87 protein-coding genes, 1 tRNA gene and 1 pseudogene (1 of these 89 running past the window's edge) are annotated in these 115,343 nt (G+C 49.1%); 37 read left to right on the top strand and 52 right to left on the bottom strand.

Annotated elements, in window-relative coordinates:
- From GA0116948_RS12615 to GA0116948_RS12595, 5 genes are all read left to right on the top strand, one after another.
- Positions 1-1,040: the end of an alpha-L-rhamnosidase-related protein gene (locus GA0116948_RS12615; RefSeq protein WP_089712702.1), read on the top strand. 1,312 nt of this gene lie to the left of the window's left edge; 1,040 of the gene's 2,352 nt are visible here — the last part of the coding sequence; the start codon falls outside the window, past its left edge; it ends in the stop codon at positions 1,038-1,040.
- Between the two features lie 317 nt (positions 1,041-1,357).
- Positions 1,358-2,668 carry a TolC family protein gene (locus GA0116948_RS12610; RefSeq protein WP_089712700.1) on the top strand — a complete coding sequence of 437 codons (1,311 nt, stop codon included), beginning with the start codon at positions 1,358-1,360 and terminating at the stop codon, positions 2,666-2,668.
- Complete coding sequence (locus tag GA0116948_RS12605; RefSeq protein WP_089712698.1) at positions 2,665-3,759, top strand: efflux RND transporter periplasmic adaptor subunit; 1,095 nt, start codon at positions 2,665-2,667, stop codon at positions 3,757-3,759. Before GA0116948_RS12610 ends, GA0116948_RS12605 begins: the two co-directional genes overlap by 4 nt.
- Positions 3,760-3,765: 6 nt before the next feature.
- Positions 3,766-5,013: an ABC transporter permease gene (locus tag GA0116948_RS12600; protein WP_089712697.1), complete on the top strand. Its 1,248-nt coding sequence runs from the start codon at positions 3,766-3,768 to the stop codon at positions 5,011-5,013.
- 4 nt (positions 5,014-5,017) lie between these two features.
- The gene (locus GA0116948_RS12595) at positions 5,018-5,713 is read left to right on the top strand and encodes an ABC transporter ATP-binding protein (protein WP_089712695.1); all 696 of its coding nucleotides are present in this window, start codon (positions 5,018-5,020) and stop codon (positions 5,711-5,713) included.
- 5 nt (positions 5,714-5,718) lie between these two features.
- On the opposite strand, the gene GA0116948_RS12590 is transcribed toward GA0116948_RS12595, so the two are convergent.
- From GA0116948_RS12590 to GA0116948_RS12510, 17 genes are all read right to left on the bottom strand, one after another.
- The gene (locus GA0116948_RS12590; RefSeq protein WP_089712693.1) at positions 5,719-6,816 is read right to left on the bottom strand and encodes a sensor histidine kinase; all 1,098 of its coding nucleotides are present in this window, start codon (positions 6,814-6,816) and stop codon (positions 5,719-5,721) included.
- A gap of 571 nt (positions 6,817-7,387) precedes the next feature.
- Positions 7,388-10,195, bottom strand: a complete 2,808-nt coding sequence (locus tag GA0116948_RS12585; RefSeq protein WP_205686134.1) for a M16 family metallopeptidase — start codon at positions 10,193-10,195, stop codon at positions 7,388-7,390.
- 42 nt (positions 10,196-10,237) lie between these two features.
- The gene (locus GA0116948_RS12580; protein WP_089712690.1) at positions 10,238-11,545 is read right to left on the bottom strand and encodes a MutS-related protein; all 1,308 of its coding nucleotides are present in this window, start codon (positions 11,543-11,545) and stop codon (positions 10,238-10,240) included.
- Between the two features lie 4 nt (positions 11,546-11,549).
- Positions 11,550-12,887 carry a MutS-related protein gene (locus GA0116948_RS12575; protein ID WP_089712688.1) on the bottom strand — a complete coding sequence of 446 codons (1,338 nt, stop codon included), beginning with the start codon at positions 12,885-12,887 and terminating at the stop codon, positions 11,550-11,552.
- 86 nt (positions 12,888-12,973) lie between these two features.
- Positions 12,974-15,286: a Gldg family protein gene (locus GA0116948_RS12570; protein ID WP_089712686.1), complete on the bottom strand. Its 2,313-nt coding sequence runs from the start codon at positions 15,284-15,286 to the stop codon at positions 12,974-12,976.
- Positions 15,287-15,292: 6 nt separating this feature from the next.
- Complete coding sequence (locus GA0116948_RS12565; RefSeq protein ID WP_089712684.1) at positions 15,293-16,225, bottom strand: ABC transporter ATP-binding protein; 933 nt, start codon at positions 16,223-16,225, stop codon at positions 15,293-15,295.
- 32 nt (positions 16,226-16,257) lie between these two features.
- Positions 16,258-17,727: a RagB/SusD family nutrient uptake outer membrane protein gene (locus tag GA0116948_RS12560; protein ID WP_089712682.1), complete on the bottom strand. Its 1,470-nt coding sequence runs from the start codon at positions 17,725-17,727 to the stop codon at positions 16,258-16,260.
- A 24-nt stretch (positions 17,728-17,751) separates the two neighbouring features.
- Positions 17,752-21,291, bottom strand: coding sequence for a SusC/RagA family TonB-linked outer membrane protein (locus tag GA0116948_RS12555; protein WP_165798453.1), 3,540 nt, complete (start codon positions 21,289-21,291; stop codon positions 17,752-17,754).
- Positions 21,292-21,809: 518 nt separating this feature from the next.
- Positions 21,810-22,991 (bottom strand): FecR family protein, encoded by a 1,182-nt coding sequence (locus GA0116948_RS12550; protein ID WP_089712678.1) that lies wholly within the window; start codon positions 22,989-22,991, stop codon positions 21,810-21,812.
- 72 nt (positions 22,992-23,063) lie between these two features.
- A complete protein-coding gene (locus GA0116948_RS12545) occupies positions 23,064-23,648 on the bottom strand; it encodes an RNA polymerase sigma factor (protein ID WP_089712676.1) in 585 nt (194 codons plus the stop codon).
- A gap of 92 nt (positions 23,649-23,740) precedes the next feature.
- Positions 23,741-24,652 carry a molybdate ABC transporter substrate-binding protein gene (locus GA0116948_RS12540; RefSeq protein ID WP_089712674.1) on the bottom strand — a complete coding sequence of 304 codons (912 nt, stop codon included), beginning with the start codon at positions 24,650-24,652 and terminating at the stop codon, positions 23,741-23,743.
- Between the two features lie 4 nt (positions 24,653-24,656).
- Positions 24,657-25,124, bottom strand: a complete 468-nt coding sequence (locus GA0116948_RS12535) for a DsrE family protein (protein ID WP_089712672.1) — start codon at positions 25,122-25,124, stop codon at positions 24,657-24,659.
- Positions 25,121-26,110: a c-type cytochrome gene (locus GA0116948_RS12530; RefSeq protein WP_089712670.1), complete on the bottom strand. Its 990-nt coding sequence runs from the start codon at positions 26,108-26,110 to the stop codon at positions 25,121-25,123. The genes GA0116948_RS12535 and GA0116948_RS12530 overlap by 4 nt, the downstream gene beginning before the upstream one ends.
- Positions 26,111-26,279: 169 nt before the next feature.
- Positions 26,280-27,524, bottom strand: a complete 1,245-nt coding sequence (locus GA0116948_RS12525; RefSeq protein ID WP_089712668.1) for a 6-bladed beta-propeller — start codon at positions 27,522-27,524, stop codon at positions 26,280-26,282.
- Between the two features lie 24 nt (positions 27,525-27,548).
- Entirely contained in the window at positions 27,549-30,410 is a 2,862-nt protein-coding gene (locus GA0116948_RS12520) for a porin family protein (RefSeq protein ID WP_089712665.1), read from the bottom strand.
- A gap of 133 nt (positions 30,411-30,543) precedes the next feature.
- A complete protein-coding gene (locus GA0116948_RS12515; protein ID WP_089712850.1) occupies positions 30,544-31,425 on the bottom strand; it encodes a cation diffusion facilitator family transporter in 882 nt (293 codons plus the stop codon).
- Between the two features lie 335 nt (positions 31,426-31,760).
- The gene (locus GA0116948_RS12510) at positions 31,761-32,240 is read right to left on the bottom strand and encodes a hypothetical protein (protein ID WP_089712663.1); all 480 of its coding nucleotides are present in this window, start codon (positions 32,238-32,240) and stop codon (positions 31,761-31,763) included.
- 803 nt (positions 32,241-33,043) lie between these two features.
- Here GA0116948_RS12510 and GA0116948_RS12505 point away from each other — a divergent pair.
- The 4 genes from GA0116948_RS12505 (at position 33,044) to GA0116948_RS12490 (ending at position 39,952) form a co-directional block, all read left to right on the top strand.
- Positions 33,044-33,622, top strand: coding sequence for an RNA polymerase sigma-70 factor (locus tag GA0116948_RS12505; RefSeq protein WP_089712661.1), 579 nt, complete (start codon positions 33,044-33,046; stop codon positions 33,620-33,622).
- Positions 33,623-33,626: 4 nt separating this feature from the next.
- Positions 33,627-34,646 carry a FecR family protein gene (locus tag GA0116948_RS12500; RefSeq protein ID WP_089712659.1) on the top strand — a complete coding sequence of 340 codons (1,020 nt, stop codon included), beginning with the start codon at positions 33,627-33,629 and terminating at the stop codon, positions 34,644-34,646.
- 229 nt (positions 34,647-34,875) lie between these two features.
- Positions 34,876-38,457 (top strand): SusC/RagA family TonB-linked outer membrane protein, encoded by a 3,582-nt coding sequence (locus tag GA0116948_RS12495; protein ID WP_165798455.1) that lies wholly within the window; start codon positions 34,876-34,878, stop codon positions 38,455-38,457.
- Position 38,458: 1 nt separating this feature from the next.
- The gene (locus tag GA0116948_RS12490; RefSeq protein ID WP_089712655.1) at positions 38,459-39,952 is read left to right on the top strand and encodes a RagB/SusD family nutrient uptake outer membrane protein; all 1,494 of its coding nucleotides are present in this window, start codon (positions 38,459-38,461) and stop codon (positions 39,950-39,952) included.
- 10 nt (positions 39,953-39,962) lie between these two features.
- Here GA0116948_RS12490 and GA0116948_RS12485 read toward each other — a convergent pair whose 3' ends face one another.
- The 7 genes from GA0116948_RS12485 to GA0116948_RS12455 form a co-directional block, all read right to left on the bottom strand.
- A complete protein-coding gene (locus GA0116948_RS12485; protein ID WP_089712653.1) occupies positions 39,963-40,871 on the bottom strand; it encodes a DUF4302 domain-containing protein in 909 nt (302 codons plus the stop codon).
- A 39-nt stretch (positions 40,872-40,910) separates the two neighbouring features.
- Positions 40,911-41,789 carry a substrate import-associated zinc metallohydrolase lipoprotein gene (locus tag GA0116948_RS12480; protein WP_089712651.1) on the bottom strand — a complete coding sequence of 293 codons (879 nt, stop codon included), beginning with the start codon at positions 41,787-41,789 and terminating at the stop codon, positions 40,911-40,913.
- 34 nt (positions 41,790-41,823) lie between these two features.
- A complete protein-coding gene (locus GA0116948_RS12475; protein ID WP_240619202.1) occupies positions 41,824-43,293 on the bottom strand; it encodes a RagB/SusD family nutrient uptake outer membrane protein in 1,470 nt (489 codons plus the stop codon).
- 23 nt (positions 43,294-43,316) lie between these two features.
- Positions 43,317-46,697, bottom strand: coding sequence for a SusC/RagA family TonB-linked outer membrane protein (locus GA0116948_RS12470; RefSeq protein ID WP_089712846.1), 3,381 nt, complete (start codon positions 46,695-46,697; stop codon positions 43,317-43,319).
- A 527-nt stretch (positions 46,698-47,224) separates the two neighbouring features.
- Positions 47,225-48,214 (bottom strand): transglutaminase family protein, encoded by a 990-nt coding sequence (locus tag GA0116948_RS12465; protein ID WP_089712650.1) that lies wholly within the window; start codon positions 48,212-48,214, stop codon positions 47,225-47,227.
- A gap of 15 nt (positions 48,215-48,229) precedes the next feature.
- Positions 48,230-49,165 carry an alpha-E domain-containing protein gene (locus GA0116948_RS12460; RefSeq protein ID WP_089712649.1) on the bottom strand — a complete coding sequence of 312 codons (936 nt, stop codon included), beginning with the start codon at positions 49,163-49,165 and terminating at the stop codon, positions 48,230-48,232.
- A 23-nt stretch (positions 49,166-49,188) separates the two neighbouring features.
- The gene (locus GA0116948_RS12455) at positions 49,189-50,640 is read right to left on the bottom strand and encodes a circularly permuted type 2 ATP-grasp protein (protein WP_089712646.1); all 1,452 of its coding nucleotides are present in this window, start codon (positions 50,638-50,640) and stop codon (positions 49,189-49,191) included.
- 698 nt (positions 50,641-51,338) lie between these two features.
- Between GA0116948_RS12455 and GA0116948_RS12450 the strand changes: the two genes are divergently transcribed.
- The gene (locus GA0116948_RS12450; RefSeq protein WP_089712644.1) at positions 51,339-52,535 is read left to right on the top strand and encodes an OmpA family protein; all 1,197 of its coding nucleotides are present in this window, start codon (positions 51,339-51,341) and stop codon (positions 52,533-52,535) included.
- A gap of 31 nt (positions 52,536-52,566) precedes the next feature.
- Here the strand turns inward: GA0116948_RS12450 and GA0116948_RS12445 are convergent, their stop codons facing one another.
- On the bottom strand, positions 52,567-53,049 hold the full coding sequence (locus tag GA0116948_RS12445; protein WP_123891793.1) for an HAD domain-containing protein: 483 nt from the start codon (positions 53,047-53,049) through the stop codon (positions 52,567-52,569).
- A 164-nt stretch (positions 53,050-53,213) separates the two neighbouring features.
- Entirely contained in the window at positions 53,214-54,065 is an 852-nt protein-coding gene (locus tag GA0116948_RS12440; RefSeq protein ID WP_089712640.1) for a sugar phosphate isomerase/epimerase family protein, read from the bottom strand.
- 20 nt (positions 54,066-54,085) lie between these two features.
- Here GA0116948_RS12440 and GA0116948_RS12435 point away from each other — a divergent pair, with 20 nt between their 5' ends.
- Positions 54,086-54,352, top strand: a complete 267-nt coding sequence (locus GA0116948_RS12435; protein ID WP_089712638.1) for a hypothetical protein — start codon at positions 54,086-54,088, stop codon at positions 54,350-54,352.
- Between the two features lie 212 nt (positions 54,353-54,564).
- The gene (locus GA0116948_RS12430) at positions 54,565-55,677 is read left to right on the top strand and encodes a hypothetical protein (protein ID WP_089712636.1); all 1,113 of its coding nucleotides are present in this window, start codon (positions 54,565-54,567) and stop codon (positions 55,675-55,677) included.
- 133 nt (positions 55,678-55,810) lie between these two features.
- On the opposite strand, the gene GA0116948_RS12425 is transcribed toward GA0116948_RS12430, so the two are convergent.
- The 7 genes from GA0116948_RS12425 to GA0116948_RS12395 form a co-directional block, all read right to left on the bottom strand.
- A complete protein-coding gene (locus GA0116948_RS12425) occupies positions 55,811-56,620 on the bottom strand; it encodes a heme ABC transporter ATP-binding protein (protein WP_089712634.1) in 810 nt (269 codons plus the stop codon).
- Entirely contained in the window at positions 56,617-57,633 is a 1,017-nt protein-coding gene (locus GA0116948_RS12420; protein WP_089712632.1) for a FecCD family ABC transporter permease, read from the bottom strand. The genes GA0116948_RS12425 and GA0116948_RS12420 overlap by 4 nt, the downstream gene beginning before the upstream one ends.
- On the bottom strand, positions 57,630-58,439 hold the full coding sequence (locus GA0116948_RS12415; RefSeq protein ID WP_089712629.1) for a heme/hemin ABC transporter substrate-binding protein: 810 nt from the start codon (positions 58,437-58,439) through the stop codon (positions 57,630-57,632). The genes GA0116948_RS12420 and GA0116948_RS12415 overlap by 4 nt, the downstream gene beginning before the upstream one ends.
- A gap of 89 nt (positions 58,440-58,528) precedes the next feature.
- Positions 58,529-59,521, bottom strand: a complete 993-nt coding sequence (locus GA0116948_RS12410; RefSeq protein ID WP_123891794.1) for a hypothetical protein — start codon at positions 59,519-59,521, stop codon at positions 58,529-58,531.
- 4 nt (positions 59,522-59,525) lie between these two features.
- A complete protein-coding gene (locus GA0116948_RS12405; protein WP_089712625.1) occupies positions 59,526-60,197 on the bottom strand; it encodes a hypothetical protein in 672 nt (223 codons plus the stop codon).
- Between the two features lie 78 nt (positions 60,198-60,275).
- A complete protein-coding gene (locus tag GA0116948_RS12400) occupies positions 60,276-61,001 on the bottom strand; it encodes a hypothetical protein (protein WP_089712623.1) in 726 nt (241 codons plus the stop codon).
- A 25-nt stretch (positions 61,002-61,026) separates the two neighbouring features.
- Positions 61,027-61,791 (bottom strand): HmuY family protein, encoded by a 765-nt coding sequence (locus GA0116948_RS12395; protein ID WP_089712621.1) that lies wholly within the window; start codon positions 61,789-61,791, stop codon positions 61,027-61,029.
- Between the two features lie 227 nt (positions 61,792-62,018).
- On the opposite strand from GA0116948_RS12395, the gene GA0116948_RS12390 reads away from it, so the two are divergent.
- A complete protein-coding gene (locus tag GA0116948_RS12390) occupies positions 62,019-62,348 on the top strand; it encodes an antibiotic biosynthesis monooxygenase family protein (protein WP_089712619.1) in 330 nt (109 codons plus the stop codon).
- A 169-nt stretch (positions 62,349-62,517) separates the two neighbouring features.
- Here the strand turns inward: GA0116948_RS12390 and GA0116948_RS12385 are convergent, their stop codons facing one another.
- The 3 genes from GA0116948_RS12385 to GA0116948_RS12375 form a co-directional block, all read right to left on the bottom strand.
- Entirely contained in the window at positions 62,518-63,000 is a 483-nt protein-coding gene (locus GA0116948_RS12385; RefSeq protein WP_262487138.1) for a DUF4411 family protein, read from the bottom strand.
- 23 nt (positions 63,001-63,023) lie between these two features.
- The gene (locus GA0116948_RS12380; RefSeq protein WP_249260571.1) at positions 63,024-64,136 is read right to left on the bottom strand and encodes an ImmA/IrrE family metallo-endopeptidase; all 1,113 of its coding nucleotides are present in this window, start codon (positions 64,134-64,136) and stop codon (positions 63,024-63,026) included.
- A gap of 329 nt (positions 64,137-64,465) precedes the next feature.
- Positions 64,466-65,428 (bottom strand): helix-turn-helix transcriptional regulator, encoded by a 963-nt coding sequence (locus GA0116948_RS12375; protein WP_165798456.1) that lies wholly within the window; start codon positions 65,426-65,428, stop codon positions 64,466-64,468.
- A gap of 290 nt (positions 65,429-65,718) precedes the next feature.
- On the opposite strand from GA0116948_RS12375, the gene GA0116948_RS12370 reads away from it, so the two are divergent.
- From GA0116948_RS12370 to GA0116948_RS12315, 11 genes are all read left to right on the top strand, one after another.
- Complete coding sequence (locus tag GA0116948_RS12370) at positions 65,719-67,875, top strand: TonB-dependent receptor plug domain-containing protein (protein ID WP_165798457.1); 2,157 nt, start codon at positions 65,719-65,721, stop codon at positions 67,873-67,875.
- The gene (locus GA0116948_RS12365; protein WP_089712612.1) at positions 67,872-68,348 is read left to right on the top strand and encodes an HmuY family protein; all 477 of its coding nucleotides are present in this window, start codon (positions 67,872-67,874) and stop codon (positions 68,346-68,348) included. The genes GA0116948_RS12370 and GA0116948_RS12365 overlap by 4 nt, the downstream gene beginning before the upstream one ends.
- Before the next feature lie 9 nt (positions 68,349-68,357).
- The gene (locus GA0116948_RS12360) at positions 68,358-69,017 is read left to right on the top strand and encodes an HmuY family protein (protein WP_089712610.1); all 660 of its coding nucleotides are present in this window, start codon (positions 68,358-68,360) and stop codon (positions 69,015-69,017) included.
- Positions 69,018-69,255: 238 nt separating this feature from the next.
- Complete coding sequence (locus GA0116948_RS12355; RefSeq protein ID WP_089712842.1) at positions 69,256-70,068, top strand: SDR family oxidoreductase; 813 nt, start codon at positions 69,256-69,258, stop codon at positions 70,066-70,068.
- A gap of 291 nt (positions 70,069-70,359) precedes the next feature.
- Positions 70,360-71,187 carry an SAM hydrolase/SAM-dependent halogenase family protein gene (locus GA0116948_RS12345; protein WP_089712607.1) on the top strand — a complete coding sequence of 276 codons (828 nt, stop codon included), beginning with the start codon at positions 70,360-70,362 and terminating at the stop codon, positions 71,185-71,187.
- Positions 71,188-71,198: 11 nt separating this feature from the next.
- A complete protein-coding gene (locus tag GA0116948_RS12340; RefSeq protein WP_089712605.1) occupies positions 71,199-71,486 on the top strand; it encodes a putative quinol monooxygenase in 288 nt (95 codons plus the stop codon).
- Positions 71,487-71,568: 82 nt separating this feature from the next.
- A complete protein-coding gene (locus GA0116948_RS12335) occupies positions 71,569-72,087 on the top strand; it encodes a hypothetical protein (protein WP_089712603.1) in 519 nt (172 codons plus the stop codon).
- A gap of 284 nt (positions 72,088-72,371) precedes the next feature.
- A complete protein-coding gene (locus GA0116948_RS12330; RefSeq protein ID WP_089712601.1) occupies positions 72,372-75,587 on the top strand; it encodes a glycosyltransferase family 117 protein in 3,216 nt (1,071 codons plus the stop codon).
- A 436-nt stretch (positions 75,588-76,023) separates the two neighbouring features.
- On the top strand, positions 76,024-77,121 hold the full coding sequence (locus GA0116948_RS12325; RefSeq protein ID WP_089712599.1) for a vWA domain-containing protein: 1,098 nt from the start codon (positions 76,024-76,026) through the stop codon (positions 77,119-77,121).
- A gap of 35 nt (positions 77,122-77,156) precedes the next feature.
- The gene (locus GA0116948_RS12320; RefSeq protein ID WP_089712597.1) at positions 77,157-78,659 is read left to right on the top strand and encodes a magnesium chelatase; all 1,503 of its coding nucleotides are present in this window, start codon (positions 77,157-77,159) and stop codon (positions 78,657-78,659) included.
- A gap of 237 nt (positions 78,660-78,896) precedes the next feature.
- A complete protein-coding gene (locus GA0116948_RS12315; RefSeq protein WP_089712595.1) occupies positions 78,897-80,201 on the top strand; it encodes a Gfo/Idh/MocA family protein in 1,305 nt (434 codons plus the stop codon).
- A gap of 168 nt (positions 80,202-80,369) precedes the next feature.
- Here GA0116948_RS12315 and GA0116948_RS12310 read toward each other — a convergent pair whose 3' ends face one another.
- The 6 genes and pseudogenes from GA0116948_RS12310 to GA0116948_RS12285 form a co-directional block, all read right to left on the bottom strand.
- On the bottom strand, positions 80,370-80,855 hold the full coding sequence (locus GA0116948_RS12310; RefSeq protein WP_089712593.1) for a GNAT family N-acetyltransferase: 486 nt from the start codon (positions 80,853-80,855) through the stop codon (positions 80,370-80,372).
- A 327-nt stretch (positions 80,856-81,182) separates the two neighbouring features.
- A pseudogene (locus GA0116948_RS12305) lies at positions 81,183-81,554 on the bottom strand (DUF1304 domain-containing protein).
- Between the two features lie 33 nt (positions 81,555-81,587).
- On the bottom strand, positions 81,588-81,815 hold the full coding sequence (locus GA0116948_RS12300) for a hypothetical protein (RefSeq protein WP_123891795.1): 228 nt from the start codon (positions 81,813-81,815) through the stop codon (positions 81,588-81,590).
- Between the two features lie 87 nt (positions 81,816-81,902).
- Positions 81,903-82,355 carry an NUDIX domain-containing protein gene (locus GA0116948_RS12295; RefSeq protein ID WP_089712589.1) on the bottom strand — a complete coding sequence of 151 codons (453 nt, stop codon included), beginning with the start codon at positions 82,353-82,355 and terminating at the stop codon, positions 81,903-81,905.
- Positions 82,356-82,391: 36 nt separating this feature from the next.
- Positions 82,392-83,180, bottom strand: a complete 789-nt coding sequence (dapF, locus tag GA0116948_RS12290; RefSeq protein ID WP_089712587.1) for a diaminopimelate epimerase — start codon at positions 83,178-83,180, stop codon at positions 82,392-82,394.
- A 24-nt stretch (positions 83,181-83,204) separates the two neighbouring features.
- Positions 83,205-84,080 (bottom strand): nucleoside phosphorylase, encoded by an 876-nt coding sequence (locus GA0116948_RS12285; protein WP_089712584.1) that lies wholly within the window; start codon positions 84,078-84,080, stop codon positions 83,205-83,207.
- Between the two features lie 126 nt (positions 84,081-84,206).
- Between GA0116948_RS12285 and GA0116948_RS12280 the strand changes: the two genes are divergently transcribed.
- The 3 genes from GA0116948_RS12280 (at position 84,207) to GA0116948_RS12270 (ending at position 85,630) form a co-directional block, all read left to right on the top strand.
- A tRNA-Cys gene (locus GA0116948_RS12280) sits at positions 84,207-84,277 on the top strand.
- Positions 84,278-84,643: 366 nt separating this feature from the next.
- The gene (locus tag GA0116948_RS12275; RefSeq protein ID WP_123891796.1) at positions 84,644-85,117 is read left to right on the top strand and encodes a hypothetical protein; all 474 of its coding nucleotides are present in this window, start codon (positions 84,644-84,646) and stop codon (positions 85,115-85,117) included.
- Positions 85,118-85,135: 18 nt separating this feature from the next.
- Positions 85,136-85,630 (top strand): hypothetical protein, encoded by a 495-nt coding sequence (locus tag GA0116948_RS12270; protein ID WP_089712581.1) that lies wholly within the window; start codon positions 85,136-85,138, stop codon positions 85,628-85,630.
- Between the two features lie 114 nt (positions 85,631-85,744).
- Here GA0116948_RS12270 and GA0116948_RS12265 read toward each other — a convergent pair whose 3' ends face one another.
- Together GA0116948_RS12265 and GA0116948_RS12260 are read right to left on the bottom strand one after the other, a co-directional pair.
- A complete protein-coding gene (locus GA0116948_RS12265) occupies positions 85,745-86,551 on the bottom strand; it encodes a queuosine precursor transporter (RefSeq protein ID WP_089712579.1) in 807 nt (268 codons plus the stop codon).
- Positions 86,548-86,823, bottom strand: coding sequence for a hypothetical protein (locus tag GA0116948_RS12260; protein ID WP_089712577.1), 276 nt, complete (start codon positions 86,821-86,823; stop codon positions 86,548-86,550). Before GA0116948_RS12260 ends, GA0116948_RS12265 begins: the two co-directional genes overlap by 4 nt.
- Positions 86,824-86,883: 60 nt before the next feature.
- On the opposite strand from GA0116948_RS12260, the gene GA0116948_RS12255 reads away from it, so the two are divergent.
- Complete coding sequence (locus GA0116948_RS12255) at positions 86,884-89,370, top strand: YfhO family protein (RefSeq protein ID WP_089712575.1); 2,487 nt, start codon at positions 86,884-86,886, stop codon at positions 89,368-89,370.
- Positions 89,367-90,488: a glycosyltransferase family 4 protein gene (locus tag GA0116948_RS12250; protein WP_089712573.1), complete on the top strand. Its 1,122-nt coding sequence runs from the start codon at positions 89,367-89,369 to the stop codon at positions 90,486-90,488. The genes GA0116948_RS12255 and GA0116948_RS12250 overlap by 4 nt, the downstream gene beginning before the upstream one ends.
- Positions 90,489-90,533: 45 nt before the next feature.
- Here the strand turns inward: GA0116948_RS12250 and GA0116948_RS12245 are convergent, their stop codons facing one another.
- From GA0116948_RS12245 to GA0116948_RS12230, 4 genes are read right to left on the bottom strand one after another with little or no spacing between them, the layout of a single operon-like run.
- A complete protein-coding gene (locus GA0116948_RS12245) occupies positions 90,534-91,538 on the bottom strand; it encodes a glycosyltransferase family 2 protein (protein ID WP_089712571.1) in 1,005 nt (334 codons plus the stop codon).
- A complete protein-coding gene (locus GA0116948_RS12240; RefSeq protein WP_165798458.1) occupies positions 91,538-92,470 on the bottom strand; it encodes a glycosyltransferase family 2 protein in 933 nt (310 codons plus the stop codon). Before GA0116948_RS12240 ends, GA0116948_RS12245 begins: the two co-directional genes overlap by 1 nt.
- Positions 92,467-93,345 (bottom strand): glycosyltransferase, encoded by an 879-nt coding sequence (locus GA0116948_RS12235; RefSeq protein ID WP_089712566.1) that lies wholly within the window; start codon positions 93,343-93,345, stop codon positions 92,467-92,469. Before GA0116948_RS12235 ends, GA0116948_RS12240 begins: the two co-directional genes overlap by 4 nt.
- 8 nt (positions 93,346-93,353) lie before the next feature.
- Positions 93,354-94,205 (bottom strand): FkbM family methyltransferase, encoded by an 852-nt coding sequence (locus tag GA0116948_RS12230; protein WP_089712565.1) that lies wholly within the window; start codon positions 94,203-94,205, stop codon positions 93,354-93,356.
- A gap of 57 nt (positions 94,206-94,262) precedes the next feature.
- Between GA0116948_RS12230 and GA0116948_RS12225 the strand changes: the two genes are divergently transcribed.
- A complete protein-coding gene (locus GA0116948_RS12225) occupies positions 94,263-95,756 on the top strand; it encodes a lipopolysaccharide biosynthesis protein (RefSeq protein ID WP_089712563.1) in 1,494 nt (497 codons plus the stop codon).
- A gap of 3 nt (positions 95,757-95,759) precedes the next feature.
- Here the strand turns inward: GA0116948_RS12225 and GA0116948_RS12220 are convergent, their stop codons facing one another.
- Positions 95,760-96,401 carry a C40 family peptidase gene (locus GA0116948_RS12220; protein WP_089712561.1) on the bottom strand — a complete coding sequence of 214 codons (642 nt, stop codon included), beginning with the start codon at positions 96,399-96,401 and terminating at the stop codon, positions 95,760-95,762.
- A gap of 345 nt (positions 96,402-96,746) precedes the next feature.
- Between GA0116948_RS12220 and dnaE the strand changes: the two genes are divergently transcribed.
- On the top strand, positions 96,747-100,388 hold the full coding sequence (gene dnaE / locus GA0116948_RS12215; RefSeq protein ID WP_089712559.1) for a DNA polymerase III subunit alpha: 3,642 nt from the start codon (positions 96,747-96,749) through the stop codon (positions 100,386-100,388).
- A gap of 94 nt (positions 100,389-100,482) precedes the next feature.
- Positions 100,483-100,800 (top strand): thioredoxin, encoded by a 318-nt coding sequence (gene trxA / locus GA0116948_RS12210; protein ID WP_089712557.1) that lies wholly within the window; start codon positions 100,483-100,485, stop codon positions 100,798-100,800.
- Positions 100,801-100,918: 118 nt separating this feature from the next.
- Here the strand turns inward: trxA and GA0116948_RS12205 are convergent, their stop codons facing one another.
- Complete coding sequence (locus tag GA0116948_RS12205; protein WP_089712555.1) at positions 100,919-103,621, bottom strand: T9SS type B sorting domain-containing protein; 2,703 nt, start codon at positions 103,619-103,621, stop codon at positions 100,919-100,921.
- A gap of 512 nt (positions 103,622-104,133) precedes the next feature.
- Between GA0116948_RS12205 and GA0116948_RS12200 the strand changes: the two genes are divergently transcribed.
- On the top strand, positions 104,134-106,281 hold the full coding sequence (locus GA0116948_RS12200) for a M43 family zinc metalloprotease (RefSeq protein WP_123891797.1): 2,148 nt from the start codon (positions 104,134-104,136) through the stop codon (positions 106,279-106,281).
- Positions 106,278-107,468: an aminofutalosine synthase MqnE gene (mqnE, locus tag GA0116948_RS12195; RefSeq protein WP_089712551.1), complete on the top strand. Its 1,191-nt coding sequence runs from the start codon at positions 106,278-106,280 to the stop codon at positions 107,466-107,468. Before GA0116948_RS12200 ends, mqnE begins: the two co-directional genes overlap by 4 nt.
- Positions 107,469-107,552: 84 nt before the next feature.
- Here the strand turns inward: mqnE and GA0116948_RS12190 are convergent, their stop codons facing one another.
- Positions 107,553-109,805: a DUF7133 domain-containing protein gene (locus GA0116948_RS12190; protein ID WP_089712549.1), complete on the bottom strand. Its 2,253-nt coding sequence runs from the start codon at positions 109,803-109,805 to the stop codon at positions 107,553-107,555.
- Positions 109,806-110,020: 215 nt separating this feature from the next.
- Here GA0116948_RS12190 and GA0116948_RS12185 point away from each other — a divergent pair, with 215 nt between their 5' ends.
- Positions 110,021-110,365: a hypothetical protein gene (locus tag GA0116948_RS12185; protein ID WP_089712547.1), complete on the top strand. Its 345-nt coding sequence runs from the start codon at positions 110,021-110,023 to the stop codon at positions 110,363-110,365.
- Between the two features lie 58 nt (positions 110,366-110,423).
- Here the strand turns inward: GA0116948_RS12185 and GA0116948_RS12180 are convergent, their stop codons facing one another.
- Positions 110,424-111,362 carry a hypothetical protein gene (locus tag GA0116948_RS12180; RefSeq protein ID WP_089712544.1) on the bottom strand — a complete coding sequence of 313 codons (939 nt, stop codon included), beginning with the start codon at positions 111,360-111,362 and terminating at the stop codon, positions 110,424-110,426.
- Positions 111,363-111,695: 333 nt separating this feature from the next.
- Here GA0116948_RS12180 and GA0116948_RS12170 point away from each other — a divergent pair, with 333 nt between their 5' ends.
- Positions 111,696-113,120: a hypothetical protein gene (locus GA0116948_RS12170; RefSeq protein WP_123891798.1), complete on the top strand. Its 1,425-nt coding sequence runs from the start codon at positions 111,696-111,698 to the stop codon at positions 113,118-113,120.
- A 205-nt stretch (positions 113,121-113,325) separates the two neighbouring features.
- Positions 113,326-115,343: DUF6443 domain-containing protein (locus GA0116948_RS12165; RefSeq protein ID WP_249260570.1), on the top strand; the 2,018-nt coding region annotated here is incomplete at its 3' end.

Below are 115,343 nucleotides of genomic sequence, written 5' to 3'. Positions count from 1 at the left end.
GGAATGCTATTACCCAGATAGATCATTCCCGCCTGCCCGAAGGGCTTACCCGGAGCTGTTATCCCTCCAAAGGCACCCAACTTATTTCTACCTTCTCCTTATGGTATATCTGCATGTTGCACGACTACTGGATGTATCGCGGTGATAACAATTTCATTCAAGACAAATTGCTCGGCGAAAGAGGTGTACTGGATTTTTTTAGCAAATATCAGCAGGCCGATGGATCCCTGAAAAATACGCCCTACTGGGCATTTGTAGACTGGGCTGGCAACCTGGGCGGACAGGTAAAAGGCGCAGATGGCAGCGCCGCTATTTACGACCTGCAACTGCTGTGGGCCTACCAATGGGCGGCGGAAATGGAAAGCCACATCGGGCTGGCAGACTATGCGCGCTTGTACCACCAAAAGGCCACCCAGCTAAAAGCTACCATACAACGGAAGTACTGGGACCCTGCCAGGCAATTGTATGCTGATACCCGGGAGAAAAACGGTTATTCCCAACATGTGAATGCACTGGCCATCCTCACTGGCATGGTAGACAGTAACCACCTCGCGGCAGTAGCAAACGGTTTGCTGCATGATAATAGCCTAACCCAATGCTCGGTGTATTTTAAATATTACCTGCATCAAGCGCTGGTGAAGGCCGGCCTGGGCAATGATTACATGAAATGGCTGGACATTTACCGCGACAATATTGCCATGGGACTTACCACCTGGGCAGAGTATTCTGACCTGCATACTACCCGGTCCGACTGCCATGCCTGGGGCGCCAGTCCTAACATTGAATTTTTCAGGACCGTATTGGGCATTGACAGCGATGCGCCGGGCTTTAGTAAGATAAAAGTCACCCCTCACCTGGGTACGCTCACCAACGTAAGTGGCGAAATACCGCATCCCAACGGGAAGGTGGCCGTAGCCTACAACCTGGAAAATGGCAAATGGAAAATAAAGGTGGTGCTGCCGCAACATACCCAGGGAACGCTGGTGTGGAAATTTAAAACGTATGCGCTGAAAGCCGGGGAAAATACTTTTACGATATAACCGCCGGGACATTGCATGTGATACTAAACACCGGTTACAAATCATAAGCGACCCATGCAAAGGGGCATCTCAATACAGGAAGATGCCCCTTTGCATTTCAGGGGCTGCACCGCCAGCCAGGGCGATGCAGGCATGGATAGTGTGTAAAGCAGGGGCATTATTTTGCAGGAAATCAAAATATAAGACCCCGCTCATTCGTCTTCCTTTTTTATACCTCCATCCCTCCTGCTGAATAATTTATATCGAAAGCCGGCCAGAGAGGAATAGATTTGCAACTGTAAACGCCCATATTTACCCGTTTCAAAAACGCTTTTTACATGCGTCGTATGATTATTTTGTGGCTACTGGTCTTTAACAGTGTGGGCGCCTGCGCACAGGAGCAGCTTACGTTTACCTCACTAGACGATGTATTGGCCTACGCAGAGGCGCACAGCAGCACCTACCGCAACGCCACCCAGCAGGCCTTGCTCACCAAATACCAGACCCTGGCCGCCCAACTCTCTAAATGGAACTTAAAAGCAGACGCTAACTTTACGGCCACCGACAATACCAAACTACCCGTAAACTTCCTGCCTGCGCAGATCTTCGGCGGGCAGGAGGGCACATTCAGGGCCATTACCCTGGGGCAGCAATACGTGAGCATGGTCAGCACCTCGCCCCAGTTCGATCTGCTGAACCCTTATGCCATGGCCATGGTAAAGGTGTCCAGGGCCAATGAACAGCTTACCCGCATTAGTAACCAACTGAGTAAGAAAAGCCTTTGTGAAAGCATGGCCGCCGCTTACTACAACATACTGTCCTACGCCTGGCAAGGGGCCGCCTTGCGGCAAAGCCTGGTAAATGCAGATTCCCTCACCCAGATCATGCAGCGCAAACAGGCGGAAGGCATTGCCCGCACGCAAGACGTGAACAACGCCCTTGCCACCCAACTTTCCGTGAAAGACCACCTGCAACAACTGGAAATACAAATGGAGCAGGAAACAAACAACCTTAAACTGCTCTGCGATATACCCTCCGCCACACAGCTTACCATCACCACCGCCCAGCCGGCACCTGCCTTCGAGGCTAATTTAGCGGCCTCCAACAACCTGCTGCAACAGCAATACCTTTGGCAGCAAAAATACCGTAAGGCCGACCTGGAGGCCAATAAAAAATGGTTCCTGCCCACCCTTACCTTCATCAGCAATGTAGGCTGGAGCCAATATAGCAACAGCCGCTTCTTCGACCGCACGGCCTGGCCAGGCACGAATTACGTGGGCCTTAAACTGAGCCTGCCCCTGGCGCCGGATATTACCAAGGCCGCCACGGTGCGCTACGACCGCATATACATGCAGATCAATGATAACAACATCCAGCACTCCGCACTGCAAGACAGCATAAGCAACCGCCAGGTGGTGCTGGACTACCGGAAGGCTTTCACCAGCTATGAGTTGTCTGCCCGCATAGAATCCCTGAAAAAAGATGCTTACCAGAAGAACCTCGACATTTACCAGGAAGGCATTTTGTCGGCCACAGATCTGCTGCTGTCCTTCAACGATTGGCTGAACAGCAGCATCAATACGGTGACCCAACTGGCCGCCAGCGAATACGACCGATCCAGGATAAACATCAACAATACTTTCAAATGATACTTTCCCGCTTATTACCTGTTTGCATAAGCCTGACTGCACTTTGTGCCTGTGGCGGCAACAAAGGCATTACCCCACAGCACCGCGATATTACCGAAATGGTGTTTGCCTCCGGTGTGCTGGAAGCCTACGATCAGTATAACCTTACTGCTCAGCAAGACGGCTACCTGGTGCAACTGAAGTTCAACGAGGGCGACCTGGTAAATAAAGGACAGCCATTGGCCGTGATCGATAATCACCAGAACATACTAAACGCGCGCAGTGCGGAAGAACTGCACGGCATTGCAGCCCGCAATACCCAACCCAATGCGCCTGCTTTGTTACAGATACAGGCCAACATCCAATCGGCGGAAGCCAAACTGCAACTGGACCAGCAGCAGGCAGACCGCTACCAGCGCCTGTATCAGCACAACAGCGTGTCGCGCCTGGAATATGAGAATGCGCAGCTAGCCGCCGTAAGCTCCAAAGCCGCACTGGACGCCCTGCGGGAGCAATACAATAATCAAAAGATCAATGCACAGCAGCAGGAAGTAAGCCAGCGATTTATCAGTGGCGTAAACCAGGTGACCCAGGAACAAAACCAGATTAAGGCCGTAACATCCGGCAGGATCTATCAAAAACAAAAACAACTGGGCGACTATGTGCGCAAAGGCGATGTGATTGCCGTGATCGGCGATCCGGAGCTGATCTATGCCAAACTAAATGTTGATGAAACTAACATGGCCAAGCTGAAAGAAGGTCAGCCAGTGGTGATACGCCTCAATACTAACAAAAGCAAAACTTACCAGGCCACCATTCACCAGATACTGCCCTCCTTCGACGCTGCCAGCCAGTCGTTCCTGGTGAAAGCCTACTTTACCGACAGCCTGGATTTCCGCATAGCCGGCACCCAACTGGAGGCCAATGTGATTACCGGCGAAAAGAAAAATGCATTGGTCATCCCGCGGGCCTATCTGCAATATGGCAATACCGTGCTGCTCAAAAAAGGCAGGCAAAAGACCACCGTACAAACCGGCATTGTATCCAGCGATTGGGTAGAAATTCTGGGTGGTATTAATGAAAACACCGTTTTGATCCAGGACAACAAATAACAGATCATGGCAGGTACGCACCGGCACAATATCGATTCGGAAATATCCATCACCTACATCACCACCAGCCGAAAACTTACGGCAGTGGCGGCATTGGGCGTAACGATCGGTATTGCCATTTATATTTTCATGAACTCCATGGCGGCTGGTTTCTCGCGTAAATCAGACGCCAGCATTTTTAAGAATGTACCGCATATACGGGTGTACAAAGACGATGAGATTAGCACACCGCTAAGCCCTGCTACCCATTCGGGCAGCTTGCCCCTCATCGTAAATCCCCGTGTGATACCCGAAAGCCAAAAGATCATTAACCCCGACCAGGTACTAGCTCTGTTAAAACAACAACCAGAGGTAGTGATTGCCACCCCGCAGGTAGGGGTAGATGTATTTTACAACAGTGGCCGCACCCAGATTGCCGGCGTGGCATCCGGCGTAGAGATAGCAGAAGCAGACAAGATGTTCAGCATTAGCGAAACCATCGTGGAAGGCAGCATACAGGCCCTGAAAAACACGCCCAATGGTATGCTGGTGGGTGTAGGCGTGGCCAGTAAAATGAGTGTAAAAACCGGCGATAACATTACCATTACCTCCTCCCGCAACGTTACCAAGGTGATGAAAGTAGTGGGCATGTTCAAGACCAGTAATTCCAATACTGACAAGACCAAATCTTACATCAATATTAACAGCGCCCGCCAGCTAAAACAGGAAAGTCCCAGTTATGTGAGCGACATCGATGTGAATGTGAAAGATTATGACCATGCCCCAGCCTATTCCCAGCAGCTATCTTTCCTCACTGGATATAAGGCGGAAGACTGGAAGGCTGCCAATGAAACCCTGGTAGCCGCCGGGCGTATGCGCACCATCATGATCAATTTCATTTCCCTGAGTATATTGCTGGTGGCTGGTTTTGGCATTTATAATATTTTAAACATGACCATTAACCAAAAGATCAACGAGATCGCTATTCTCAAGGCCATGGGCTTCCAGGGGCGGGATGTGGTGCGCATTTTCGTGCAGCAGGCCATGCTGATTGGAGGGGTAGGTATTATTTTCGGGCTGCTCTGCTGTTCTACCATGATCTTCTTTCTATCCCGCGTGTATGTGGGGGGCGATATTGGCTACTTTCCCATCACCTACGAACCTGAAATGTATGCCCGTGGTATTTTATTTGGGCTGATCGTTACTTTCTTTGCCGGTTATTTTCCGGCGCGCAAGGCCGCAAATGTAGACCCCGTATCTATTTTCAGAAAATAATTATATGCAGCCAGAAATCATTTTGCAGGCAGATAAGATTGGAAAATATTTTTACGACCCCGAAAAATTCAGGGTGCTGAATGATATTTCTTTCCAGGTGAACCGGGGCGAATTTGTAACCCTGGTGGGCAAGTCGGGCAGTGGCAAATCTACCCTGCTGTACATTTTATCTACCATGGATACGGATTACGATGGCTTGCTCACCATACAAGGGGAACGGATCACGGGGCAGCAGCAACAACGCCTGGCGGCTTTGCGCAATGAAAAGATAGGGTTCGTATTCCAGTTTCACTACCTGCTGCCGGAATTCAGCTGCCTGCGCAATGTAATGATACCGGCCCTGCGGCTGGGAAAATACTCCAGGAAGGAAATAGAGGAAAGGGCGTATGCTAAGTTAAAAATGCTGGGATTGGAAGACCAGGCTTTGAAACTGTCTGCCAAGCTCTCTGGTGGCCAGCAGCAGCGGGTGGCCATTGCCCGCGCCCTTATCAACGATCCGCTGATCATTATGGGCGACGAGCCTACCGGCAATTTGGATAGCAAAAATACCGGTATCGTGTTCGACATTTTAAAAGACCTGGCGCACCACGACCAGCAAACCATTGTGGCCGTTACGCACGACAACGATTTTGCCCAAAAGAGCGACCGCACCATTGAATTGCAGGATGGGCAAGTGATCAGTACCCGGAAATTGTATTGAATAGCTTAAAGTGTATTGGGGATGGAAAAGTAAAAGCGGCTCCCCTTATCCAGCTCAGACTGCACCCATATCTGTCCATTGTGCAGTAACACAATCTTTTTTGCATAGGCCAGGCCAATGCCGGCCCCTGGGTATTCTTCTTTGGAATGCAGGCGCTGGAACATCATGAATATACTGGGAATATTATGCGCTGCTATACCAATACCATTATCCTCCACGCAAAATATCCATTTATCGGCAGCATATTCCGCAGACACCTTGATATGGGGTGGTATGCCGGGTTGAGAAAACTTGATAGCATTGCTGACCAGGTTTTGCAGTAACTGCCGTAATTCCACCCGGTAGCCACGCAGCAGGGGCAGCGTACCACTCTCCACGATAGCGCCGGCACTAGTAATGGTTTCGTAGAGATCCTGTTTCACTTCATCGAGCAGCAGATTAGTATCTACCTCACTCAAAGCTTTTTGTACGCCCAGCGTAGCATACTCCAGCATGTTGCGAATAAGTTCCCGCATGCGCGCGGCGGCTTTCATGACCCCTTCTATATACATGCGCCCTTGTTCCTCTACCATCGGCTGGTATTTGAGTTCAAACATAGAGAGGTAATGGGTGATGGTGCGCAAAGGCTGTTGCAGATCGTGGGAAGCGATGTAGGTAAGCTGTTCTATTTCGCGGTGCCGGGATTCCAGTTGCTGCAGGTAACGTTGCTGCGCTTCCTCCACATTTTTATGGGCGGTAATATCTTTGGTTACTTTGGAAAAGCCGATCACTTCCTGGTTTTCATCTTGAATAGCCGTAATAACAATGCTGCCCCAGAAGCGGGTTCCATCTTTGCGCAGCCGCCAGCCTTCGTCCCGGGCAGCACCTTTTTCCGAGGCGATTTTCAAAATTTCGGAAGGCCTGTCACTGTCCAAGTCTTCCGGCGTATAGAACACACGAAAATTCCTGCCGATGATCTCCTCGGCTTTGTAACCTTTTACTTTTTCGGCCCCTTTGTTCCAACTTTCAATATTGCCTTCTATATCCAGTAAAAGTACAGCATAGTCTTCGATCCCCTCCACCATTTTATGGGCAAGCATCCGTTTAGTGTCCATTTGTTGCATAGGTTGCACTTCTCATTTGTAGGTTTTGTGTTTTCTTACTATTGGCCCGCTTTTAACCCGGGCAGATGGATGGGTGATTTTTTCAGTCATGGCGGGTGGCGAACCACTGCATCCATGTTCCAGATAACCTGATAATAGCAAACTATCAGCCAAACAATTGTCTGCCCCAGACAATCCCACTTCACCCAGGGGCGTAATCCCTTAAAAACAGCCACCATACTGTACTTTAAACCCATGTATCCCACGGGGCCACTGGCCTGCACAGGAATTTTCGCCAATAGTAGCTGGCAGCGGCGTGGCACGCAACAGGGCGCTGCCCTGTTTGGGCATATCAGACTACAGTACGACGCACCCACCTGCCTCCCCCCTTCCCCGCAGCAACAACGCCCATCTCCCGGATACTGTGCCCTTGCCACGCCAGACTGTTCCAGTGTATGCGTGGCCGTGACCCCGTGTTACATCGCCTTCTGGCTATACAAATTGGCAATATCTCTCCCACAAAAAGGCCTCCACAAACTTTTTCAAATCTGGGAGGCCTTCTTCTATCAGCAATTATACTGCGGTTGGGCAGTTATTTCTTTTCAGGCATGTGCACGAGGCGGATAAAATTCGCATCGTTGAAATACAGGTTAGCAGCCTGTTTCAAGCGATCTACGGTTACACTTTTCAGGCGATCGTTAAAGCGCAGGATACTGCTCATGGGATCACCGTTCTGCAAATGGCTGGAAATGTATTGCATCCAGAAGCCATTGGAGCGCAGTTGTAATTCTACGCTACGGCTGGTTTCGGCGGTGAATTTGGTAAGGTCGTCTGTAGAAGGACCATTTGCTTTCAGCTTCGCAATTTCTTCCTGGGTAGCGGTAACGAGTTTTTCTACATTGGCCGGTGCGCAGGTAATCTGGATAGTGAAAGCATAACGCGACTGCGGCAGCTTGTTGAAGCTTACGCCGGCACGGGGTGAATAGGCACCGCCTTCCGCTTCGCGGATACGCTCAGTAATGCGATATTGCAGGATGGAACCCAGTGCAGACAAATCCATGTTATTATTCTCATTATAAGTGTACGGTCCACTGTAAATGAGATTTACGTTGGCTTTGTTGTCGTCTCCTTTGAACACGGTGGTGCTGAGCTTACCCTCGGGAATGTGAATGCCCAGGTCTTGCCAGGAAGAAGTGGCCGCGTGGCCAGGTAGTGCGCCGATGTATTGTTCTACCAGGGGAATTAATTTGCTGGTGTCTATGTTACCGGCAAAAATGAAGGTGAATGTACCTGCATTGGCAAAACGTTCTTTGTAAATGCGATAAGCTGCATCCTGGTTTATTTGTTCAATGCGCGCTTCCGTAACCGGCATGCGGCGGTAATGATGCATGCCCAGGATAGCGCTGGCACTGTCGGAAAACACTGCATCGGGGTTGTTGCTACGTCCTATCAGGCTGGCCTTTGAGCGGCTGATCATGCCATTAAATATCACCGTGTCTTTACGAGGAGCCGTAAACTCAAGGTAGAGCAGTTGCAAGGCTGTTTCCAGATCGGCGGGTGATGCACTACCCTGTATGCCATCGTAACGTTCCTGAATGAAAGGGGAAGCCTGGGCAGATTTACCGGTCAGCACTTTCGATAATGCTACGGGGTCCAGGTCGCCTAACCCATTGGAAGCAATCACCCCGGCCGCATTGGATGCAGACATGAACAGGCTGTCGGGATATAAAGAGGTACCGCCAGCACTGAAGCCAGTGAAGATGATCTCGTCGTTTTTATAATCAGTGGGTTTTACTAACACAGTAGCACCATTGCTCAGTGTATAGGAAAATACGCCAATGCTGTCAGGACCACTGCGTTTTATTACTTTACCAGCCATGGGCAAGGTTTTCAGCAGGCCATCGCCGCTAGCAGCTTCTTTCCAGGGTTCCAGCTTGGTATTGTTTACCGCCGCTATCCATTCATTCACGGTAGCTTCGGAAGGCAGGCTGGCTTTCTCTTTTTCCGGGGCCTGGATGTAGATGTCGCGATTAGTATTTTGAATAACCTTTTGTGCATACGCGTGTACTTCAGCAATAGTGATCTGGGGTAGTATTTCCTTTGCCAGTTCATATTCTGCACCAATGCCGGGAGCGGCTGTTCCTTTCAAAAAGTACTGCAAATATTCCCTCACATAAGCATTTGAAGAAGTTTTATCCCGCTCTTTGTACGCCATCTCATACTGTTGCAGCATATTTTTACGGGCACGGTCTAGCTCCGCTTCCGTGGGGCCATAGGCTTTCATACGTTGTACTTCCGTCCATGCGGCGGTAAAGGCGGCTTGCAGCTGGTTAGGTTTAGGCACAACGTTCAAAGAAAACCCGTGCAGGTTTGCCATAAAATCGTTACTGCTGGCGCCGGCTTGCAGGTAGGGCGGGTTGCCCTGGGTCATTATCTGTTCAAAACGTTCGTCAAAAGCGGCATTCATCACGGCTTCCACCAGTACACGATGGTAGTCTGCCTTTGTTTTCAGTTCCGTTCCGGGCAGTTTTATCAGCATTTCCAACTGCACGCGCTGTATTTCCGGGTCGGTGAATGCAAGGAACTGGTTTTTGCCGGTAAGTGGTATTTTATAAGTTTCCCGTACTTTTTCCTTCGCAGGGTTCTTTAACGTACCAAACAATTGTTTTACCTGCTGTTCCATGGCAGCTTCATCGATATCACCTACAACAATCAGCGCTTGCAGATCTGGCCGGTACCAATCCTGGTAAAATGCATGGAGGGTAGCCGGGGTAAATGATTTTAAAACACTTTCCAACCCTATGGGCAGGCGATCGGCATAGCGGCTATGGTTTACCTGCAAAGGCATGGCAATGTCCTGGAAACGCTGACCTGCACCATTGCGCAGACGTTTTTCTTCCAGCACCACGCCTCTTTCCTTGTCTATTTCCACGGGGTCCAGGGTAGCTTCACTAGCCCAGTCGCGCATGATCTGAAGACCATTGCGCAGGATACTGGTATCATCGGAAGGCAGGGGCAACTGGTATACTGTTTCATTAAAACTCGTGTAAGCATTAAGGTCAGCACCGAAACGCACACCAGATTTTTGCAGGTATTCTACCAATTCATTCTTTGGATAATGCGTGGTACCATTAAAGCTCATATGTTCCATCATATGGGCCAGGCCACGCTGGTTCTCAACTTCCTGCATGGACCCTATCTTATTCACGAGGTAAAATACCACGCGATGTTTAGGTTCTGTGTTTTTGCGGATGTAGTAAGTAAAACCGTTGGCAAGTTTCCCGGTGTGGACGGCCGGATCTAGTGGAAGAGATTGTGCATGGCCGCCTACAGGCATACCGGCGCACAGCGCAGCTAATGCCAGTATATTGGCATAGCCACGAAAGCTAAGTTTAGACATTGTTGTTTTTTTTAATCGTTGGTTTAGAATTCTTCCTCAAACCTACATCATTTCCAGAATTTGTTCATTACCGATAATCATCATTCCGTGCCGGTCATTGGTAATTCCTTCCTTTAAGCGGTAGGGATAACGGGGTATTGTTCCCTCCATAACGGTGGGCATATAGGCATATTGGCCGCCAATACGCTCCTTTTTAAGGGCTTCGCCTACTTCAATAATATGGGTAGAAATGAGGAAAAAGCAATGGCGGTAGGCCGCAAATGCGGCGGTTACCGCAAGCGTGGCATCGTATGCATCTTTTACATTGGTTCCCTTAAACAGTTCGTCAAAGATCACTACCAGGTCTTTCCCTGCTGCCACATCTTGGGCCACTGTTTTTACCCGCAGCACCTCGGCGTAAAAGTGGCTATAGCCCATGCTCAGGTTATCCGGCACGTTAATGGAGGAATACAGGCCGTCGCGCACGGAGAACTCCATGTGATGTGCTGCCACCGGAAAGCCCATGTGGGCCAGGTATACCGCAATGCCAAAAGATTTCATGAAGGTAGATTTGCCCGCCATGTTGGCCCCCGTGAGGAATAGCAGGTTGCTCTGGCTATCCAGGTCAATAGAATTGGCCACCGCATGTTCCAGCGCCGGATGGTACAGCGCCGTGGTGCGCACCAGATTTTGCGCTTTGGGCAATGCCCGTGCATAAGTGAAGTTGCGCGCCTTCGCCACCTCGCTCACGGCCATATACACATCCAACGCGTAAAGATGATTCAATATTTTTTCTATTTCATCGCGCAGGGCATTGCGCAGCAGGAAATCGTACCGGGCCTGTTGCCAGGCCGATAAGTGGCCAGATGCTGCCACTACCCCATCCAGTCGCTGGTTTGCCAGTAGTGCTTTGAGTTCCGTGGCCTGGGCATGGTAAGGACTGCCAGCGGTATCCAGCACGGCGGCAAAGGCCCGCAGGGAACGCAGTAGTTCCACGGTTGCAGCCATGCCATCCTGCAAAGCTGCAAACTGCCCGTCGCGCAGCAGGGTGGCCGTTATTTTCCTGCGCAGGCTCATGGCCAGTACCCACAGTTTGTTACCGCCTGTTCCCTGGCTCAGAAAGTTTTCCGCCCGGAGAAACACCGTCTGCGACACCGGAAAAACCAGGGCGTTGTCCTGGAAATAACGGAAAATACCACTGCGGATATTGATGGCATCCGGATCAGTAAGGGGTTGCTGAAACATGGACTCCAACAGCCGCTCGCCACCAGTGGTGCGCACTTTGTTAAACAGGTTATAGATAGACTGTGGCTTAAACTTGCCCAGCAAATTCAGATCTTCCAGCGTTTGTTTATCCGCAATAAAAGCCATAAACTTATTTTTTATGAAGACCAGCCTTCAGCATATCCAGGATGCCCTCATTGTGAATGATGACCATGCCATGGCGGTCGTCGGTGATGCCTTCTGCTAACGTGTACGTATATACGGGATGATGACCATTCATCCGGGTGGGCAAGTACAAGAAGCGCACGTTGGAACATTTTTCCCGCAGTACTTCCCCTGCTTCAATAATATGGGTAGAGATCACAAACAGACTATTGCGCTTGCGGGCAAAGGCCTGGGTGATGGCTATGGTGGCTTCGTACGCGTCTTTTACATTGGTACCCCGGAACAATTCATCAAATACGATGAACAGGTTTTTGCCCTGCCCCAGTTCGTACGCCATTTTTTTCACCCGCAGTACTTCCGCATAAAAATGACTGGCGCCCATGCCCAGGTTATCCGGCAGGTTAATGGTCGTGTAAATACCATCCAGCGCCGAAAACTCCATAACGCGCGCCGGCACCGGAAAGCCCATGTGGGCGAGGAACAGCGCGATGCTCAGCGATTTCATAAAGGTAGATTTGCCCGCCATATTGGCCCCCGTGAGAAACAATACATTGCTCTCCGGCGAAATATGCAGGTTGTTTGGCACGGCATTTTTCACCTGCGGATGGTATACCCCTTGCAGGTTTAATACCTGTCGTTCTTTGGGCAAGGCCTTCGGTGAAGCAAATCCCCGCGCTGCACCTACTTTGGCTACAGACAGGTATACATCTAGCTGGTAAATGTAGGTCAGCAAACGCTGTATGGCAGGGCGATGCCGGAAGCGAAACAATGTGTCGTAGGCCACCAGTTGGTCCTGCGAAAGTTTTGCAACACCGGCAAGGGCCAGCACGGGGGCAAAGTCTGGTGCTGCCAGCAAGGCATCTATTGCGTCTTTATCCAGCCGGTAGGGATGACCAGCAGCTATATCCAGCAAGCTTATAAATTGCGCCATGCCTTTGAGCAGCGCTGCCAATGCCTTTATGCCTTTATGGATCATCACGGTATCGCCATCCATGGCCACCAGGTGGGAAATTTTCCGGGCAATATTGGGCGCATCGCCAGTCAGTTTGCTGCGCTCATCCGTATTGGCCAGGTAAGGTGCTATCGCATCGAAATAACTGGCGGGGAAGGGAAAGTCTTTACCTGCAGCAGCAAAATATTGTATAATGCCACTGCGCCGGTTAATGGCCTTTTCGTCGGTAAGTGGATATTGAAACATTTCTTCCAGTACCGCCGCTCCACCACGGGTTACCGTGCGGTTAAAGATATGGTACACTGCATCGCTCCCATACTTGCCAAAAATATTGAGATCTTCCAGTGTTTGTTTATCGGTCGTGAATAGCATTTACATTTTTATTATGTACTGTAACAAGGATGATGGAAGGTGTGTAGCAGTACTTTATAACCCTCACCCGCACCCGTTTCTACCAGCTATTTCCGTTTGCGACGGATGAGCAGGATGGCTGCCACCAGCAGCACAGCGGCGGGCAGTATCCATACCAAGAACAACTTCAGGCGGGCAACGCCAGTACTGGTCATGTTCATGCGCTTGTCTTTTCCATCGGGCCGGGATGCGTCGATAGGAAACTGGCCGTAGCTTAACCAGCTAAACATGCCGGTATTGAAGAAAAAGTTGGCGGCTTTTACATTGTACCTTACAAGCTCAGCGTTGCTCATCAGATCTGCGTCGCCAATTACAATGATGCGCTGTTCTTTGTTATTCACCTGGCGCGTAAGACCCAGGGCGGTGGGGAAAGCTTTTTGTTCGTCCCCGTTGGCCGCCGTAAAAACAACGGTGGCAGAATCGGCTACCAGCTTACCTTTGGTTAACCAACTTTTCTTTTCATTGGTCACCAGCAGCGGGTGAACGGTAAAACCGCTGTCTGACGTATAAGACAAAGCAGTACCGCCAAGATTGGTTACCGGCACCGAATCGTTAAAAGCTTTTGCAAGCGATTTGGAAAAGGTAGCGGCAAAGGAAGATAGCTGCGGCGTGGCCAGGTCGGGGGCCATATCTTCGCTGGGTTGTACAATTTCTCCCTCCATAAGCTGTACGCCTACCTGTTGCAGCAATGGGTTTACTACGGACTGTTTGCCCGGCTCTCCCATTACCAGCAGGTTGCCTCCATCGTGAATGTAACGGCGTAATCTTTCCAGTGCCAGCGAACTGAATGCCATCTTGGGGTCTGCAATTACCAGCGCGGAAATATTGGTGGGAATGTCCTGGGTACTGGCATTCAAAGTATCCACATCAAAGCCCTGGTTCACCAGCGAATAACGGAAGGTGATAAGATTGGCCTGCCTATTTATTTCCCGGTCGCCCGTTTTCAGTATACTGCGTTCCAGCTCGCCGGTCAGGAAAACAATCTTCGGCATATGCGCCTGCATCAAGCGTTTCAATGCGGCAGCCACTTCCGTTTCACCGGGAAAAGTTACCTGGTCATCAAAAATGCGCAGGTAAGTAGTACGGCCTTTGTAATGCAGCTGCATTACAAAGCGGTTCAGTTCCGGTTTTAAATTAATGATACGGCGAATTTCGGCAGGCGTTTTATAATCAGACAGATCGATGTCGGAGCCTTTGGCAATTTGTTCCGCCACCTCGCGGGTATTTTTGCCTTTGTAAGCGCCAAACATCATCATGGAATTATCGTAAGAAGTATCGTAATAATTCACATACTTAAAATCAATATCCGGTTTAAAGCGCAAGTAGGGTTCCCATAACTGCAGGAAGCTGTTCCGCTGTTCGGGGAGTCCTACATAATAATACCTGCCGAGCAGGTTATTGTAAGCGGTGATTTCCAGTTTATCATTCCCCATTTCCTGCATAAGCTGTTGCACCGTGGGTGTGAGGGTATGCGTTTTTTGGGCGGTAGCGTCCAGATAGCCCACCAGTGCGGGCCGGCTCGTAATATAGCCCAGCACCATGCCTGAGATAACAACTGATACATAACGGAATACCTGTACAGCCAATGATTTAGACTCCATACCCGCTTTTAATTTCAGGATGGTAAGGCCCAGGAAAATGTACACGATAATCACAAAATAAAAAATATCCTTGGAGGTGATAAGGCCAACCAACATATGTTCCGTACGGCCCTGCAAAGACAGGAAATATGTGAAGTCGCGCACTACTGCTATGCCCTGCCACAACTTACCTATATAACTCAATACACCGATCATGACAAAGGTACTTACCGCAGCTACCACCTGGTAAGTGGTAAGACTGGACATAAACAAACCAATGGCAGCATAAGCGCACAGCAGCAGGTAGAAACCCAGTGCGCCCGACAAAAGCATAGACAGGTCTGCATGTTGCAAATTGAACTTTGCACATACGATAAAAATGCCCAGCATAAAAATCATCAGCAGGCTGTATACCATCATACTAAAGTATTTGCCCAGCACAATCTGCCATACTTTAATGGGGGAAGAATACAGGAGCTTAATGGTACCACTGCTGGTTTCCCGGCTAATGAGCCCCATGGTAAGCAGGGGAATATAGAAATATAATTTTTCCATCACACTGCTAAACACCCCACTACGGCCGCCAAATATACGGCCGGTGAGATCGTTCATATAGTCCAGTCCAAGGCCGCCTATCTCCTGCGTTCTCACATTACTTTCTACCATGCCGATATAGGCCATACCGCATTGCACCAAAAATACAATGATCAGGAACCAGGCAATGGGGGAATAAAACAAGGTAAGCAGTTCCGTTTTGGAAATTTTAAATACCGTCTTCATGAATGATTAAGATTGAAGGGATGTTTGATTCGACAATTGTTTGAATATCTCGTCCAGCGCGCTCTTATCGATGCTGATCTCCCGCAGGCGCCAGCCTTTTTGTACGCTGGCGGTAATGAGGCGTTCCGATATTTCCTGGTCGCCGTTGAAATACACGCGTACCTGCCTGGCCGTGAGGAAGTCTACTTTCGTCACCCCGCTCACGGCGAGCAGTTCCACTTCCGTGGGAGGGTTTTCCATGTGCAGCAGCACACTGTGCGGCTCTACGTAATTGTTGAATGCATCCATGCTATCGGAAAATACTATACGCCCGCCTTCAATCATTTTGATTTCCTTACAGAGTAACTGCACTTCCGATAAAATATGGGAAGAAAAGATCACCGCTCTATCTACCGCAATGTCTTTGATCAATGCCCTTACCTCGATGATCTGGTTGGGGTCCAGCCCATTGGTAGGCTCGTCGAGAACGACGAGCCTTGGCTTATGAATAATGGCCTGGGCTATGCCCACGCGCTGGCGGTAGCCGCCGGAAAGGTTGCGGATAAGGCGCTGGCTGAAATGCGCAATACCACACCTTTCTTTGGCCTCGTCCATGGCTGGTTTTATTTTTTCTTTGGGCATCAGGCGCAGATCTGCGCAGTAGTGCAGGTACTCGTTTACCGTAAGATCCATGTACAGCGGCGGGTTTTGCGGCAAGAAACCTATTTCCCGCTTAGCCTCCTGGGGATGTTCCCGCATATTGATGCCATGGATGTACACATTGCCTTCGGTTTGGTTTAGCGCCCCGCAGAGAATGTTCATCGTAGTGGATTTACCGGCCCCATTGGAGCCCAGCAAACCTACGATGCCGGTATCGGCAATCTCCATATTAATATCACGGATCGCCCAGGCTGTCGCGTATTTATGCGACAGGTGTTCGAGCTTTACTATCGTTTTCATGTTGATGATGTGTGGTGTGGCGGAAATAATTTTTATGGATTGTTTTCCATGCCGGGATTGGTTTCTATATACTTCGGGGGAAGCTGTAAAACCAAACGGTTGGGTTGGTTCAGGGTGTAGCTGGTAGTAGTGCCGTCTGTATTATAGTGTATATGCGTAAACGTTATACCGGCATACAGGGGATCTACCGAAAGCCGGCGCATATCGAACCAGCGATAGCCTTCCAGCGCAAATTCCCGGATACGCTCGTCGATGATAAAATGCACCAGGGCGGCCTGGCTGGCGGCTGCCACCGCCGGCACGGGGGCAATGTTTGCCGGCATGCGGTGGCTACGCAACACTTCCAGGTCGGCAATGGCGCCGGGCAGGTCGTTAAGACGGGCTTTGCATTCGGCCCGCAGCAGGTATAGTTCGGATAGCTGTAAGCCCCAGCGGGTATAGGTAGAACCATATTTACGCAATAACCCGTTGGGGTTAGAATTTCCATCCGGGTCATTCTGGGTGTATAGCAACAGGCGCAGGTCGCGGGGATCATAGAGCGCCTTGTCTTCGTTGCTCAACACCAGCCCATCGTTGCCCAACTGGTTGCCGCTAAAAGTGCTATTGATGAACATGCGGGTTACTACATCTTCTGTAAGATCAGTAAGACTATTAAAATTACTAGCAGGCCCAAAAGTAGGATCTATGGGTAAGAAAGCGCCACCTGGTGCAAATGTTTGGTTGTAGTCATACAGCGTAGTATTGCCAGCCGTGGCCAGGTCGGCAAAGGCGGCATTCAGCAATGGCAAAGCATCGCTGCTGCGACCCATAAAGAGGTACACCTTGCCCAACAGTCCTTCTGCGGCAGGCCGGGAAAAGCGGGTCTTGTACAACTGCTGCACTGGCAGGCCGGCTACGGCGTCTTTCAGATCCTGTATAATGAAATCATACATCTGCTGCACGGTTCCCCTGTTATACGTTACCCCCGTTACGGCGGCCTCCGTAATGATGGGAAACCCCGGATCGGTGGCCGCCGTGGCAGCTACATAGGGCTTCGCATAATAATTGATGAGCGAATAATTTAGGAAAGCACGATTGGCCTTGGCTTCGGCTTTGAGGGCCGTTTTTTGTGCATCGGTTCCTTCGGTAGCACCATCTACTTCACTGATCACCTTATTGAAGGTGTACATATACCCCAAACAGTTCGTAATAAAAAAAGGCAAAGGATCTTCTTCATAATTGATCTTATCCTGCCATTGGAACAGCCTTGCTTCGAAAGGTACAGGCAGGTTATCCTGGTAAGCGCCCAGGGCAGACACTTCGTCGCCCATCAGCACAGGTTCCTGCCAGCCACCGGCATATGGCTCGTTATAGAAGTTAGGGTCATTCATCAGCAAGTCGTAATCCGAGGTGGTCACCGCCACCTGGTTGCCTTGCGGAACTACCTCCAGGAAACTTTTTTTGCATTGGCTGAATACCAGTATAAGTGATATATATAGCGGCCAGGCGAGTATTTTTCTCATGATCCTGCTTAGTTTAAGGGTAATTTAAAAAGTGAGGTTCAGCCCCACGTTGTAAGCGTGTTTATAAGGAGGAAGGGCCCTGCCTCCGTAAGACAGTGATTGGTATTCCGGATCTATCCCATCGTGATTGGCCTTCCATATCATGAAGTTGGTCGTTTGCACATACACCTCCATACGCTGTATCTTCAGGGTGCGCAGGGTGCTGGGCGGCAGGGTGTATGCCAGCGTCATGTCGCGCAGCTTGGCATAAGAGGCGCTTACCACATTTAAGGTGCCTTTGGTGTAGAAGTCTGTATTTCTTCTATTGTAGCTCTGGTAGCCCGGCACGTAAGCAGGAATATTGGTATGCGCTTCGTCGCCCGGTTGTTTCCAGCGGTCCAGGAAGGAAGGTGCGTAGTTGTCCGAACCAAAGGAAGAACTGGCACCCAGCCGGCCCGTGTAGAAAGTATTTACATCCCGGCGCATTACATTACCTAAATTATAAATGATATTAGCCGTGAAGGAAAATGCTTTGTAAAGGAAAGTATTGGCGAGGTTTCCATTATACGGCGCCACGGTGGTGCCCATGTAATAAATATCGTTGATTGTGGGCGCAGTAGGCGATTTGGTGATCGTCTTGTCCGTGAGCCGGATCTGCGGATCGCCCATATTGTCCAGACCTGCAAATTTGTAAGCAAACAGCGGGTTGGTAGCAAAGCCTGGCAGGTAGGATACGCCTTGCATGCGGTAGCTTACCGTGTTTTGATAAGAATTGGGTATCCCTATGGCCACCAGCTTGTTTTTGTTATAACTAAACAGGAAGGTGCTGCTCCAGCTAAAGTTTTCCGTGACGATATTCTGTGTGTGTAAAGTAATTTCTATGCCTTGGTTGGTGTACTTTCCAAGGTTGCCTTTAGTACTGGTATAACCCGAGAAAGGGTTGAGCGGAGTGGACGCCAATAACCCATCGGAAATACGGTCGTACCACTCTATGGCACCGCTGATGCGGCGCTTCAGCACGGCAAAGTCAACGCCAATATTGGTAGTTTTAGTACGTTCCCAGGTTACACTCCGGTTGGCCGGACTGCTGATGCTCAGGGCATCGCCGGCCACACCACCGCTTTGCGATGCCGGCACGCTATACAATACATCCTGGTAAGTGGCGGCACCCAGGTAGGGCGAATTGCCGGTGATGCCATAGGTGGCACGCAGGGCCAGGTCGTTCAGCCATTTTACTGGTTGCAAAAATTCCTCACCAGCGATATGCCATTTGGCACCTGCACTCCAGGTAGGTTTATTCTGGGAAGACACATCACTGCCAAAGAGGTTACTATGGTCCTGCCGCCAGTTAAGGTCTACGCTATACTTATGGTTAAACGTGTAATTGCCCAAAGCAAAGTAAGAATTGTAACGGGTAAGAGTAGTATTGATCGTAAAGGGTTGCCTACTTAGGAAACCATAGCCGCTTACGGTACCAAACAAGCCCTGGCTCAGTGTTTTGTAATCTACCAGGGCGGAGCTGCCCAGTTGATTATTATAGCCATAAGAGGTAGCGTCGGTACGGTAGGTATAATCTTCCTGGGCCTCTTGGCCGGCCTGCAGGCTTAGTGCATCCTTGCCGCCCCGGGGGGTAGCGGTGTATACTAACTGGTTGCGTATGGTCCAGTTGCGCTGGTCGTTGTTGGTGGATATGTAGTAACCACCGGTAAGGGGCAGGTAATACACGGGCACAGCATTTACCGTGGGGGCCACCGTAAAGGCGATGTTGTTTTTGCGTTGGGCCAGGGTTTTATTGTCCTGGTAGTATTGATTACTACCGGGCGCTTTCTGGTAACCATAGGTGCCTTCAAAACGAATGCCTTTCCAGATTTCCACGGCGATATTGGCCGTAGCATTCAGGCTGAGATTATTGATATGCTGGTAGCCATATTTACGCTCGTTCATCGGGTTGTAATCCGTGTTAATACGGCTTCTTGCACCGTAATCGCGCCGCAGCGAGTCGGACAGTCCATACAGGTAGTTCATGTCCAGGTTATTCCCCTCGTTGTCGCGGAACATTTGATAGGGCAGGAAACCGTGAGAGATCGCTATCGCATTATCCTGGCTGCCAATGGTGTTGATCATCGTAGTATTAAGGCCTATGTGTACCCGGCTGCCGAGGTTCATATCCTGCGAAATGGCGATGCGGTAAGCGTTGCTCTTGGTACCCGGTGTATTACTTTGCGTGCCGGTATACCCCAGCGTAGCATAAAACGAATAAGCATTGGTACCGCCAGACACTGATAATGAATGATTGTCCGTAAGGGCAGGCTGGTATAAAAGATCTTTTACCTGCTTCCAGTTGTTAACAGACGCAAGGCTGTCCAGCCCTGCATTGGCCTGGGCCTGGGTGATTTTACCCCTGTACGCATCATACAGGAACTGATCGTGCGGTGCAATGGTGCTATAGGTAAGACTTCTATAAGGATAGGAAACCGGGTCAAAGATTTCCCTGGCCGCCTGAATAAATTGATGGCTATTCATCATAGGCTGGTAGCCAAAATTGGGTTTACCCTGGTAGTTCAGGTAACCGGAATAACTCACGGTAAGCCGCTGGTTCTTCGTACCGCTTTTGGTAGTTACCACGATGATACCGTTGGAAGCGCGGGCGCCCCAGATAGCGGCAGCCGCAGCGTCTTTCAATACGGTAATATCTTCTATATCGTCTGAATTCACTGCACTGAAGTCATGCACGATCACACCGTTCAGCACATACAGCGGCTGATCGCCGTTGGTATTGTCCGTACCTCGCAGCACGCTGGCATTTACGCTCGCGCCACTGCCGTTGCGGTTTACGATGGAAGCATTAAGCCCGGTCGTTACGACCAAACCGGCCACTTGTCCTTCCAGGCGTGCTACCAGGTCGTTCGTACCCACGCGCTCGTGAAATACTTTCATATCCGGTTTGCCAAAGGAGCCGGTAGCTCTTTCGGCGCTCAGCACCTGGTAACCGTTATTATACGTGACGGTAACGGAAGACAGGGCCACCGTGCGTTCCCGCATTATCACCGTCATAAAATCATTGATGGGCAGGGTTACCGGTTCATAACTTACGCTGCTAAACATCAGCGTATCACTCATAGCAAGATTGCGGAACTGGAACATGCCCTGCTCATTGGACACGGTTACCGTGCGGGCATGTTTGGCAATCACGGTAATACCGGGAATGGGGCGTCCTTTGCTGTCGCGCACTACGCCATGCACTTCACCGGGCGGCGTTTCCGCAGCCGGGGCTACAGCTACCGGTGCCGGGGCTTTACTGATGAAAACTGTTTTGCCTTCCAGGTAGTAAGACAAAGGTTGTTCGGCCAGCGCGGCTTTTAATGCCTGCTCCAGACTGGCGTTCGTTAGTTGCAGGGTCACGGCAGGCGTGCCTTGCAGGTCTTCCGTACGATAAAAGAATTTGTACCCGGTTTGTTGCCGGATGGCGGTAAATACTTTTTCCAGGGGCACTGCCTTGCCCGTGTAAGTTACCGTTTGCGCCATGGTGGTTGCACTTACCTGCAACACCAAAACGAAGAGCAGCACAACAGTCAGTTTCATCATTAAGCCGATTTTGGTTGACAAGCCCTGCCGATGCACACGGGGTAGTGGCATCAGGAGGACAAAGCATTTGAATTGCATACGTTGCCTTGTTTTAGCGTTAAAAATAGCAGCGCTGTGACACCTGTTTTTTTTGTAGGCATAGCATTCTCCGGGAGCCGGTGTAGGACGCCAATCTTTGCATCCGGCTTTGCGGTAATATGGCATGTCTTTTTAAAGCGGTACCTGCGTTCTACATGTTGGTTGAATTGAACGAAGCTGATGGAGATAAAGCTGTTGGCAATCGTTTGGTAGATACCGGTCTACAACAGTTTTGGTTGATACATACATCCCTTCTGTATAGGAGAGAAATAGCGGAGACGGGATGAAAAGCTGTGATTTTTACATACATTTACGTTGTTTAGTTTTGAGATAAGCAGAAATAGACACCTGTTTTACGAAAAACACAAACAAAAGCCGGGGTAGGACGCCAATCTTTGCACCCGGTTTTTTTTATGCTTTTACTTTTATAAAAATGCGGCTTATGGCTGGATGACCAGTTTGTTACCGTTCTCTATTTTATAATGAATGCTGGTCCGGGCCAGGCCATTGAGTACCTGCGACAACGTTAGCGACCGATCGATCTCCCCATTAAACCTATCTTTCGGAACAGCTCCCTCATACCTTACTTCTATATCGTACCAGCGCGCCAGTTGCCGCATTACTGTGGGCAGGTCTGCATTGTGAAAAGCAAAACTCCCCTCCTTCCAAGCCATCACGGTTTGTACATCCACGTCTTTTTCCAGCTTTATATAACTTGCCTGGTGAGGTACCTGGGCTTGTTCTCCGGGCAACAGCCGCTGCGAAGCACCGCTGGTCACTACCTTCACGGCGCCATCCAGCAGGGTGGTGTTCATACTGGCTTCATCAGGATAAGCATTGATGTTAAAGCGGGTGCCAAGCACCTGTATTTCCGTACCATCGCTCACCTGTACCCGGAAAGGCCTTCCGGCTTCCTGCGCCACTTCAAAATAGGCTTCTCCGCGCACGGAAACTTTTCTTTCGCTTCCGGCAAAACTTACCGGGTAGGTAAGACTGCTGGCAGCGTTCAGCCATACCTGCGTACCATCCGGCAGCACCAGTTGGTACTGGCGACCCCGGGGCGTGGTCATGGTATTGTAGGCCATTATTTTCGTATGTACATCCCCGTTATAAGACAATTGCCCGTTGTGCAATGTTACCTGCGCACCCTGCTGGGTAGCTACCACCCCATTGTGCAGGCTGTCCAGCACCACCTGGCTGCCATCTGCCAGGGTGAGCACGGCGCCGCTCCTGCCGGGGGCTACGTCCTGCTGTTGGGCGGTATTTATGTGGTGCATATGGCCCTCACTATTGTACCAAATGTAACCGCCCAAGATGCCCACTATCAGCACTGCTGCTGCCACCCACCAGTTCCTGCGTAAAAAGTGTACCCGGTGCACCACCCGCATCGGCAGCGGCTGGGAGGCTTCTTCCCGTATAGCCAGCAGCAACCGGTTATACATTTCCTCGCCGGTAGCAGACAGTTCTTCCTCCAAAGGTGCTACAGACGGCCCTTTTCGCAGGTCCAGCACCTCCAGGTAACGCTCCGCAAACACGCACTCCTCCGGGCTGGCAGTGCCGGCGGCATAACGTTCCAGGAGCTGGAAAAAGAACTGTTTATCCATATCGGTAGGATACTTCACGATGGCTGTTTTATATATAGTCAGGAAAAAAGGAAGATCTTCCCGACCTTCCCCCGTTTTTTTTGAAAATAATTATTTGTGGTGGGAAATGGTGGCCGCCAGCAGCAGCACTGGCAGCAAATGCCCAAAGTGGGCGCGTAGGAATTGTACCGCAATGCTAAGCTGATTCTGCACGGTTTTCTGGGAAATATCCAACTGGCTGGCTATTTCCTGCGTGGTAAGGTGCTGAAAATAATACCGTACAAAAATTTCCCGCCGCCGCTCCGGCAGCGCCGCTATCCAGGACGATAGCAAAGCGGTAAAATCTTTTTCCAGCAAAGCCTGGTCGGCGGCATACAGGGAGGCACCCGGGTTTTCGAGTACATCAAAAAAGAAGGTGTCTTTTTTGCCCACCATTTTATTAATAATGCGGTAATGCAGGGCTTTGCCCAGGTAGGCCGGCAGGTTGGTAATGGCCAGTGTTTCACGGCGGCGCCACAGGTCCAGGAAAACGTCGTGTACCACTTCTTTGCCCAGCGACGTATCCCCCAGCTTGCGGCCAGCAGTAATATATAGTTTCTCCCAATACCGCTGGAATAGCTTCCCAAAGGCAGCTTCAGACCCCGCAGCCATTTGCCGGATCAATTCCTGGTCGATATGTTCAGATTCACTAGACAATTGCGCAGCATAGTTGATGACCCATGCTGGTAAATTTAGTCAAAAAATATTTGGGCGGGTTGTCTTTATGAGGAAGGCCTGCCTGACTGCAACTACCACACATCGAAACCATATTTCTTATACACCTCCCTGGCCGCAGTACTTTGCAGGAAGTGCAGAAAATCTCTACCCGCTTGTGCATGCGGTGCATTTTTCATCACGCCGGCGGTGTATATGGCCGTAATATTTTCCTGGTCGGGTATAGGAATAAGATCTACCGGGTGGCCAATTAATTGCTGGTAATACACTTCAGAATACCATACCGGCCCGGCATCGCTCTGGTCGTACAGCACGCGCATGGGCGTTTGGCGGTGATGGATCTGGGTAAGGAAAGTACTGCCATCTTTTACCTTCGTGTTCATGATCGCTTGCCGCAGGCTATCCCCACCGGCTATTACAAAACAGTGTTGTAACTGCTGGCCAATGCCTTCCCAGGCGGGATTGGGCATACTAACGCGCACGCCTGCACGCCCCAGGTCTTTTAGCCCGTGAATGTGTTTGGGATTGCCCTGCTGTACCATGATGGCCAGCTTATTGGCCGTATAAGAAGCAGTATCGCTGAAGAGGGCCGCCATTTCGTGGAGCTGGCCCTTGCCGGCGGTGAATACGTCGGGGGGCAGGGTGATGTGCAGGTTGCCAATGGTAAGATCTCCCCCGGCTATCTGCCGGGCCAGGATGCCCGGCGGCAGCGTTTCTGCAAAGATGCGCTGGTAGGCAGGATAGGCCTTCTTAAAAGCGCTGAGCAGGTCGTCTATACACATAAACTGGTTACCGCCGAAGAATACCACCAGTTGCGGGTCATTGATATCGCCATACAAGTCGGGTATATTATCGATGCCAGGAACGGTAAATGACACCTTGCTTTGAGGCGGCGTATTCCAGGGTGGGTCATAATGGTGCTGCTGCGCATAGGTTGTAAGGCTGGCCGCAAGCAACACGGCCATCATGCTTAGTTTTCTTTTCATGGGTTTACGGTTTTACCACCGCCCAGTGTTCGGCCTGGCGCAGTATGAGTTCCCCATTGCCACTGGGCACCAGGGGAATAAAGTCGTATAACTGATCTGGGGAAACTTTTCTTTCCCGGATAGAATTGGCGCATTGCGCTACGATCACTCCTTTTTCAATCAGTTCCTTCAAATCGTTTTCGTACGCACTGCCTTTCAGCACTACATCTGTGCCGGCGGCAAAGGTAACCAGCTCTATGGTAACCTTGCCCTGCAAGCGCGGATCGTTCAGGGCATTGGTGATGTTACGAAAGGCTTTGATGACGATCTTGGGATCGTTGTTATCCAGTTGGTAAATGGCATTGTAGTGCAACTGCTTCGCCTGTGCACCGGCAAAAGCCTTATTGGCGGACAGTTTGCTGGTATCTGCCTGTGCATAGGCTGTGGTGGTAAGCAAGAGCAGGCATACGACCTGCATGGCTGTTTTTTTCATGATCTGTTATGTTTAATTGGGGAGAACAATTGAATAGGTTTAAACGGCCCATACTTATGTTGCTGTTCCGTATAGGGGTCTGCGTAAGGGCCAAAGGGATAATCCACCGGTTTTTGGGCCACCTGCTCCCAGTCTGTATGCTGGTCTTTGTGCGGGCGGGGCTGGCTATTAATAAAGGCGGCTACATCCCAGGCGGCTGCTTCGCTGAGCTGCGGGTGCTGGTAGTTTACCCCATAAGGCATATTGTTGCGCACAAAACCCGCCAGGGTGCCCAGGCGGTACATGCCCGCGCCATCATTATAACTATGTGGTCCCCACAGGGGCGGATATACGAAACCACCGTAGGCCCCGGCCTGTCCCTGCCCGTTATCGCCATGACAGCGCTGGCAGGTGGCGGCATAAATCTGTTTGCCCGCCTCCGGGTTGGCCGCACGATCCAGGTAGTCTAGCTTCATCATGCTGGTACCTTCCAGGGCCACTCCTTTGGGCACATCGCGGCCCAGCCATTGCAGGTAGGCGTAGATGGCTTTCATTTCATGGGTGCTGCTATCCAGTGGTTGCCCATTGAGGCTGCGCTCCAGGCAATCATTTACCCGGTCGTAAATAGTTTGCAGCGCATTATTCCGTGGCCGATACTGGGGATAGGTAGCATATACTTTACCGAAGTTATTACCAAAAGGCAGGGTACCTCCCTGCAAGTGGCAGTGCTGGCAGTTCATCCCATTGTTAAGGTGGGCCACTTTTCCCTGGGGGCCCAGGTAGTAGGCCGTATTCACCACCAGCGCATAGCCATACCGTACCAGGGAATCGTTGGGCAACTGATCTGCGCCGGGGCCTTGCCAGGGCGCATGCACTACCGTACGCGCCTGGTAGGCTGCAAAAGCCTGATCGGCTTCCTGCTGGCGGTAATAGCCTTTTATACAGTCGTGCGTTACTACGATGCCGATGATGAAAAAAAGTAAAACCGGGAACCAATGTTGTTTCATGTATTAATTGTATCCTTACGGCAAGGGCTATACCATGCCGAATGGCAAAGAAAATCGTGTGATAGCATACGCAACTGCCTACCGTTATACCGTAACAAGATACGCTACCTTCGTTTGCAAAAGAAATGGTTGTTGATAATTACGGGGGCATGAGCCCACCGCACTAATATTACAGTTCCTTTTTTAGTTGCAACTGCACCAATACAGGATTATCCCTGGCGTTACCCTTGTTAAAATAGGTTTGTAGTACCGCGGGCAATACTATGTTTTTATCCTTGTTCTCTTCTTTGGTCTTAAACATGGCCAGCGATGAAACACTAGTGTACAACGACGCCCCATCGCAATAGGCAAACCCTACATTATCAAAAATAGAACTAATGGTTTCATAAAAGGGCAGGTAATAAGACAACGCATCCGGCAAGATATGTTTGATGGCGAAAAGGTTGCCCGATGTAAGATTGTATAACAAATATTCTTCCTTATTGCTACTCATACTGCATTCCCTCCACAGCAAGTTATCACCTACCTGGTAGTAATTATTGAGAGAATAGATCAGGTCCCGGTGATCGTCCACATATTTTATTCTTTTCAGATTATAAACCGGATTGGTAAGAAAATCAGGAGGAAGGGACAAACTTTGCGGGAATATAAATTGATACGCCAGTCGAATGGTATGGGGCGTTACGGTGTACAAGCCGTATTCATAGGGCTTCGCTAAGAGAAAGGCCGTATCAATTCCCGAAGTAGTCATGGTGGTAAGGTTGGCAAGTATTACATCTATCTTCGTTTGTGCGGCCGTATAGGGCATACCCAAGGCATAAACAGGGTTACCATATTTGAGCAAAGACCAGTAATAAGCATTATAATATTTAGACGTGGTATCTATATTCAGGTAAGTGAAATAACTGATCACCTCTTTGGCTCCCACAAAAAAAGAATTTGAATATAAGGCGGGAAGACCCTCCGGGGTTATATTGGCATCCTGCTTCACCACCTTTCCATCCAGGTCGCAGTAAGTAATTGTTTGGTAGTTATCGCCGGAATAGGCCACCTGGTTGGTCCATTTGTTAACCATGAAGTGACCGATCCTCTGATCGCCTCCCTTAATCTTTGCATGGTATTTCCCGCTATTCGTAAAGATGAAAATAGCATTCTTATCATAGTCCAGTACAAGATAGTAACCATTTAAAATGGCCAACTGGCTTACCTCGCCTAACAAACTTTCCGGCGTAGTTTCCAGCGGGATATAATTGACGGAAGCAAACACATCGGACACATTGCCGCCCATAGTATTCGCCGGATCTATGCGGATAGTGGTAAAATGGCTGGTATCAGTAGGGATAATATCCTGGGCCGCTGCAACGCCTGCCCATAAAATCCATCCAAAGAGAAGCACGCTCCATTTAATAGGCATATTAAAGGTATTTACGGGGTTAATTTATTGGTCTTTTTTATGTAATCCAAACCGCCGGGGATAGTAAGCCAGGGTAAACAGGAAGTATTGTTGTAAAACATTGACTGTACCCGTTGTGATGCTGTTGTCGGTAATTGTATTGATTACATTTTTATGCTGATGTAATAAGTCCAGCCCGGAAAGCTTTACCTCCAGGTTATTTCCTTTTAAAAACCGGTAGCCCACATCTGTATTCCAGATGGTGAAATAAATATTGTGGGTATTGGTAGCCCTGTATTTATTAAAATCTATCCCTGATTTAGCAAACAAGCCCCTTGTCATCGTCCAGGCAATATACCCATAGGTTTTCCAGTTTTTGTAAGTGTAGGTGCTAATAGTAGCCCTGTTTAATTGTTGGTAAGAGAATGTTTCCCCCACCTGCGCCGTCAGCGATTTGTATTCATAAGTAAGGTCTGCACTGGCCAACCATGCATGTTGCCGTACTTCGTAGAACTGCCCATTCAGGCTGGACTTATTCTGTGTGTAATTAAAACTGGACTTACCAGCCACCTGCCACTGGTGGCCGTTTCGCTTAAATGCTTTCTGCAAAGATCCGTCTACCGAAGCATGGCGCTCCCCTTCAACGTTGATCGGGTAGCTAACACTCCTCCCCAACTGATCGAAATAACTGCTGTCGGTGATAAAATGTGCTGTTAATCCCATCTTGGCTTGCAACGATCCATTGAATGGATTTTTGGCCGCTACATTATTATAATCATAAGAAAACAACACATCGTGTACATAAGCAGGTTTTAAATGAATATTGCCGTAACTCAGGTAAGTTACATTGGCATCATCCACCAATGGTGCCAGTTGCTGCAAGGTAGGATAGGTTACGCTGGTGTTATACCGGAGGGCATACGTTTTCCGGAACTCTCCGGTCTGGTAGTTCCTGTACTGCAAACCAGCCGATGGAATGAAATAAAAATAAGCCCTGTTTATATTTTGAAACTGCTGCCGGGCCGTATTGGTCATGTTATAAAATTGTCCTTGCGCAAAGAAATTAATTGTCCAAGTATTAGCATACCGGTTTGTTAATATAAATTTCCTGCTTCTGGTAAAATTTAGCCCTGGCCTATCCTCCACTATCCGGGTATTTAAATGATTGCTAAGCTGGTTATTAAGTGCATATTGTTGACTGGTTTCGGAAAAATCGCTTACGGCATCGGTCTGTTTTGTTTGATCATACGCCAGTACATTTTTAAAATCTATCTGCGGGAAAGTTTGCTTATTGGATAACAATGGCAGGATATTGTAAAAATCGCTTTCCAGGCTATGGGTGGCCATCGTGGCGGAGGTACCATACTGCCGGTTAAATTGCTGGCGCTGGGTAGTATCCGTCGTAGTAAAGCGGGATATCCGGTTCTTGTCTTCATTGGATTGGCCCAGCTTAAACGCGTAGTGCAACGACATATTCAACGACCGGTTTTTATGAACGGCAAAGTCGTTGTAGCGCTGGGTTTGAAAGTCTATCGTCCCCGTTTGGCTGGTAGCGGTATTTTTAGTATCCTGGTCATCTATGCGCTCACTCCTATCCGCAGCCGAATCGCCGGCAGACTCCATTCGGAGGGTGCTATTGCTATGGAAAGAAGTATGCAGCAGGGTATAGTCCGTATGCAGCTTACTATGCACAAAATTTTTCTCATACGCTGCCCGAAATGCCTGCTCATTATTCCCGGAGCTTACCGCACTGGCAGTTGTTTGGGATAAATGACCATCCGTCCCAAAAAGCAGGGTAGTGTTTAACTGCTGATTCACCATGGCACGGTTGTCTGTCATAAAATACTCCACCTTCAAATCATTGGTATCAATGCCTTTCTCCAGCTTTTTTCCAAAATCGTGCAGCGCGGTAAATCCGGCAGCTTTAAACACCAAGGTACCTGGCTGTGTAAAGTCTGAATGATAATTATTGCCAATCCCCTCTCCTTTAAATGAATTGATCTCCACCAGTGTGTTGGCATTGGCCGCCGACTTGTTTACATTATTCAGTGCGCCCACCACACTGATTTGGTCTGTTGGCGAAAAGTAGCTGATCATCCCATTGGCATCATATCGCCGGGTGGTGCCAAGGCTGGCCCCTACTTTCCCAAAATAGCCGTCTTGCTGATCCTTTTTAAGCAGGATATTCATGTTGGTTTTAATATCGGTGGAATCCGTCTGGCTTTTAACGTCGTACACCTGCACTTGCTGCACGGCACCTTTCGGCAGGTTCTGCAAGGCTATTTTGCCACGGATATCAAAAAAAGGTTTGCCTTCTACCAGCAGTTTGTCAACCTTCTTTCCATTAACGGTTATAACCCCATCGTTCCAGATGGTAACACCGGGCAATTTCTTTAACATGTCTTCCACCACGGCATTAGAGTCCAGCTTAAAAGCGTCTGCATTAAATTCGAGGGTATCGCCCCGCATTTGCACCGGGGGTGGGGTACCCACAATCGTTACGCCTTGCAAGCCCACCGCCTGGCGGTTCATGGGGAAGATGTCCAGGTCTATTTCCCCGCTTTCGGGCGGGATGGTAAATTCCTTGCTGGCCGGGGCATACCCTACGTTGGTAGCAATGGCACGCAACAGTACCCCCACCGGTAATTTATTAAAAAGCACCCTTCCAAAATTATTGGACAACTGGAAGTTGACCAGCTTCCCCGTGGCTACAATATAAATGGATACGGTAGCCGCTGGCAACACATAATGATGTACACTATCCTTCACCTGTCCTTTTGCAATGCCCGTATGGGTTTGTGCCAATGCCGAGGAGGTACTTACAAACAAGAGCAGGGCTATGACAAGGCGTTTTGCGAAACAAGCTACCAGGGGAATATAACAAAACATTACCTTGTTTTCCGGCATTGCTAAAACAGTATTAGGAGAAAAAGTATTTACACAAGATATTATTTCAAAATGAATATCTCAATCAAATGCACAACGGCCATGCAGGAAATAATTCCTGTATGGCCGTTGTAATGATTATACAAGTGGCTATTTAGGCCGGCTCTATGTGTACCAATACATCTTTAATATGCAGCTCACTTTGCAGTAAGGTGTTTTTCACCGCATGAGCAATGTCGTGTCCCTCCTTTACACTGAGACTGCCCTGCACCTGTATGTGGATGTCTACAAAATATTCGAAGCCCATTTTGCGTACATAACATTTTTCTACCTGCTCCACATCCGGCAATCCGCTGGCCAACACCCGCACCTTTTCTACGATCTCCGCACCAGGTGCAGCATCCATCACTTCATTCAGCGCTGGGCGCAGCAACGCAATGGCATTGTAACCGATGATGCCACTGGCAATGAGGGCCGCCCAATCGTCTGCCGCCTCATATCCCTTGCCCAGCAAAATGGCCACCAATATGCCCACAAAAGCAGCCATGGAGGTAATGGCGTCGCTGCGATGATGGTAGGCATCCGACTTCACCGCCTGGCTATTGATCTCCTGTCCTACTTTTAATACATACCGGAACATGGCTTCCTTGATGAAAATCACTGCACCCAGGATAGCCAGCGTAAAGCGTTGGGGCAATTGGTGCGGGGTACGGATGAAGGTAATGGCATGCCATCCTATCCAAATGGCTGCCCCCAATAAAAATAAAGAGATCAGCACCGCCGCCAAAGGTTCCGCCTTGCCATGACCATAAGGATGTTCTTTATCCGCAGGTTTCATGGCAATGCGCAGGCCTATCCACAACAAGCCGGAGCTGAGTACATCGGAAGCTGTTTCCGAAGCATCGGCTACCAGTGCATAAGAATGGCCGAAATAACCCGCTGCCAGTTTTACAAACACCAGCACAATGCTGATTACAATACCCAGTAAGGTAGTGCGCATGGCCTTTACGGAAGGATGTACGTTGGTGGTTTGCATAGGCGGATTTTTAGAATCCCGCAAAAGTAAAGTGTGGTTTTGAAAGATAAATTTGGTTCTTTTCCAGGAGTACGTTTTAGGTGGGTGGTGCCGGGTACTTGGCCCTTGAAGCGGTTTTTATACTGGATGAATGTAAAAAAGTGCCAGCGCGGTTTTTCCGGCTTGCGGCAGAAGGGGCTCCGCTGCCACGGGGGCTTTCATTTTGCATCAGCAAAAAGAGAAAATCACCTGGCGGCTGCGGAAAATGGCTGCAATGTGCTGCGTTACGCTAAGGCAAACGGGCCGAGTGAAATGCAAAAGCCCATGCGCATTATCGCCCAAATTAAATCCCTCCCTTACTGCACCACCGTAAAAGAAATCTTATTCACTTTTTTTAACCCGCTCATATTGCTGGCAGTATATTCTACCGAATAATCTCCCGGCAGGGTTATGCGGTAGCCTGTTGCAAGGTCAATACTGGCGGAAGTGCTTTGGCCTGGCGCTACTGTAATGTAGGCGTCTGCCGGCGGGGGCATTACCCGTTTTGCCATGATGCCATGGTAAGGCAATAGTTCGCCGGCATTATTCAGGATGTCGAAGCAATCATTGCGAAAGCCTTCGAAGGGCGTTTCCCATTTCAGGAATTTCAATTCCTTATTACTGGGATTGGTAACGGTGAAAGTAAGCATCACCGGCCCGCCGGTTTTAATGGTAGAAGGCATGGTGATGACGGTCACCAGGTCGTTGCCGGCAGGGAGGGGTTGGATAGTTTTGCAGGCGGGTAAGGTGTATGCTGTTATGCAGGTGGCTGCCAGTACCAGGAAATGTCTTATCATGTAATGCGTACGTTAAAGCCGGCAAATTAGGGGAAAAGTTTGGATGTAGGGACATAATAAACCCGGGCCGTCCGGGGATTCTTAAAGGTAAGCAGGGCGGGGCTTACGCGAACCAAGGGCAGACCTGGTAATTATACGGCTGGCCGCTGGCAATACTTTCGGTGGATGGTTAGGTGGGTCGTACAAATACCTTTTCCAGCCTTGTTGCAATATCGGTGGGCGATTCAACAGCTTTCAGCGCCTTACAGGCCATATCCACCATGGCATGCCATAACATAAAACGTAACTACCTCAAAAATAAACCATTACCCAACTCCTACCCCTCACTATAATTAATCAACATGATTGATAGTAGATCAGGAATTGAGCTTGCCGCCAGGTAAAAATACCCACCAATATCCACTCCCATGCCGCTATCAGCGTCCCAGGTATGCTCCCCCATACCGGGCAGGGCTTTTGCCCGGCGAATTAAAATGCTGTTAAAAAAGTGTTTTTTACTCCTTATATTTATTTATATTATTTAATTTCTACACGTTGTAAATAATGCTTGCGTGGTGCATACATGTAGTGTTATATCTTGCGTTACGTTTCGTTTTAAATTCATCTTTTTCTTTATGTTGGTTTATAGCTATACAAATAATTTTTATGCGCTTCCTGGTGTTATAAGGGGATTTATACAAGAACACATAAACATGGATGATAACATGTAGATATATGTGTTATATTCTTTAATGAACTTAGTTCCGAGAATTAGCCATTTAATCTATATCCCTTAGGCAATTGCCCGATCCGTATAACGATATATGAGCGACACATTTCTTAGCCAGGCCCAACTGGAATATTTCTTTAATAAATATTACCGGTCTTTGTGCCAAATATCTTACAGCTATGTCAAAGACATGGACGTTGCTAAGGATATCGTGCAGGATTTCTTTATTAAATACTGGGAAAAATTCAATAATCAGGACATACTGATCAATTTTGAATCGTATGCGCATGTGGCGGTTAAAAACAGGAGCCTCAACCATATCAAAAGTGAGGAAGTAAAATTACGACATGAAAACAAAGCCCAGGATGTGTTGTATGAACCGGTGTTACTCCCGGAAGACACCCCACTAAACGGTACCGACCAGTATAAGATCAAATTACTGAAAGCCATTGACCAATTGCCTGCCGGGCAACGTACCGTATTTATGATGAGCGCAGTAGATGGTTTAAAATACATGGAGATTGCCGCGCAGATGAATATTTCGATCAATACCGTAAAAACGCATATCCGGAAGGCCTACCATACTATCCGGAAAAGTTGTACGGTATCCGCTATTTTGTTAATCCTCCTTGCCGGCATCACCCTATTTTCAAAAACAACTGTCTTTAAGTAGAATCATGGAAAATCATCCTAATAATCCGGAAATAGACTGGGAACAGATCCACCAGGCGCTGGAAGCGCAGGGAGACCAGCTTATGGCTGCCGGCAATACTGGTGAGCTGAAGGAGGCGGAAAAGGATCTGTTGCAGGAAATATTAAAGATCCGGACCCTGGCCGGGGAGCTAAAAGGTTGGGAAGAAGTGGACACTCCGTCGGAGCTGGCTGCTTTAAAATCGAAACTTTCCCTGCCCAACCAGGCCCCGGTAATGATGCCGGTATGGCGTCGAGCACTGCGTTATGCGGCCGTGATTGCCATACTGCTGGCCTTGGGCGGCAGCGCCTGGCTGTTTTTCCAGCCCCGGCACACCGCCCCAGGCACCATGGCCTACCTGACACTGGAAGCCCCCATCAATGAAACCCGCTTCTTTACCCTGCCAGATAGCAGTAAAGTTTGGCTGAATGCCGGCTCCCGCTTGCAATACCTGGCCAGTTTCGGGAAAACAGACCGCAAAGTGGACATGACCGGCGAAGCGTGTTTTGACGTGACCGCCGACGAAAAATTGCCCTTTACCGTGCGCGCGCACCAACAAACCGTGCAGGTTTTGGGAACCTTATTTAATATTAATGCCTACGGCGCACATATTATTACCACCCTTTCGGCCGGCAAAATAGCCGTAAGTGGCGTAAATGCCAATACTCCCCTGCAATACCTGGCCCCCGGCCAACAGGCAGCATTCGATACCCTTACCGGCCAGCTTCAGGTAAGTAACGGCAATCCGGCTAACGCACTGGCTTGGAAAGATGGACAACTTATTTTTACGGACGAACCCCTGCCTTCCCTCTTACAGCGATTAGGATTCCTATACGGCTATACCTTTATTGTAAAGAATGACCAATTAAATGATCTGCATTTTAACGTTCCTCCAATCCCCAAACCAGCGAACATAGTACCTTTGTTAGCGCTCATCAAATCCACCACTACATCCAACATTTCTTTTAAAGTAGATTCCCTGAAACACATAATTGAAGTGCAATAACACAATATTTTCCTTATTTTAGCCTGAACATCCAGCAGCTACGCGGATTGTAATTTTTATTGTTGCACCAAAGTCTTCTACCGCCAAAAATTTCCTAAAACCACGGTGGTTTAAAGCCTTGTATTATTACTCAACGGCTAAAATGCTCAATAGCAGATTGTGTGGCAAGAACAGGCGGCTCGTCGCTGTGGTATTGCCCCAGATAATCCTTACAATTGTTATACTCGCTTTGTCAGGAAGCCGGGCCGTCTATGCACAGTCGTCCCGCATTACCCTGCGGGTAAAGAACCAAACTGTAATACATGTTTTAAAACGCATCACCACTACTACCGGCATTACTTTTTTTTACAACCGCGAAGAACTGGAAAAATTACCCCGGGTTACGTTGCATGTAGTGGATGAAACGGCAGACAATATATTAAGCCTGTTATTAAAAGATCAACCATTACACGTACAGCATATTGGCCAGGTAATGGCCATTGTAACGGATAAAACGAGCGACAACGGGGCAGTATCCCGGCAAATTAGCGGGGTGGTGACCGACAAAAACGGCACCCCCCTTTCCCAAGCCAACATCGTGCAAGCAGGCACTACCAACGGTACGGTGAGCGATGTAGACGGCCGCTTCCGGCTGTCATTACAACCTATTCCTGCACAGGCATTGCAGGTGTCTTACCTGGGCATGCAATCCCAGCAGCTACCGGTAGGTACGCAATCCATCCTGCACGTTATTTTACAACCCGCCTTTACCGCAATGAATGAGGTGGTCATTAACGGCTACTCCTCGGTGAGACAAAAATATTCCGCCGCCTCCGTCACCAGCCTGAAAGTAGATGACCTGGACCGTAGCGACCAGCTTTCGGTAGATAATATGCTGCAAGGAAAAGTTCCAGGACTAAATATTAACATGAATAGTACGGTGCCAGGTGCAGCCCCCAAAATAAGGTTGCGCGGCACGGCCACTCTCATGGGCAGCCGCGAACCGGTATGGGTGATAGATGGTATTATTGCTAATCCTCCAGTGAAATTAGACCCCATGGATATTAATTCCCTGGACAATGTGAACCTGATGAGCAGTCCTGTGATAGGCCTGAACCCTATAGATATTGAACGCATAGATGTATTGAAAGACGCCGCCGCCGCCGCACTGTATGGTGTAAATGGCGGCAATGGCGTGATCGTGATCACCACCAAAAAAGGAAACTATCATCAAGGCCCCCAGGTATCCTTCTCCCAAATGCTCAATATTTCCGCCCGACCCACCTACCGCCACCTGAACCGTATGAATGCAGCAGAAAGAATGGACCTCTCCAAAGAAGCCATTGACAAAGGATTAAATTTTTCGAATGGGGTACTGCCGCAAAGTTTTGAGCAGGATTATACTGATTACAGCAAAGGAAAAATAACAGAAAATGAATTGCAACAACGGGAAAAGGAATATGCAGCGATGAATACGGATTGGTTTAACATTTTGTTTAACAACGGGGTGAGCCAACGCTATAATGTATCGATAACCGGGGGCGGCGATAAAACCGCGTATTATGCATCCCTGGGATATGCCAGCCAGCAAGGTCCCGCTATTTTCACCCATGCCCAGCAGTTTTCCGGCCTGTTACACATTACCCAACGCCTGGCACCCGGCCTGCAAACAGGGATCAAACTTTCGGGCACCCGGCATACCGGCGTATATCCCTACCAGTTAGACCCTTACCAATATGCATACAATACTGCCAGAACACTTCCCTACACTAAAAACGGCCAGCGCTTCTACTATAATCCCTCTTATTATACGCCCAACTGGTCGTTACAGGATTATGAAATGGATACTGCACAACTGTCGCAATTTAATATTGTGTCAGATATGGAGAACAGCCGTACCCGCACTTCGGTGAATACGTATAATGTAGTGGCGAATGCCGACTATACCTTCCTTAAATTTTTTAAAGTTCATGGGCTGTACGGTTTTGGAAGTTCTGATACCCGCAATAGCACCTATGCAGGTGAATCCACCTTTTACGTGGCTAACCGGTACCGACTGGGCCTGGCACCCAACATGCCTTATACCGATGGTGCCAAGAGCAATATCATCCTGCCCGCAGGTGGAGAATACCAGGAAACCAATACCGGCCAGTCCGATTATACCCTGCGCCATTCCCTGGAGTACAGCCGTGTACTAGGATCACATTTTATACAGGTAATGGCAGGCAATGAATTGCGGCAACTGAAATACACTATCAATAAGCTGTTCCTGATGGGCTATTATCCCGATAGCGGGAAAGTATCCCATCCGCCCGATGCAGCACAATACCCTTTGTACGAGGCGTTCATGCAGCAGTATGCCGATACGACCGTTCACCACCTCATCAAACAATACCGGCAGCTCAGTTGGTATGGTATGCTGGTGTATTCGTATAAAGACCGGTACACGATAAATTTTAATTTACGACAGGATGGCGCCAATTATTTTACCCAAATGAATGGAGGGGCTACGCAACGCACCTGGTCTGCTGCCTTTAAGTGGGATGTACTGAATGAACCCCGGTGGCAAAAGCTGCATCCTGCGGATATGCTGACTTTGCGGCTGTCTTATGGTTTCAATAACGGGCTGCCGGAAATAGATCCACCCCGCCTCACTATGTCCGACCCAGTAGCAGGCATCTCCGGCGAGGAGCAGGCGGTGATCAGCAATTTTGCCAACCCGGCGCTGCAATGGGAGAAAACTTATACCTACAACGCTGCAGCAGATTTTTCTTTTTTCCATAACCGGCTTAATGGCACCGTGGAAGCCTATCGCAAGAAAGCCAATAACCTGCTGGCCAACATTAATGTGGCGGAAGAGAATGGCGTAAATTCTTTCCTGCTCAACAGCGCCAGCGTGCTGAATCACGGGTTTGAATTCAGCCTGCAATACCAGGTTATCCAAAACAAGCGCTGGCAATGGAGCGTGGGCACCAATTTTGCGCTGAACTATACAAAAACATTAAAAACCAATTTTGCCGGCGACGGCATCATCGGCAACCAGCAGCAGTACCTCGATGGCAATATCATCCGTTCGGGTACAGATCCTAATACCGTGTATGCCTTCAAGTATACCGGCCTTGATAAAGCCGGCTCTCCTACGTTCCGGGGGATATATGATAGAGACTATACCGTGCAACCCACCGTAGCCGAATATTATGCCAACGTATTTGTGCCAGTGGGGCGCCGCATTCCTGCTGCAGACGGCAGTTTCTTTACCCGGCTGAGTTATAAGCGCTGGAGCCTGTCTGCCGTATGTTTAATAAAACTGGGCTATGTACAACGGCTATCTAACCTCTACGGTGCAGCCGGCTTTGTGCCTAACCCCGCAGAAAACGCCTCCCTGGATGTAACTAACAGATGGTCAAAACCCGGCGACGAAAGCCATACTAATATCCCCGCCCTGAACGGGCAGCTTGGCTGGCAGATCTATGACCAGCTTACCATGACCCTTATCCAGTACTATCACTTTGATCCTTCCTTTGCACAGACACTGCTACAGCAAGCTCCCCTATACCTGATATCTACCCAACTGGCAGAAATGTATAATAACAGCGACATCCGCACAGTGAATGCCAGCCATGTAAGATTGTCTACCCTCTCTTTACAATACACCCTTCCACAAGCGATGCCCAACAGAAAGCGTTCGTTCAAGGGCATGTCTTGTTATGTACAGGCGCACGATATTATGCTGGCCGCCAACAAAAAACTTCACGGTCAGGATCCGGAACTACCAGCCGGCACACTGCCACGACGGCCCTCCATGACCATTGGAACAGCAATAAATTTTTAGTATGCGAACATGTTACCTTACATATATTATTTACCTGCTAACCGCCAGCCTGCTGCTGGCCGGGTGCAAAAAAAAATACCTGGACAAACCGCCGGATAACCAACGCACACCTAAAACGGTAGCCGACTATTCGGCCATCCTGAATGGAGAGGGCTGGAATCGCGATATTTATACCCAGGGCAGCGGAGTATCTTTGTATTTCCTGGATATGCTCACTCCAGACATAGCAGAAAACATCGATACTGTACATAGTGATCTAGTGGATGGACGGGGTCCCTATTCCGCATTTTACACCTGGCAAAATTACTACGACGCCCAATACGATGAGCGACACTCCCCCTCATCCACCCTCAATGATACCTGGCTGGGCCTGTACAGGATTATCACGGCATGTAATGTAATTACAGATGCCGGTCAGCAAATACAGGGCAACGCAGCCGACCGGCAATTTCTGCTGGGGGATGCCTGTTTTAACAGGGCTTTGGCGTATTATTTCCTGGTAAATATTTTCGGGCATCCCTACGATCCGGCTAACCCCGACGACCCGATGGGCATACCCATTAAAACCACCAGCACCATAGAAAATGTGAATATTCCCCGTAGCACTGTGGGTGCCTGTTACGACCAGATACTGACCGACCTGCTCACCGCAACACAATGCCTGTCGGAGGCTGGCAAAACAAGTACTGTATTTCATTATTCCCCGGCGGCCGTGTACCTGCTGTATTCCAGGATATACTTATACATGCACAATTGGGAACAGGCCGTAGCGTATGCCGATAAATGCCTGGCTATACACCCGGTATTATATGATATATCTAATAAGAATTTTTTGTCTGGCAACTATTACACTTCTCCCTTCTTCACTCCGCAAAATCCTGAAATCATTTACACCTACTATTATGATCTTTCCGCCAGCGAGGTAAGTATTTTTGGAGAGGGCGAAAGCTTTGGCTTCCAGGTGGCACCGGCCTTGTTACAACAATATGCCACCGGCGACCAGCGACCTCCTTTGTTTTTTTACAAGAATTATTACGACCAGGTTTCTTATGTCGCGTATACTTTTTTGGCAGGCGGAACTTATTATAACTATTCATTCCGCAGCGCCGAAGCCTATCTGAACCGGGCGGAGGCCAATGCCCACCTGGGTGAAACAGGTAAAGCACTGGAAGACATTAACCTGTTGCAGCGCAACCGGGTAAAGAATGTAACACCGCTGAGCATCACCGATCCGCAAGCGTTATTACAAGCAATTGCCTTACAGCGCAGAAAGGAACTGGCTTTCCAATTACATTCCTGGTTTGATCTGCGACGCACAGACCAACCGGCTATCACACATTATTTCACCCCTGTAATAAATGACACCCTGCAGGCCCGGCAACAATTCATTCTGCAAAAAAATGATCCAGGCTATACCCTGGAAATACCGGCTGCCGCCTTGCAGGCAAACCCTGCTTTAAAGCCACTGGGGCTTACCACAAGGCTGCCGCAATAAGCACGCTTAATTAGGGAACAAGGGTAAATGTTTCCTCCGTCACCCTTTCGGCTCCTGAAGAATTGGTATAAGAAGTTTTCAAAAAAACATTTCCGGTGGACGTGTCATACGTATTTTCCAGCACTTGAAAAGATCCGGCCTGGATTTCGCTACTCATTGTAGCATCCGGCTCTACCTTCGTTATCTTTTGAGTGGTTTCATCAAAAGTGATCAGGTAACTCCAATCACTACTGCCCAGGTCTGCATAAAAGGCCGCTACCACCCCAACGGTATGCAGGGGATTGAAAGTTTTTCTAATAACCACATTAGAAATATTCGAAATGGTACCCTCTGCCGCGGTGGTCTTGTATAGAATGCGGTGAACACGCGCCAGATAAGTGCGGGCCAGCTTATACCCTGGCACGGTTATATGCTCTGTATCGCTAACGGCAGCCTTGATTAATGTCGCATTGGACCCATTATATTTTCCCTTCAGTACTATACTATCTTCGCTGGCAGCAATAACTTCAAATTCGAAATCGGAAGTTAATCCCTTACCAGATGCCGTATTAGGTAGTGTTCCGGTTTCAGGGTTGGCCAATTCGTGCAGGTAAGTATAAGTATCAAATATCAGTTCTGGGCGTTGCAGGGCCTTGAAACGATAGCTGCTCACAAATGCAGGGCGGTTCTCCCATTTAGTTTCCACCCGGTTGCTATCCATAAAACGGAACCAGAAAGGATACATCACTTCATTTTCTTCCGGATTGGGCCATATCAACGCCCTCCAACCATTGGGGGAAGCCACCAGCAAAGATTGGTAATCTGCCAACACGGTATTCAGCCTTTTATCCGGATCACCTAAATCCGCCTTGTCGTTATTTTTCTTGCAGGCTGTAACACTCAGGCAAAAGATGATTGTATAGAGCAGGTATTTTTTCATGTTTTGTTTTTTTATATCAGCATATAATGGCCGTCATGCTTAATGGCCCACTTTTTTTAACCCTTCCTGCACCTTGTTTTGCAAACTGTAAAAGTCGAGGTTGTACGCATCCTTAAAATAATCTACCACCAGTTTTTCTTTTGCTTTTAGTTTTGCAATGCCATCATCATTATTCAGACTATCCGGAAAATCGGGAAAGGGATGTTGTACCACGCTATCATAAGCGGCTTTCCCCATGATCAACATATAAGATGTTTGCTCTGCAAAATCCTCACCCGGTTCCTTCCTGGCATAATTAGATACAAAGCCAATTGTCCAGGAATTTTCCGCTGCCACCGTCCAGTTGCCCGAGTATCCGTCAGGAGTTACTTTATTAAATTCTATGGGGTATGCTTTTTTCTGGTTGAGGATGTGGGTGAACTCATGATGCATGAGATGGCCCATTTCAGACACTTGCGAAAAATTAGTTGGATCAAAACTATTGATGCCAAACAGCAGTATTTTAAGTCCCCCCTCTGCTAACCCCTGTACGGCGGAACCATCGGTTTGCACGGCCAGGCTTCCGGACAGCACAATTTGTTTGGGGCTGTATATTTTCATGAAGGAGCTATCGCCTGCCTCTTCATTGTATGGATTGATCCACATCCTGATAACAGCCTTTGCCGTGGGAATCACTTGCTCTTCCAAAGGTGGCACCAGGGTATATTCCATATCAAATTCAGACTGGTCCCACTTGTATTTCATTTCAATATTATTTGTCACTACCATCGAATCGTAGAGCCACTTATCAATGGGGCCCTGCGCCCAGGTGTCGCCGCCTAAACCGGTAATATCCGCGTTCAGTGCTTTGTCTTTCCGGCAGGCTGTGATGCTGCTGGTGATGATCAGTAAAAGAAGGACCGTTTTATAAAATTTCATCGTCAGGAGTTTATGGGTAAAGACGTTTTAAATATTAACGGGGATTAGGCGCAATGCCAGCACTCTGAGCCGATTCCGGAATTTGCAGGATCTTACGCGGATCATTGCCCAAAATGGTAGTGGTTTCGCCCCCTACTTCCTCATGTGTAACCGGTAGATTATACCGTAAAATATCCAACCAGCGCATGCCTTCTTGGATAAATTCCATTTGTTTTAAGTCCAGGATGGTTTGCACCAGGGCTTTTTGCGCGTCCAGACCGTAGAAATCCATCATTTTTTGGAGAGTAAGATTGTTGACAGAAGCGTCATAGCCACTAATGCGTTTGCTGAGAAACGCGTTCAGGTCTGCTATGGCGGCATCCGTATGGCCAGTCAGTGCATTGGCTTCCGCACGGTTAAACAGTACTTCTTCTGTAGTAAGCAGGGGAACATAAATGTAAGCGTAGCCAATTTCTGCACTTGTATATATAAAATTCTCCCGGAATTTTTCAAAACCATCATTATTCACGTTAGCACCGTAATAATAGATCGGATAATCCATAACTGCACCAGTAACATTACCGGAATAATAGATCGAAATAGTTCGCTCCCGGTTCAGTCCAAACTGGTAACCTATCCATGCCCTGGCCCATATGGAATTGGTCGTAGCCAGCAGCAGGTTAGCGCTTTCACTGGCGCTGGTGTAGTTTTCCAATCTTTCAGCACGGGTTAACTGCTGGAATGTACCGTTAATATCCCGGAGACGGTCTGCAGGATTACCACCCGGGAACACCTGGCTGGCGTATTGTATTACCTTGTTATAATCTTTTTTAAACAGGTAAAACCTAGCAGCAAAAGCATTAGCCGCGGCTTTATTAAAGTGGTAGGCTGGTATTTTAAAAGCCGCATTACTGATCAATGGAAGGCCTTCCAGCAAATCCTTTTCGATCATATCATACACATATTTCACGGTTTTCCTTTCATACTTTGCATACAGCGTAGTTTCCGGCACCAGTACGTAAGGTATGCCAGGGTCTGCACCGGCAGTGGTAGAGTCATACGTTTTTGCAAAAAAGGTGACCAGCATAAAATGCGCATAAGCCCGGGCAAGTAATGCCTCTCCTTTATAAGGTGCATAGGCAGGGTTATCACCGGCGGCTTCACAAGCTTGCAACGCCTGATTGGCAGCCGCAATCGCTTCATAACATCCTTGCCAGTACACATCCGGCGATCCCTTTTCCGTGCTGGCGTAATCGATGAAATGGTAAGCGTTAATATTTACACGCAAATCGCCGCTATACTGATCGCCGGCATGCTCCCGGTCGCCCACATTATCCGACATCGATTCGGCAAAACAGATATAATCATTGGCAGGATAGGCGGAGGTGAGCAGTTGTGCCACTTTTTCCGGGCTATCCAGTTTGGTGCGGTTGTCTGGCTGTACTTCTAGATATTTATTACACGCGGCCAGCATTAAACTACCTGCCATGAGCAGCGTACTGGCTATTTTCATATTTTTTTTCATACCTGATGCTGTTTTAAAATTCCTTACAAGCCTACTTTCAAGGAGAGTACTAACTGCCGCTGTAATGGCTGCGCCACGCCGCCGGCGTTGAAAAATTCGGGGTCCTGCCCTTTCAATTTAGGATCTGCATACAGCAACCACAGGTTACTACCCGATGCAGTAAGTGAAAGGTTATTAAACCCTATTTTGTTGGTAAACCTTTGTGGCAAATTGTAGGTGAGCGCTACATATTTCAGGCGCGCAAATCCACCGTCGGCCACCCGTGCGCTGGAATAGTTGTAAGCATTGTAAGGGTAAGCGCCGCCCATCCGGTAATTGGTAAGTGCGTCAATGATACCAGGAATGTTTGTATGGTTTTCATCACCCGGCAGTGTCCACCGGTCCAGAAATTCTTTGGGAAATGCGTCCAGGTCGGAGTAGGTAGATTTAAATACAGGGTTCAGCCTGATTTTATTACCTGCCTGGTAGGTGATCAGTACACTGAGGGAAAAGGTTTTGTAACGGAAACTATTGGTTATACCACCGGCCAGTGGCGGGTCTACAGGGCCTTCATATACCAGGTATTTGGTTTCTACATCCTGCAGGTTAATCTCCCTGCTAGTTTCCCCTTTTTCATTTACGAAAAGGGGGATGCCGGTAGTAGGCTCCAGTCCTTTGTAGTCTAGCGAAAACAGGCTGCTCACGGGATATCCATTTTTATTGCCACCTTCCGGCACTACCTGGTCAAAAATGATGGGTGTGTTGCGGGCATTCCGGATCTTATTCTTATTGTAACCAGCCGTTAGCGCTAGTTTCCATCCAAAATCTTTATTGCGAATAATTTCTCCGCCAATGGTCAGTTCCACACCCTTGGTAGACAGGTCGGCATAGTTGGCGAATTTAGTATCCTGACCACCGATGCCGGAGGTTTTAATATTTTCAATCAGATCAAATCCATTCTTTTTATACAGGTCTACGGTGGTGGTAAGCCTGCCATCAAAGAAGCCTGCATCTACGCCCACATTCAGGGAGTATTGTTTTTCCCAGGTGAGGTCTGCGTTTTCTAAGTCCTGGATATATATGCCGGGCTCAATTTCACTGGCATAAGGTCGCAGGGTATTTTGCGCTCTTAGTACCACGGAAGAATTAGTGGCGACACCAAGATCGGCGGTGAGACCATAACTCACCCGCAGTTTCAGCAGGTTGATATTTTTAGCCCTTTGAATAAATTTCTCCTGGTCAATATTCCACGCACCGCTGAGGCTCCAGGTAGGCAGCCAACGGGCGGTACGGGATTCGCCCAAACGGTTAGAACCGTCTGTGCGGATAGCCCCCGTAAAGTTATAACGGTTATTATAGGTGTAAGCGGCCGTACCATAAAACGCCGCATAACGGTCGTAGGTTTTCGACATACCGAAATAAGGCAAGTTAGCCTCCGCATCTTTTTTTAATGCCAGGTAATTGGCAATCACACTGCCACCATAATCATACTGGTAGCCATATCCGGTATTCACTGCATTTTGGCGGTCAGCATATTTTACTTCCTGTCCTATCAGTACATTCACATCGTGCAGGCCAAATGATTGGGTGTAATTCACACTATTGCGGAAGTTGTAGTTGGTCAGGGAATTTTCATTCCGGTTATACAATCCTCCTACCGGCAGCACGATCTGGGGCAAGGCATTTGGATCGTCCGGATCTTTGTACAAAAAACGGTTAGCGTTGGCAATAGTGGCATTATAATCCGCCCGGTAGGCCTCCGCTTTATTGGAATTTTCTTTTACAATATCTTCCTGGTTAGTTTTGGCATAGCGAATGGCGCCCAGGAAATCATAGCGGATGTGGGAGGTTATTTTGTAGGATAAACTACCCTGTAATTTTATATCCACCACCGAAAGGTTCAGGTAGTTATTTTTCAGTTCATTCAGGATATTGAAGGGCGCATAATTGCGGGTAAAATATTCCAGGTTGCCTGTTTCGTCATAGGCCGTCAGCGCCCGGCTGGTATTCAGCGCATAGTTGTATGGATTAATATCGAAGTCCCGGCTCATTTTCCCATAAAAGGCGTCGGTAGTACGGGCTACGGTACCGGGTGCACGCTGCTGCCTTACAGACCCGGTGGCGATCAGCGCGGCAGATACTTTGTTGGAAAAAGTAAAATTGTTCTGCGAATTAAAAGTGTAACGCTTTACATTATCGGCTACCGTCCACCCATTATCATTGTAAAACCCTACAGAGAAATAAGAGCGCATTTTATCAGAGCCGCCAGACAGGCTGATGGTATGCTCCTGTATTGTTGAATTACGGAAAAGAATATGGAACCAATCGGTATTGGCCTTGGCATAACGTTCTAGGAATTTACGCCGGCCATCCACCGTGTTTTCCAGCAGGAACTTTCCAGTGGTGGGGTCTATGGTCTGCAATTCGTCATACATTTTGCCATACACGCCCTTATCCGCAGCATTGCCCAGATCAGATAAATTTAAAAGGCCTTTACGGGCTATTTCCGCATCAACCGACATTTGATCGGCCGAGTTCATAATATTGAAATTATCATAACTGGGCCTTAGCTGGGAACTGAAATTACCGGTATAATTTACCACCAGGTTGCCGGTGCGGCCTTTCTTCGTATTAATAACCACCACCCCATTCATCGCGCGCGCACCGTAGAGCGAGGTAGCGGCGGCGTCTTTCAGAATGTAAATGTCTTCCACGTCATTCATATTTAAACCGGCCACGGAAGAGGCGAGCAAGGTAGATGGGTCGCCGCTGGACAACTGGTCGTTGGTAACATTGATCACATCTTCCAGTGCTATACCATCTACTACCCAAAGTGGTTTGTTTTCACCGGTCAGAGAAGTAACGCCCCGGATGCGTACCTTGGGCGCAGCACCAAAAGTACCCGACACGTTCTGCACAGATACGCCCGCTACTTTTCCTTCCAGCGCACGGCTTACATCGGTGGTACCATCCATGCGCACATCATCCCCTTTTATTTTAGTAGATGCCCCTGCAAATTTTCGCTTGTCTATTTCCTGGAAGCCGGTAACTACCACCTCTCCCAGCCCTTTGGCTGCGCCTACGCGTATCGTAATATCTACGCGGCGGGCACCTTTGATATTTCTTTCCACAGTTTCATAGCCGATAAAAGTGAATATCAGTTTATCATCTGCTGCCGCCATTATGGAGTACTCACCCGTTGCATTGGTCACTGCCACCTTCTGGGTTTTGGTGGCCCTGACCACAACACCCGGCGCTGGCGTTCCGTTCTCCTCCGTTACTTTTCCGGTTACCAGCATAGTAGTGTCCGCAGTAAAATCACGCACCAATAAGGAATGGGAAGCAGGTGCTGCAGCCGGTGATCTGGCAGCCATTAACAGAAAAAAGAAGGCAAAAACAGGTGAAAGGAGCCATCTGCTTTTCATAACGTTTCCGCTTACAGCATGAGGGTTGAGGTTGCTTGACGGGCAAACATAGTCCACCCGGAACTCTTTGTTAAAGTTCATGTACATAAATTGTAGTTAATGAATGTAAAGCCCTAATAAGGGCATGTTCTATTACCTGTTGATGCTACCAGGGCGGAAGGGGGGCTATTACGCCGCCTGATGATATTGGTTGATCTTGTTGTTTCAGCAGTATAACAGGCATAGCATAAAAAAGGGTGACGCAGGCGGAAAATATTTTAACAAATATTTTTTTTTCATTCCTGTCACCCTTTTTATCTATTCGATTGTCTTATGTATGTAGTGCAACACTTGAAATTAAATGGTTTTAAAAAAGAAGACCGGGCGCTCTCGTCCGGTCATTTATTATGACAGACCAATCTTAATATGATTATGCCGGGTTTTCGGCACCATTGACTTGTTCACCTTTTGATTGAGACAAAAAAAAACCGGATGATCCCATCCGGTTATTTTTTTGCTATAAAAAAAATGCTTGTTATATAAGAACCCTACTGCTGTTGCTGTTGTTGCTGCTGTATCAGCATATCATCCAGATAACGCTGATAGCTGTTTTTCCCATCACCCACCGATGGCTGCGGTTTGGAATATGCTACCTCCTTGGGCTGAAAATGTGGGTCATCAAAAGCCTCTTCATCATCATATCCTACCGATACATTTACCTCCAGTATATGCCCGGAGGGTCCATTATAGACGCCCTTCACCGGTGAGCAATCGCTGAAATTGCGGCCCACGGCGAGCCGCAGGTGTTTTTCGTTTGCAATACAGTTGTTCGTTGGGTCCAGGCCTAGCCAGCCATATCCTGGAATATAGGCCTCCGCCCAGGCGTGGGTGGCACCTTCTCCCCGCATACCATTTTTATTGGGGCAAATGTAACCGCTCACATATCGCGCAGGTATGTTGGTAAAGCGCAGCATGGTGGTGAGCACATGGGCAAAGTCCTGGCACACGCCGGCTTGCAGCCGCAAAATCTCGCTCAGCGTGGTGTCTACATTGGTAACCCCTTTAATATATTCAAAATTTTCGTATACGTAATTACAGAATTTCACGGCAATCTTAAACGGGGAATCTCCTTTTTCATTGAGCTCCATGGCGGCGTCTAACAGAAGGTCGGCCCCATCGAACAGGGGCTGCTTCAGGTAATCGATATAGGGCGTTTCCTGCGACAGTTCTTCCAGCATGCGCCATTGCTCTGTTACAAAAATATCGTCCAGGGGCAGGCGCTTGGGGGAGGTTTCAACATAGATTTTGGAATAGATACTTAACTGATTGTGCGGCTCGTGCTGGGTGAAAGTACCCACCTCGTTGCCATAATAATCTATAAAAACATCTACCTCCGGCGAGTTGGAAATATTAAGTTCATGCCGGATCACTTTCTGGTATTCATCCTTCAGGGGATACAGCATGATCTGGTTGGCGCTGTCGCGCACCGGCGCTTCGTAACGGTAGTTGGTGATATGTTTGATCTTGAAGAAAGGCATGTTGCTTGGCGGAAATTAAGAGTTGGCGAAATAATATTCATTGAGCAGGTTACCAATGCCATACAGTTCATTACGGATCTTGTACAGGTAATTGTTTAACCCCTCGGCCTTCATGCTATACACAGAACTATAGGTAATGGTGCTGTGCAGGCGGCCAATATTAAAAGAAAGATTATTATAATCTTCAATATTCTTTTCACTTTTCAGGCGTTCAAAATAGCGCTGTATGTTTTTCACCGCATACTTGGCAGAGCGGGGAAAATCGCTGTTCAGCATTACCAGCTCCAGCACCTGTTCGGCCTCAAACCCGCCCCGGTAAGATTTCAGGTACAGCTCGTACCCGCCCAGCGACAGCAGCAGGTGCTGCCAGTAGGAGGCATCCATCAGCAGATCGGGGTGGCTGGAAATGGTGGTGAACTTCGTATTTAAGATGTCTACCGATTGTATACTGCGTTCCAGGAATTTGCCGATGCTCATAAAACTACGGATTTCGCCGCGCTCCATGGTACTATCGGCTGTGCCGTAATAAAGCATTACCTGTTTGCCCAGCAGGTCCAGCGCCGTCATGGGATCATCTTTCTGTACGTACCACCGCAGTTTGGGTTCCCGCACCAGGTGATAATATTCATTCAGGCATTGCCAGAGGTCTTTTGTAATATGTTCCTGCACACTGCGGGCATTTTCCCGGGCAAGGGTTATCATGTTGATCACGGAGCAGGGGTTTTCCCGGCTAAAAAGCAGTTGTTCTAAAACCTGCCGGCTGTCGTCCTTTACGGCAGAGAGCTCGTCTGTGCTGCCGGCGGAAAAGATATTGATCACCGGGTCCCAGGTAAAAGCCTGTATATTATCCTGCGAGGAAGCATAATTGATCTTGAGCATCCTTAAAATACCATCGCTACGTTCTACATAACGACTGAGCCAGTACAGGCTTGATGCAACTCTACTTAACATAGGCGCTTATAATGATTTTTTGTTCAGCAAGATAAAACCCAGGTGTCTTTACTACCGCCACCCTGTGAGCTATTTACCACCAGGGAGCCTTCTTTAAGGGCTACACGGGTAAGGCCGCCCGGCACAATGGTAATGCCATCCGGCCCGTAGAGCGCATAAGGGCGCAGGTCTACACGCCGGGGCTGTAATACGCCATCGATATAACAGGGTGCGGTAGACAAACTAATGGTAGGCTGTGCGATGAAATTGCGGCCACCGTCTTTCCGTATTTCTTTTTTATACTTTTCTATTTCCTCTTCCGATGCTGCGTGCCCCATCAACATACCGTACCCCCCACTTTCATTGGTTTTCTTGATCACCATCTTATGCATGTTTTCAAATACGTAGGCGCGCTCATCGTGATTGCCAAGGCTATAGGTGGGCACGTTTTTGAGCAAGGGCGTTTCGTTCAGGTAGTATTTGATCATGTCGGGTACATAGCTATACACCGCTTTATCGTCTGCCACCCCATTGCCAATAGCGTTAATGATGGCCACGTTGCCCTTGCGGTAGGCACTCATCAGCCCTGCCACACCGAGCACACTATTAGGATTAAATACCAGGGGATCAATAAAATCATCGTCTACGCGGCGGTATATCACATCTACCTGCTGCAAACCAGTGGTGGTTTTCATAAACACTTTGTGATCGCGGATCACCAGGTCGCGACCCTCCACCAGCTCTACGCCCATTAAACGGGCCAGGGTGGTATGTTCATAATAAGCGGAGTTAAACATTCCAGGGCTTAGCAACACCACCGTGGGGTTAGATACCGCCCGCGGGGATAGCGACATGAGGTTTTTATATAACACCGCCGGGTATTCTGTTACACTGCGCACATTACATTGAGGGATCAGGTCTGGAAACAGGCGCTTGGTAATCTCCCGATTCTCCAGCATATAGCTTACGCCCGACGGGGTACGCAAGTTGTCTTCCAGCACATAAAAAGTACCGTCATAATCCCGGATAAGGTCTATCCCGGAAATATGCACATAAATATCATGGGGTACCTTCAACTGGTGCATTTCCCGTAAAAAATGAGGGCAGGAGTAAATTAATCCAGCGGGTATCACCTTGTCTTTGATGATAAACTGGTTGGTATACACATCTTTCAAAAACAGGTTCAGGGCCTTGAGCCGCTGTTTAATGCCCAGCTCAATAAAAGACCATTCCGTGGCAGTGATCACGCGGGGTATAATGTCGAATGGAAAGATTTTTTCAATGCCCTCCCCACTATCGTACACCGTAAATGTAATGCCCTGGCTCATGAACAGGCGTTTGGCCAGTTCCTCCTTTTTACTTAAATCGCTGGCAGATTCTTGCTCCAGGTAACGGATAATCTGGTGGTATTGTTCCCGCATACGGTCGCCGGCAATGTACATCTCGTCCCAGGTATTGGCAATCTGCGCATAGCTATTGAGGTTTACACTTCCCATATTTAATATGTTTTATTTACAATAGCCTTTCGCATATTGTCAATAAAATACACAGAAAATACGAGTAATAAAATATTTTTTGCATTTCCCATGAAGAAAACTGCAAATTTTATCGTATTAATATTTTTTAAATATAATATACAGCGGTCGTTATTACGAGTAGCTGCTCCAGGCGCTGGTTTTTATGATGGATGTCCCGTTGCTGCGCCTGTAAGCTCCTTGTCTTTTTTTTCTGTTTGGTAACTGATCTCCAGTTCTTCAATTTATTTACCTTCTAAATAATGAATCGTCTATGCATTTGCTGGTTTCAAAGTGGCGGATGGCGAAGATGTAATATTCTTGTGCAGCGTCTACGATAAATAGGTAAGCAATAATCCGGTGAAAGTGGAGGATAGTAGGCGTTCATCCGGCCAGTCCAGCACCTGTTCCATGCCATGAGCGGCAAGGCATAAAAGCATTAAAATAAGAGCCGCCTGGCGGCGGGGCGCTGGAAGAAAGCCAAAAACCCTTTAAATTTATCAGAAATTCACCCCGGCGTTCCTGACATTTTGTTCCGGCATTATGTGCCTTACAAAAGGAGGCTTCGTCCTACCGGATGTCGAGGCTTGTACCCGAGGGCCTTAAAAATTCCGGTCGTTTTGCTGAAATAAATTACCGTTCTTTATTTGTAAATACTTACTCACCTAAAAATCCCTGTTATGGCATTTCATTTCGTAACCGCAATAAAAAAATACCTTCCGGAAAACGTAGTAGCACAGGCGGCCCAGTATTATGGCGAAACACCTGCCAATGTACAAAAAGGTATAGACGCCATTATTCCCGTGTCGCTACTGGGTCTTCTGCAGCAAGTGGAGGGCGGCCATATGGCATCGCTGGTAGATTACTCCCACGATGCTTTTAAAAGTGGCATCCTGGAAAATGTGTCTAACGTCTTTAACCACACAGGCGGCGGCATACCATCCCTTGCCCCGTCCTTGCTGTCGGAAGTGTTTGGCAGCAGGCTGGGTACTATCGCCAACAGTATTACCACTTCCATAGGCCTTAAAGGAAGTACCACATCGGCCCTGCTGGGCACCATACTGCCACTGGCACTGGCCGTCATTCACAAACATGTGAATGAGAATGATATGAGCGCCGGCGCCATAGCCTCCCTGCTGGCCCAACAGAAGAAAGAGGTAGCCAGCAGCGTACCCCCAGAGATTAACCTGCAACAGCTGCTCGGCGACGCCGCCCCGGTGATCAACCGGCCCAACGGATTACCTGCCACCCGGAAAACTAACTGGGCCGGGCCATTGCTCATAGGCCTGCTGCTTATTATAGGGGTATGGTACTGGCTGCGCAGTTGCAATCAACCCAATGCCAGCAAGCCCATATCAGACACCATTACCACCACAGACCATAGCACCGGCACCGATACCGTGGTTACCCTCCGGTCAGCACCACTGCAACTAACCCTGCCCAATGGCGTGAAAATAGACGCCCTTAAAGGTGGGATAGAAGACCGGCTCATTGCCTTTATTAAAGACCCTTATACCGAAGCAGGCAAGGACATTTGGTTTGATTTTAATACGCTCAATTTCACTTTTGGTACGGCCAACATTTTGCCCAGCAGCCGCACAGAGTTGGAAAACATTGCACAGATATTAAAAGCCTATCCCAAAGTGAAGATCAAAATAGGCGGTTATACGGATAGAGTGGGTGAAGAAGCGGCGAACAAAAAACTGTCGCAAGCCCGCGCCGAAGCTGTGGCAAAGGCTTTGCGCGAAGAAGGCGTAGGCAGCCAGGTAACCGGAGCGGAGGGCTATGGCTCGCAATATGCGAAATATGCCGCCGATGCTCCCGAAGCAGACCGTATTAAAGACCGCAGAATATCGGTGAGTGTAAGAGAAAAATAAACACAACCATCGCAGGCATTGTATGTATGGCTTATCCGGGCTTAACCGGCCGCAGGATGGTGAGCGCCTCCATAGCCGCTTCCACGTCTAGCCCCACCTTGGGCATGGTACGCACCCATTGCGTTTTAATATCCGGCGGCAGCGCCTCCAGGGCACTATCATCGTCAATGATCACGTAATGGGTGTTGGCACCATAACGCCGCACCCATTCGGTTACATCTGCCAGCCGGCTATGCTGCCTGTTTTGCAATTTAAAATCATCCAGCACCTGAATACTTTGCAGGTGGGCACAGCGCTCGCTGAAGATCTTCCGCCAGCCCTCGTTGGAAAAGCGGTTACGGTAAGTGCTGGTTAAAATAATGTGCGCCTCACTGTATTGCAATAACCAGTCTAGTTGCTGCTGCGCCAGGGGACTAAATGCGTAAAATTCGCCTTGTTCCAGAGCCTCCGGACGCCAGCTTGCGGTAGTGACCATTACGCCATCGATGTCCAATAAAATTATTCGTTGTTCCATGATACATATAGGATAAATAGGCGCCTGCCAAGCGCCGACATACAAAAAGGTCCTATTATTAATTCCCCATTATCAGCCATTATATTTCATTACACATAACAAAGCCTTCCGCACAACTGGGTGCTGAAGGCTTTTCATAGCATATATGGTACCGTATGATTTTGCTATTTTTCTACAGTATGGACTACTCCCCGGAAGTACCCTGCAGATTCTGCGATCCCGGCCAATGGGTCTTGCATATCTTTCTCGAACTCAATACTACAAATACCAGCATATTTTATTTTATCCAATGCAAGGGCTAATGCCGCAAAATCAATAACACCCCGGCCTATTTCCACCGCTTTGCCATCTTGCTGCGCAGCCGTTACATCCTTGATGTGGAGGTCGAAGAGGCGGGTATGATAAGCAAGTGCCGCTTGTGCCGGATTTTCGCCGGCGCGGGTGGCATGGCCAATATCCATGCAAAGCCCTAAACGGCTATCCCGGTTTTTGATCAGATCGTACACAATCCTGGGCGCAGGATACAACTTATCTTCCGGCCCATGGTTATGAATGGCAAGTCGAATGTTGTATGCTTTTACTTTTTCTTCGGCATAATCGATCAGCTCCGGTGTGGGTACGCCTACTATCAGCGGCACCCCTACCCGCTTGGCATATTCAAAAGCCTCATCAACGGCCTCTTTGGTCTTCATGTAAATAACCCCTACTGCATACACCTTTACCCCTGCAGCGCTGATTTTGTCCAGCACTTCCTTTATCTTTTCCGGGCTGCTGTTTATAGGCAGGTGAATATCTTTAATAGAAAGATAGTTGATTGCCACCCGTTTCATAATGGCCAAGGACTGATCCAGGTCCAGCTTAGCAAAGGTATAACCTGCAATACCTACAGGCAAGCTGGTAGTTTTTCCGGCAGCAGACTTTGAATGGCGTGTATTCGCCACCGTTAGCAAGGGGGCCAGCGAGGTGGCGGCAAGACCTATGACTGATTGAAACAAGAAATTCCTCCTGGTATACATAACGGGTATATTAAGTTTCCGTGAAGATTACCGATGCACAGCATCCCGGTAATAAAGCCCGCTCAAGATGGTTATTTTTTTTGACTTTTTTCTTAAAAAATTTGAAAAAAATAAAAATAGGCAAAACGATTAAACCCGCTGCTACACCATTGCTTTATAAAACAGCAGCCTTAGCTACCGGAACAAAATCCTATCAAAAGATACGGCATATTTTGACCATTGTAGATGAGTATGGAGAGCATAAAAAGAAGCAGCTAATTGAAAGCAACTATCGCCAGATACTGTAAGACATTGGGTACAGTGAGGAAGAATATTTAATCTGCAATTAAAACAGTATGCTATTTGCGCTTTGTGGGCTTCGGCAGGTTTTGTTCGTGCCATAACCTGGTGAACGTAAAATATCATCAAGCGGTGAAACACCGTAAAAAAAAATTAAATTGTATTTTTTTGAACCACTGAATAAAGTTTCATCCTGAAGCGTAGCGCATATTTTAAAAACATGAAAAATATAGAAAAGTCAGATCCGTTTGCTGTAAGCACCTATCAAAACAATATGGGCATTGTTACTATACTTACCACTGAAACGGCCGTTTCAACAAAGGATAATATATCATTTGACGGGAAAACACTTTTAGCTAACTATGTTTATAATGATCATGCAGGGGATTACAATTTGCACTATACCCTGATCGATACAAGAGGAAAAACAGAAAGTTACCTGGAAGAAGCCGGCATATTGCCACATTTGTTCTTTAACCCGGAACAAAAGATGTATGTTTCATTAATACAAATCCAAGCCGATAAAGAACAAGCAATAAGCCTCCCGGTTTTTAACAGGGAAAAAATAGATCCTCCTAAGGCTGACAAATCCTTTACCGGAACATTTATTGGCGTTACAACACATGCTGCTATCTTTTATGACGTAGACCTGTTTTCAGATACAAGACCCGACAAGCTGCTAACGATTGAATATAATCAGGAAACCATCAAAAAGAAATGGAAAATCAACATTTCGTTACCGAAAAAAAACAAGACATTCCTTTCCGGCAATGACATTCATTTGCTGGCAAAGGAAGGCGATGGCTGGCTCCACAGGCAGATAGATGAAAAAGGAAATGAGAATAACCGGAGAATACTTATTTCAAAAACGAAGCATTTTTTGCAGGTTTTTTTTCTTTCTTTTGAAAAAGACTCCCTTCTATTGAAACAGGATTCCGAGAAATTGTTACTAGAAAAATGGGATGCAGCGGGCAACATAAGTACCATCCATTTACTTGATTTCCCCGACGCATTTTATAACACCTGGCGCCCGGTGAACATTGCAGCCAGTACCTATGTCATACAATTTAATACGGAGTATGGGAACGGTTGGCTAACAATACGGCAGGAACGAGTAATAGAATTGTTTTACAGAAAAGGTATGCAAAACTATGAGAATATCCTATCCGGAGAAATATGGGAAACGGAAGAAAAAAACCTGATTATTGCAGGCATCAACAAAACAACGGATCATGCATATGCAGTAATTTTTTATCCGAAGGCAGAAAATACATCATCCCCCAACAATAGGCTCATCCTATTAAACAGGCAAATAGCCAGCGAATTGTTTTAAGTACTGTCCAGCATCTAAAATACTTCGATTGTAGCATTCCAATAAGGCTCAGCAAGAAATACTAAAGCTGTGGAAACGTATTAGCTGTCAAACAAAGGCTTACAAAGCAACTAATTATTTAAAAAGCCGATGGCTATTCCTCCACCGGCAGGCCCTGCTGCATAGGTAGTATAATGGGGAAACCATAATCCGGGTGCAACAGCACCGATACCTGCATGCCATACACCGCGGCGATAGTAGATGCCTGTAACACTTCGCCAGGGCGGCCACTGGCCCAAATTCGGCCTTTGGCCAGCAGCAGGATATTGTTGGCAAACTGGGCTGCCAGGTTCAGGTCGTGCAATACAATGATTACCGTCAATCCTTTTGCGGCCAACTGTTGCACATACCCCAGGCATAACTGTTGGTGCAACAGGTCCATGCTGGCGGTAGGCTCATCCAGCAACAGGTACTTGCCTTGCAGGTGAGGCTGGTCCACATGCCGTAGTTGTACTAAAACACGGGCCAGTTGCACCCGTTGCTGCTCTCCGCCAGACAGGGTATGAAAATGTCGCATGGCCAGGTGGCCCAGTTGCAAGGCCTGCATAGTTTCCGTGACCAATTCCTGATCGCGGGCAGATGGCTGCCGGCTAAAATGCGGGTAGCGGCCCATCATCACCACTTCCCGCACGGTAAAGGGCAGGTTCACCGCGTATTGCTGGGTAAGTACCGCCCTTTCCAATGCCAGCTTCGCGGCCGGCCTGGAATGAATGTTTTGTTTATTGAACAACACCAGCCCTTCTCCCGGCAACACTTCGCCGGAGAGTACCCGCAGCAGGGTAGACTTTCCGGCCCCATTAGGCCCCAGCAGCACATGCACCTGTGCAGCGCCCAGCGTGGCGGAAATACTGTGTAAAATATGCCTGTTGCCCGCCTTGCAGGAAACATAATCGATCGTCATCATGATGCCCAGGTATTGAGTTGTCTTTTTTGTTTCATCAACATACCGATGAATAGCGGGGTGCCAAGGATGGCCGTTACAATACCCAGCGGCAGTTCTGCGGGCGCAATTAAAGTACGGCTCAGTACATCAGACAAGGTGAGTAAAGAGGCACCCAGCAAAAAACTGTTGGGCAGCAAGGCCCGGTGATCGCTGCCGGAAGCACTGCGTAAAATATGCGGCACAATCAGCCCTACAAAACCAATGATGCCCGATACCGCCACACAGGCGCCCACAAGCAGGGTAGCCAGCAGCATCACCCCTGCCTTGAGGCGTTTAACCGGAATACCCAGGTGGGCGGCGGCGGCTTCGCCCAGCGCAAATGCATTGAGCCACTTGGCCAGTCGTGGCAGCAGCAGTACCGGCACCACCACGAAGGGCAGCAGAGCCGCCACGGTAGCCCAGGTAGCCCCACCCAAGCTGCCCATGGTCCAGAAGGTAACACTGCGCAACTGATCGTTGTTGGCCATATAGGTAATAAGCCCGGTAAGTGCATTACACAGGGCATTAATACCCAGGCCGGCCAGCAGCAGGGTAGCCATGTGGGTGCTACCCCCACTGCGCGACAGGCGGAATACCAACAGGGCACTCAACACCGCACCCAGGAAGGTGGCCACGTTCATCCAGTAATAAGATACCCCGCTGAACACTACGATACATAACACGGCAAACAAAGCAGCACCCGCCGAAATGCCCACCAACCCTGGGTCTGCAAGGGGATTGCGGAACAAGCCTTGTATGGCCGCTCCCGCCATGGCCAGCGATCCGCCCACCATAACGCCCATGCATACACGGGGCAGGCGAATCTGCCATAGCACATTGGCTTCACTTTCCGTAAAAGATATGGGCAGGTGCAGGTGAAGTTTGTAAAGCAAAATAGCAACTACCCGTAGCAAAGGTATATGCATGGCCCCCATGCCGCAAGCCAGCAGCACCGATAGCACCAGCCCTGCAATTAATAGCACCCGCATCATCATCGTTGAATCTTATTGTGTAACTCTTGTAAGGCCTGCGGCAAGCGCAGGGTAAAACCAGTGAGCAGCTCCCCTTCCATGGTAATAAATCTTTTGTTTTTGCCCGCATTGGTCTGGGCTACGCCCGGCACCTTCAACAGTCCTTCCGCGCCCCCTATGCTGGCCAGTCCATCGGTAAACAGCAGCAGTACATCGGGATTAGCGGCTACGAGCGATTCGGCGGTTAAGGGCTTGTATTCCTTAAAATCTTTCATCGCATTTTCTCCGCCGGCCAGTACAATCATTTGTTCTACCGGCGTACCCGCGCCACCAGCCAGCAAGGTGCCGGCACCCCGCGCATAAATGAAGAGTACTTTTTGGTGCAAGGGAGCCAAGTGCAGGGCCTTCAGTTGCTGGTCAAACTGCTGCTGAATGACAGGCACCTTGGCACTCGTACCCGTGGCCGCCGCCACCTGTTGCAGCATTTGCCGGATACCGTTGGCAGACAGGGCCTGCGGCAGTGCCACCACATTGGCCTTTGCATTTTTTAACTGCTGTACCAGTAGCGGATCCAGTTGTTTTTCCAGCCCTATCACCAGCGTAGGATGTAAGGCCAGTACCCCTTCCGGCGATATATTGCGATTGTGGCCCACCTTGGGTTTACTCACCATCGCAGCCGGGTAGTTGCTGGTAATGTCGGTACCCACCACCTGCGATTCCAGGCCCAGGGCCCCCAGCACCTCGCTGATGCTGCCATTGAGCGATACAATGCGCTGCTGCGCCTGTACCGTGCCTACAAAAAATAAAAGTAACGTGAGTAGGTATTGCATGTATAAACGTATTTAAAAGGCAGTTCCCGGCAAGGGAAAACTTGCCGGGAATATTGCTGCCGATGGGTTTTATAGTGGGGTTATATAACTTAAGGCGTTACCTGGATCACCAGCTCGCTGAATCCAGTAGGCCCGTTAATGCCATCCGTAGTAGTATATAACGCCAGGCCGGGATAGGTGCCGGGGGCTATATCTGCGGGCAGTTGCAGCTCCACCTGGTCGTCGGAAATAACCCGCACCACTTTCACCGGTAACTCCTCAAACGTATCCAGGTTGGTGATGATAGAAGCCCCAATAGTGCCGCTCAGGTAAGTACCCTTTACAGTGAAAGTACCGCCAGGCTTCAGCAGGAAAGGACTACCCAGCTTATACAGCCAGGGGTATGGCTCGTTCACAACTTCAATGGCGTTACGGGCATTGGATTCACTGTTATATATAGTGTAAATGCCATTGGTCACCTTCACATCGTAAGTGCCAGCCGGTACGTTAGACAGTAATGCGTAATGAATGCTGGTACTATTCATATTCAGCAAAAGCGCCTGGTATTCCTTTTTATCCGATACCGCTACAAAGGTGATGCTAGTACGGGCGGTATCGGCCAGGAACCAATCTCCATTCAACACATTCTCCGGGCCTGTCCATAACTGCGACCCTGCCACTAGCGAAAATGAGGGCTTGGGCTGGCGCAGGTCTATATACAATTTATATTGCTGCTGTATGCCTGCCTCGGAGGTCACCGTATATACTTCTCCACTCTGAAAGGCGATGGCCTTGCCAGACACCGGTGCTATGGTGGCCTTTGCGGGCAGGATAATTTCTGGGCGTATACTATCCGGTAGCGTTTTATAGCTGGGCCAATACACGATAATACTATCGTGGCTGATGGTAGCCAACAGCGCGGTGTCGGGACTAAATTCCGTTATTTTAAAAGATTGAATATTCGTATAGCCGGATACGTTTACCGTATCGCCAGCAATAAGATGGTATTTATCAACGTATTCCTTACTACAGGAAGATAATACGCCTACCAGCCCTGCAAAAATAAAAATGAGTTGTTTCATAAAAACGTCTGCCTTGACCATTTAATTAAATTTTCTTGTAAGCGTAAGACACCGCGTCTGTGTAGGCGCCTGAGGTGCCACCTACAGCAAAGCTGCGTACATTGATAATATAGGCTTCCGGTGTGCCGGTGAGCGCGCTTGGAACGCTCACATAACTACTGCTGGTAGAATGCGAATCTTTCCAGATCACGATCACAGAATCTACAGTAGGTACACCTGTTACGTAGTGATAATAGCCCAGGCCAAAATTCACGCCGCTGAAGGTGCCGTTTACACCTACTACATTATACTTGGAATAACCGGTCGTATCCGGCGCTACGCCCAGGTTGGCATTCTTTACCGTAATCTTGTTTTTCACCACAGACCATGCCGAGCAGGTATCTGCAGCTGCCATGGTGCCAATGTAAAAACCACCGGTTACCGGGCGAACAAAACTGTTGGAGTAACCTTCCCATTGCACCACAGGACCGGTACCGCCGGCCAATGTTACAGTTTTAGGAGCCCAGGCGGTATAATAGCTAAAGCTGGTGCCGGTGCTGTTCACCACGGTGTCTTTTAAGGTGCAGGCAGTCACCGCGCGTGGATCGGTGCCCGTGCCGGGCGTGGCAATGGAATCGGCTTTTTTGGAGCAGGCACCCAGTAAAAGGGTGATGGCAGTAACGCCAGTTAACAAGGAGGAGCTTATAGTGATTTTCATTTGTTTGGTTTAAAGTGGGTGATGAATGGATTTTTTAGTGCCAGTCAGGGCAGACGTATATGAGAAGAAATTAATAGTTTATTGTACAAAACGTATTGGATACTGGGTGCGGGAAGACAGCGTATAGGAGCGCAGCTCCAGCCAGTAGTCCGTATCCGGCAGGAATAGGGCCTTATCGTTTTTGCCGATAGAGAAAGACATATTCGTGGTGGAATTTGTTGCATTTTCAAACTCATGGAATTTGTATACCTCCTTCCCACCTTTGTCTATTAGATAAAGAGAGGTGACACTGTATGAGGGCAATATGTTGGTGCCCGAAATACCCAGCGCAGCGCCGGCACCGGCAATGTTAAATACCGCCGTATTAGTTGCTGAAGACAGTTCGTTGAGTTGCAAATAAGCCTGCTGTATCACTGGCTGTACGGTGTAGGTAGTTTTGCTGCCGCTCTTGCCGGTTACCGTGTATAGGATCTTTGCCGTATCGAATACCGGCACCAGGGAATCAGATGTCGGGAAAATACTGGCGCCCTCCGGCAGTGTTACGTTCACTTCCAGAAACTGAAGCTGGTAGAAGTATGGCAGATACACGGTGATAGTCCTGGCGCTGTCGTTGATAGCGCCCTGTATATTCACCTCGCCGGTATTGCGTACCTTAAATGCAATGATGCGGCTGTCGGACAGGGTGGTAAGAGTATCCCGCACTGTGTCTGCTTTTTTATCGGACCACTTGTCTACCGTTTTGGTGCAGGCGGCCAGGCATGCTACCGCTAGCAGCAGGAAAAGCCATTGTTGCTTAATGATCATGGGTTTATGTTTATATAGAAAGGGTCTACTTCGTTTCAAATTTGGTACTGCCCTTGGGCACCATCAAATAGTCGAAATTGAAATACATATGTGGGGCATTCCGTGTCCATTTATCGATGGTGAGTGCGTCTTTGTAAACGGAGATCATTTTGATCTTGGCATAGTTCCCATTGGCCGTACGCACCACCAGGGTACGAGGGGCAATCTGGGTCTTGTCTGCCATCGTAACGCCATCGCCCAGCGCATACACGACATGTTGCTTATCATAACTGCCATCGCCTACCTTGGTGCCGCCAAAATCATAAATGTACCAGCCCGTACCCGTACCAAAATCGCCGGCGTTATCAGTCATGAACAGGTCTTTACCAGTTTTAAACTGGTCGTCGGAAGGAATATCCACTACATCGTCAAAGGCTTGGGCCAGGATCAGGATACCTCCGGTGGCACTAGAGCCACTGCCATAATTGGTTTGATCGGCGCCATTATTGCCCGCCAGCGCAGAGGAATACAGCGCGCCGAAAGACAAGTCCCAGCGGGTGGTTTTCTGATAACTTTCCGCAACCCGTTCGTTATTTTCAAGGCTGTAGTATAAAGTTACCTTGGGGGCAGTGGGATTACTGTCCGTCGTATCTCCCTGGAAATTTCTTACGCTGATTGTTTTATAAAAATTACCATAATCTGGTTTTTCTGGCTCCACTTTGTCGTCGTCTTTACCGCAGGAAATAACCGTGAGTCCTAGGAAGAAAACGAGGGCGTACTTGCATGCTGCTTTGTAAAAAGAAATCATCATCGTTGTAGTACTTTTTTTTCTGATGCAAATGTCTGCACAACCAATGGTCCTGTAAGGAGAAAGAGTTACCATCTACGGAAAAACGGACACACGCTCAAACCTAGTTCCACAGCAGTTTACAGAATATACCAACCGAATTTCCGTTTGGGGTAAGTAAGTTTTCCGCCAAAGATCCATGACAATGCCATGACATTATTAGCTTTGCAACATCACCTAATTATACAGCCATGAACAAACATTTTGTAGCCATTAACTACATTCATTGCATACCCTCCTTCCGTACCCGCTTCGAGGAGCTGTTTGCCACGCGGGCCCATGCCATAGACAGCATGCCGGGATTCATTAATATGCATGTACTGCGCCCGGAGGATACAGAAAGCCCTTACCTCATTGTGAGTTACTGGGAAACGGAAACTTCGTTTAAAGATTGGATGAAGTCTGACGCCTTTGTACAAGGCCATAAGCGTGGATTTGCAGAAATAGCCGCCGCAAAAGCCGAAGGTAGCCCCGCTCCCATGAAGAGTGATTTTAAAACATACGCCATCATCAGCGAATAGCTTCACCGGCGGGCATATACGTAAAAAGGGCCTCTCCTATTATGGGAGGCCCTTTTGTGTTTTACTGCATAACTAAGCGCATTTTGAGATGATCTATTTCAAAATGCTTGATACGGTATTAAATGTTAGATGGTTGTATAGGTACTTTTAGGAGTATTGAGCAGGGTGTTTATTTTCTTAATGAAAACATAAATTGAAGGTCCATTTCCTGTATAAATTCAAAGTCGTTAATCCAACGAATGCCCATGTTTTCGCAAACATTGGGGATTTTTATTTTGACAGTGTTTAATGCCGTAATTTTTTCTTCTTTTGTAACTACTGTCGCATTTTCATTTAGCGCATGTGCAATTATCCAAGGATCAGCTAATGAACGCGCTTTAGTATTATCAACCAGATTTCTATGAACTGGATTATTTGAATATATAGTTTGTAGGCAAATGGTAACGGGTCCTGATATTTTATGAATCGGGATCTTACTGTTCTTTAACCATTTTGATAAATCATCTTCGGTTCTTACAATTTCTTCATATACCATTTCAGGGATAAATATTATACCTTGTCTGCCTAACGTTATTAGAACATTCCAATAGTCAGGGCAGAATTTTGGATTATAATATTTTTGCCAAGCCTGAATTAGCACATTGGCATCAATACAGTATTTATGTGCCGTTGCATTTATCTATATAATTGGGCCTCTAGTTTTTGAAACTTATTTACCTGTACGTTCAATAAACTGCTTGCAACGGTCGGTTCAATGTACCCTCCACGAAATGCGTCCAAAACGGTTTGCGTAAAGAGCCGGCTGTTTCTATTTAACTGAAGAAGAAAATAATCAGGTCCCCCCTGCTTATCTTTCTGCCTTACCTTCTTTTCCAATTCGCGATGTAGGTAATCTTGATAGGCAAAATCCGCTTCTTTTTTTAGTTGCTGATAGGCGGAAATTGATATTAGTTTCAAATGCTTCAGTCTTACTAAAAGAGCATATGAACTTACGCCCAATGTCTTAGCCATGCTAAATACATCCTTTGCGTTTTGGGAAATATTTGCATGGAGATTCAATATAAAATTTTCTGGCATCAAGGCATTAGCGGCTACTTCATTACAAAAAAGCTCAATAGGTTGAAACTTTTCTCCGTTATTAATCTCCAGCTCCATCGCATTTGATATTCCTGTTGCTGCAATCCAAATATGAGCTATTTCATGAACAAGCGTGAAAAGTTGCGGGGCATTCCAATCCGCTGAATTAACAAAAACAAAGGGAGCATATCGGTCAGAAATAGCAAATCCCTGAATTTCGTCCGCATCAAGTTTTAATCTGGAATGTATAAAACTTGTCCTTGAAACAAAGATTCCATTTTTTTCTGCCGCATTTATCCACTCTTTTATTGGCGCGTCGGATTTATAATTCGGTGGATTAATATTTAATGTTTTAAGTATATCCTGCGCCACAATTTTGGGATTATCCTTCATGGAAAACCTTCCTACAAAAGGCAATGAAGCTTCTCCATTTTCAGCATAAACATTGCTTATCCATGCCTGCTTCTGTTGAATTTCACGTATTATAAAGATGGAGGAAGTCGTTAGGTCTTTAGCATCTTTTTTTCTGAAATCCTGTAGCGGTTGAAAATCCCTGGGAATTTCAGGTAAAAAAAATAAGGCAAAAGGTCGTTTGTACGCTTTTGCTAAAAACTGAGCTTGCTTAATAGTAGGCTGGCTTGTTCCATCTTCCCACTCCTGTAATTTATCCACCGTTACGGAAGCTTTGGCAGCAGCAATTTCTTTGGACATGCTGGCCGATTCCCTTGCCCACTTAAGAACGTTTGGTGTTATATATGCCTTGTCTGCCATGAGGTGCTAAAGGTAAAAAATTAAAAGGAATTCCGGCAGTTGTTATAGCGTTCACCCCCACACTCAGCATCATCAGAAAGGGAATATATCAATTAAAGGCCGTTCGGAGTTTAAGCATCTATTTCCCCTTTTTTTCCGCTTAACAGTTTATCCATAATTTTAACTTTCTCTCGTGCACTTTGCAATAAAGTTACTGGGAAAGACTAGCAACCCGGCGGCCCCCAACCCGGTGACATTCCCCCTCCCTCAAGCAGTAAAGCCCCCGGCGGTTAAAACCTTCTCACCTGGTTCGGCACAATATTAAAATGTTTCTTAAACGCGCGGGTAAAATGCGCCACGTGTTTGTAACCTGTGAGGTAAGCCACTTCCGATACGCTAAGCCCTTCCAGCAGCATTCTGCGGGCCTCTCCCATCTTCACCACGTGCAGGTAGCCAAATACGGTGGTGCCAAAAACTTCTTTGAATTGCTTTTTAAGATAGGCATCGTTGGTACCCACCTGGTGGGCCAGGTCTATCAGGGAACAGGGGCTATGCATATTTTGCACAATGATGTCGCGCACATGGTGCATACGGTCTATGTCTTCCTTCTTCAGCGCCTTGGGTGCCTTTACCTGTTTGGCCGCCGATAGTTGCAACTCATATTCTTCCAGTTGAATGGCCAGCAGCTCCGTGGTTTTGGCGCGCAGGTACAATTCTTTATATCGGCCGTCCAGCGGGCAGTTCAGCATATCATACAGGATGCTGCTATTTTTATACCGCAGCGACAGGTTGTTTTCGCTCATCGTAGCCGGCACATTATTTTCCAGGCTGTTATTGAACGCAGCGTAAAAGGGGTGTTGTTCCGGCAATAAGCGCAGCAGCAATTCGGGGCTGATACCCAGTTCAAAAATCTCCAGCGGCTCTCCAGCCTCCCATTGCAGGTGTAATTTTTCTTCCGGCAGGAACACGTAGTTGTATTCCTGTTTCTTGAACGTAGCAAAAGCGCGGGCGTTTTTTTCCAGCGCATAACTCTTAGAACCGCTGATGGTATAACTAAGTTGCAGGAAAGGCGATGTATTATCGATCAGTACCCTGCCTGCCTGAGCGGATTGCATTTTATAATAACCCAGGCAAATACCATCGGGGCTGCCCAGTTCATAGATCATGCCCTGGTGCCCTTCTCGATCCACCTGGCGGCGACTTTCACGCAACCGGGGTGCGTCTTTTTGATAGATATCGAAAGTACAGAACATTGGGTGCATGGTTTGTGGACGGTTGTTGGTCCTTTTTCATAAGGGGTGTGGTTCAGATTCTACCTGCAATGATAGCCAAAATAGGTGATGACCGCTTTACGCAGGCAGGAACACCCTTGATCCAAAAAGGAAAATTCCCGGCCCAGGAACACTTTAGACGGGAAAGTTTTCCGTTTGGGGTAAATACATTTCCGCCTGGGGTAAATGCTGTCGGCCTGCCCGCCTGTTTTTCCGTACCGGGTAATTCTTTCTCCGCAACGGGAGCGCAGTACGCTGCAAATTCGCAGCCCATGAAGCTGCATAAAGGACTAACCGTTTTATTAGCCTGGCTCCCCTGGGCTGCTGCCAGCGCCACCCTCCCTACAGACAGCCTGCCGCACCTGCGCAAACAGGCGCTGCGGGAAGTGGCCGTACAAGGCAGCACCCTGCACAAAGAAACCGACTTGATCAATATAAAAAACGTAGCTCAGCCGGTAACCATCATTACCCGCAAAACGATTGAAATGATGGGCAGCCGCCGCCTCGATGAAGTATTGCGGGAACAAACCGGCATGGCGGTGGTGAGCGACCTGGGAAGTGGCAACCGCTCCCTGGGCCTGCAAATGCAGGGATTTGGCGCTGCCTATATTATGATCCTGATCAATGGTCAGCCCATGACCGGCCGCTTCAATGGCAACTTCGACCTGTCCCGCATTAATGTGTCGGACATTGAGCGTATTGAGGTGATCAAAGGCGCCTCCAGCAGCCTGTTTGGCTGCGATGCGCTGGGTGGGGTCATCAATATCATTACCCGGCAGATAGTCACCCAAACGAAAGGCATGGCCAGCCTGCAACATGGCACCTACCAATCTACCGACGCCACGCTGGAAGCAGAAACCCCGCTGCTGCACCAAAAGGCAACGGCTTTTGTATCGGGCAATTATTACCATACCAATGGCTTTAATGTAAACACCCAATACCTGCAGCAAGGCAAAACAGCGCCCCCTTACAACAGCCTGAATATGCAAGGCCGCTTCCGCTACCAACTAAACGATGTGCATGCCCTGCTGCTCAATGCACGGGTGGCCAGCCGTAACTCTGTGATGGACCGGTCGTACGGCGCACAGGACTTCCGCGATAAATTGAACGAGCACGATATGAATATGATGGTGGCGCTCAATAGCCAGCTTCACCACGGCCCGCAGCTACTTACCCGTTATTACTTTACCCGCTATGCTACTAACCAGGCGGTGAAGGTGCAGCAGACCGGCACTACCCTGCAACAGAACGACTTCATTCAAAATATACACCGCGTGGAGCTGCAAGCCACGCAAGACCTGTTGCAACATACCCTCACCCTCACCGGGGGGGCCGGGGGCGACTACCAGCAACTACAAGACGTGGCCGCCGCCAGTCATAACAGCATGTATACTTATTTCGGCTATGCCCAGGCCAACTATAAACCCGTAGCTACCCTAAACCTTACCCTGGGCGCGCGGTACGATGGGAATAATATATTCGGCGGTAAGCTAAACCCCACGCTGGGCGCAGACTTACGGCCCGCAAGCTGGATGGCGCTGAAATTTTCCGTAGGGCAGGGTTTTAAAGCCCCCACCTATGCACAACTGTACCAGGTATTTACCAATCCTACCGAGGGTTATACGGTGATAGGGGCCAATGTATTTACCAAAAAGGCAAAGGAACTGGAGGCAGCAGGACTAATTCAGCAGGTACTGCCCGTGGCCGCCGGCATTCATGACCTGCAACCCGAAACGTCTACCTCCTGGAACCTGGGCATTACCCTGCAACCAGCCACCCAACTGGAATTTACAGCCAATGGTTTTTATAACAATATCCACCACCAGATTTTTAGTCAGCAGGTAGGCATTATGTCCAATGGGCAGCAACTGTATTCCTGGTTTAATATACAGGCGGCATTTACCACCGGCATAGAAACCTCCCTGCGATGGTCGCCGCTGAAGGGGCTTAGCCTTACCGGCGGCTATCAATACCTGATCGCAAAAGACAAGGGAGTGATCGATTCTATTAAAGCCGGCAGCAGCAAATACGGTCACCTGAACTACGGCACCATCACCGCTACACCCCGCGATTATTTTAACCTGCCGGGCAGAAGCCGCCACAGCGCCAATGTACAGGTATTTTACGAACTACGTCCCTGGGCCATGACCTACTCGCTGCGGGCCAGCTACCGGGGCAAATACGGCTTCATGGACCGCGATAACAATGGCTACATAGACCCCCACGATGTTTTTGTAAATGGCTACTTCCTGCTGAATGCCTCCGTGCAAAAACACCTGCTGCAAAAACGCCTTACCCTGCAACTGACGATCGACAATATTTTTAATTATACCGATTATCTCATGCCCGCACAACCTGGCCGCATGGTGCTGGCAGGTGCTACCTGGCGGTTTGCAGCACATCACATCAACGAAACAATTACACCATGATAAAGTACCTGCTATTTACCGGCATTGTATGCCTGGCCACCAACGCACAGGCACAGGACATTAAAACCCTGCGTAACATCAATGCCAGTCAGGGCACCACCTACCTGGACCTGCAACACGGCGATACCGTGAGCAGTAACCGCCATTGGGACATTGCCCTTTTTAAAACTACCCTGTCGGTAAATGAACCAGCCATCCTGCTGCATGCTAAGTTTGAGGAGCTGGTTAAAGCACCCGATGCCCCCTACCAGACAGACAGCGACACGCTGAAAGCCATTCCTACCGGCAGCGGCAAGGGCTGGTACCAATACAACATGGAAGAACATACCATCACCCCCTTGCCGGATAAAGTGATTGTACTGAAGGTAGATGACCAAACCTTCATTAAACTACAGATAGAAAGTTATTACAAAGATGGCAAGCCCTGGGAAGCCGGCGCTTATTACACCCTCCGCTACGCCATCCTGCATTAAACCAGCAATATGAAAAAGATTAGCATCCTGCTTTTGACCCTGGCCGCACTTTTCAGCGCCTGCACCAAAGACACGAAAGACACCATTTCCGAAGACGGTGCCAGCACCGTCATCACCGACTTGCCGGGCGATACCACCGCCCGCGTGGGCGGCAATTCGGCTGGCTTTAAAATCCTGTACTTCCGCTTCGCCACCGGCGCAAAAGTAACCGTGGCCGACGAAGACAAGGCCTCGCTACAATGGGACCTGGCCTTCACCGGCCCTTATAATTCGGAGGTGTATGTAAACAGTGGCACCTATGAATACAACCCCGGCTACAAAGGCCCTGGACAGGGCGCCATCGTGATTGTAAACCAGGATTACGACCAGGTAAACACAGCCCCGGACAACGCCGCCTTCAACAGCTCCACCGTATACAAAATAGGCTGGGACGCCGGCAACGGAGTAGGATGGTTTTTCTATTCGCTAGACAATCACATCGTAGTGCCTGTGCAGCACCGCACCTTTGTACTCCGCACCCCGGATGGCAAGTATGGCAAGCTGGAACTCATCAACGTATACAAGGGCAATCCACCCGTGGTGACCGACCTGTTCTGGCCTGCACCCTACTTCACCTTCCGCTATTATGTACAGCCAGATGGCAGCCGGAATATCCGTACCAAACAATAACAATCCCAACACCCAATACACCAACGGCCGGCCCTTACCATGCCGGCCATTTTTTTATATACCTGCTCACGCTTTTCGGGTAGGCAACCCCATAGTTGTTTTGTAGTAGTACTATTATAAAAGCGTGGGGGCGTGGCCGTAGCCGGCCCCTTTGCTGAAATCCATAAATATTTCTTTACATTTGTTCCACAACAGCGCTGTTCCGCAAGGGATGCAGCATTCACTACTAATCCATTACATGCAAACGACTACATCCAAACCCGTAGCCATCATTACCGGCGGCACCTCCGGCATTGGGAAGGCACTGGCCGAAAAATATATCCGGGAAGGCTACCAGGTGGCCGTATGCGCCCGCAAAGCGCCTGCCCTCCAAGCCTTGGTAAACGAACTGCATGCACCATCACTCTTTACCCAGGTAGCCGACGTAAGCCTGGAAGCCGATTGCAAATCTTTTATTGACGCAGTGTACAGCCAGTTTGGCCGCATCGATCTTTTGATCAATAACGCCGGCATTTCTATGCGCGCCCTCTTTAAAGATGCAGACGTGGCCGTGCTGAAAACACTGATGGACATTAATTTTTGGGGTACAGTGTACTGCACTAAGTTTGCCCTGCCCGCGCTGCTGGCCAGCAAAGGCACTGTAGTGGGCGTATCCTCTATTGCTGGTTACCGTGGACTGCCGGGTCGCACCGGTTACTCCGCCTCCAAGTTTGCCATGCAGGGATTTCTCGAAGCACTGCGCACCGAAAATCTGCACACCGGCTTAAACGTGATGTGGGTATGCCCTGGCTTTACGGCCTCTAATATCCGCAACACCGCCCTGAATCAAAGCGGTGCCGCACAAAGTGAAACACCGTTGGACGAAGGCAAACTAATGACCTCCACAGCGGTAGCCGTGGAAATTTATAAAGCCATCTCCAAAAGAAAACGTACCCTGGTGCTAACAGGCCAGGGCAAACTCACCGTATGGCTGAACAAACTCATACCCGGCATTGCCGATGGACTGGTGTTCAACCATTTTAAAAAAGAACCCGGATCGCCTTTGCAATAAGTGCTTCCGCTACTTTCATTTTTACCGGCAGGTATGCACCCACTTTCCCGGCTCTGTGATATACGCCGCATACCTGCACTCCCTTTTCCATGGCCCGCAGTGCCCTTCCCCAGATCATTTCAGCACAACACACAATATTTTTTACGCATTGCCTGGACCACTGCATGCCAGTTATCCACGTGATAAAAAAATACAAGGCTATCGCCATTTTATGACCGTTCTTTGCAGCGCGGCATTAAAATTGAAGCATATCACGCATCGCAGGGCTAACAGACCCATTTTATTCTCATCATGTCTATCATAACGCTTACATCGGATATCGGATTACAAGACTACCTGGTAGGCGCCATCAAAGGGCACCTTTGGCAGCATTGTCCCGATTGCCAGGTGATAGATATCTCCCATCACATCTCCCCGTTTAACTTACCCCAGGCTACCTATATCTGTAAAAGCGCCTTTGCTTTTTTCCCTGCCCGCACCTTTCATTTTGTACTCATTAATTTATTCGACCGCAAGCAGGACCACGTGCTGCTGGCCCGGCATAATGGCCAGTACATAGGCTGTGCAGACAATGGCCTGCTCACCATGATCACAGAAGGCATGCCCGAAATGGTCGTTCGCCTGCCACTGGATACACAGGGCCCGCGCAATACCTTTACCATTATCCATACCCTTATGCAAGCAGTAAAAGCCTTGCAGGCAGGGCAATCCCTGGCAGCATTGGGCGAGGTTACGCAAGACATTGTACTCAAAAACAAATTGCAACCCCTCACGGGCGACGACTATATTGAAGGGCAGATCATTCATATAGACAGCTTTGAGAATGTGGTGGTGAACATTACCCGTCACCAGTTTAATGCCGCTCGCAATGGCCGCCGCTTCTCCATCTTCTTCCGCCGCGATGAAGTGATCACCCAACTGAGTGAAACCTATGCCGACGTACCCGAAGGACATAAATTAGCCCTCTTTAATGCCGCCGGCTACCTGGAAATTGCCGTGAATAAAGGCAATGCCGCTGGCCTTTTCGGCCTGCAGGGCTTCCAGCGCGACCAGCTTATGCAGCAGGGATTGTCGGCACAACTATCTTTTTACCAGACCGTGCGCATCGTTTTTGAATAAATCACTTTCTCATGATACTCCGTATTGTAAAAATGAGCTTCCACCCCGATAAGGTAGCCATCTTCCTGGACCTGTTTGCCCGGCAACGCGCGCAGATAAGGGCATTCCCCGGCTGTACCCACCTGGAATTATGGGAGGCATTGCCCAACGGCCACACCCTCTTCACCTACAGTCATTGGGATAGCGAAGCCGCGCTGGAAGCCTACTGCCAGGCCCCTTTGTTCCAGGAAACCTGGACCGCCACCAAAGTATTATTCAACGCCCGGCCCGAAGCATGGAGCCTGTTGCAAAAAGGATAGCACGCCTGGCCGGGAGGATTACGCCAGGCATCCTCCTGCAAAATATACTTCCTTGTTAAAACACCGTTTAACCTTACCCAATATGCATATCCCTATTGTGGATACCCGCAAATTATCCCGCTCCCGTAAAATATACCTGGCCGTAGTGGCAGGCTTCCTGCTGTGCTGGGGACTGAATGTGGTATTAGCCCTGCACCTCCCCTCCCTGTTTTTCTTCATATCTTTTGCCATCTTATGCTGCACCTACTCGCTGCTGGGAGAAAATTATACCGTAACCGCCACCTTCCTGCCGGAACAACACACCCTCCGCGTGCTGCACCACAATGGCATCCTGGAAACCTGGTCGCTGATGGAATTGCGGCAAATACACCTTTGGCTGGACGGATTTGAAAACGACCGACGGAATACATTACGCTCCTTCCGCTACATTGCCGGCATTAACAATTATATTGAATTTGATGCCAATGGCCGCCACCATCATTACAACCTGCTGTTGCGGCGCGTCGATATTCCTGCCCTGAGGACCCTGGTACTCGCCTGGTTTCAGGCCGGCGCAGACCTGCGGCTAGACGACGCCACCCAGCCAGAAAATGGCTGGTAAGGCCGCCATATACCAGCAAAAACGCCTGGCAACCCCAGCCCCTTCACCCTTCAAAATTCAGTATCCGCCGACATATTTTCCCCAATCGCCTTCCGGTGAATGGCACATCCATTTATTACCTTAAATTGCGCCCGGCCACATTTAGTCTTGCCGGAGTGCCATTGTGCCCCTCATGAGGACCTGCAACTTTATCGCCTGGCGGCTTAATGAAACCTTAATCCTTTACCTTATTAGCTTTATACACTACTTTTTCTATTTTTGTCGGATTATTTTAAAACAACCGTATGAATTTTAACCGGATTAATAACATAGTAGGCTGGATCGTTTGTATCATTGCCTGTACTGTGTATGTAATGACCATGGAGGCGACAGGCAGTTTGTGGGACTGTGGTGAATTTATCTCAAGTATTTACAAAGTACAGGTACCTCACCCCCCCGGAGCGCCCTTGTTTGTGCTGATAGGCCGTATTTTCACCCTGCCGCTGAAACCTTCACAGGCTGCACTAGGCGTGAACTTTATGTCGGCTATTGCCAGTGGCTTTACCATCCTGTTTTTATTCTGGAGCATCACCCACTTTGCCCGCCGCCTACTACTGAAAACCGGTGAAGTGATGGCCAACGATAAAATGATTGCCATTATGGGCGCCGGCGCAGTAGGCGCACTGGCATATACTTTCTCCGATTCTTTCTGGTTCTCCGCCGTAGAAGGCGAAGTATACGCCATGTCTTCCCTCTTCACTGCGCTGGTATTCTGGCTCATGCTGAAATGGGAACACGAAGCAGACCGCCCCAATGCCGACCGCTACATTGTACTCATCGCTTTTATGATGGGCCTCTCTATCGGCGTTCACTTGCTTAACCTGCTTACCATCCCCGCTATGGTGATGATCTATTATTTCCGCCGCTACAAGGTAACCAGTTGGGGCATTTTCTGGGCTTTCGTAATGGGTTGTGTCATTACCGGCCTGGTACAAAAATTCCTAATCCAGGATACCATTAAAGCATCTGGTTTCATGGACGTGTTTTTCGTAAACAGCCTTCACCTGCCCTTCTTCTCTGGTTTTGCCTTCTACTTCATCGCACTGGTAGCCGTACTGGCTTATGGCTATGTGAATCCGAAAGTTGGGATCTATGGCCCGCTCATCCTGATGGCTTCTGTAATCCTTATCCCCGGCTTCAACGACGGCAATAACACCGGTGGCCTGATCCTGCGCATACTGATAACTGCTTTCCTGATAGCCATCCCCTACCTGCTCAAAGTAGCCGGTTACGCTATCAACTACAAACGCGTTAAACACAACACCCGTCTTACAGTAGCCAGCATCCTATTCCTGCTGCTGGGCTATTCTACCTATATCACTACCATGATCCGCTCTACGGCCAATCCTTCGGTAGACATGTATAACGTAGATAACCCCATTTCATTGGTAGGCTACCTGGGACGCGAACAGTATGGCGACTTCCCGCTGGTATACGGCCAGGTATTCACCGCCCGCCCGATCGACTACAAAGCCGGCGGCAATGTATACGCCCGCGGACCCAAAAACTACATCGTAACTGGTCAGAAAATGGACCCCGTATATGCTGATACCAGCAAGATGCTCTTCCCCCGCGTATGGGACGGCAGCAACGACCAGGGCCATGCAGATTACTATCGCGACTGGCTGGGACTGGCCCAAGGCCAATCGCCCAGCTATGCCGATAATATCAAATTCTTCCTGGGCTACCAGGTAAATTTTATGTATTTCCGCTATTTTATGTGGAACTTCTCTGGTAAGCAAAACGATGTGCAGGGCTATGGTAACCCCCGCGATGGCAACTGGATTACTGGTATCCCCATTATTGATGACCTGCTGTATGGCGACCAGTCGCTGATGCCGGATAGTCTTAAAAATAACAAGGCCCACAACGTATTATTTGGCCTGCCCCTTATCCTGGGTATCCTTGGTTTTGTATTCCAATACAAACGCAATTATAAAGACTGGCTGGTGGTAGGACTATTGTTCTTCTTCACCGGTTTTGCCATCGTAATTTATTTGAACCAGGCCGGCAACCAGCCGCGTGAACGTGACTACGCCTATGTGGGCTCGTTCTACGCCTTTGCCATCTGGATAGGCCTGGGCGTACTGGCCTTGTTCGACTGGCTGAAACCCAAGCTGAAAGGCGCTACGGCCGGCGCCGTAACCCTCGTAAGCCTGCTGGCCGTGCCGGTACTCATGGGATCACAGGAATGGGACGACCACGACCGCTCCCAGAAAACCCTGGCCCGCGATGTGGCCAAAGACTACCTGGAAAGCTGCCAACCTAACGCTATACTCTTTACCGTAGGCGATAATGATACCTACCCACTTTGGTATGCCCAGGAAGTAGAAGGCATCCGCACCGACATTAGGGTGATCAACTTAAGCCTGTTGGGTGTAGACTGGTACATAGACCAGCAGCGCGCCATGGTGAATAAATCCAAGGGGGTACCCATGAGCTGGAGCCCGGATAAATATGGTGGCGAAAACCGCAACTACATCCGCTTCTTCGACGATGGCCGCTTCCCGCAGAATAAGTTCTATAACCTGAAAGAAGTCGTTGCTTTCATGGGCAGCGATGAAGACGCCGCCAAAGTAATAGACCAGAACGAAGGCGAAAAAATGAACTACCTGCCCAGCCAGAAACTCTTTATCCCCGTAGATAAAGCATCTGTGCTGAAAAATGGCACCATCAGCGTGGCCGATACCGCCCGCCTGCTGCCCCAGCTTCCCTTCCAGATCAATAAGCAATACCTGCTGAAAAACGACCTGGCCCTGCTGGATATCATCGCGACCAATAACTGGGAACGCCCCATTTACTTCACCAGCCCCACCGATCTGGGCCTGAACGACTATTTGCAGACAGACGGCCTCACCTTCCACCTGGTGCCGATGCGCAAACAGGAGGCACAAGACCCCTTCGGTATGGATAATAATGTGAACGTACCAGTGGCTTATACCAATGTGATGACCAAATTCGATTTTGGAGGAGCCAATAAAAAAGGCACCTATTTCGATGAGCCTAACCGTAAACTGTTGCAATATGTGCGCAACGCTTATACAAAGGTGGGCATTGCACTGGCACAGGAAAACAGCAAGGAAAAAGCCCTGGCCGTGCTCAACAAAGCCGACAAAAACCTGCTGGAAAGTAATTTCCCCTATGCCATGGTAAGCCAGGGAAATACCCACAACTACTATTCCCTGCAAACGGTGTACGCCTACTACCTGGCAGGCGACAATAAGAAAGCCGGCGAAATAGCACAGGAAATCACCAAAGACTGCCAGCAGCAGATAACCTACTTCCGCAGCCTGTCACCCTTCCGCCAAACCAGCTCCCTGGAACAAGAGGCCCGTTCTTCCGAACAGTTCATCCAGTTGCTGCAACAGCTGAAGGTACAGTTCTCCGACGCCGGCAAGGCCCAGGAGCTGAAACAGCAAATAGACGCCGCCGCCGCTGCCGACAGTGGTGCCAAGCACTAAGCAAGCCTTCTTTTTTATAAGCATAGAAAATCCCTGCGTTGCAAGACGCAGGGATTTTTTTTACTCTCTAACTCCCGGAATGAAGGCACCCTGCGCTTATAATGAGGCTAGGATAAGCCCAGGATAAAGCATACCGCGCCCTTCATAAAAGAAAACATGCGCCAATATTGCGGAAAGCCGGATAACAACCGGTTAAATACTTCCCGGGAAAGCAGGCTACCCTTTTATAACTATTCTTTTAAATATTTCCTCCGCCAAACGGCTTCCTAACTGCCAGTCCTGGTTAAATAAACATGCACCCACCTTTATCCCTCCACCATTCCCCATGTTTTTTCCCTAATTTTAGTGAACAAATACCGCGAAGATTAGTTAAAACCGCTGCCGCCATACTACAGGGCCCTGCCCTTTGCCTGGGGCAGCTAAAAAAATGTGACGAATGAGAAGTATCTTCTTTGGAAAATTTAACCCGGACGACCATAAAAAATCTCCCTTCGACCGATTATTGAACGCTTTTACCCAACTCCTTACCTACACCAGCGGAGATGCTGCCGAAGCCCTGCGCTGGCTCACAGAACTGGATAAGGAATACCAACTGAGCGACAATGATTACGGGCTGGGCGACTTCATCCAGGACCTGCGCGATAAAGGTTATATCAAGGAAAATGAGCAAGACCAGGCCATTTCTATTACCGGTAAAACCGAGCAAACCATCCGCAAAAGCGCCCTGGAAGAAATTTTCGGGAAATTAAAAAAATCGCAGGCCGGCGATCATAATACCCGCCGCCCCGGTCAGGGCGACGAGATGAATGCCGACACCCGCCCCTACCAATTTGGCGACAGCGTGGAGCAAATTGACTTTACCGCCTCCATTCGCAATGCCCAGATTAACCATGGGGTGGAAAGTTTCAATATGTACCAGGATGATCTGGAAATCAAGGAAACCGACTTCAAAGCGCAAACCTCTACCGCGCTGATGATAGATCTCTCCCACTCCATGATCCTTTACGGGGAAGACCGCATTACCCCCGCCAAAAAAGTGGCCATGGCCCTCAGTGAGCTGATCACCACCCGCTATCCGAAAGACACGCTAGACATTATCGTGTTTGGCAACGACGCCTGGCAAATAGAGATCAAAGACCTGCCCTACCTCCAGGTAGGCCCCTACCACACCAACACCGTGGCTGGCCTTGAACTGGCTATGGACCTGCTGCGCCGCCGCCGCAATCCCAATAAGCAGATCTTCATGATCACGGATGGTAAACCCACCTGCCTGAAAATAGACGGCAAATATTACAAAAACAGCTATGGCCTGGACCGCAAGATCCTGAGTCGCACCCTGAACCTGGCCGCCCAATGCAAAAAACTTAAAATTCCCATCACCACCTTCATGGTAGCCACCGACCCGTGGTTACAAAAGTTTGTGCAGGAATTCACCGAAACCAACAATGGCAAAGCATTTTTCTCAGGCCTCGATAATTTGGGGCAGTTCCTCTTTCACGATTTTGAAAGTGGCAAACGTAAATTGATGCGCTAGGAAACTGAATCATAAAACAACAATTCAAGCACCAGATGAATATTAAGAACATCCAGACTTTTGGCCAGTTAAAGAAGAGTGGTTATAAAACAAAAACGGTAAAAGAAGAGATCCGGCAAAACCTGATTGGCAAACTGCAAAAGAAAGAAATTACTTTTCCCGGCATCGTTGGTTACGACGATACCGTAATTCCGGATACTGAACGCGCCTTACTCAGCCGGCATAACATCCTGTTCCTGGGCCTGCGGGGCCAGGCCAAGACCCGCATGGCACGCCAGATGACTTCCCTGCTCGATGAATATATTCCCATTGTGGCCGGCTCTGAAGTGAACGACAATCCTTTTGACCCGCTAAGCCGCCACGCCCGCGACCTGCTTTCCGAAAAGGGCGACGATACCCCTATTGAATGGATACACCGCGATGCCCGCTACGGCGAGAAACTCGCCACTCCTGATGTGTCGGTGGCAGACCTTATTGGCGATATTGACCCCATCAAAGCGGCCAATATGAAACTGAGTTATGCAGACGAACGGGTCATCCATTTCGGTATCATTCCCCGCTCTAACCGGGGCATTTTCGTGATCAACGAACTACCCGACCTCCAGGCCCGCATACAAGTGGGATTGTTCAATATCCTTCAGGAAGGCGATATCCAGATCCGTGGCTTTAAAGTACGCATGCCGCTGGATATACTGTTTGTCTTTACCGCTAACCCGGAAGACTATACTAACCGTGGTAGCATTGTAACGCCACTGAAAGACCGTATAGAAAGCCAGATCATTACCCACTATCCGAAAACGCTGGAAACCTCCCTGCTCATCACCGAACAGGAAGCCAATGTACATGCCGAACAACTCGGCAAAATACACATGACCGATGTGATCAAACGGCTCATTGAGCAGGTATCTTTCGAGGCCCGCAGCAGTGAACTGGTGGATAAGAAAAGTGGTGTGAGCGCCCGCCTTACCATTGCCGCTTACGAAAACGCGGTAAGCGCCGGCGAACGCAGGGCCATCATTAACCGCGAAAAAGAAACCTACGTACGCATTGCCGACCTGCTGGGCATAGTACCCGCCATTACCGGTAAGGTAGAACTGGTGTACGAAGGCGAGCAGGAAGGCCCGTTGCAGGTAGCTTACAACCTGCTGGACAAGGCAACCCGCACCATCTTTGCCAGCTACTTCCCCAACCCAGACACCTTCAAAAAACGGAAAGGACAGGCCGCACAGGAAAACCCTTACCGCTCCATTATCCAGTGGTTTGATAAAGGCAATTCCCTGCAATTCCTGCAAGACGCCACCGATCAGCAATATGAGGCCCAACTTTATTCCGTAGATGGCCTGCATGCCATCGTAAAGGCCAGCTACAAAAACAGCAGCGCCAAAGAAATATTGCAGCTCATGGAACTAGTCCTGCACGGACTGGCCGCCTACTCGCTGATCAGCAAGAAAACGCTGGAGAACGAAACACATTTCAGCGACTTGCTGGGTACCATGATGAATTTTAATGTAGGCAGCGAAGAAAGCGAAGAAGAATAATGAAACATGATTTTTAAGTATAAGCTCCGGCAGGTAGCCGGGGCTTTCTCCTATACGATACCTGCCGGGATGGTATACTTTTGTCTTCAATCAGCCTTGTAACGCCAACGTTTGCATTAATCTATGCAAGGCATTGCTTTCCTGCTTTTTTATTCGGAATTTTAGTAGCATAAACCGGGTAACAAAGGCCATTTGCGCATGTTATCTTTTCCCTTTCTTCCACGTAAAAACTGCATCATGACACATTCCCGCAGGCAATTTATCCGCACGGCCTCCATGCTGGCCGCTGGCGCTGGCCTCCTGTCTTCCTTCCCTTCCACGGCCCGCAGCATCCTAGGCGCCAATGATAAAATCCGCATTGGTGCCATTGGCATCAACGGCATGGGCTGGTCCGACCTTACGGCCCTGCTGCGAAATCCGCAGGCCCAGGTGGTGGCCCTCTGCGACGTAGACAAAAACGTATTGGACAAACGGGTGGCCGAACTGGCCCAGCAAAACATTTCCGTTAGAGCCTACAGCGATTATCGCAAGCTGCTGGACGATAAAGACGTAGACGCTGTAGTCATTGGCACGCCAGACCACTGGCACTGCCTCATCATGACCCAGGCCTGCGCCGCCGGCAAGGATGTGTACGTGGAAAAACCCATTGGCAACTCTATTGCCGAATGTAAGGCCATGGTAGCCGCCCAGCAAAAGTACAACCGCGTGGTGCAGGTGGGCCAGTGGCAACGTAGTCAACAGCATTTTAACGACGCCATTGCCTTTGTACACAGTGGCAAGCTAGGTTCCGTGCGCCTGGTAAAAGCCTGGGCCTATATGGGCTGGATGCATTCCATCCCCGTAAAGCCAGACAGCGCCCCACCACCAGGCGTGGATTACAAAGCCTGGCTGGGACCAGCACCCACCCGGCCTTTTAACCCCAACCGCTTTCACTTTAATTTCCGCTGGTATTGGGACTATGCCGGTGGCCTGATGACAGACTGGGGCGTTCACCTGCTAGACTACGCACTCCTGGGCATGAAGGCGGCACAACCCAAATCTGTGATGGCCGCCGGAGGGAAATTTGCCTATCCCGACGATGCCGCAGAAACGCCGGACACCCTTACCACTGTGTATGAATTTGATGGCTTTAACCTGCAATGGGAACACGCCATTGGTATAGATGGTGGCCCCTATGGCCGGGATCACGGCATTGCCTTCATTGGCAACAACGGCACCCTGGTGCTGGACCGGGGTGGATGGGAAGTAATTCCAGAGAAAGGAAAAATGGAAGCCGTACCCCGTCGCCTTAAATCAGACGACGGCCTGAACCTGCACACCACCAATTTCCTGGAGGTGGTGCAATCCCGCAAGCTGGAAAACCTGCACACGCCCATACAGGCAGGAGAACTGGTAGCCACCGTATCGCAGATGGGCAACATTGCCTACCGCACCGGCCAGCACCTGCACTGGGACGCCACGCACCAGCGCTTTTCCGAAAACGCAGCCAATACTTACCTGGCCAAAACCTACCACAACGGGTACCAGTTGCCTAAAGTGTAAGAAGTCTATTCCAGGCAGTAAAAGCCTTGCCACTACGATACGCCGTAAAATGCAACAAGTATTAAACAGAAAAGCGGAAAGCAAACCCATTGCTTTCCGCTTTTTCAAACATGCGGTTATATGTATTTACCTACGCAGTAATCCCTACTGCATAGTACAGGGTTCATTTTAAACGGGTAACCCTTCTTCTTCCAGCGTGCGCGTGAGGTATACGGCGTCGCTGATAGGATTGTCGTAATAAGCGGCAATGGGTTGAAAACCCAGGCTGGTATACAGCTTAATAGCTGGCCGCATATGCGCTAAAGTATCCAGTACAATACGTTTATAACCCAATACGCGGGCTTCTTCCAGCGCCGCTTCTGCCAGCGCACGGCCCACGCCCTGCTTTTTATACTGATCTCTTACAAATAATCGTTTCATTTCGCAAGTGGTATTGTCGAACGCGCGGATGGCTACCGAACCGGCCAACTTGCCATCCACCTTGGCAATAAAGAGCGCACCGGTGGGCGATGCATAACCTGCAGGTAACGTTTCCAGTTCTTCCTCAAATCCCTGGAATGTCAGATCTACGTCGAGCCATTGCGCATACTCACGGAAAAGTACCTTAACCTGATCCAACTCTGCCTGACTACTAACTTTAGATATACTTACCATACCTCAACATTGTTTTTTATTAGAAAGCAAAACGCCTCCTGGAACGCAGAAGGCATTAATGAGGCGAGGTTTCGATAAATGTTGATGCTAAAGCGAACCTTTTATTTTAGACGCTATGAACGATGCTTAAAACTTAAGTTGGCTTGTCATTGCACAAGAAGTAAAAAAACTGCACTATTTCCTGCCCTCTGTATAAAACCAGGGAAGGCAATTTAAGGAAAATAAATCAATAAAATGAATCCTTCATAAAATATTTAATTGCCGCTAATTCGTTGATAACAAATCAATAACAAAGCAGTACAGCCTGTAAATGACACGTTCATGCTATTATGTTAAGGCTGCTATCCATACAAAAATCACGGCAATACAGGCCGGTAATGCCTGTATTAAAAAAATACGCCTGGAAGCCGTTACCCCTCCAAAGATCCCTGCGATGATGATGCAGCAAAGAAAAAAAGTGGCCACGCTGCAATGCCAATGTGCATCGTTAATACATAAAGCCTATATCAGCCCTGCACTTAGAAAGCCGTTGTACAACCCTTGATTGGCGGCCAGCCCTTTGGTGGGTTCAAACAAATGCGCGGGAAAATTACGAAAGGTTTTACGCCCGGCAGTAGTCCAGGCAAACATTTCTATCCATAGAATATACAGGTGTTCCGCAGCCACCAGGGCTACCAGGATAGCGGCAACGATATGCATATAGGGTAGTTTTTAGCGGAAATTAGTACTTTCTTACACATGGTGCGCTTCTAGCAGCGCCCCAATATCTTTGACCAGTTGAATATCTATGCCCGGTGGGATCTCCGTGGGCAACACATTCCCCTCCGCATCGGTCTGGAATCGCACATCTGTGTCGTGGATATTCACGAGATAATTGATGCCCTGCGGCAAATTGGAGGGGAATACACGGAATTGTTCCAGGGTATCGTTATGGGTAAGTTTAATAAGAAATGGATCCATGGCAATGATGGTTTTGATACCTTTTTTAGTAGCAAGTTTGTGACCATTTTTTAGCGACAGGCTTAGATCCATTCACTGTTGATGAAGTCAGGCATATTTTACTTTCACCAGATCTGCCACCACTTTATCTATTGGCAGGGTAACTACCGCCGCAGAAAAATCTTCCCATGCTATCCAGCGGGCGCCTTCCACTTCGGTACGGTCTTCGGGTATCTCAAAATCGAATGGCTTATCCGACACCTTGGCCACAAAGGGAGAACGGGGCGCTACGCGGTAATAAATAGCAATGATCTGCGTGGTTTGGTCAAAGGCGGATATCTGGAAAAAATCGGTGGTATAAAGATGTTCTACCACGGTTATTTCCTGCTGCAATTCTTCCTGCCATTCCCGCACTACACATTGCAACGTGCCTTCGCCCAACTCCAGGCCACCACCCGGGAACTTAGTGTAGTAGCCTCCCCGGATATATTCATCCATCACCAGCACCTCGCGTTTTTCATTGATCATAATGCCATACACCCGTACATTGAACAAGGCCATAAAAAAGATATTAGGTATTTATACATGCGGCACCCTTTAGTCTAAGGCGATATTCCCTTCAAACACCAGTTTGGCGGGTCCACATAGCCAGATATCCTCGTAGGTATGAGGGCCGGTTTTGTTGAATTTTACCACCAGGTTGCCCCCCAGTGTTTTTACCGGGATGGTGTAGGTACGGGCCTCGGGGCCGGCATAAGTGAGGGCGGCCGCCGTAACGCCGGTGCCGCAGGAATAGGTTTCATCTTCCACCCCGCGTTCGTAAGTGCGAACAAAAATGCCATTCTCCGCCGGCATTGGCTCTACAAAATTCACGTTCGTTCCTACCGCCTTAAAACGCTCGTTGTAGCGAATGCTCCGTCCCTTTTCGTACACTTCGAAACCGGATAATTGAGACACATACTGTACATAATGAGGAGACCCCGTGTTCAGGTAAAAGAAAGCAGGATCTGTTTCTACGCTGTCTACGTTTTTCATCCGCAAGTTCACCCAATCCTCCCCTTCCAGGGTGGCTTCATGAGGGCCGTCGCTGGCTATGAAATGGATATGCTCCTGGTGGATGCCCATTTTCCAGGCAAAGGCCGTTAAGCAGCGGCCACCATTGCCGCACATGCTGCCGGGGCGGCCATCGGAGTTGTAATATTGCATTGCAAAGTCGTACCCTTCCTGCACCTGGAGCATCATTAACCCATCTCCTCCTACACCAAAACGCCGGTCGCACAACCCCTTGATCTGCTCCTCGGTAAGCCCGGTGTAGCGCCCATCGCGGTTGTCCAGGATCACGAAATCGTTGCCCGTACCCTGGTATTTGAAAAAGTGAATGTTCATACTGTAAAAGTAGGTAAAATGTACTTACTGCGCCAGTACCTCCAGTGCCCTGGTGATGAGTAGTTCCACCGCCGCAGCGCCGTCGTTACTGAACTGCTGCGCTATGCGGTTGGCCACGATGGCGCTGATAGACAGCGTTTCGTGCCCCAGCACACGACCCAGGCCATAAATACCGGAAGTTTCCATTTCAAAGTTGGTGATCCGGTGCTGTTCAAACCGGAACTGTGTGAGCTGGTCTATCAAATGCGGGTGCGACAGCGGCCCGCGCAATGCCCGACCCTGTGGGGCATAGAACCCAGGGCAGGTAACGGTAATGCCTGTATGAAAACCATCCTTGAACCTGGCCGCCAGTGCTTCGTTGGCGCTGATGATGTAAGGTACAGCCACCCCATTGCTTACCTCCACCTGCCCGCGGAACGATTGCAGCAGCAGCTTTTCGGCATCGGTATTTTCAAACAGGTAATATGGCAACAGATTATCTAACCCCAGCCCATAGGAAGATACCACAAAGGCATCCACCGGGATATCGCCCTGTAGTGCGCCGGAGGTACCCAGCCGCACTATCTGCAAACGGGTGAGCTGGTCTTTGATGGTGCGGGATGCAAAATCAATATTCACGAGTGCATCCAGTTCATTCAGCACAATGTCTATATTATCGGTGCCAATGCCGGTGGAGACTACGGAAATTCTTTTGCTACCAAGGTAACCGGTGTGCGTCACGAACTCGCGGTGCTGGGTGGTAAATTCTATGCGGTCGAAATGCTTGCTTACCGTAGGCACGCGATCCGGATCGCCTACCGTGATGATGGTAGTAGCCAGTTCTTCGGGCCTTACATCCAGGTGGTACACCGCGCCGCGGCTGTTGAGGATGAGTTCAGATTCTGCAATACGTTGGGCCATTTTGTTGTATATTTAGCGAAAGGCAATGAATTTGAAATTCGATTTGGCAAATATCCAAAATTTACTACTTTTGCAGTCCTGTAAAATTCAGCCGCATACAACATAAGCTGGATACGGGAAATACAGGGTATCGTGGCCGAGTGGCTAGGCAGAGGTCTGCAAAACCTCGTACAGCGGTTCGAATCCGCTCGATACCTCGGAATTTACAACTTAAAAGCCGCCCTCGTTGCGGCTTTTATTGTTAGGTGCCGGGCTTAGATGGCAACAAGATTTTGCATAATGTGCGAAAAGGTATAATTATTTGGCATGTTTGTATGCCATTGTTATACCCCCTCTACAATCTCATCCCCATGGCAATTTCATTTAAAAAAAACACTCCGAATTTAAATAAGTGATGCATCCCTACCCTACACCGCCAGCATGTAGTAATATTTTCCCTATCTGATATGGGTGCTCTTAGTAAGAATTTTATTATAAATATTTAGTTTTAGGAAATTCGTACTATTTTTGGTATTATCTTAGCATTGCATGTTACTCCCAAAGTACCCGCAAAATCAGTGCATATGTTGTCCACAAATAGTTACACACAAGATACTACTGACCGTGACAATTGGTTTGATACTTTAATTGCCTCTATTAAAGCAGACAAGCTCATGCTTGATACCAATACCGCTCCTCTCGACAAAATACAGCAATATGCAGTGTTCATGCAGGATAACGTGATAGAAGTGGCCAATTTTACTAAGAAGAAACTGGACGCCCTGATCGTGTCGGAAATTATTGTTACCTATTTTAAATTACTGAAAGAAACTTCCGGCCATCCCAAAAAACTTGCCTTAGACCTCAACATGCGCCAGGGAGAAATATTGACCTGGATAGAGATAGGTGATGGTCAGGAGGATTTTGAAGATGAACTATTACTTATTCAGGCGCAGATTAATGCAAAATATCATACAGCCGGTTATGATATGACCGCCACCATTGTAGAAGAATCAGATCATTTAACTATTCCCGCTCATTATAAGGTTATACTATAATTTTAATTCCCTTTTTTTGTGCCCCTGTCCGAAGACCACCTTTATCAAGCAAAAAGAAACATCCAATTTCTGGAGAAAATAAACAGGTTGGATGGCCCCGACGAACACATGGACTGGCAAGTGACGGCCTGTTTTTATGTGGCGGTGCACCTCGTAAACGCTCACCTTGCGGGTTATGGCATGCAATATCGAAAGCATGTAGATGTAGGCTATGCATTAAATCCTTATAACAAGGAAGACACGGCGCTTCCATTCAAAGAATATACAGCGTACGAAAAGCTGCAAGGGCTATCTAGGCGATCGCGCTATCTGGTACCAGAAAACGCAGCAGGCTCTTTAGATGCAGCCGCCTGCTATTGTGTGGAGGGACATTTAGCGAAGGCCTTTCGTTACTTGAATGTTTTAATGGTATATTTTAACCAAAAAAATAAATTTAAGCTAAAGCCCGTCAAAGTAAAATGTGCTGGTATCTCAAGGAACGAATTAACCCACATAAATGTTCAAAACGAGTAAAGGGGAAACTATTTATACCTGGATACTAATAACTTCCTATATATTAGCACAACATGGCTCCTATTGTAAAAAGACCGCATCGCTGCGGTCTTTTTTAATTTTATCCTGCATAAATTATCCTGCTACCACATCGGCCCCTGCTATGCTGCTGTCTTTGCCCATGGCGGCAGCTTTCATCTCTGCGGTGAGCGCTTTTCCAAAATATTTTTCAATGCGGTGTTCTATGAAATAGATCACCGGCGTGAGTACAATGGCACAGGTAAATTTAAACGAATAGTTCACCAGGCACACCGCCAGCACCAACTGCCAGCTCCAGTCTTTGCCCAGCTTGAAGGCGATGTACAGCACAATAAAGCTATCTACCAGTTGCGATACTACCGTAGAACCGGTAGCCCGCAGCCATACGTTTTTTTCCCCTGTTACGCGTTTAATACGGTGAAATACCGTTACGTCTACGATCTGGCTTACCAGGAAAGCGCAGATGCTACCCAGGATGATCCACATTCCCTGTCCGTAAATATTACTGTAGGCCGATTGCATATCCGGTACCTGCGGCTGCCCGGTACTTAGCCAGAAGGCCGCCGGGGGCGTTTTAATCGACAGGTAAAACATGAGAAAGGCATAACTGATCAAGGCCACCGCGATATAGGAAATGCGGCGCACGGCGCGAGGGCCATAATACTCATTTACAATATCAGTGATGATAAATTCCAACGGCCAAAGCAACACCCCACAGGTGAGATTATAAGAAAGTCCCGATTGGCCAAATAAGGTGAACGTATGCACAGGCAAACCCAAAGTACCTTCCAGTGAAAAGATTTTCCCGCCAATACATTCCGCGATCAGGGCATTGGCCACGAAGAAACTGGTAAAAATTATTAACAGCCGGGTGGGTTTGTCGCTTAGTAATTTCTTGATCATGTAAAGATTTGAAGGAGTAAAATAAAAACGTTACAAATAAAAACCCAGGGCGGTAAGGCTTTCCAGGAAATACGGTGCAGCAACAACAGCAACAGGGCACCCAGCAGGCTCACCACGTTCAGGTAAGGGGCTGCCAGCAACCCCAAAACAGCCAGCCCGCTGGTCAATCCTTTGAACTTCCCGGCCGTATCGATCCGTTGCAACACGGCGATCAGCAGGAAACAGCAGTTGCAAATGAATGCGAATTTTAAGAGAAATCTAACGAGTTGCATGCTCAAAATTATTCTAAAATAATATTTTTGCTACCTTGTCTGGATATTAAATAAATAAATATGAAGAACAACTGGCTGAAAGTGGCGTTGCCGCACTTCGTAGCTGCGCTGATTTTACTGCTCATAGCTGTTATCTATTGCAAACCGGTGCTCTCTGGCAAGGTGTTGAGCCAAAGCGATAATCTCAGTTGGCAGGCTTCCGCCAAGGAATCGCTCGATTATAAGGCCAAGCATGGCATTACGCCACTTTGGACTACCAGTGTGTTCAGCGGTATGCCCACTTACCAGCTCTCGGCAGAATCGCCCTACCAGCAACTGGCCTGGGTGCAGCCTATCTTTTCACTGGGGCTACCCAAACCCATTTCCTACTTTTTCCTGGCCGGTCTTGGCTTTTACCTGCTTGGTGTGGTGCTGGGAGCCAATCCTTACATATCGTTAGTGGGCGCTATTGGCTACGCTTACTCCACTTACGACCCCATTATCGTAGCAGTAGGACACGATTCCAAGATGATGGCCATGAGCTACCTGCCCTTCGTGATCGCCGGCCTGATGCTCATTTTACAAAAAAGATATTTCCTGGGCACTGGGGTGATGGCCTTATTCCTGAGTTACCTCATATCGGCCAATCATCTTCAGGTTACATATTACTTCTTCCTAATACTGGGCGTCATCTGCCTGGTATTTGCTATTTATAATATTATTGCCAAACAATACAAGCACCTGCTTATCTCGGCAGGCATGGTGATATTGTCCGTAGCGTTTGGCATTGGTTCCAATGCTATGGTGCTTTGGACAACCTATGAATATTCTAAAGCATCTAACCGGGGTGGCCAATCGGAACTTACTCCGCAGGAGCATGCAGATGGCGCCACTGCTGGCGTACCGGGTGGCAAAGACTATGCATTTTCCTGGAGTTATGGGGTGTTTGAGACCTTCACTTTCGTAGTGCCAAATTTATACGGCGGCAGCGATGGCGAAAAACTATCTGACGATTCCAATACCGCCAAAGCCCTCAAGAATATGGGCGTGCCAGACGCACAGGCCAGCCAGTTCCTGGCAAGGCTCCCTACTTACTGGGGCCAGCCGCTGGGCACTTCCGGGCCGGTATACTTGGGTGCCATCATCTGTTTCCTGGCCATCATGGGCTGGGTGCTGGTGCAAAGCTGGCATAAATGGTGGCTGCTGGCCACCAGTGTGGTGGGCATCTTGCTGGCATGGGGCAGCAATTTTTCTTCGCTCAATTATTTCCTGTTCGATCACCTTCCCTTTTACAGCAAGTTCCGCGCACCCTCTCAGGCGCTCATTATTCCCCAACTTAGCTTTGCCGTAATGGCCGCTTTGGGCCTGCAGGCGCTGATCAGCAATAGTTATACAAAACCCGAACTTTGGAAAAAAGTAAAACAGAGTGGCTACATCATGGCCGGTATCCTGGGCTTTTTGTTGCTGGCGTCTTTCTTCCTCTCCTTTTCCGGTGGGCGCGATGAAGAGTTGAAGCAACAAGCCGGCCCCGACCTGGTGGCCGCCATCATGAAAGACCGGGCGGCTATGTACCGCAGCGATCTTTTCCGCAGTATTTTCCTGGTGGCACTGGCTTTTGGACTTATTTATTTTTACCTGCAAAACAAGTTAAAGCAGGCCTACCTGCTCAGTGGTTTCGTAGTACTGGTGGCCATCGATCTGTTCCAGGTGGACCTTCGCTATCTTAACAGCGATAACTACCAGGATGACAACAGTTATGCGGCCAACTTTAAGCCCACTGCCGCCGATGAGCAAATACTGCAAGACAAGGATTATTACCGGGTACTGAACCTGGCCGACGGGCGCGATCCCTACCAGGACCCGGTGCCATCTTACTTCCATAAATCTATAGGCGGTTATCACCCGGCCAAACTTCAGCTATACGTAGACCTCATAGACCGGCAACTACGTAAGAACAATATCCGGGTATTAAATATGCTGAACACCCGCTACATCATCACCCCCAGCCAGGCTCCTGGCCAGCCCGGGCAGCCATCCGCCGGTGGAGAACCCGTAGCTCAGCGCAACCCTGAAGCATTGGGTAATGCCTGGTTTGTACAAAACATCGTATGGGCCGACAATGCCGATGCAGAGATGAAAATGCTGGACAGCCTGGACACCAGGCACACCGTGGTGATAGACAAACGTTATAAAGCCGAGGTAACCAACCCGCCCTCCCCGGTAATAGATTCGATTGCCAGCATACAACTTGTAAGCAATGACCTGAACAGCATTTCTTATACGTCGAATGCGCCGACAAACCAATATGCCGTTTTCTCCGAAATCTATTACAAAGCCGGCTGGAAAGCCTTCCTCGATGGCAAACAAGTACCTTACAGCCGCGTAAACTATTTACTCCGGGGCCTGTCGGTGCCAGCAGGCAAGCACGAGATCACCTTCAAATTTGAACCTACTTCTTACTATGCCGGTAGTAAAATTGCCATTTTCAGTTATGCCGCTACCCTGCTACTCGTGTTAGCAGGACTGGTGCTGGCCTACCGTACCCGTAAACAACCCCTGCCCGCATGATCGGGGTACTAGGCATAGCACCTTACAAAATACTACCCGCCAGGACCGGAGGAGAACGTTATATCACAGGTTTCTACGCGGCCCTGGCGGCCTGGTGCAGGCTGGAAGTGGTTTCGGTGAAGAAGAATGAAGCGCCTGCACTCCCCTACGTCCTGCACCGCCTATTTTCGGATAGCCCTGCCCGTTATATCAACCCTTTACAGGTGTTCCAACTTGCCCGCCTCATTCGCCGCGCGCAGTTGCAGGTGATACTGGTGGAGCATCCCTACATGGGCTGGATGGCGGTACTGTTGCGGCTTTTCACCGGAAAGCCCTTTGTAATACATTCCCATAATATTGAGGCCAATCGCTTTAAGACCCTGGGCAAATGGTGGTGGCCCCTGCTACGCGCCTACGAGGGATGGATACACCGCCGTGCCAACGGTAGTTTTTTCATTACATCCGAAGACGCGGACTATGCCATCCAGCATTACCGCGTAAAAGCGGCGCGCACCAGTGTAGTTACCTTTGGTATGGAAACGCCGGCACCCGTGGATAAAAATCATTACCGCGCCTTGCTGCTACAACGATACGCGCTAGACGCCCACACGGTCATTTATCAGTTCAATGGCTCACTGGGCTACCTTCCCAACGAACAGGCCGTGCGGCATATTCTGGAAGACATCCTCCCGCTGCTGCGGGCAAAGGCCACCTTTCCTTTTGTAATACTGGTATGCGGAGGTCATTTGCAGGAAACCCTTGTGCAAGCGATTGCCCAAACCAATGGGCAGGTAATTTATACCGGCTTCGTTGACCAGCTTGAAGACTATTTACGGGGATCGGATATTTTCATGAACCCGGTACTGGCAGGCGGCGGCATTAAAACAAAACTAGTGGAAGCCATTGCCTATGGCCTCACCGCAGTATCCTGCGAGAGCGGTGCCATAGGCGTACCTGCCAGTATAGCCGCCCCCAAACTAAAACTGGCCGCCGATCTTGATTGGCACACCTTTGTAGCCCGCCTGCTGGAAGTAACAGACGCCCAAGCCCCCGTACCACAAAGCTTCCGTGATTATTTTAACTGGGAAAACATTACCCGGCATGCTGCCGAAAAAATGGAAATGCTGGCGAAGCAATAGCCCTGTGGGTTAATAGCAAGTAATGAAAGAGGCCCCCTCCCCTACTCAAAGCACTTTATAAAAATGTGGGCGATCACGTATAATCGTAGGCGTTAGGCCCCACATTTTGGCCACGTTTATTGCCAGCCCATTGGCCAGCTTCCAATCGCGGAAGGGATTTCTTCCCCGGAAAAGGTTTTCCACAAAACTGCATATATAAAACACGGGGACATCCCAGGTATAGTTGAGCAGCAAAATCAAATACCATAATACCCCGTATTGCTTACGCACGCGCAGGTGGTTAGACAATATAATTTGCAGTCCTTTCTTGTCGAACAGGCCGTGGTAGCCTTTATCACGGGTATCGAAGGCAGCATTGGCCGTTTCTCCCTGCAAGTGAGTTACAAACAGGTCGCCAAAAATAGCTAGTTTACCGGCTTTGCGCAAGCGGCTACACCACTCTGTTTCTTCGGCGTAAAGGAAGAAGTCTTCATCCAGCAGGCCGGTTTGGGGCAATATGTCGGTCCTCACCATGAGGTAGGCACCATTTATCCAATCGACCTCCTGTACGCTGCCAGCCTGCAACACATTGGGCACCTTTGTTTTCAGGGCATAGCCCAGGGTGCGGATAAGGCCACCCCAGTAAGGCAGGGGCAGCAAGTGATTGAGCCCCCCTTTCATGAAATAATTGCCCGAGATCTGGGGCGTACCATCTTCATTGAGCAACTGCACCCCGCAGGCTACAAATTCGCGCAGCGCGAAGCGGGCCACGCACTGATCCAGTGCCTGCTGTAAGATCAACGTATCGGGATTGAGCAGCAAAATATAATCGCCTGTGGCTACACGGATGCCTGCATTATTGGCCCGTGCAAACCCCGCGTTGTAGCCCATCTGTATCCATTGCACCGCAGGATAGGCGGCCCGGATAACGTTTTCACTGGCATCGCCGGAAAGGTTGTCTACCACGATGATCTCGTAAGCAACTACACTGGTTTCCCGCTGAATGGAGCGAATGCAATCCACGATGAGCGCGGCGCTTTTATAATTGACAATGATGATGGACAACTGCATTACGCGCGTTTACGGAAAAAATAAGAAAGGGTCATGTATATCTTAGACACCACGCCCATGCGCAGCACCGGCAATGGCAGCCAGCGTTGCCGCCTTACCATCTGCAACACAGTGGGCGGAATGGGTACGGCCAGCCGGCTTACCTGAAGGTCTGCCGCCGACCTGATTTCCAGGTTGCGCAAGTTGCGCCAGAAAAAGTCGTACACATAAATATTATTGAGGGCTTTTACGCCCCGCTTTTGCAGCAGGTAATAATTCTCGGGTATTTCCACCTCCCGGTTGCGGAAGCAGTCTTGCGTGATCTGTTCTTCCCCGATGCCTACATTCACCAATATTTCATCGATGTACACAAAGCGTGGGTTGTTGCGCAGCACCTCCATATAAAAATCGATATCTACCACCCAGCGGGTGCGCAGGTCGTAGCGATATGGGGGCCGGTTGCGGTGCATGATCACGCTGGGAGGGCCAATGAAATTGGTTTGGAACAAATTCACCGGGTCTTCCTGCAGCAGTTTTTGATGAAAGGCGCTGCAATGTACATCCTGGGTGCGGCCAGTGGCCAGGAACTGGTTACGGTAGGCGCTGAACACAAAGTCGCAATCCGGGTGGGCGTCCAGTGCGTCTGCCATTTTTTGCAGGGCCAAAGGGGTTTCCAACCAGTCGTCGTCGTGCAGTATCTTAATGTATTCGCCAGTGGCCTTGTCGTAAGCGGTATTCCAATTGGCCGGCATGCCATGGGCGGGTGTATTCTTAAAATAACGGATGGGCAGGCGGTCATTGTATTCCTGCACCACTGCCTGCACGCTATCGTCCGGACTATCGTCGGTGATGATCAGCTCCCAGTTGGAGAACTGCTGCAACACCAGCGATTGGAGTGCCCGTTGCAGGAAGGCCGGATTTTTATATGCAGGAATGCAAACAGATACTTTCACGATGTGGTGCCGTTTTTAAACCGGTGGTAGGCCGGGAAAATAAAGAATTTAAGCCCCTCTTTCCAAAGTGCGGGGTGTATCGCCACCGCATTCAGCGCCAGCCAGCGCCGCCGCAAAGGTGCGCTGATGGCCTCTTTAAGCAGGCGGTTCAGCCAGAAGCGCTGCACGGCGGTTTCGGTGCCTGCGGGCGCTGCATCCAGGCTTACGGGCAAAGGTACGGTATTCCATTCCTGGTGAAAGCGGATGGCTTGCTCCACCCATGCATCCCCAAAATTGCCGGGCGAAAAATGCAATAGGTCAATATCGTACACCACCGCAGCGGTGAAGTGCTGGCTGGCCCGCAGGCTGAAATCGATATCGTAAAAATGGAAGCCCGGAATCACGCTGCTGAAGCGGGTTTGCTGCCACACCGTTTTGCGGGTGCAGAGCCATACGCCGTCCAGCGTTTTTACCGGCACGCGCAGGTCGGCGGCGTTACCGGGGTGCATCCATACCCTGGCGGGCGCGCCGGGGGTGGTTTGCAGCACATTGCAGCAGTCGTACGCCGGCTGTCCGCTGGCCCAGCCGGAAAGGGCGGCGCTTTTGTACCGGCTGCCAGCCAGGCCTATGAGGCCCAGGCCTGCATCTGCCGCAAAATGATCCTGCACCCGCTGGCCCCAGCCAGGGGTGTGCAATTCCACATCGTCGTGCATAAAGCAGAGCAAGTCGTATTGAGCGCTGGCAGCAGCCTGGTTGTAGGCAGCACACATGCCCCCTAAGGCAGCGGCATTAGGTACCAGCAACAGCTCATGTGGCACACCGATAGTGGCGGCTACATGTTGGGAGATGGTTTGGGCGCGTTGACTGTCAGGCGAACAAATGATAACGGAGATCATGCAAATATTTAGGGTAAGCGATAACAGAAAATATTTAACTGCACATCATAATCGCCCTTCCGCTGTTTGTCGGTGAAGGGATGTGGCAGGCAGGCGGCAGCTTCCCGGATGTAGTACACGAATCCTTTTTGCCGCACCAGCAGCAGCAGTTCTTCCAGTTCGCTGGTATGCTGAACATAGCCGTGGTATTCGAGGAACATATTTTCCACCTGGTGTAAAAAAGGAGCGCAGTCTTTCAATACGGCATATTCTGCGCCTTCAATATCTATCTTCAGGAGCTGCACGGTACGCTGGGCCAATATATCTGCCAGGCGAACGCAGGGAATCCTCACCATAGACGATGCGGTAGCGGCTTCCTCCCCTTCCACGATTTTGCTGGACAGGGTGCCACTGGCCTCGAAGGTGATAAAACCATTGTGCGTCCAGATGGCCTGCTGGTGCAGGGTCACATCATGGAATGTGGCAACGTTTTTTTGCAGCAGTTCAAAATTAGTTTGATCCGGTTCATAGGCCCATACCTCGGCCTGCGGGTAGCTGTTTTTAAAATACAGCACGCCCATTCCCATATTAGCACCGCAGTCGATGATAAAAGGGCGGTCGGTGTTACTATTGAATTTATAAATCTCATCGGCCAGTATTTCTTCCTGGCTGTGTAACAGTTCCAGTGGATTGCGGTACCAGAACTGCTGCCCGGCAATAGGAATATGGCGCAACTGCCCAGCCGGCTGATGTTTGAGGATAATACGCTGCGCACGACTAAACTCGTAAGGGCCTTTGCGGCGAAATACCTGCCGCCCTCTTTTCACTACAGCGCCCATAATTTTGGCGGCAAAAGAATTTTGCCGTTCTCGATTATCCATTACCTTTATATTTATTGTCGTTAAAGATATAACCTTCAGTCCGAAAAAGCCGTCTTAATGAGTGCGATCAAAAAGCAAAGCATCCTTTCTTCCCTGATCATCTACATTGGCTTTGCTATTGGTGCACTCAACACCCTGCTTTTTGTTAATCTTTTTACCCCGGAGCAATACGGCCTTACCCGCATTTTTGCGGATGTGTCTCAAACCTTTTACATCCTGGCCAGCCTGGGTAGCGTACCATTACTCTACAAATTTTATCCGTACTACCGCGACCGGCTGGAGCGCAAGGAGCGGGACTTGTTCTCGCTGTGCCTGGGCTTCAGTCTTATTGGCTTTACCTTATTGGTGATTGGCACCCTATTATTCAAAGGCCTGATCATCCGTAAATTTTCTGCCAATTCGCAGTTGTTCATCGACCACTTCAACCTGATCTATCCCCTGTCTTTTTTCCTGATGCTGTTTTCCCTGCTGGAAGCCCATGCCTGGAATATGCACCGATCGGCAGTAGCCAATTTTTATAAAGAACTGGGACTTCGCCTGTGTTACCTGGTAATAATCGTCCTGTTTGTATTAAAGTTTATCCCCTTCAGTACCTTCATCACCCTCTATTGCTGGGCCTTTGCTATTATTTTCCTGGGCCTGTTCATCTACCTGGCGCGTAAGCACGAAATTGAACTGACGCTTACCGTAAGCAAACTTACCCGCCGCATATTCCGCAGATTGCTGGCGTATAACAGTTTTGTATTCCTGGGTGCCACTTTTACCATCATTGCCAAAAGTATAGATACCGTTATGGTGGCCAGTATTGAAGGCATAGGCGCGGCAGGCGTTTTTTCTTTTTATATGTATATCACCTCACTGATGGAAGCCCCGCAGCGCGGTATTATATCCGCTTCCATTCCCGTGGTGGCTAAGGCCTGGAAAGATAAAAACCTGGCCAAAATACAATCACTATACCAGAAATCGTCTATCAACATGCTAGCTTTTTCCAGCTTTTTGCTGGGGCTTATCTGGCTGAATTTCGATAACGTTTTTTCCATCCTTCACCTTAAACCCACCTATTACCCGGCACGTTACCTGGTGTTATGGCTGGGTTTTAAAGTGCTGGTAGAACTTGGCACCGGCATCAACACACAAATACTGGCTACCAGCCGGTATTGGAAAATGGATTTTATATCCACTGTCGTTTTGCTGTTGTTGGAAATTCCGCTGAACTATATCCTGCTGAAAAGATTTGGGTTGAGCGGGCTGGCCGCAGCCAATCTTATTGCATATACTGTCTTTAATGGTATGCGTTTTATATTTATCTGGATTAAATTCGGGCTACAACCATTTACTTGGAAAACTTTGCAGGCATTGGCCATTGCACTGCTGGCCTATTTCCCAGCCAGTGCGGTGCGCCTCGGTAATCCCTGGCTGGATAGCGCGGTGCAAACCGTTGTTTTCCTGGTAATATTTACCTTGCCAACCCTGTACTTAAATATCTCCGAAGAAATCACCCAATTGGTGCAAACCACTTATCGGCGCGCCCTGCGGCTGCTGAAACGCTAAGCACTACAACCTCCCGCCCCCTGCATAATATTTTTTCCAGTACGGCTCATTCAGATCGCTGATCATTACCCCGCCGCTGGTGGAGGCGTGTACAAATTTGTCGTTGTCCAGGTAGTACCCTACATGGCTCACGTGCTTTTTGTAGATGCGGAAAAACACCAGGTCGCCCTGTTGTAAATTGGCTTTGCTGCTGATACGGCTGGTCTGCTGGTAGAGCTGTGCGGCAGTGCCGGTAGTATATTGCTGGTATACGGTGGCCAGCAGCGTACTCACAAACCCCGAGCAGTCGATGCCCGTTTTATCCTTGCCACCCATATGATAGGGGGTACCCCACCACTGCTCTATAAAGTCGTACAATTTTTCATTGCTCATGACCTCTTCCACCGGCACGTCCACCAGTTGGGCATACTTGAATTGCCAGGTGCGGGCATTTTCGATGTAGCCGCCATTGCCAGTCAGGTTGCTGCCTATGTTGCGATCGACTTCTCTGGCACTTTTGCCATGGTGGCCGTTAATGCGCTCCAGTTGCGTAGGCTTGCGAGCGGCATTGGCGGGTGTATTAGAAAGCCGGGTGGTGGTACAAGCACTGAGCAAACACCCTCCACACAAGGCAACTATCCCGAACCTGGCAAACTTTAGCATCATTTTAAATAGTCGAAATTTTTGCAATGTTAGGCAAAAAAAATGTATCAGGATTACCCGCACATTTATGTGGTACGCTTTATCCTGGGTGTTACCTGGGCGCTGACTAGCCTCACCATAGGCGCAAGGTAGGATCAAAATAGATCACGGTACGCTTTATCCAAAGCGTTTCGGACCCTTTGACCAGCCTCACAGTAGAATTAAATCAGGAAGCTCTGCGAGCTGCTTGCCTGCATTTTTTGTGGATAATTTTACAATTCATCAATTTGTTATCTGCGCTAACTAACAGACCTTTGGTCACTACGAGGCAACTAACCATTGCCTAGGCCAGCACCGATAGAGAAGCATATGAAATTTTCGCACCTACACGTACATACCCAATACTCCTTGCTGGACGGCGCTGCCGACATCAAGGGGCTTTATAAAAAATCCATGGCCAGCGGCATGCCGGCACTGGCCATCACCGATCATGGTAACATGTTTGGCGCATTCCAGTTCGTAGCCGAGGCCTACAATAATAAGCTGAACCCCGAAGATCCCAAGGACAAACGCCTGAAAGTGAAACCTATTGTGGGCTGCGAGTTTTACCTCGTGGAAAACCGCCACAAACGCTCCTTCACCCGAGAGGAAAAAGACGTGCGCTATCACCAGGTATTACTGGCTAAGGACGAAAAAGGATATAAAAACCTTATCAAACTGTGCTCCCTGGGTTATATGGAAGGGCTATACGGTAAGTATCCCCGGATCGACAAAGAATTGATACTCCAATACCACGAAGGCCTCATTGCCACCACCTGCTGCCTGGGCGCTTCTGTACCTAAGGTAATCCTCCGCCATGGCGAGGATGCTGGGGAAAAGGAATTCCGCTGGTGGCTGGACCTGTTTGGCGACGACTTTTACGTGGAGCTACAGCGCCACGGTATTCCCGACCAGGATAAGGTGAACATATCGCTGCTGAAATTTGCCGAGAAATACAATGTGAAGATCATTGCCTCCAATGACTCGCACTATGTAGACCAGGAAGATGCCAACGCGCACGATATCCTGCTATGCATTAACACCGGCGAAAAGAAAAGTACGCCTACCATGAAGGAATTTGCCGACGACGACGCCGGCTCCAAAAACCACCGCTTTGCTTTTTATAACGACCAGTTCTACTTCAAGACCACGGAAGAAATGACTAAGTTGTTCCATGACTTGCCACAAGCTATTGACAACACCAATGAAATCGTGGACAAAGTGCAGTTGCTGGACCTGAAACGCGACATTCTCCTACCCAACTTCCCCATTCCCCCCGAATTTTTCACCCAGGACCACTACCTGCGCCACCTCACCATGGAAGGCGCTAAGGAACGATATGCCGAGATGACGGCGGAAGTGGAGGAACGCCTGAACTTTGAGCTGGATGTGATTGAAAAGATGGGATTTGCAGGTTACTTCCTCATAGTATCCGATTTTATCAAGGCCGGGCGAGACCTGGGCGTATTCATCGGCCCGGGGCGCGGATCGGCTGCAGGCTCCGCAGTGGCCTATTGCATTGGCATTACCAATATAGACCCGATTAAATATAACCTCCTGTTCGAACGTTTCCTGAACCCGGAACGTAAGAGCATGCCCGATATCGATACGGACTTCGACGATGAAGGCCGGCAGAAAGTCATTGATTATGTAGTGCAGAAATATGGCAAAAACCAGGTGGCGCAGATCATTACCTACGGTACCATGGCTGCTAAAATGAGCATCAAAGACGTGGCCCGCGTGATGGACCTGCCCCTGCAGGATTCTAACGCCCTGGCCAAACTGGTGCCAGACAAACCGGGCATTCAACTGGATCGTATTTTTAACGCTCCCCTGGAAGGAGATAAGAGCCTGTCTGAGAAGGAAGGCCTGGGCGGGGAAGATATGGAGAACGTAAAGAAACTGCGGGAATTAATTAAGGGCGACGACCTGCAAGGCGAGGTGCTGCGCGAGGCCTGCGTACTGGAAGGCTCTGTACGCAACACCGGCATTCACGCGGCAGGTATCATTATTGCCCCCCAGGACCTGCACGACCTTATTCCCGTAAGTACGGCCAAAGATTCCGACCTGCTGGTGACCCAGTTTGAAGGCAGTATCATTGAAAGCGCCGGCGTTATTAAAATGGACTTCCTGGGACTTAAAACCCTTACCATTATCAAGGGCGCCCTGGCCATGATCAAGCAGAATTATGGGGTGGAGATCGATATCGATTACATCCCGCTGGATGATGCCAAAACCTATGAACTGTACCAGAAAGGTGAGACCAACGGTACTTTCCAGTTTGAATCGCCCGGCATGCAGAAATACCTGCGGGAACTGAAGCCCGACCGGTTCGACGACCTGATTGCCATGAACGCCCTGTACCGCCCGGGCCCGATAGAATATATTCCCACCTTTATCCGCCGTAAACACGGCCTGGAACCTACCGTATACGACCTGGACGCCATGGAGGAATTCCTGAACGATACCTACGGCATCACCGTGTACCAGGAACAGGTAATGCTACTCAGCCAAAAACTGGCCGGTTTCTCCAAAGGCGACGCAGACATATTACGCAAGGCCATGGGTAAAAAACAAAAGGCCGTACTGGACAAAATGAAGTCCCAGTTTATGAAAGGCTGCCAGGAGCGCGGCCACGATACTAAGATAGCCGACAAGGTATGGACCGACTGGGAAGCATTTGCTTCCTATGCGTTCAATAAATCGCACTCCACCTGCTATGCCCTGGTGGCTTACCAGACGGCTTTCCTCAAGGCCCACTACCCTGCCGAATATATGTCGGCGGTCCTTAACAACGCCAGCAATATTGAAAAGATCACCTTCTTCATGGAGGAGTGCAAGCGCATGGGCATCGACGTATTGCAGCCAGATGTAAATGAATCGTTCAAAGGTTTTGCCGTGAACCGCCAGGGTGCTATCCGGGTAGGGCTGGCAGGGCTTAAGGGCGTAGGTGAGGCAGCCATAGAAAACCTGATTGAAGAGCGCGCCAAAGAAGGCCCTTTCCGGTCTATTTTCGACATGATCAAACGGGTAAACCAACGCATGGTGAATAAAAAATCATTGGAAGCCATGGTGATGTCTGGTGCCTTCGATTGCTTCCCCGCCTTGCACCGCGCCCAGTATTTCCATAAAGCCGAAGGCGAGCCACTCAGCGGGCTCGACAAGATCGTAAAATTTGGCAACCAGGTAAGTGCCGGTGGTACTGCCGCAGGTAGCCTCTTCGCCATGGATGATATGCCCGACATTGAGCCACCCAAGATCGCCGCCTGCGATCCCTGGCCCCTGATCGTAAAGTTGAACTATGAGCGCGATATCACCGGCATTTATATTTCCGGCCACCCGCTGGATGATTATAAATTTGAGCTGCAACACTACAAAATGGACCGCATCCAGCAACTGCTGGACTACCAGGCGGAGATTACCACGCCCGGCAGTACCGGGGGCCGCAGCCGGGAGCGCAACTTCCGCCTGGCGGTATTTGTGACCAGCGCCGTAGAAAGGATATCCCGGAACAACCGCCAGTTTGGCGTGCTTACAGTGGAGGATTACTCCGGCAAATTTGAGTTTGCCCTGTGGAGCGAAGACTTTATCCGGTTCTCTTCTTATATGAAAAACGGGCTCTGCCTTTTCATTAATGGCGGGTTTAAGTCTAAACGCTATAATGAGAACGAGTACGAGTTTAAAGTGAACAATATTCAACTGCTACAGGAGGTAAAAAAAACCCATACCAGGCAGATTGTGCTGGTAACCATGCCCAAATTGCTCACTAAACCCACCGTAGATTTTCTGGTAGACAACGCCACCCGGCATCCGGGAAAGACGGAACTATTCCTGCAGCTTATAGATCGCGATGATAACCTGGCCATTAAGCTGCACACCTTTAACCGCCACCTGGAAATGAATGACGAACTGGCACAGTTCCTCAGCAGGCATGGCGATATCGATACGCACATCGAGATTTTCAATAGGTAGTGCCGTCAAAAATGCAGTACTTTGCACACGGATCGTTATTTGTTATAACTTTCCTGCTATAACCGGATTTAACAAAAAACTTAAAATACATTATATGGCACTTGAATTCACAGACTCAAATTTTCAGACAGAAGTGTTAAGCTCTGAACAATTGAGCGTAGTAGATTTCTGGGCAGAATGGTGTGGTCCTTGCCGCGCTATCGGTCCCGTGGTTGAAGAATTGTCTAAAGAGTATGCGGGCAAAGTAAAAGTTGGTAAAGTAAATGTGGACCAGAACCCACAGCTTTCAGTTGCTTACGGCATCACCAGCATTCCTGCTATCCTGTTCATCAAAAATGGTGAAGTAGTGGATAAGCAAGTAGGTGCTGCTCCCCGCGCCGTGATTGAGAAAAAAATACAGTCCCACCTGTAAGATATAAGCTGGATGTAATATTAACAAGCATAAACGCAGGCTGCAACGCCTGCGTTTTTTTTATGCCTATCCGCAAAAGGTAGGTAAGAAAATGCAGGCGAAGGAAGCCTGCATTTTTTTATTTCACCAGGGTTACGGTTCCTTTCCGCAGCAGTTTTTTATCCTGCGCACTGAAGAAGCTGTATTGGATCATGTATACATAGGACCCTATATCACAACGCCGGCCATTTACCGTACCATCCCAACCTAATTTGGGGCTGAGGGAATCAAACAACAAATTGCCCCAGCGGTTGTAAATGGAAAGGTGGTAGTTCGCAATACCCAGTGACGAGGGCATGAAAATATCATTCTGCCCATCGCCATTGGGCGAGAACGCGTTCGGTATGATCAGGCGTTCATTGTAGGAAAGATTTATTTTCACCGTGTCTTTCGTAATACAGTTCTTACCAGTCAGCGTTTCCAGCACATAGGTGGTGGGCTGTAGCGGTGTGGCAATGGTAGTGGCGCAGATATCGCAGGAAAGACCGGTGGCCGGTATCCATTGAAAATCGGGTGCATTGTTTTCCGCCACCAGCGGTACAGACTCACCTATGTTGATGGTGGTATCGCGGGTGAGGATATTAATCCGCTCCGTATTATTGTTCACCACCACCACGGCCGTATCTTCTCCACAACCATTAACATCGGTGATTCGAATGGGATAAGTACCTGCGCTAAGATTCATCACCTCATTACTGTCCATTACATCACCATTCCAATACACCGTATAAGGCGCGGTACCGCCTTGTGGGTCCCATAACACACTACCCCGCCCATCGCCACAGGCTTCATCGGTGGAGGTAGCCCGCAATGCCACGGGAGCCGGCTCCTGGATAGTTACTTGCAGGGTGTCGTAACAATAATCACTTTTAGTAACCACCTGGTGAGGGCCGGCAGCCAGGTTATTCCAGCTATTGGATGCCTGGAAAGCGCCACCATCTATTGCATAACTCAATGGCGGCTCACCACTCGTTAGCTGTACCGTAATACCCCCATCGCTACCCATGGCACAGGTTACGTTATTGCTGCTGGCGGTTGTTTTTAATATATCGGCCAATTGATCAATGGTGTAATCTACGTCTTGCGTTACGCAGCCCTTTGTATCCAGGATATGTACCTTATAAGTACCGGGGGGCAGTGGATCTATCGTGGCACCAGGTTGGGACACGTTGTCCAGGAAATATTCATAGGGCGCTGTGCCACCACTGGCCTGCAGTTGAAGGCTGCCCGTGAGGTGCTTGCAATCCAGCGATTGCACCTCTGCCGAAAGCAGCAGGGCAGGGTATTCAGTAACGGCTACCGGCTGCTCGGTGGTACAGCCGCCATTGAACACCGCTACAGAATAATCACCACTGGAAACAGTGATTGAAGGAGTTTCCGCATTGTTATTCCAAAGATAACGATTGGTAGTGCCAGCGGCAGTAGCATCCAGCGTAGTTTGGGTACCGGGGCAAATAATTTGATCGGTTAATGGGACTACGGGAGGGTCCAATACTACAATGTTTTTACAAAAAGTGCGCTGGGTAGTTAATAATTCATCCATCAATACATTCACCGTATAAGTTCCCGCCTTGTTGTAGGAAAATGCCGGGGGCGTGGCTACGTTAGAAGAAGCAATACTGGATTCCGTGCAGGGACTGAACACAATAGCGCTCATGGTATGATTACTCACATTGGTAATAAAGGAATACAAACTGGTACCTTCCCGGAACAGGGTGGAAATAGAATGCGGAAAACTCAAATTACCCAGGCTCCCCAATGTCTCACCAGTGATGGGCCCCTGTACTCCTTTGTCCAGCCGTATGCGGGCAATATCGTTGCTTTCATTATTTACCACCAGCCCAAAAGTGCCGCCGCAGTCGTGAATAATAGTAAGGTCGCGGGGCTTGTGCAACACGCCGCTGGGATTGGGCAGGTTTACCGCCGTAGGTGTATTCAACAGCGATGTACCGAAGTCCATACGGGTAATCGTTCCATCTGCCTCATTGGTCACATACACATACCAGTTGCCTTCGTCCTGGATGGCACAAATACCGGTCGGGTTATTTAATCCCCCGATGGTACCCAGGTTTGTTCCTACCGGCATTACACTAAAATCGCTGCCGAAATCAAACCGGGTGATGGTATTGTTTTCAAAATTGGTTGTAAAACCATACCAATGCCCATTGTCGCTGAACATATAAAAATCCACCGGGTAAGCCAGGTTGCCGATATTACCCCACACATTGGCACCACTGCTGCTGGTAGGTACGTCATCTGACGCCAGCGAGGGTCCCAAGTCTATGCGAACAATCTGCGGTGTGGTTTCCGCGGTACCTCCTACCAGCAGAATATGCCAGCCGGTAGCATCTTTGGCCAACTGTAATCCTTCGGCATGATTGGGTACAGCACCATTGCAATTGTTCCAGTTTATTGCTGTAGGTGTATTAAGCAGGCTATTACCAAAGTTCAGCTTCACCAGCCGTCCTTCGTTATTGGATACAAAACCATAAAAATTATTGCCTTCTTTGGCTGTCACGGAAAATACGGGGGAAAGCAGGTATTGCCCGGGATTGCCCAGGTTAGTGCCGGTAGGCGTGTTATAAAAGCCGCCAGAGCAGAAATTCCAGAAATAAGTGCTGGCGGTACTCACATCACTTACCTGAATAGGATCCCCCACACACACCGTATCCGGGGCGGTAAAAAGGGGTGTTTGGGCTATGGCCGGAGGTATAAAATGCAATAGCAGAATGCCCAAAGCTGCACAACGGGCTAACAATCGACTCGGTAAGGGAACGCGCATGATGAATAAATTCTGTCTTAGGGTATAGCGCACAAGATAATATATAAATGCGGATGAAATTACCACACGTTTTTGTTATTTACTCCGGCACATAGCCTGTATAGCAAGCAGCTATGACTGGCGTGCGGGGTGTCGCTACCTGGGCAATTCCCATACATGCGCCTTACAGCAGCCCCCCGCAAACTAAAACGCCCCAAAGCTGCGTTATAAGCCTAATCATGTGCATCCAAAAAAAATTGATCCTACATGGATACAAATATTAATTTTAATAAATAATTATCAAAATTCAACCAAAGTCGCTTACAGCCATAAAAAAACGTCATTTGTCCATTTTAGACATTTATCCTGTTTACATTTTATATTATTGCAATTAAATATGGCCTCGCCGGTGTAAGATATCTTTTACTGCCATAGTGCTTTTGAAACAGCCCCGGCGCGGCCCTGCCAGCAGATTGGCTATTGTAGGAGATGCCGGCAGCACATTCGCTTCAACTTATCAAACCCTTACCGATTTGCGTCGATATTTATTTCCCTTCCTGAGTATTTTGTGCTGCCATACCGTGGCGGCCCAGCAGCATTGTGGCTCCGCGGTGGCCTTACAGCATCAGTTTCAGCTACATCCTACACTGGCCCTGAAAGCCCAGCAAAACGCAGCCATGCTGCAGGAGCGTCTGCACACTATGCGCCTGCAACGCACTACGGCTACGCCCACCAATTTGGTGGTGCCGGTGGTCATCCACATTGTACTACCTGATCCTAGCATAGTAACAGCCGCTCAGATTGCGGAGCAAATGCAGGTACTCAACGAAGATTTTGCGGGCAGTAATGCCGACACCAGTGCCGTACCGGCGGTCTGGAAGCCCCTCATTGGCCATACCCATATCCAGTTTTGCCTGGCCCAGCGCACCCCTGGTGGCGATCCGGCCACCGGCGTGGTAAGGGTGGCTAGCAACCACGGTTCTTTTGACGTGTACGACGCGGCTGCGGCGGCAAAATATACCAGCCAGGGTGGCTCTGATGCCTGGGATACCGATAATTATTTCAACATCTGGGTATGCCAGTTATCCTCCGGCAACCTGGGCGTAGCCACGCCCCCGGATGGGTCGTTCCCGGCCGAGCAAGACGGTATAGTGGTAGATTATACTGGTTTTGGCAGCAGCGGTACTGCCCAGTCTCCCTACAACGGCGGACGTACTGTCACCCACGAAACCGGCCATTACTTCGGTATGAAACATATTTGGGGCGATGATGATGGAGATGGCGTGGCCCGCTGTACGACAGATGACGGCATTGACGATACCCCCCTCCAGGGCAAACGCAACTTTGACTGTCCCACCTTTCCCAAGCTGGACGCCTGTTCGCCTACCAGTCCTGGTATTATGTTCATGAATTATATGGACTATACCAACGATGCCTGCATGCACCTCTTCACCACCGACCAGGCTGCCTACATGGACAATGTATGGCAAACCCTGCGTACTTCCCTGATCACTTCCACCGGCTGCCAGCCGGTAACACTACAGCAACACGATGCCGAAGCCGCCGGCCTGCTCAGCCCTATGGACAAGGTGTGCGACAACCAGATAACGCCGGAATTCATCCTTAAAAATAAAGGCACTGACCCCCTCACTTCCGTAAAAATCACTTACACCATCAATGGCGGCTCGCCGGTGACTTACAACTGGACCGGCAACCTGGCCAGTCTGGCTACCACCACCCTATCGCTGCCATCTAGTGTGGTGGATACGGGGCATTTCGTCTTTACGCTATACACCGACCTGCCCAACGGCCTCGCCGATCAGGACCATAGCAACGATACTGCCCGCGGCAGTTTCCATTACGATGCCGATGGGGTATATCCGATGCTGGAAGGTTTTGAGGGCGAAGTATTTCCGCCGGATGGCTGGAAAATCAATAATCCCGATAACAGTTTTACCTGGGAGCTAACCCGGGATGCTGCTAAAAGCGGCAATAACGCCGTGGTGATGCGCAACCTGGGTTATGCCAGCAACGGGCCGGTAGACGACCTGCTGACGCCTGTTTTCAATGGGGGTACAGATTCTGTGTTCCTGTATTTTGACATTGCCGCCGCCACCCAGTCAGACATTCACGGTACCAATACCACCTGGGATACCCTGGCCATATTGGTGTCCAAAGATTGTGGGCTTACCTACGACAGCACTGGCTACCTCAAGGCTGGTGCCACCCTTGTAACGCGCACCACCCCGGTAACCCAGGAATACTACCCTACCGCCAGCGAGTGGCGCAGAGACTCGGTAAATCTTACCGCCCTGGTGCGCAATAGCCGCTACCAGGTGGTATTCCGCAACATCAGCAATTATGAGAACAATATTTACCTGGACAATATTAACATCGTAACCAAGGGCATCAATCCACTGCTCCAGGAAAAAGGCATCCTCTACTGGCCCAACCCTACTTCGGGACCTATTACCATTGCTTTTTACTCTGTTCCTACCGATCTGCAAAGCTTTGCCGTGTACGATGGGGCCGGCAGGCTAGTCATGAGTCGGCCCGCCAGCGCTATTGGATCCAACAACCGCATCACTTTTGATTTGGTAAATGAGGCAAATGGTGTTTATTTTGTAAAATTAATTTACCGGGATCGCAAGAAGACCTTTAAAATAGTGAAAGTACAATGACGACTAGCCAAGCATCTCCCGCCATCGCAGCCCTGCTGCAACAACCCACCCTGGACCCGGGCCTGAAAGCCGTAGCGGAAAAGGTACTAAGACAGGAAAGATTAACGCCCGAAGACGGCCTGCTGCTGTTTGAAAAAGCAGATGTAGGTTTTGCCGGCGCATTAGCCAATCATGTACGGGAGCGCATGCATGGCGACAATACCTATTTTAACCGCAATTTTCATATAGAGCCTACTAATGTTTGCATATTCACCTGCAAATTCTGCTCATATTCCCGCAGCTACAAGAACAAGGAAGACGGCTGGGAGCTTAGCATAGACGAGATGCTGGACATCGTCAAAAAATATGACGGGGAGCCTGTTACCGAAGTACACATTGTAGGCGGCGTACATCCGAAGATGAATTTGGATTTCTTTTGTGAATTGATCAGCAAGATCCGCGCCCACCGCCCGGACCTGCACATCAAGGGTTTTACTGCCGTGGAGCTGGATTATATGTTCCGCAAAGCAAAACTTACCGTGGAAGAAGGCATGAAAAAACTCAACGACGCCGGGTTACAATCTATGCCGGGCGGCGGTGCCGAGATCTTTCATCCCGACGTGCGCGCCCTTATCTGCCACGACAAGGTAGATGCTGATGGCTGGCTGGCCATTCACCGGGCCGCCCACAACCTGGGTATGCATACCAATGCCACCATGCTGTATGGACACGTAGAAACCTTTGCTCACCGCATAGACCACATGGAGCGCCTGCGGCAATTGCAGGACGAAACCCATGGTTTCAATACTTTTATTCCACTGAAGTTCCGCAATAAAGACAATGAAATGAATCATGTGCCCGAGTCTTCCATCATAGAAGACCTGCGCCTGTACGCCATTGCCCGCCTGTATTTGGATAACTTCCCCCATCTGAAAGCCTACTGGCCTATGCTGGGCCGCCAAACGGCGCAGCTCACGCTGGCCTTTGGGGTGAATGACCTGGACGGCACCATTGACGATACCACTAAGATCTATTCAATGGCAGGTGCTGAAGAACAAAATCCTTCCCTGAACACCGCGCAGCTAGCCATGCTTATTCGACAGGCTGGCCGCAGGCCCATTGAGCGGGATACGCTTTACAACGTGGTGAAAGATTATAGCGAAGCAACATTCACCGATGCAGAACTACTCGGCGCTTCCAAAAATTAATAACCGTATTACACAAATGGATCTATAAAATAACCCGCTGTTCCTTACAGCGGGTTTTTTATGGCCCCAAAAACGGTAGGGTTCCTACTTCAGTTGTAATAATTCCTCCATCGTAAAAGCCTTTTGCCGACCGGCATTGCGCTGCCTTATATTACGTATATCCGTTTCCGTTATAGGCCCTGCATTGTTTTTCCAGCACTGGCGGATATAACTGAGCAACTGGGCAATGTCGGCATCGGACAACTCTTTATTATTGCCAATAGCGGGCATATCGCCCGTGATCTCAGGGAAGGTTTTCCCGCTTACGCGCACCGGGCCGCCCAGGCCAAAAAGCACGATAGACATTAGTTTGCGGGAATCGCCATTCACCCAATCGGAACCATTGAGCGGGGGCGCCAGGGCATGAATACCATTGCCATCACCGCCGTGGCAGGTTTGGCATATGGTATTGAATAACTGCGCTCCCCGTGGATATTGCTTGGCAAGGCCCTTATTTTTTTCCGCCAGTTTGGCTTCCTCCGCGCGGTTGATAGCAGCTTGCAGGTGGCGATAAAATACAGCATTGGTATCGCGTTTCATTTGCAGGTAACTGGCCCGCCACGACAACTCCTTGTCTTTGGCATTACTAAGCAGTGCATCCGAAAGGTATGGATCGTTAGTGCCGGCCAGCGAAAGGGCAGCGGCCAGCACCCCGGCTTTGGGATACGCTTGCAGCGCAGGCATATCCAGTGCGGCAGCTACGGCCAGGTGGGGATCATTACCCACGGCGGTGGCTACGGCCTCGAAAATGGCCGCGCGGTTTTGTGCGTTTACGATGGATGGAATGACAGCCAATGCCTGAGTTTTTAACCGGTAAGTATTACTACTCATTAACAGTGGCGCTACCTCCGTCCATTGCAGGGCGCCCAAGCCTTCCAGTGTCCAGAGGGCGTGCAGCCAGGCGTTGCCCTGGGTATGGGTGAGCAATTGCTTTAAGGCGGGTACCAGCGCGGTGATATGCCCGTCTACAATCAGTTGCTGGGCCCTGTCGCGGCGCCAGCCATTTTCATCGGCCAGGGCTGCCAGCAGGCTATCTGGCGCTGTAGCCAACGGCCTGATGGCTGGCGAGCTACCGGCAGGCACCACGCGGTAAATGCGGCCACAGTTCAGCGGCTGGGTAAGCGCCCGGGTGCGTATCTCATTTTTCAGGTATTCGGTGAGATAGGTTTTATGTTGGATAATGCCCCGGTACATATCTACCACATACAGCGCTCCCTCCGGGCCATTATAGAGATTCACCGGGCGGAAACGTTCGTCATCGCTCGCCAGAAATTCTTTGCCAGCGTAGGCCTGGTGGCCACTAACCTTGTAAATACTGTCGGGCTGAAGGATATTGCGTTTTATGAGATTGCCGGCAGGTTCGGCCACAAATACATTGTTTTGGAAGGCTGCACCCAGCAAAGGGCTACGGTTCACCAGCGGGCCACAGGCCGCCGTGAAAGCGGTAAGGCGGCCACTATCGTCCAGTACGTCTTTTACATAACCCCTGTTTACGCCGGTATGGTGCAAAGGGTACACGCGGTTATCCGGAACAATTTCCTCATCATAGCCCCTCACCCGCTGCAAATGCGGGTTGCCAGCACCCAGGCCTGGGGCAAAGTAATCCCCTAGTACATTGGCTGAATTATTATTGTAAACCAAGCGGCCGTCGTCGTCCTGGCAAATGCCCCATTGACCACGGAAGTGGGTATTGCTGATTATCCAGCGCCCATTTTGCAGGCGGTAGCGTTTGGCAGACTTGGCATTGTAGATCCAGTTGTCCATCGCGCGGAACAGGCCATTGGGCTGATGCTCTACATTGCCTCCATCGGCATAGGCACTGTCTACCAGCGTACGTTTGCCGGGATGGTCCTGATTGTTTTCCACAAACCATAGCCGGGGAGGTTCAGCCACCAGCACCCCATTGCCCACCAGGCATACGGCCCGGGGCAGTACCAGGCTATCGAGGAAAACCCGGCGGGTATCCATCCGGCCATCGTGGTTGGTATCTGCCAGGATGACGATCTTACCATTCATATTGGCCTCCCCGGTGCCGGCGGTATCGGGCATATAGCTGGTCATTTCCACCACCCAGGCACGGCCCTTCTCATCGAAGCTCATGGCCACGGGGGCCACCACCAGCGGCTCGGCGGCCACCAATTGCACCTGGAGGGGTGATTCTACCCGCATATGGGCAATAGCGGCCTGTGCGTCCAGTACGGAGGCAGGCTGGTCCTTTATTGTAACTTTCTGTTTGCCAGGCTGACAGGCAAAAATGGCACATAACAGGCTTCCGGTCAATAAATAACGATAGTTCATGCAATGGTTTCGTAAACGTCAACAAAATAAGGAGGGATTTGCAGCAATCAAACAAGCCGGGGTAAAATAATTGGCGGGTTGTTCATAATCAGTGGTTTAGCAGGAAAATGGGGGTGTTAACAACTATTAACGTTTAGTGCGGGCTGCGCTGCGTATATTTGTTTGCTATGCCGGCACATGTTTTGTCTGTAATTCATCACTAAAAGGTAAAAACTATGACGCAATTGACTCCCGGAGAATGTTATCGGATTGGCTCTAGTGCTATTTCCTGGCTGAAAGAAAAATTAGGCAACCTTGATTTTATTGTAAAAGTAGTCGCGGTGGATCATGCAAAAGACCGTACTGCCTTTAAGTTGCAGCGTATTGTAGGCGTGATGGATGAGAACGCATTGGCAGTAGGTACTGTGAAGTCTTTTGTGGAAGCTATGCAGGGTGCGCAGGAAAACGAAGGCGCTGCTAATTTCCGTTATGAATCGCGTTTTTTAAATTGGGTGAATGAAGGCCGCGTAACCCGGTACCGCACACCTAAATTTGATTGGATGCCAGTACGTGGGAACTAACTACCACAAATTGTTGCGTTCACGATAAACTTTGAGGCTTCCAGGATGGAAGCCTTTTTTAATGTAATTTTATTTTTTTGAGTGGCTGTTCCAGGGCTTTTATTCTGTCATTTTGCTGAATAAGCAGCAGGGTGAGTTCTTCTACTTTTTGCAGCAGTTTAGCATTCATATCACCTACGTCTATTCCTTCCTTTTGCACATCGGCGGTGGTGGGAATGCCAGGCAGGTGCTTATTTACCTGGATATAGGTTTTTAACTCGGTCAAATCGGGCAAGGGATAATCATCGTCGAATACGAAATCAGCCCAGGGATTTACCGTAGTCACTTTTATTTTGCGGGCACCAATGGTGCCCTCCACGGCCAGTTTGTAAGGGCCGGGCGCCGTAGTACCAATGCCGATAGCACCCGTAAAATAATTAGTGCCACCCCCCAGGTAATATGCCGTACCGCTGCTGGTGAGGCCAGATTGATTTACAGTGGCACTGGGCGCTGTAAGTACATTGAAGGCCGTACCATTAGACAATGTTAATGGCAATGCATTGGCCACACCATCGTACAATACGGGCGCTGCGGCTCCGGCAGGGGCCGTGTAGAAATAAGTAGTGCCACCTCTTAGGTATACCATAAAACGCTTTGCCCCATCAACGCTGGAGATATCCAGCCAGTTAGCGATGAAAACGTTGGTAAAACCCACCCCAGTGCCCACCGTTTGAAAGATTTCAGCATTACAAAATGAGGATCCATTCCCCCAATTGGTGACGTGAAAACGGAAACGTGCAATAAGGGTACCAGCCCAGATGGAAGATGATGCATCTGTGTGGGTGTCTGCTCTACCTAATTGAAGTTCCGTGGCAACACTAGTCCCCCAAAGTACATCATTGAAAACTACCGGGTAAAACGTATCTGTTGTACCTCCCACGTGGAAGTTTCCATAAACTTGCGCAAACAAAGGGCTACCGCTCAATAAAACAAAGGCTAAGGCGAACCATTTTTTCATATGTCAGGGAGATAATTGATTAACAAATTAAGGGGAGTGTTTACGTTACGGGCGAGGAAAGTATAAGGAACATCGCCAGGGCGGTTAACAAATCAAAGCTATATTTTCCATTTCAAATTTACAATATCCCGGTAAAAATATTTTTCTTTCCGATTGTTTTTATGCCATTAAAGTGCTTCTTTTGTAATCGTATATCGTCAAACATTCCTGGCATCTGTTTTCCCGACTTCCTTAGAACTTGTAGCGATAGGGTTTGTTTTCCGACTTCCAAAATCATCATCCCTTTTCCCTGAAGCATAATTCCTGGCTATGTATGTGAAATTGCTTTTTTGTTTGTCCCTCTTGTGCTCCGGCCTTGTGCAGCGGGGCGTGTGCGCCACGCTGCAGGTAGACACCACTGCTGCGCAGACAGACAGTGTGCTGAAAACGGTGAACGCCGTTCCCGACAAATATTATAAACAAGTGACCGCCAAGACCCGGCAAATGACCGCCACGGTGCAACAACGCAGCCTACAGGCGGTAAACAGTATGCTGGAAAAGGAAAAGAAAATGCAGGCGAAACTTTCCCAGACAGATTCTGTGGCGGCAGTCCGGATTTTTAAACATGGTATTGATTCCCTGCAACATCTTCAAAGTCTATTGAAAAGCAAAATACCCTTTGCCGGCAAAGCCATGGCCTATGATGGATATATAGATAGCCTGCAAAATTCCCTGGGCTTCCTGAAGCAACTGAAACAAGGGGCCGGCACCCAAAAGCTGGATGGTGCGTTGCAAAGTGTAAATGGCCTGCAAGACCAGTTCCAGGCAGCAGACCAGGTAAAAAATTACCTCCAGTCACAAAAGGATTTCCTGAACACACAACTATCCCACTACAGCAACCTGGCAGGAGATCTCAAAGGCATTAACAAGGAGGCTTATTATTACACCCAGCAACTGAATGAATACAAGGAGCTCCTGCACGACAAAAAGAAGGCGGAAGCAAAGGCCGTGAGCCTGCTGCAACAACTGCCCGCCTACAAGGCCTTCCTGCAAAAACATTCCCAACTGGCTTCCCTGTTTAATCTTTCTGCCAATGGCGATGCTAACCTGGCCCAAAGCCTGGAAGGCCTGCAAACCCGCAGCGCCGTAGAACAGCTCCTCTCCCAACGCCTGGGTGGAGGCCCCAACGCATCGGCAGCCGTTAGCAACCAGATGGAGGCTGCCCGCAACCAGTTTAATGAACTGAAAAATAAGTTCCCCAACCTGGATAATGCCGGGGAAATGCCCAACTTTAAACCCAACGACATGAAGACCAAAAGCCTGCTGCAACGGCTGGAGTTTGGCGCTAATGTGCAGTTCCAGAAGTCTAGCCTGTACTTCCCCACTACCGGCGATTTTGCCGGGCAGGTGGCGTACAAGTTCACGAAGAAAGGCAGCATAGGACTGGGCGTTGCCTATAAACTGGGCATGGGTTCAGGATTTAACCATATCCGATTTAATAGCCAGGGTGTAGGACTTCGGTCGTTCATGGACTGGCAGATGAAGGGGAGCATTTATGCCAACGGCGGGTTTGAGGAGAATTACAATAATAACTTCGGCAGCGTAGCCGAATTGCGCAGATTTAAAGCGTGGACAGGTAGCGCACTACTAGGCGTGAGTAAGAAATATCAGCTCAATGCCAAGATGAAAGGGAATATTATGTTGTTGTATGATTTTCTTTGGAGTGTGCATACGCCTACTACGCAACCGGTGGTGTTGCGGATGGGGTATACGTTTTAGGAGGGGGGGGGATTTCCCCAAACAGATCGTGCGATTAATATCGCCATACATGCTTAGTTGCCTTTATTCATTGAATTCCCTTTATATGCCCATAAAAATAACTCCATTGATTTTTCGAATAGCGATACTTGTTGTTCTAACGAATATATTTTTACTGGCCGGGGTATCCGCCCAAAACAACGTTCCAAGCACCACTCTCCTCCCCGTGGCTACCCCCGTAGCCATTCCTACTGCCTATTCCAGTGCTACCGGTAATTACGTCCGTACTTATGATGTAAATATGATAACCGCTGATCCTAACGCCGTAATGGCGAGCGGCAATACTTCCAAACAAGTAACACAAACCACTGCCTATATGGACGGGCTGGGCAGACCACTGCAAACTGTCGTGAAAGGCGGCAGTCCGTTGGGCTACGATCTGGTGTCGCCCGTAATATATGATGCCTATGGCCGGGAGCAGTACCAATACCTGCCATATATTCATACCGGTAGCAGCGATGGCGCTTTTAAACTGGACCCCTTTACTGCGCAAAAGACTTTCTATCAAAACACCACCCTGAATCCTGGTGTTCAGGGTGAACAAATCTTTTACAGTGAAACACAGTACGAGCCTTCTCCCCTGAACAGGGTGCAAAAAACATTTTCCGCTGGCAATAGTTGGGCATCTACCGGTGCTAATCATCCTGTACAATTACAATACCTCACCAATAATGCGACCGATGCAGTACGCATCTGGAGTATGCCGGCCACGGGAAATATTCCCGTTTCAACCAGCACCTATCCCGCAGGAACTTTGTATAAAACGGTCACTACAGACGAACAAGGTCATCCATTGGTGGAGTTTAAAGATAAAAACGGACAGGTAATCCTTAAAAAAGTATCGCTGAGTAGTACTGCAGACGGGCATGCCGGCTGGCTCTGCACCTATTATGTGTATGACGACCTAGGTAATCTCCGTTTTGTGATGGCACCAAAAGCCGTTAGCCTCATCAGCAGTAATTGGGTCATTTCTTCCGCAATAGCTGACGGACTGTGTTTTCAATATACCTACGACGGCAGGAATCGCATGATCACTAAAAAAGTACCCGATGCCGGTATTGTTTCGATGGTGTATGATACCCGGGACCGTTTAGTTTTTACCCAGGACGCCAACCTACTTGCCGCCCATCAATGGATCACTACATTTTACGATGCCCTGAACCGGCCCGTGATGACGGCGCTGTATCCCTCTACCCAAACAGCCGCACAATTGCAGGCAACACTGAACAGTGCCACCGCATCATCCACTACGCTGACCAATACTTTTCCCGGCCTTACAGACCTGGTGCTGGGCGTACGCACAACCGGACAAACGCTGTATCAAGCCAGTCAAACCATAACATTTCAGGATGGGTTTACCTCCGAAACGAACGCGGAATTTACCGCCCAGATCAACCCCTCCCTGCAAGGCAATACCGAGCAGGTAACCGTAGTAAATCCTTTACCCGGCATTACCGGGTACCAGCCACTTACTTACACCTATTACGACAACTATACCTACAATGGCGCCAAGGCGCTACAGGCGGCTGATTTTTCCAAGCTGCAAGCCGATGCCAGTAACAGCGCCTATGCTACCCCGGTGACTACCAGCAGCACGATGACCAACGGCCTGGTAACGGGTACAAAGGTGCGCGTACTCGGCACCGATCAGTGGCTGACCACCACCTCTTATTACGATAGCAAAGGCCGCCCTGTACAGACCATTAGCGACAACTTGCAAGGCGGGCTTGTAGTGACCAGCAGCTTGTATGATTTTGCCGGCAAGGTACTCTCCTCGTACACCCATCTTACCAACCCGCGCAGCGGCATTGCACCGGATGAACAAGTGTTGACCATTCTTACTTATGACGATCATCATCACGTGTCCAAAGTAACCAAACAGGTGAATGGTGCAACGCCGGTGATCGTTTCTCAGAACACTTATGATGAATTAGGAAGACTTAAGAAAAAAGTACTGGGCAACAACCTGGAAGTACTTAACAATGAGTATACTATAAAGGGCTGGTTAAGCTCCATTAACAAAGATTACATTATCGGCACGAATACCGAGGCCAATCACTTCGGCGAAAAGTTGGGCTACGATGCAGGTTTCACTATTCCACAATACAATGGCAATATTGCCGGTGTAACGTGGAAAGGCTTTAACGCACCCATTGCAAGGGACTACGGCTATGCATATGATGC

Origin of the sequence: Chitinophaga costaii (genome assembly GCF_900094705.1) — a bacterium.
GTDB lineage: Bacteria > Bacteroidota > Bacteroidia > Chitinophagales > Chitinophagaceae > Chitinophaga > Chitinophaga costaii.
This window is presented reverse-complemented; position numbering and strand designations above follow the sequence as displayed.

Coding starts and splice junctions, on each gene's coding strand:
- GA0116948_RS12610 (WP_089712700.1), top strand. CDS start 1,358: ATGCGTCGTATGATTATTTTGTGGCTACTGGTCTTTAACAGTGTGGGC.
- GA0116948_RS12605 (WP_089712698.1), top strand. CDS start 2,665: ATGATACTTTCCCGCTTATTACCTGTTTGCATAAGCCTGACTGCACTT.
- GA0116948_RS12600 (WP_089712697.1), top strand. CDS start 3,766: ATGGCAGGTACGCACCGGCACAATATCGATTCGGAAATATCCATCACC.
- GA0116948_RS12595 (WP_089712695.1), top strand. CDS start 5,018: ATGCAGCCAGAAATCATTTTGCAGGCAGATAAGATTGGAAAATATTTT.
- GA0116948_RS12590 (WP_089712693.1), bottom strand. CDS start 6,816: ATGCAACAAATGGACACTAAACGGATGCTTGCCCATAAAATGGTGGAG.
- GA0116948_RS12585 (WP_205686134.1), bottom strand. CDS start 10,195: ATGTCTAAACTTAGCTTTCGTGGCTATGCCAATATACTGGCATTAGCT.
- GA0116948_RS12580 (WP_089712690.1), bottom strand. CDS start 11,545: ATGGCTTTTATTGCGGATAAACAAACGCTGGAAGATCTGAATTTGCTG.
- GA0116948_RS12575 (WP_089712688.1), bottom strand. CDS start 12,887: ATGCTATTCACGACCGATAAACAAACACTGGAAGATCTCAATATTTTT.
- GA0116948_RS12570 (WP_089712686.1), bottom strand. CDS start 15,286: ATGAAGACGGTATTTAAAATTTCCAAAACGGAACTGCTTACCTTGTTT.
- GA0116948_RS12565 (WP_089712684.1), bottom strand. CDS start 16,225: ATGAAAACGATAGTAAAGCTCGAACACCTGTCGCATAAATACGCGACA.
- GA0116948_RS12560 (WP_089712682.1), bottom strand. CDS start 17,727: ATGAGAAAAATACTCGCCTGGCCGCTATATATATCACTTATACTGGTA.
- GA0116948_RS12555 (WP_165798453.1), bottom strand. CDS start 21,291: ATGATGAAACTGACTGTTGTGCTGCTCTTCGTTTTGGTGTTGCAGGTA.
- GA0116948_RS12540 (WP_089712674.1), bottom strand. CDS start 24,652: ATGAAAAGAAAACTAAGCATGATGGCCGTGTTGCTTGCGGCCAGCCTT.
- GA0116948_RS12535 (WP_089712672.1), bottom strand. CDS start 25,124: ATGAAAAAAACAGCCATGCAGGTCGTATGCCTGCTCTTGCTTACCACC.
- GA0116948_RS12530 (WP_089712670.1), bottom strand. CDS start 26,110: ATGAAACAACATTGGTTCCCGGTTTTACTTTTTTTCATCATCGGCATC.
- GA0116948_RS12525 (WP_089712668.1), bottom strand. CDS start 27,524: ATGCCTATTAAATGGAGCGTGCTTCTCTTTGGATGGATTTTATGGGCA.
- GA0116948_RS12520 (WP_089712665.1), bottom strand. CDS start 30,410: ATGCCGGAAAACAAGGTAATGTTTTGTTATATTCCCCTGGTAGCTTGT.
- GA0116948_RS12515 (WP_089712850.1), bottom strand. CDS start 31,425: ATGCAAACCACCAACGTACATCCTTCCGTAAAGGCCATGCGCACTACC.
- GA0116948_RS12510 (WP_089712663.1), bottom strand. CDS start 32,240: ATGATAAGACATTTCCTGGTACTGGCAGCCACCTGCATAACAGCATAC.
- GA0116948_RS12505 (WP_089712661.1), top strand. CDS start 33,044: ATGAGCGACACATTTCTTAGCCAGGCCCAACTGGAATATTTCTTTAAT.
- GA0116948_RS12500 (WP_089712659.1), top strand. CDS start 33,627: ATGGAAAATCATCCTAATAATCCGGAAATAGACTGGGAACAGATCCAC.
- GA0116948_RS12490 (WP_089712655.1), top strand. CDS start 38,459: ATGCGAACATGTTACCTTACATATATTATTTACCTGCTAACCGCCAGC.
- GA0116948_RS12485 (WP_089712653.1), bottom strand. CDS start 40,871: ATGAAAAAATACCTGCTCTATACAATCATCTTTTGCCTGAGTGTTACA.
- GA0116948_RS12480 (WP_089712651.1), bottom strand. CDS start 41,789: ATGAAATTTTATAAAACGGTCCTTCTTTTACTGATCATCACCAGCAGC.
- GA0116948_RS12475 (WP_240619202.1), bottom strand. CDS start 43,293: ATGAAAAAAAATATGAAAATAGCCAGTACGCTGCTCATGGCAGGTAGT.
- GA0116948_RS12470 (WP_089712846.1), bottom strand. CDS start 46,697: ATGAAAAGCAGATGGCTCCTTTCACCTGTTTTTGCCTTCTTTTTTCTG.
- GA0116948_RS12465 (WP_089712650.1), bottom strand. CDS start 48,214: ATGCCTTTCTTCAAGATCAAACATATCACCAACTACCGTTACGAAGCG.
- GA0116948_RS12460 (WP_089712649.1), bottom strand. CDS start 49,165: ATGTTAAGTAGAGTTGCATCAAGCCTGTACTGGCTCAGTCGTTATGTA.
- GA0116948_RS12455 (WP_089712646.1), bottom strand. CDS start 50,640: ATGGGAAGTGTAAACCTCAATAGCTATGCGCAGATTGCCAATACCTGG.
- GA0116948_RS12450 (WP_089712644.1), top strand. CDS start 51,339: ATGGCATTTCATTTCGTAACCGCAATAAAAAAATACCTTCCGGAAAAC.
- GA0116948_RS12445 (WP_123891793.1), bottom strand. CDS start 53,049: ATGGAACAACGAATAATTTTATTGGACATCGATGGCGTAATGGTCACT.
- GA0116948_RS12440 (WP_089712640.1), bottom strand. CDS start 54,065: ATGTATACCAGGAGGAATTTCTTGTTTCAATCAGTCATAGGTCTTGCC.
- GA0116948_RS12430 (WP_089712636.1), top strand. CDS start 54,565: ATGAAAAATATAGAAAAGTCAGATCCGTTTGCTGTAAGCACCTATCAA.
- GA0116948_RS12425 (WP_089712634.1), bottom strand. CDS start 56,620: ATGATGACGATCGATTATGTTTCCTGCAAGGCGGGCAACAGGCATATT.
- GA0116948_RS12420 (WP_089712632.1), bottom strand. CDS start 57,633: ATGATGATGCGGGTGCTATTAATTGCAGGGCTGGTGCTATCGGTGCTG.
- GA0116948_RS12415 (WP_089712629.1), bottom strand. CDS start 58,439: ATGCAATACCTACTCACGTTACTTTTATTTTTTGTAGGCACGGTACAG.
- GA0116948_RS12410 (WP_123891794.1), bottom strand. CDS start 59,521: ATGGTCAAGGCAGACGTTTTTATGAAACAACTCATTTTTATTTTTGCA.
- GA0116948_RS12405 (WP_089712625.1), bottom strand. CDS start 60,197: ATGAAAATCACTATAAGCTCCTCCTTGTTAACTGGCGTTACTGCCATC.
- GA0116948_RS12400 (WP_089712623.1), bottom strand. CDS start 61,001: ATGATCATTAAGCAACAATGGCTTTTCCTGCTGCTAGCGGTAGCATGC.
- GA0116948_RS12395 (WP_089712621.1), bottom strand. CDS start 61,791: ATGATGATTTCTTTTTACAAAGCAGCATGCAAGTACGCCCTCGTTTTC.
- GA0116948_RS12390 (WP_089712619.1), top strand. CDS start 62,019: ATGAACAAACATTTTGTAGCCATTAACTACATTCATTGCATACCCTCC.
- GA0116948_RS12380 (WP_249260571.1), bottom strand. CDS start 64,136: ATGTCCAAAGAAATTGCTGCTGCCAAAGCTTCCGTAACGGTGGATAAA.
- GA0116948_RS12375 (WP_165798456.1), bottom strand. CDS start 65,428: ATGTTCTGTACTTTCGATATCTATCAAAAAGACGCACCCCGGTTGCGT.
- GA0116948_RS12370 (WP_165798457.1), top strand. CDS start 65,719: ATGAAGCTGCATAAAGGACTAACCGTTTTATTAGCCTGGCTCCCCTGG.
- GA0116948_RS12365 (WP_089712612.1), top strand. CDS start 67,872: ATGATAAAGTACCTGCTATTTACCGGCATTGTATGCCTGGCCACCAAC.
- GA0116948_RS12360 (WP_089712610.1), top strand. CDS start 68,358: ATGAAAAAGATTAGCATCCTGCTTTTGACCCTGGCCGCACTTTTCAGC.
- GA0116948_RS12355 (WP_089712842.1), top strand. CDS start 69,256: ATGCAAACGACTACATCCAAACCCGTAGCCATCATTACCGGCGGCACC.
- GA0116948_RS12345 (WP_089712607.1), top strand. CDS start 70,360: ATGTCTATCATAACGCTTACATCGGATATCGGATTACAAGACTACCTG.
- GA0116948_RS12340 (WP_089712605.1), top strand. CDS start 71,199: ATGATACTCCGTATTGTAAAAATGAGCTTCCACCCCGATAAGGTAGCC.
- GA0116948_RS12335 (WP_089712603.1), top strand. CDS start 71,569: ATGCATATCCCTATTGTGGATACCCGCAAATTATCCCGCTCCCGTAAA.
- GA0116948_RS12330 (WP_089712601.1), top strand. CDS start 72,372: ATGAATTTTAACCGGATTAATAACATAGTAGGCTGGATCGTTTGTATC.
- GA0116948_RS12325 (WP_089712599.1), top strand. CDS start 76,024: ATGAGAAGTATCTTCTTTGGAAAATTTAACCCGGACGACCATAAAAAA.
- GA0116948_RS12320 (WP_089712597.1), top strand. CDS start 77,157: ATGAATATTAAGAACATCCAGACTTTTGGCCAGTTAAAGAAGAGTGGT.
- GA0116948_RS12315 (WP_089712595.1), top strand. CDS start 78,897: ATGACACATTCCCGCAGGCAATTTATCCGCACGGCCTCCATGCTGGCC.
- GA0116948_RS12310 (WP_089712593.1), bottom strand. CDS start 80,855: ATGGTAAGTATATCTAAAGTTAGTAGTCAGGCAGAGTTGGATCAGGTT.
- GA0116948_RS12300 (WP_123891795.1), bottom strand. CDS start 81,815: ATGGATCCATTTCTTATTAAACTTACCCATAACGATACCCTGGAACAA.
- GA0116948_RS12295 (WP_089712589.1), bottom strand. CDS start 82,355: ATGGCCTTGTTCAATGTACGGGTGTATGGCATTATGATCAATGAAAAA.
- dapF (WP_089712587.1), bottom strand. CDS start 83,180: ATGAACATTCACTTTTTCAAATACCAGGGTACGGGCAACGATTTCGTG.
- GA0116948_RS12285 (WP_089712584.1), bottom strand. CDS start 84,080: ATGGCCCAACGTATTGCAGAATCTGAACTCATCCTCAACAGCCGCGGC.
- GA0116948_RS12275 (WP_123891796.1), top strand. CDS start 84,644: ATGTTGTCCACAAATAGTTACACACAAGATACTACTGACCGTGACAAT.
- GA0116948_RS12265 (WP_089712579.1), bottom strand. CDS start 86,551: ATGATCAAGAAATTACTAAGCGACAAACCCACCCGGCTGTTAATAATT.
- GA0116948_RS12260 (WP_089712577.1), bottom strand. CDS start 86,823: ATGCAACTCGTTAGATTTCTCTTAAAATTCGCATTCATTTGCAACTGC.
- GA0116948_RS12255 (WP_089712575.1), top strand. CDS start 86,884: ATGAAGAACAACTGGCTGAAAGTGGCGTTGCCGCACTTCGTAGCTGCG.
- GA0116948_RS12250 (WP_089712573.1), top strand. CDS start 89,367: ATGATCGGGGTACTAGGCATAGCACCTTACAAAATACTACCCGCCAGG.
- GA0116948_RS12245 (WP_089712571.1), bottom strand. CDS start 91,538: ATGCAGTTGTCCATCATCATTGTCAATTATAAAAGCGCCGCGCTCATC.
- GA0116948_RS12235 (WP_089712566.1), bottom strand. CDS start 93,345: ATGATCTCCGTTATCATTTGTTCGCCTGACAGTCAACGCGCCCAAACC.
- GA0116948_RS12230 (WP_089712565.1), bottom strand. CDS start 94,205: ATGGATAATCGAGAACGGCAAAATTCTTTTGCCGCCAAAATTATGGGC.
- GA0116948_RS12225 (WP_089712563.1), top strand. CDS start 94,263: ATGAGTGCGATCAAAAAGCAAAGCATCCTTTCTTCCCTGATCATCTAC.
- GA0116948_RS12220 (WP_089712561.1), bottom strand. CDS start 96,401: ATGATGCTAAAGTTTGCCAGGTTCGGGATAGTTGCCTTGTGTGGAGGG.
- dnaE (WP_089712559.1), top strand. CDS start 96,747: ATGAAATTTTCGCACCTACACGTACATACCCAATACTCCTTGCTGGAC.
- trxA (WP_089712557.1), top strand. CDS start 100,483: ATGGCACTTGAATTCACAGACTCAAATTTTCAGACAGAAGTGTTAAGC.
- GA0116948_RS12205 (WP_089712555.1), bottom strand. CDS start 103,621: ATGCGCGTTCCCTTACCGAGTCGATTGTTAGCCCGTTGTGCAGCTTTG.
- mqnE (WP_089712551.1), top strand. CDS start 106,278: ATGACGACTAGCCAAGCATCTCCCGCCATCGCAGCCCTGCTGCAACAA.
- GA0116948_RS12190 (WP_089712549.1), bottom strand. CDS start 109,805: ATGAACTATCGTTATTTATTGACCGGAAGCCTGTTATGTGCCATTTTT.
- GA0116948_RS12185 (WP_089712547.1), top strand. CDS start 110,021: ATGACGCAATTGACTCCCGGAGAATGTTATCGGATTGGCTCTAGTGCT.
- GA0116948_RS12180 (WP_089712544.1), bottom strand. CDS start 111,362: ATGAAAAAATGGTTCGCCTTAGCCTTTGTTTTATTGAGCGGTAGCCCT.